The following is an 84,507-nucleotide window of genomic DNA, read 5'->3' as shown; positions in this document are numbered from 1 at the left end:
CGAGTGCGGGGCTTTTTTACGTCCTTAATCTGCTACTTTGTGCTGAAATTCTCATCAATAAGCCTGCTATCTGCTCACTGTATCCCGCCGGACATCTGCAAAAAACCGCAGCAACCCGCTGATTTCCCGATAATTAGCGATGCAGCTCACAATAACAATCTCAGAATAGGTCGCCTTTACCTTCAGTAGACTTAAATGCTTTACTCACCCTTTATACGCTGTTGATCAGCAAGGAGCAGAGGTAAAGCATGACACCCACAAACAATAATATTCAGCCGGATGATGCAAAGAAACGGATCTGGGCGATCGTCGGTGCCTCATCAGGCAACCTGGTCGAGTGGTTTGACTTCTACGTCTACTCATTCTTCTCACTCTATTTCGCGCACATCTTCTTTCCCCAGGGCGACACGACAACGCAGCTGCTACAGACGGCCGGTGTATTTGCAGCCGGGTTTTTAATGCGTCCGATTGGTGGCTGGCTGTTCGGCTATATCGGCGATAAGCATGGCCGGAAAAATTCGATGCTGGTTTCGGTCTGTATGATGTGTTTTGGTTCACTGGTGATCGCCTGCTTACCCGGTTATGCCACCATCGGAGTCGCGGCTCCCGTCATTCTGCTGCTGGCACGCATGTTTCAGGGCTTGTCAGTCGGTGGGGAATATGGCACCAGCGCAACCTACATGAGCGAAGTGGCACTCGAAGGTCGCAAAGGGTTTTACGCCTCCTTTCAGTATGTCACGCTGATTGGCGGGCAGCTGGCGGCGGTCCTGACGGTCGTGGTGCTGCAGTTCCTGCTTACGGATGCTGAGCTGCGAAGCTGGGGCTGGCGTATTCCGTTCTTCCTTGGCGCGCTGCTCGCCGTTGTCGCACTCTGGTTACGCCGCTCACTGGAGGAGACATCAGACAAGAGCAGCCGCGAGCATCGCGATGCCGGCAGCGTCATCGGCTTACTGCGCAACCATACCCGACCTTTCCTGATGGTGCTGGGTTTCACCGCGGGCGGCTCTCTGAGCTTCTATACCTTTACCACTTATATGCAGAAGTATCTGGTGAACACCTCGGGTATGGATCCCAAAACGGCCAGCGGCCTGATGACCGGTGCGCTGCTGGTCTTTATGCTGATTCAGCCGCTTATCGGTGCGCTGTCAGATAAAATCGGTCGTCGCACCTCAATGATGATTTTTGGTGCGGGCGCGGCCATCTGTACGGTGCCGATTCTGACCCTGCTGCAAAGCGTGCAGAGTCCCGGCGTCGCGTTTCTGCTGATCATGCTGGCCCTGCTGATCACCAGCTTCTACACCGCCATCAGCGGCATTCTGAAAGCCGAAATGTTTCCGCCCCAGGTGCGCGCGCTGGGCGTGGGACTCTCTTATGCGGTAGCGAATGCGATTTTCGGAGGATCGGCGGAGTATGTGGCACTGCTAATGAAGCAGCAGGGGATTGAGACGACCTTCTTCTGGTATGTTTCCGCGATGGGCGCAGTCGCGTTCCTGGTGTCGCTGTTGCTGCACAGGCGCGGCAAGGGCATTAAACTCTGATACGCCTGCTGGCTGAGATTCCAAAGGGCGATGCCGCTGGCTGCACCGGCGGCATCCCAGGCGAAATCTTTCCAGCGCCAGCCAGCGCAGCGGCGGCAAAAAAGTGTTCCGCTTTATCCCGTCCGGTTCAGGCATCCTGTGCCATATGGGCACATCCACTACACACCAGCACAGCAGGCAGTACAGTTCGCATAGCAGATGCTCCGCAGGCGGCGCACATTAGAGAATACGGCTGATCAGGCGATCGATTCGGATCCGACGCAGACGACGGATCAGTTTCCGCACCTTAGCCGGGTAATCGGCAATGCTCTCCAGTTCGCGGAAGTGAGTGACGACCTGGGTATGCTGCCGGATCAGCGTCAGCTCTTTTTCACGCTGAGCCGCTAACTGCTGATGAGGATCGTGGATCAGTACCGCATTTTCCAGATCGAGTCGCCACGCGCGCGGATTGAGGTTATTACCGGTGATCAGCTGCCATTCGTCATCCACCCACATCCCTTTAAGGTGATAGCTGTTCTCGCCATCCTTCCAGAGCCTCACCACCAACTGATTGGTGGTGACGTAATATTGCAGACGGCTCAGGAAGCGGCGCAGGTTGATTTCATAGAGATAGGGCAGGGCGCCGATGATTTTAAACGGCTGATCGGGCGCAATATAAAAATCATTGGCGGTTTTATCACCGACGATGATTTCGACCTGTTTTCCCTGTCGCAGCAGATGAATGATGTTCCGCACCAGCAGGGCAGGCAGGTTGAAGTAGGGGGTACAGATGACCAGCTTCTCTTCCGCACAGGGCATCAGATGGAAGATGGTTTTATTAAGCAGGCTATGCTTGCCCAGGCCGACCAGCGGCGTGACGGCCAGCTCTTCGTTACCGGCATCCCCTTCAAACTGATAGTTAAAGCCGCGCAGATCCTGACGGAACTGCCGCGTTTCATTTTTGATTTCAGGGCTGGAGGGACGCTCCGCGAAGTCCAGACGGTTCACCGCTTCGGCCGGCTTAAGATTGAGGGTGATCCACTCATACATGGTATCAGTCAGCCGGGCATTGCGGATAAGCTGGTAGCGGTCGTAACGATACTTATCGTGCTGATGCAGATAGACATCGTTGATGCTGGCACCGCTGTAGAGCAGCGTATCGTCGATGATAAAGCCTTTAAGATGGAGTACGCCGAGCGCCTCACGGGTATTCACCGGAATGCCATAAACCGGGATGGCGATATCGGGATAGCGGGTCGCCATTTCGCAGTACCAGTCGGCGTTGGTCACGCCCCGCGCGGCACCAATCCGGCCACGCTGCGCGCGATGCCAGTCCACCAGAATCGAAATATCCAGCTCCGGTCGCGCCTGCTTAGCCTGGTAAAGAGCATCCATGACCGCACGTCCGGCATCATCGTTTTCCAGATAGAGCGCAACGATGCAGATGCGTATTTGTGCGACCGCAATCTTTTCCAGCAGCGTGGTGCGAAATTCGGCAGGCGAATAAAGTGTCGACACATCCGCAACGGATTGTGACAGTTTCGGCAACTGTGCGAGGTGTTGTTGATGTTTGTTACGTTTGAATTTAGACAACATCGCAGTGCACTTCTTCTCTGTTCATTGCATGGCCTTTTGCCATCAAATCAGGGTTATAACCATAAATAATAACATCAACTCCGTCGATTCGAACGTTTTTTACCTTTCTCTACAAGGTTAGTTGATCTCATTCTGTAAAGGCAGTTTAAGGCTGACAATACCCTCATCCAGTTGAATATCAACATGAAAGTTAAGTTTTCGTGCCAGCGTAATCATGCCGCGATTATGGGGCATAGTGATACCGTTCAATTGTTGCAAGCCGTGATGCCGGGTGTAACGGATCATTTTTTCCAGCAGACGACGCCCCATGCCTAATCCTTTCAGATCAGAGCGGACCAGCACCGAAAACTCCGCATCAATGTTATCGGCATCCGAGATGGCGCGGGTCACGCCGATGATCTCCTGACCGCCCTGATGCGGACGCACCGCCACAATCGCCATCTCGCGGTCATAATCAATCTGAGTCATGTTGGCGAGGTCATCATGCGTAAACTCATTGATTTCGCTGAAGTAGCGATAGTAGAGATCCTCTTTGGTGACCTGACTGATGAAATCGCGCAGCAGCGGTTCATCTTCAGGCAGGATGGGCCGAAACAGGCAGAATTGCCCATCCTTTAACTCCACCTGCTCTTCCAGATGCTGAGGATAAGGGCGGATGGCCAGACGCGCTTCGTTGTCGCCACTGAACGGTGCCAGCGTCAGGGTGACATCCAGCAGGGTAAAATCATTGCCCGCCGCCAGCAGCGGATGGATATCGAGCCGCTGGATCTCCGGGCAGTCCACCACCAGATCCGAGACCTGAACCAGCAGCTGACTCAGACCAGGGATATCCAGCGGATTCAGCCCGCCGCGGCTGCGGATTTTGCCGCTCTTGATCGCCTGAATGACCAGATAGCGTGCCAGCGTCATATTCAGCGGAGGCAGGGCGACGGCCGCCTGTTTGTCGGCCTGCCACTCCACGCCACCTTCGCCCAGCATAATAATGGGGCCAAACAGCGCATCCTGCTCCACCACTACCCGCAGCTCCTGTGCGCCCGCGCGGCTGGCCATGCTCTGCACCAGTAAGCCCTCAATACGTGCCTGCGGCAGCGTCTCGCGAACCCGGTCAAAAATGGCCTCCGCGGCATGCTCCACTTCGCTGGCGTTGCGCAGATAGAGCATCACGCCCTGAACCTCTGACTTGTGCGCGATATCCGGCGAGCGCAGTTTCAGCGCCACCGGATAGCCAATCTGGTCGGCGATTGCCACGGCGGCCGCGCTGTCGCTGGCGATCCAGGTCGGCAGCGTAGCCAGACCGTACGCCTGCAACACCGGCTGCACCTCGTGGGTATCCAGCGCAGTCACGCCGCGCGCCAGCGCCTGCGACAGCAGCCGGTGAGCATGGGCGCTGTCCTGGTTCAGCGTTGCGGGCAGGGCGGGGGTTTCGCGCAGCTGCTTCTGATTGCGGCGGTATTCAACCTGATGCATAAAGGCGGTCACCGTACCTTCCGGCGTACGCCAGGTTGGAATGCCTGCCTGGGTAAACGCCCGGCGCGCGGCCTGGGAGGAGAACTCACCACACCAGTTGGTCAGCAGCGTTACCAGCTTACCGCGCGGATGACGGGCGAGGGTCTCGATCAGATGCGTGGCCGTTTCAGTGGCGGGCGCGACCGCGCTGGGCGCATGAATAATCATCAGCGCATCCAGCTCATGGCTGTCGAGCAGGACCTCAATACAGGCCGCATAACGCTCTGCCGTAGCGTCATCTTTTAAGTCCAGCGGATTGCCGCGACCCACACCGGCGGGCAGCAGCGCCTCAAGTCGCTGAAGGGTCTGCTCGCCGGGCTGCGCCAGCTTGCCGTTGCGCGCATAGAGTTCATCCAGCGCCAGCGCGGCGGGCGCGGCGCCATTACTGACGATCATCAGACGGTCGCCACGCAGCGGCCGCATATGACTCAGCGACTCCACGGCGGAGAACAGCTCATGGGTGTCCTGCACCCGCAGCAGCCCCGCGCGCTGAATGGCGGCATCCCAGGCGGCGTCCAGTCCGCTGTGCGTGCCCAGCAGCGCCTGTGCTTCGCGGCTGCGCCCACTCTTGATCACCAGGATCGGTTTATTGCGCGATGCGCTGCGGGAGGCGGAGACAAAGCGTCGCGCATCGCTGAGGTGCTCCAGATAGAGCAGGATGGCGCTGGTCTTACCGTCGCGGGCCAGGAAGTCGAGCAGGTCATCGACATCGGTATCCAGACTGTCGCCCAGCGCGATAAACCAGGAAAAGCCGAGGTTACGCTGCTGAGCCCAGTCGAGGATGGTATTGGAGACGGCGGCCGACTGAGAGATAAACGCGATACGCCCTTTAGCGATCGGCACCGGCGAGAAGCTGGCATTTAACCCCTGCCAGGGCGCCAGCAGCCCCAGACTGTTTGGCCCCAGCAGCCGTATCTGCCACTGGCTGGCGCAGGCTTTGAGTTCGGCCAGCTGGCTGGCGGGCGCAGAGAGGATAATGCAGGCTTTGCAGCCTTTCTCGCCGAGCTGCTGCAGCAGGGTGAGATTACGCTTTGAATGGGTGCAGATCACCGCCAGGTCGGGCGCAAAAGGCAGGCTGTCGATCGTGGGCCAGGCCAATACGCCGCTGACCGCCTTATATTTTGGCGTGACAGGCAGGACCGGGCCACTGAATCCGCCCGCCAGCAGGTTGCGCATCATGAAGTAGCCTGCACGCCCGGGCGTCACCGAGGCACCAATTACCGCAATTGATTTAGGTCGTAACAGTGCTTCCAGTCCGCGTTGGCTCATCTCGCCCTCCAGAGATCGGGATTTGCGTGATTGTAAACGCTTTTTGCGGGCGCTGCTTCCGGGCAGATCGCAGGCTGTGCATCGCAATCCCGTTATCGCTACAGGCAGGCATCCGCCCGCCAGAAGAGAACGAGGGGGTTAAGCCTGACCGGCGTGATGCGGTTTACCCGCCAGGTAGGCCGTGCGGAACCGATCGAAATGGTGTGAGAGCGCCTCTGCCGCCTGCGCGTCACCCACCTGCGCCAGCAGCGCCGCGGCCACCTCTGCGGTACAGTGCTGGCCTTCACCGTGCGCTTCACGCAGCGTGTAGCGTGAAGGTGCGCTGACCGCCAGTGACATCACCGGAAAGGCGTCCAGCCACGGGCTTTTGCGAAACATTTTGCGCGCTTCGGTCCATGTGCCGTCGAGCATAATAAACAGGGGCGGCTTGCCCTCAGCCGGGGGCGCTGTCAGCACTTCGCGGCCCGGATCGGCATACGCGGCCGGAAAGACCACCACCGGCTGATAGTCGGGATTGCGGACGGCCGCTAGCAGCAGCGGGTCCGGCTCGGTGCGTGACCAGCCAAACGCCTGGGTGTCCGGCAGAATATCGGCAATCAGACGGCCGGTATTGCTTGGTTTCATCGGCTCGGTATCGAACATCACCAGGCAGAAACGGCTTCGGGCGGAGTGCGGGACGATCTGGCTGCAGAGGCAGTGGGCTTCAGGCAGCAGACAGCCCTGGCAGCGAACTACCCGGTTTCCACGCGCGAGGAATGGGCGGGTGGCACGGGCCAGACGTTGGGTGCGCAGGCGCAGAACAGCATTATCAGACATGGGCATTCAGGGCAGGAAAAACGTCAGTGTAATCGAAGCGCAGAGGAAAAGGAAAAGGCCAGACAGGCTGGCCTTAATGGTCAGAGCGATTCATCCAGCCATTCGTTGAACGGCGCTTTGGGCATCGCTCCGTTCAGCATGTCGACCCGCTGGCCATTTTTAAACAGCATGATGGTCGGAATGCTGCGGATGTTAAAACGGGCACTCAGGGCCGGTTCTGCCTCGGTGTTCACTTTAATAAAGCGGACTTTGCCGCTGCGCTCACTGGCGACATCTTTAAACACTGGCGCAAAATTAACGCACGGCCCGCACCACGGGGCCCAGAAATCGATCACTACGGGCAGATCGTCCTGCAGATATTTGTCAAAGTTGGCGCTGGTGGCATTGACCACTTCGCCATCGAACAGCGCATTTCCACAGCGACCACATTTCGCCACGTCGGCAAGGCGATCGTCAGGAACGCGATTGGTTGCCTGACAGGAAGCGCATACCGTATTCATAGGAACCTCTGATGTTGAAAAGTGTCAGTCTGGCAATAGTCGGTCATTATGAAAGGGGGCGGATTTTCGCTCAATCTGTATTGCTCTATAGGTTCAATAGTTGATAGCTAAGCGCCAGCACATCAGGTAATCTGCGCGCTCTCAATGCAGGAGGAAGATATGAACGACGAATTTAAAGGTAAAAGCGGTAAAGTTAAGGTGATGTACGTGCGTGGCGAGGACGATAAAAGCGCGCGTGCGCCGAATCCTCGTACAGGCAAAGGTGGTCACTCTGCTGCCCGCCCGGATGATAACCGTCGTTCATCTGGCTCCCGTACTGAACGCAGCCAGGAAGGGGGCCGCTCAGCTTCCGCGGGTCGTCGCAGCGACGACGCCGGTCGCAGCAGCTCACCACGCCGTGCTGACGATGGACGTGGCGCACCGCGCCGCAACGATCGGGGCGATGAGCGCCGTGGCGGCTATGGCAACAGCGATTCACCGTGGCGCACCGTCTCCCGCGCGCCTTCCGCGGATCGGTCAGCGGCGGCTGATAATGATAAGCCGGATCACGGCGGCATCAGCGGCAAAAGCTTTGTCGATCCGGAGCAGATCCGTCGTCAGCGTAACGAAGAGACCCGCGTCTACGGTGAGAATGCCTGTCATGCGCTGTTCCAGAGCCGCCCGGAAGCGATCGTTCGCGCCTGGTTCGTGCAGGAAGTGACCCCCCGTTTCCGCGAAACCCTGCGCTGGCTGGCGGCCAACCGCAAAGCCTATCATGTGGTGGAAGATGCCGAGATCACCAAAGCCTCAGGCACTGAGCATCACGGTGGCGTCTGCTTCCTGATCAAAAAGCGCATGGGGATGGCCGTGGCGGAATGGCTGAGCCAGGCGAATACCAAAGATTGCGTGCTGGCGCTGGAAGATGTCAGCAACCCGCATAACCTCGGCGCGATTATGCGCAGCTGCGCGCACTTCGGCGTAAAAGGTCTGCTGGTAAACGACGCCTCACTGCTGGAGTCCGGTGCGGCCGTGCGTACCGCAGAAGGCGGTGCTGAGCATGTGCAGGCCATCAGTGGCGCCACCTTCAGCGAAGGTCTGGAAGCGTTCCGTAAAGCGGGCTATACCATCGTGACCACCTCCAGCCATCAGGGAACACCGCTGGCGCAGGCAACGCTGCCGGAGAAAATGGTGCTGGTGTTAGGGCAGGAGCGCGAAGGCCTCTCCGATACCGCTTTCCAGCAGGGTGACATGAGCCTGTCGATTGGCGGAACCGGCAACGTGGAAAGCCTCAACGTCTCGGTGGCAACCGGTGTTCTGCTCGCCGAATGGTGGCGTCAGAACGCATAAAAAAAACGGGCCGAAAGGCCCGTTTTTTTATGTCAGCGTCAGTGTGCACCACCGCCGCCACCGCCTGCACCAAATGGCGGGCGGGCAAACCAGATCAGCACCAGCAGGATCAGGAAGACGCCTGCCGACGCCCAGAAGATTTCATTCGCTGAAATAATCAGTCCCTGATTGGTAATCTGCTGTGCGATCCAGGCGGACGCCTGCTGCTGCGTCATCCCCATGCTCTCCAGCTGGCTGTACATCTGCTGCGAATTGACGTTGTAGGGGGTTATCGACTCCGCCAGATAGCTGTGATGCATCGACTCGCGATTCGTCCACATGGTGGTAGTGATCGAGGTGCCTATCGAACCGGCCAGCGTTCGCACAAAGTTTGACAGACTGGAGGCGGCGGCCAGTCGCTCCGGCGGCAGTCCCGACAGCGTAATGGTGGTCAGCGGCATAAAGAAGCAGGCCACGGCAAAGCCCTGGATAAACTGCGGCCACGCCGAGGCACCAAAATCCATGCCCGGTTCAAAGGTATAGGCGCGCCAGTAGAAGCAGACGGCATACATAATGAAGCTGAAGGTCACCAGCCGGCGCATGTCGAGTTTATGGGCGAAACGACCAATAATCGGCGACAGGATCACCGGGATAATCCCCACCGGCGCTGAGGCCAGCCCGGCCCAGGTGGCTGTATAGCCATAGACCTCCTGAAGCAGCTGCGGCAGCAGAACGATCGAGCCGAAGTAGAGCATGTAGGCCAGGCTAATCGACAGGCAGCCGATGGTGAAGTTGCGCGATTTAAACAGAGAGAGGTCGACGATCGGATTATCATCCGTCAGCTCCCAGACCAGCAGCACCGCCAGCGCAATGACAGCTATTACCGCCAGCACGATGATCTCCGTTGAGCTGAACCAGTCGAGCTCTTTACCGCGATCCAGCATCACCTGCAGACAGCCGATTCCCACCACCAGCAGCACCAGGCCGACCATATCAATCGGGCGGATCTCGGTTTTGGTTTCGCGACCGCGCAGGGTCTGCAGCGTCAGCAGCACGACAACCGCACCAATCGGCACGTTGATAAAGAAGATCCAGCCCCAGTGATAGTTATCGCTGATCCAGCCGCCCAGAATCGGGCCGCAGATTGGCGCGACGATCACCGTCATTGCCCAGAGCGACAGCGCGATGCTGCGCTTCGCGGGCGGGTAGTTGCTGAGCAGCAGGCTCTGCGACAGTGGAATCAGCGGGCCTGCCACGATCCCCTGCAGCACGCGGAAGAAGATCAGCATCTCCAGGCTCTCTGACATGCCGCACGCCCAGGAGGCGACAGCAAACAGAATGGTGGCCCAGGTGAACAGCTTCACTTCGCCCACGCGCTTTGCCAGCCAGCCGGTGATCGGGATGGAGATCGCGTTAGCGACACCAAACGAGGTGATCACCCAGGTGCCCTGTGAGTTAGAGGCACCCAGATTACCGGCGATGGTCGGAATGGCCACGTTGGCGATGGTCGAGTCCAGAACCTGCATGAACGTCGCCAGCGACAGCGCAATGGTCATCAGGACCAGCGGCATCCCTTCAAGCGGTTTTTTTGCCATTACAGCCTCCGCGTCATCATCCGGCGTTGGCACGGACGATATCGGTGATCAGCTGATTGACCGGTGCAAGGTCAATCGCCAGGGCGTTGCTGCTGTAAGCGGCCTGCTGACGGACGCTGGTGGCCAGTGTACTGCCCTCCTGGTTAGCGGTGTCGATTTTAACCAGCGTGGAGAGACCGATACGCAGGGGATGTCTGGCGATATCTTCCTGATTCAGTTCGATACGTACCGGCAGACGCTGAACCACTTTGATCCAGTTACCGGTGGCATTCTGTGCGGGCAGCAGAGAAAAGGCGCTGCCGGTGCCCATATCCAGACCCACGACTTTGCCGTGATAGACCACATCGTCGCCGTAGATATCGGCAACCACGGTGGCAGGCTGACCGATGCGCACGCCCGCCAGCTGGGTCTCTTTGAAGTTGGCATCGACCCACAGGTTGGTGGCCGGTACGACGGCCAGCAGCGGGGTGTTGGTGGTAATCTGCGAACCGACCTGCACGCTGCGACGGGAGACAAAGCCATCCATCGGGCTGCGAATCTCGGTACGCTGCAGCGCCAGCCAGGCGTCACGCAACTCCGCGGCACTCTGCTGCACGGCAGGCTGATTTTCCAGCGAGGTATTGAGGATCATCGCCTGGTTCGCATTATATTGCTGAATCGCCACGTCGAGCTGCGCTTTGGCGGTCGCGACGGCATCGCGGGCGTGCTGCAACTCTTCCCGACCAATCAGGTTAGCGGCACCCAGCGGTTCACGGCGTTTCAGATCGGCCTGAGCCTGATCCAGCGCGGTCTGCCGCAGCGTAATGCTGGCCTGATACTGTTTGCCGTTAATCATCAGCTGATGCGTCTGACGAACGCTGGAGGCGAGGGCCGTCTGCGCTTTTTCAAACGCCTGCTCCGCATCGGTCTTATCCAGGGAGACCAGCACATCACCTTTTCTGACGAAGTCGGTGTCTTCAAACCAGACTTTATTTACGCTGCCGGAGACCTGTGCCATCACCTGCACCTGATTACCTGCAACGTAGGCGTCATCGGTTTCCTGGAAATGACGCAGGACCAGGAACCAGTAAACGCCCCAGGCAATACCCGCCAGTACAATGATCAGCGCCAGCACAATCAGCACATTTTTGCGCTTCTTCTTTTTGTTAGCTGACGATTGCGGGCGTTGTGCTTCTGCCGTTGCACTCATGACTTTCTCCACATTTTCCATTTAGTCGGGGGGCAGCGATCCCTGTCCGCCAGCGCCCGGGTCGAAAAAAGCCAGCGCCTGAGCGCTGGCCAGATAAAAAAGGAAATTAAAATAACGATTCCGACAGGTGATTGTGTCGCACTTATTGCTATTAGCGGGACAGCGAGGCGATCAGTTGATCTTCATCCATTTTATCGAGACGGTTAAGCAGCTTACGGGTGATCCCTTCCAGCTGAGACTTCTCATCACCGGACAGCGAAGACCAGAGGTATTGCAGGCTCTGATGCTGAGGTGGCAGCAGCTGCCGCAGGAACTCCATGCCTTTATCGGTCAGATGCAGGTGCAGGCAGCGACGGTCGTGATCGCTTTCACGACGTTCGATCCAGCCGCGTTTCTCCAGTTCATCAGCAATGCGCGTTGCATTGGTGCGTGAAGAGCCCAGCGCAGAGCTGAGTTCAGACGGCTGAATGCTGTGATTTTCCTGCGCATCCAGCGTAATCAACGCCATGAACAGAGTCTCATTGATGCCCTGTGCTTTCAGCATCTTGTTACGGTTGTCCAGCAGTTTACCCTGCATATGCATACAGAGACGCGTCAGGATAATTTCCTGCAACGGAAAATCCTTATGGCGATTGGCACGGATGTTTAGCATCTGCTCAATGGGAGTAAACGAACTTTCCATTAAAAAAAACCTCACTAATTGCAACTTGTATAATAACTATGGTGACAGGCTAAGCGTAGTCACTTTTTGTCAGGTGATCGCTGTCAGATTCTCGCTGCACCATCAAAGGCATTCCAGGCCATTCCCTGGCCCTGGGTCAAAAACCCGTCCGCCCGGCGACAATGACGGTGCCGGGACGTTATCAAAAAGGGGGCAAATTTAATAATATCGCGAGGAAAAATAACTGAAGTGAATAGGTTTGCTACTAACCATAACAAACCTAACCATTTGTGACCAGATGCAATACGCGCTCCGGGCAGCGTTCAGTTGATTTTTTCCGGCTCAAAACGCGATCCACCTGCCCAGATCAGCAGATTCATCAGCGTCAGCAGCACGCCCGCGCCACAGACGCCATACCAGCCCGCCAGGTGGTAGGCAGTGGCGGAAAGCAGTGAACCGGCGGCCCCGCCGATAAAATAACTGGTCATGTATCCCGCATTCAGACGGTTGCGCGCGTCCGGCATCTGCGCATAGATCACGCTCTGATTGGTGATGTGCACGGCCTGTACCGCCAGATCCAGCAGCAGGATGCCCAGGATCAGCGGCACAAGCTGCTCTGCTCCCCACGCAATCGCGGCCCAGGAGACGAGCATAATCAGCAGGCCCAGCCGGGTCGTCAGCTTCGCTTTGCCTTTGTCGGCCAGCGAACCGGCCTGACGGGCAGCCAGAGCACCCGCCGCCCCGACCAGCCCCAGTAAACCAATCTCACCTTCGGAGAAGTGGTAGGGCGCGCCGGAGAGCAGGAATGCCATCGAGGTCCACAGCAGGCTGAAGTTGGCAAAGGAGAGACAGCCCGTCCAGGCGCGGGTGCGGATTACCCGGTTACCGGCATAAAGACGAAAGATAGAGGCCAGCAGCTGCGGGTAGCGCAGGGGAACGGACTGTTTAACGCGCGGCAGCGACCGCCACAGCGCCAGGGCCATCACGGTCATCAGCAGGCTGGCGGTCCAGTAGACGGTCCGCCAGCCACCGAGCTGGGCCAGGCCCCCTGCGACCGTACGCGCCAGCAGGATCCCGAGCAGCAGACCGCTCATGACCGTTCCGACGATCTTACCGCGCCGTTCCGGCTCAGCCAGCGTCGCGGCCAGCGGCACCAGGATCTGGGCGGCGACCGAAAACAGACCAGTCATCACCGTGCCCAGCAGCAGTAACGCAAAGGTGTGCGAAAGGGCGATGATCACCATTCCGGCCGCGGCCAGCAGGATCATCGTCACAATCAGACTGCGGCGTTCAAACCGATCGCCCAGCGGCACCAGCAGCAGCAGGCCGCAGGCGTATCCGAGCTGCGCCGTGGTGACGATAAAACCGGCGAGGCTTACCGAGAGGTCGAACTGTCGGGCAATCGTATTCAGCAGTGGCTGAACATAGTAGTTACTGGCGACGCAGAGGCCGGTGGCTACCGACATCAGCATCACCAGGGCAGGCGTCAGCCCCTGGCGCGTCATATTCATAAACCGCATCGGTCGCTAATAATCATTTGAGGTTAATAATAACCTAAAAAACTATTTCAGACGTATGTTTATTAACAGGCCATACCAGTCATGACAAGAGGTTTAAACAGGGGCAGCGGCGGCGTCTCCTGCCTGCCATCAGAAGTTCCAGTCCTCATCTTCCGTTTCAACGGCTTTGCCCATCACATAGGAGGAGCCTGAACCGGAGAAGAAGTCGTGATTCTCATCAGCGTTGGGCGACAGCGCCGACAGAATCGCCGGATTGACCGCCGTCAGCGCCGCCGGGAACAGCGCCTCATAGCCAAGATTCATCAGCGCCTTGTTGGCGTTGTAGTGCAGGAAGGTTTTCACCTCCTCTGCCCAGCCAACTTCCCCATAGAGCGCCTCGGTGTAGGCCACCTCATTCTCATAGAGCGCCAGCAGCAGATCATAAGCAAACTGCTGTAATTCCTCGCGACGGCGATCGTCGGTGTCGGCCAGCGCCCGCTGATATTTGTAGCCGATGTAATAGCCGTGTACCGCCTCGTCGCGGATGATCAGGCGAATCAAATCTGCGGTGTTGGTCAGTCTGCCCCGGCTTGACCAGTACATCGGCAGCCAGAAGCCGGAATAGAACAGGAAAGACTCCAGGAAGACGCTGGCGATCTTCTTCTTCAGCGGATCGTCGGCCCGGTAATGCTGCAGAATGATGCGCGCCTTATTCTGCAGCGGCGCATTCTCTTCGCTCCACTGGTAGGCGGCATCCACCTGCTGAGTGTTACACAGGGTGGAGAAGATCGAACTGTAGGAGCGGGCGTGCACGGCTTCCATGAAGCTGATGTTAGAGAGCACGGCCTCCTCATGCGGGGTGATCGCATCGTCTATCAGCCCCGGCGCGCCGACCACGTTCTGGATAGTGTCGAGCAGCGTCAGCCCGGTAAACACCCGGATGGTCAGCTGCTGCTGCTGTTTATCCAGCGCCTGCCAGCCGGGCAGATCGCCGGAGAGCGGCACTTTCTCCGGCAGCCAGAAGTTGCTGGTCAGACGGTTCCACACCTCAAGATCTTTCTCATCCTGCAGGCGGTTCCAGTTAATGGCCTGAATCTGTTTACGTTTCATCATAATTATCACAGGGAGCAGGAGACGCAGCCCTGAACCTCCGTACCCTGAAGCGCCATCTGACGCAGGCGAATGTAATAGAGCGTTTTGATCCCTTTTTTCCACGCGTAGATCTGCGCTTTGTTGATGTCACGGGTCGTGACGTCATCGCGGAAAAACAGGGTCAGCGATAATCCCTGATCGACGTGCTGCGTGGCTTCCGCGTAGGTATCAATAATCGCTTCCGGCCCAATCTGGTAGGCATCCTGATAGAGATGGCGATTCTCGTTGGTCATAAAGGGCGCGGGATAGTAGACGCGGCCGGTCCTGCCCTCTTTACGGATCTCGATCGGGGAGACAATCGGATGGATGCTGGAGGTGGCATGGTTGATGTAGGAGATCGATCCGGTGGGCGGGATCGCCTGCAGGTTCTGATTAAACAGCCCGTGCTGCATCACCGCCTCGCGCAGCCTCTGCCAGTCCGCCTGAGTGGGCAGCGTTATGCCTGCGTCGGCAAACAGCTTTGCTATGCGTGGGGTGCGTGGCAGCCATTCGCGCTGCAGATATTTATCGAAGTAGACGCCGCTGGCGTAGTCCGACGCCGCAAAGCCGTCGAAGGTCTGCTGATGCTCCTGCGCCAGCTGATTCGACGTCGAGAGCGCATAGTAGGTGATGCAGCAGAAGTAGAGATTGGTGAAATCCAGCGCTTCCGGTGAACCGTAGGCGATCCCTTCACGCGCCAGATAGCCATGCAGGTTCATCTGCCCCAGGCCGATGGCGTGCGACCGGCGATTGCCCTCGGCAACCGAGGGCACTGAGCCGATCTCGCTCATCATCGACACCGCCGTCAGCGCCCGCACCGCCACATCCACGGTGCGGGCCAGATCGCCGGAATCCATTGCGTGCGCGATATTCAGAGAGCCGAGATTGCAGGAGATATCTTTGCCGACCCGGCGATAGCTGAGATCCTCGTGGTACTCGCTGGCGCTGTTTACCTGCAGGATCTCGGAGCAGAGGTTACTCATATTGATACGACCGGCAATCGGGTTACTGCGGTTTACGCTGTCCTCAAACATGATATAGGGATAGCCCGACTCGAACTGAATCTCGGCCAGCGTCTGGAAAAGGTCGCGTGGCTGAATCCACGTTTTGCGGATGCGGTCGTCGGCTAGCATCTCATCATACTTTTCGCTGATGCTGATATCGCCAAAGGCCCTGCCGGTGACCCGCTCCACATCATAGGGCGAGAAGAGCGCCATCGGTTGATTCTCTTTCGCCAGCCGGAAGGTGATGTCGGGGATCACCACGCCCAGCGACAGCGTCTTGATGCGGATCTTCTCGTCAGCGTTTTCGCGTTTGGTGTCCAGGAAGCGGAGGATATCGGGATGATGCGCGTTGAGCCAGACCGCCCCGGCCCCCTGACGGGCGCCCAGCTGATTGGCATAGGAGAACGCATCCTCCAGCATTTTCATCACCGGAATCACCCCCGACGACTGATTTTCGATGCGCTTGATCGGCGCACCGGACTCGCGCAGGTTCGACAGTAAAAAGGCGACGCCGCCGCCCCGTTTCGAGAGTTGAAGTGCCGAGTTCACGGCGCGGCCAATCGACTCCATGTTATCTTCGATGCGCAGCAGGAAGCAGGAGACCAGCTCACCGCGCTGCTGTTTGCCGCAGTTGAGGAAGGTCGGTGTGGCCGGCTGGAAACGGCCGCTGAGGATCTCGATCAGGATGGCACGGGCCAGCGCGGCATCGCCCCGGGCCAGCGTCAGCGCCACCATGCAGGCGCGCTGCTCAAAGGTTTCCAGATAGCGTTTGCCGTCAAAGGTTTTCAGGGTGTAGCTGGTGTAAAACTTCCAGGCCCCGAGAAACGTTTTAAATTCGAATTTCCAGTTCTCCGCGAACGTATGCAGATCGATCAGGAAGTCAGGATCGTACTGATTAAGCACCGCCGCCTCGTAGTAGTTCTCCTGCACCAGATAGCGTAACCGTTCGGCGCAGCTGGCGAACGGCACGGTATTGGGCTGCACATGCTGCAGATAAAACTGACGCACCGCGTCGCGATCCCTGTCGAACTGGATGCGACCCTCCGCGTCGTAGAGATTGAGCATGGCATTAAGGGCGTGATAGTCGGGCGTCACGTCGTTGAAAATCTCTGTTGTTGCCAAAATTGGGTTACTCCCGCTTTTACTTTCGCAATGTCGTCCGGGGTGCCCATCAGCTCAAAGCGATAGAGGCAGGGCACCTGACATTTGGTTGCAATGATGCTGCCGGCCAGGCCGTAACCGGCTCCGAAGTTCCGGTTGCCCGCCGCGATGACGCCACGGATACCGCGGCGGTTTGCTTCATCATTCAGAAACTGAATCACCTGACCGGGCACCGCACCGCGCCGGGTGCCACCGCCATAGCTGGGCACCACCAGGATATAGGGCTGGTCGATATGCAGCTGTTGCCCGGCATCGATCGGGATGCGGCGGGCGGGCAGGCCCAGGCGTGTAATAAACCGGTGGGTGTTTTCCGACTGGCTGGAAAAATAGACCAGCGGGAACATCTGCTTATTCCCCGACAGCACAAAGTGAACGCAGGGTCGCGATTTTGTCCGGGCGGAAGCCGCTCCAGTGGTCGCTGCCGGCCATTACCACCGGCACCTGACGGTAACCCAGGGCTTTCAGGCTGTCGGCCGCCTCCGGCTGGCTGTCGAGGTTAACGAGCTGATAGGTCAGGCCCTGACGATCCAGAGCATTTTTCGTTGCCGTACACTGGACACAGTGATCTTTGGTGTAAATAATAATGCGCATGATTCGTATTTACCTCTATGGGCGGATTCACTGTCGGGTCAGAAAGCTCAGGTACAAATCGCGAGCTTTATTCCGGCAGGAACCAGAGCGTGTAGTGATGAGATAAATACTAGATGTAGCGGTTATGGCGGTCAAGCCTACCATATATGGGGTTTCTCGGTTTTTCTTTCCGCAGGCGACGCAAAGCCAGCAGGCATGCGCTTTATGGCCCGCAAAATTTTTTTCTGCCGCGCAGTCGCTGAAAAAAAGCAAAAAAAAGCCCCGCACGGGGCAGGGCTCGGGGGATTTAGTGAGTGCTTAGCGGCGTGAAGCCAGCAGGATACCAATGACGATACCGACGGTCGCGCCGATACCCACACCGTGCCATGGCTTGTCATGCACGTAGGTGTCAACCTGCGCACCAGCGTCACGCGCGGCCTGTGATACGCGGTTGCTGCCGCCGTTGAGTTTAGCGCGGGTCTGCTTCAGCAGCGCCTCTGCCTGACTGCGCGCGGAATCCACTTCATCTTTTGCGTCACTGCCGTAGGATTTCAGCAGGGCTTCCAGTGAATCAGCCAGCTCGTTAACGTCCTGATTGATATCAATGTCATCGTTTTTTACAGTGCGATTAAACATTTTTTAGCTCCCTTTGAATTAAAAACGTAATACTAGTGTAGACGACCCTGAGATAAACGAGACGCGGGGGGGTTCTTTAGGGAAAAATCCGAATGCCCACTCTGTCATGCTGTTGTAAGGTTGCGAAGCTTTTGAAAGAGGAGAGGATCGAGCATGTATTTACGACCAGATGAGGTAGCGCGCGTACTGGAAAAAGCGGGTTTCGAAGTCGATGAGATTACCCCACGGGCCTATGGCTATCGCCGTGGAGAGAACTACGTTTATGTGAATCGCGAGGCGCGCATGGGGCGCATGGCCTTAGTGATCCACCCGACGCTGAAAGAGAAGAGCCAGCCATTTGCTGAACCTGCTTCAGAAATGAAGACCTGCGATCACTACACCCAATTCCCTCTCTACCTGGCGGGTGATTCACAGGAACACTATGGCATCCCGCACGGATTCAGTTCCCGCATGGCGCTGGAACGCTACATTCAGAGCGTTTTCGGTTAATGCATCAGGCCCCGCCGCGACGGGGCACTGAACCTTCTGTATTACCTCCCTGTTTCCCTGCCGTTGCAATTCCCGGCTGTGACGCGTATAAAATTGTCCACTATAGATGTTTAGACGTCCATACGGATAAAAGTGATGAGCGAACAGCCAACTTCCTCGCAGGAAAAATTTAAACGCACCATGAAAGTGCGCCATCTGGTGATGTTATCGCTGGGTGGTGTCATCGGCACCGGCCTGTTTTTTAACACCGGCTATATTATCTCCACCACCGGCGCAGCGGGCACGCTGCTCGCCTATCTGATCGGCGCGCTGGTGGTCTGGCTGGTGATGGTCTGTCTGGGTGAGCTCTCGGTGGCGATGCCGGAAACCGGCGCTTTCCACGTCTACGCCGCACGCTATCTCAGCCCGGCCACCGGCTACACCGTAGCCTGGCTCTACTGGCTGACGTGGACCGTGGCGCTCGGCTCCAGCCTGACGGCGGCCGGTTTCTGTATGCAGTACTGGTTCCCGCAGATCCCGGTCTGGGCCTGGTGCCTGGTCTTCTGCTGCGCCATCTATCTGCTGAACGTCATCTCAACCCGCTTCTTTGCGGAAGGGGAGTTCTGGTTCTCGCTGATTAAAGTGGTGACGATTGTCGCGTTTATCCTGCTTGGCGGCGCGGCGATGTTCGGCTTTATCCCGATGAAAGATGGCACCCCCGCACCGGGCCTGAGCAATCTTACCGCGCACGGCTGGCTGCCCCACGGCGTCCTGCCGATTCTGATGACGATGGTGGCCGTGAACTTCGCCTTCTCCGGCACCGAACTGATCGGCATTGCGGCTGGAGAAACGCAGCAGCCGGAGAAAGTGCTGCCGCTGGCGATCCGCACCACTGTCGTCCGGCTGATTATCTTTTTCATCGGCACCGTGTTCGTGCTGGCGGCGCTGATCCCGATGGACCAGGCCGGCATCGTCAAAAGCCCGTTTGTGCTGGTGTTTGAAAAGATCGGCATCCCCTATGCGGCCGATATCATTAACTTTGTGATCCTGACCGCTATCCTCTCGGCGGCCAACTCCGGCCTCTACGCCTCCGGGCGGATGCTCTGGTCGCTGGCCAATGAAAATACGCTGCCGCGCGCCTTCGCCCGGGTAAACAGACGCGGCGTGCCGCTGCTGGCGATCACCGTCAGCATGGCGGGCGGCTTACTGGCGCTGATCTCCAGCGTGGTGGCACCGGATACCGTGTTTGTCGCGCTGTCAGCCATCTCTGGCTTTGCGGTGGTGGCGGTCTGGCTCAGCATCTGCGCCTCCCATTTTATGTTCCGTCGCCGTCATCTTCAGCAGGGCAAATCGCTGGCCGAGCTGACCTATCGTGCGCCGTTCTATCCGCTGGTGCCGGTGCTGGGCTTTCTGCTCTGCCTGCTGGCCTGTGTGGGACTGGCGTTCGATCCCACCCAGCGCATTGCGCTGTGGTGCGGCATCCCGTTTGTCCTGTTCTGCTACGCCGCTTACCATCTGACCCACAAAGCATCCACCCGGCCTGAGGAGGCTAACGATGTCGCATAACCCTGTCGCACAGGCTTTAACGGAGTCACCGCTGCTGATTCTCGATGGCGCCCTGGCCACCGAACTGGAAGCCCGCGGCTGTCATCTGGCCGATGCGCTCTGGTCAGCCAAAGTGCTGATGGAAAATCCTGAACTGATCTATCAGGTTCACTACGACTATTTTGTTGCCGGTGCACGCTGCGCCATCACCGCCAGCTATCAGGCGACCCCGCAGGGGTTTGCCGCGCGCGGTCTGGATGAGGCGCAGTCGCTGGCGCTGATTGCGCAGAGCGTGGAGCTGGCCCGTCGCGCCCGTCAGGACTATCTGGCGGTGCGGCCCGACGCGAAAACGCTGCTGGTGGCGGGCTCGGTCGGCCCCTATGGCGCATTCCTGGCGGATGGTTCGGAATATCGCGGCGACTATGCGCTGCCGGAAGCGGAGATGATCGCGTTCCACCGTCCGCGCGTGCAGGCGCTGCTGGCAGCCGGTGCCGATCTGCTGGCTTGCGAAACCCTGCCCTCCTTTGCCGAAGCGCAGGCGCTGGTGAAGCTGCTGGCGGAGTTTCCTGAGGGCCGGGCCTGGTTCTCGTTCACGCTGCGCGATGCCGGACACATCAGCGACGGCACGCCACTGACCGAGGTGGTGAGCTGGCTGAATCAGCAGCCGCAGGTTGTGGCGCTGGGCATCAACTGCGTGGCGCTGGAGAGCGTCACGCCCGCGCTGCAGCAGCTGCAGAAACTCACCGATAAGCCGCTGGTGGTCTATCCCAACTCCGGCGAACAGTATGATGCGGGCAGCAAAACCTGGCACTCCGCGCCGTCGGGCTGCACGCTGCATGACAAGCTGGGTGAGTGGCAACAGGCGGGCGCCAGGCTGATCGGCGGCTGCTGCCGCACCTCACCCAACGACATCGCCTCTATCGCCCGCGCTTGTCAACCGCAATAAGCTGGCTGAATCGGGCGATGATAGCCCGATTGAGTTGAAAAGGGCGGTCTACACTCTGATCATTGATCACTCTGTGGACCCCTTCATGAAACAGCGAATTCTGGCTCTGGCCGCCGCGCTGCTGCTCAGCGGCTGTGCCACCATCGTCGGCAATGAAACCCAGCTGGTGCGCATCGACTCTCTGCCGCAGGGCGCGCGCTTTACGGTGCAGGATGAGCGTGGCTATGCGGTCGCGCAGGGTTTCACGCCGCAGACCGTAGAGCTGGCGAAATCAACCGGCCGCTACTTTGGTAAAAAACATTACCTGCTGATGCTGGAAAGTCCGGGCTATGTGCCGGTGACGGTGCCGATCGAAGCACGCGCCAACCTCTGGTATCTGCTGGGCAATATTCCGCTGGGCGGTTTCCCCGGCTGGCTGCTGGTCGACCCCTTCTACGGCGGCATGTATGACCTTAAGCCGGACCACCCGCGTCCCTATATGAACCCGGTTGGCGCGCGCGGCTGATTACTGCGCGGTAGGCTTCACCATTCCGCCTGGCGTTTTGTGGTGCTCCAGATACTGATGCTGGAAAATGCACATGCGGATGGTGTTGCGATACTCCCCGTTAATAAAGAACTCATGCTTCAGCACGCCTTCAATCCCGAAGCCGAGCTTGGTGTAGATGTGGATCGCTTTCTCGTTCTCCTGATCGACAATCAGGTAGAGCTTATAGAGATTAAGCACCGAGAAGCCGTAATCCATCGCCAGCTTCGCTGCCTGCGTGGCCAGCCCTTTGCCCTGATGCGCCGGGTCGATAATGATCTGAAACTCGGCGCGACGATGCACATGGTTAATCTCGACCAGCTCCACTAATCCCGCCTTCTGCCCGCTGTGCTCCACCACAAAGCGCCGTTCGGTCTGATCGTGAATATGCTTGTTGTAGAGGTCGGACAGCTCCACAAAGGCCTCATAGGGCTCCTCAAACCAGTAACGCATCACGCTGGCGTTGTTATCGAGCTGGTGGACAAAGTGCAGATCTTCCCGCTCCAGCGGACGCAGTTTTACCGTCATGACCTTTTCCTCTTCTGAAAAAATTGCCGCGATTATATCCCATCAGCCCGCCGCTGCGTTTTGATCGACGCGCGCAGGCGGTGCCATTCCGGCATCAGATCGGAAAGGGCAGCGTGAAAAACAGCGAGAGGCAGGTGCAGGCAGGGGGAAAGGCGGAGCAGGGCGAGACAGACCGGACAGCCACGGGGGCCGTCCGGCCTGGCGTCAGGCTGAGATCTGCTCGATGATGCGGCCCTGCGCCATCCGCACGGCGCGATCGCACATGTGGTCGATCACATCGGGATCGTGGCTGACCAGCACCATCGTCAGGCCATCCTGCTGTTTCAGATCGTTGAGCAGGTTTAAGATCTCCGCCTGCACTGACATATCCAGCGCCGACGTCGGCTCATCGAGCAGCAGGATCTTCGGCTGCAGCAGCAGCGCGCGCACGATGGCGACACGCTGACGCTGACCGCCGGAGAGCTGATGCGGATAGCGGTCGGCCAGCGCGGGATCGAGGCCGACGTGGCGGAAGCCCTGGTCGATGCGATCGTTGATGTTGTCGCGTTTCAGCAGCTTCAGCGGCTCTGCCAGGGTGCGGCGCAGCCGGTGACGCGGATGCAGCGAGGCATAGGGGTCCTGAAACACCATCTGTACTTCCTGCCGCAGCGCACCGGTGAAGGCTTTGCCTGGCGTAACCGGATGACCGGCCAGCTGCATCTGGCCCTGCCAGTGCGGATTGAGGCCCGCCAGCACCCAGAGCAGCGAAGACTTGCCGCAGCCCGACGGCCCGACCAGGCCGAAACACTCGCCCGCGTTAACCTCCAGGTTAACCTCATGCACCACGGTGCGCAGATCGTAGCCCTGCTTATGGGCAACGCTGAGATCGGTCAGCTTAATCATATTTTGCCTCCAGCGCCGCGCGATCCAGCACCGGCAGTGGCTGACCGTGGGTCGCTTTGCCCGGCCGGCAGGCCCAGAGTGTGCGGGTGTAGGGATGGGTGGCACGCGGCAGATCGGCGGCGGGCAGCGTATCCAGCAGACGCCCCTTGTACATCACTATCACGCGTTCACAATGTTCCGAAACCTGCTGCAGGTCGTGGCTGATCAGCAGCAGTCCCATGTTGCGCGCTTCCACCAGACCGCGGATCAGCGCCAGTACCTGGTCGCGCATCGCATGATCCAGCGCGGAGGTGGGTTCATCGGCGATCAGAAAGTCCGGATCGGTGATCAGGGCGATCGCCAGCATGACGCGCTGGCCCATTCCGCCTGAGAGCTGATGAGGATACTGCTGCATCAGGCGACGCGGATCGGGCAGGCCGACCGCATCCAGCATGTCGCACACTTTCTCTCTGCGTTCGGCGCGGCTCAGACGGCGATGCAGGATCAGCGGCTCTTCCACCTGCCAGCCAATGGTGCGCGTCGGGTTAAGCGCATACTTCGGGTCCTGCATCACCATCGCCACGCGATTACCGCGCAGCTGGCTCCAGCGGCGCTCGCTCAACGTCAGCGCATTCTCACCGGCGACCTGAAGCTGGCTGGCCTGCAGATGCAGCGCGGGCGACAGCAGCCCCATCAGGCTGCGGGCGGTGAGTGACTTGCCGGAACCGGACTCGCCGACCAGCGCGACGCGCTCGCGACCCACGGAAAAACTGATGTGATCGACCAGCAGCGCATCATCACTGCGGATGGTCAGCCCCTCAGCATAGAGAAGATTATTTTGCATGACGGGTATCCAGTCGGTCGCGCAGGCCGTCGCCTGTCAGGTTAAAGGCCAGGCTGGCAAACAGGATTGCCGCGCCCGGAGCGGCGGCCACCCACCATTGGTCGAAGATCACTTTACTGCCTTCGGCCACCATCGAGCCCCATTCGGCGGTGGGCGGCTGAACGCCCATCCCCAGGAAACCGAGCCCGGCCGCGGCCAGGATAATCCCGCCCAGGCTGAGCGCCGCCCGCACCACGGCCGTCGGCAGGCAGAGCGGCAGAATATGACCGAACATCAGGCGGAAGCCGGTGATGCCCTGCATCCGGGCGGCAGCCAGATAATCGCTGCGGCGCAGCGCCAGAGTTTCAGCGCGCGCCTGGCGGGCAAAGGGTGGCCAGCTGGTCAGCGCCAGCGCCAGTGCGCCGTTCATCAGGCCGGGGCCAAGGATCGCCACCAGCGCCAGCGCGATCACCAGGTTCGGCAGCGACAGGAAGATATCCGTGATGCGCATCAGCAGGCGTTCGGTCCAGCCGCCGACGTAACCGGCGGTGATGCCGATCAGCAGGCCAGCCGGAATGGTCAGCAGCAGAATCAGCGACACCAGCAGCAGCGTCGGCCGCGTGCCATAAATTACGCGCGACAGCAGATCGCGGCCAAAGCCGTCAGTGCCAAACCAGTGCTGCGCCGAGGGCGCCAGCAGGCGGCTCGACATGGTCTGCACATTCGGATCGAAGGGCGCAATCAGCGGGGCCAGCAGCGCCATCAGGATAAGAATTGCGACCAGCGTCAGCCCTACGGTTAACGAGGTCACGCGTTGACGGCGACGACGTGGTCGCACCGTTTCGAGTTCAGAGAGTTGTTGCGTCATCGGGTTCTCGGATCGGTTAACCAGGTTAAGACATCCGCCAGGGTGTTAATCAGGATAAAGCAGGTGCCGATTAACAGGGTTGAGCCCAGAATCGCCGGCACATCGCCGGAGAACAGCGCGTTGGTCATGTAGCGGCCGACACCCGGCCAGGCGAAGACGGTTTCGGTCAGCACGGAGCCTTCCAGCAGGGTGGCGTAGGAGAGGGCGATCACCGTCACCAGCGTACCCAGTACGTTGGGGAAGATATGGCGCAGCAGGATGCGCACCCGACCCGCGCCTTTGGCACGCGCCAGCACCACATACTCTTTGCTGCTCTCTTCCAGCAGCGCCGCACGCAGCAGACGGGTAATGCCCGCCATCGCCAGCAGGCCCAGGATCACCACCGGCAGCCAGAGATGGGCTATCGCATTGCGGAACATCTCCGGTTCGCCCGACAGCCAGCTGTCGATCAGCACAAAGCCGGTCTTCGGCTCCAGGGTGTAGACCCAGATATCATCCAGCCGTCCCGGCCCGGCGGACCAGTGCAGCACGGCATAAAAGAGCAGCAGGCCCAGCAGACCGAGCCAGAACACCGGCACCGAGTAGCCCAGCAGCGAGATAAAGCGGGCGAGGTTATCGATCCAGCTGCCCGGTTTCCAGGCGGCCAGCAGCGCCAGCGTGACGCCAAAGACTACGGCGAAGATCATCGCGCAGGTCGCCAGCTCGATGGTGGCGGGGAAGGTGGTCATCAGATCGCCGCTCACCGACTGGTTGGTGAGGCGGGAGACGCCCAGATCGCCGTGGGCTAAATGTTCGATGTAGCGCCAGAACTGCATCAGCACCGGCTGATCGAGACCGAGGTCGTGACGCACCTGGGCATAGGTCGCTTCACTGGCGTGATCGCCGGCAATCTGCTGCACCGGATCGATTGGCGAGAGATGCGACAGCATAAAGGTAAAGGCGAGCAGGCCGAGCAGCGTGACCAGCAGCGACAGCACGCTACCGATCAGACGCCCGCCACGCTGCCAAAAAAGCCGGGCGAACCCGGCTGAAGGAACAGACTGTGCCATTACTTAGTGACCTGCGAGTAATACACCATGTCCGGGTTGATGCCCTGAACATAGCCTTTCAGGTTGTCGCGCAGCGCGATCAGGTTCTTCGCCTGCATCCCAATCACATACGGGGAGTTCTTCATCACCTCACGCTGCATCGCTTCATACAGGGCGATACGCTTCTTCGGATCGCTTTCGGCCGTGGCGGCAATAACCTGCTTGTTCAGTTCCGGGATATGCCAGTCTGAACGGTAAGCGATGGTTTTACTGCCATCTTCCGGGTTGTAAGCAAAGGAGGCAGCGTTGGTATTCGGATCGAAGTAGTCGGAGCCCCAGGCGTTCAGCGTCGCTTCATATTTATGCGCTTTCACGTTGGTCGAGACTTCAGAACTCAGGCCCGGCACCACTTCCACCTTCACGCCGCCTTTAGCAAAGCTGCCCTGCAGCGCCTGCGCGATATCCAGATAAGGCGGCTGGTTGCTGGTAGAGAGTTTAAAGCTGACGTTGTTCAGGCCCGCTTTCTTCAGGATCGCTTTGGCTTTCTCCGGGTCGTAGCTGTAAGGCGTGTCGTTGATTGCGCCCAGGAAACCTTTAGGCAAAAAGCTCTGATGCACGTCGAACTGGCCTTTCAGCAGCTCGTTAGCGATGCCCTTGTAATCCCACAGGTAGCGCGCCGCTTCCCAGAAGGCCGGGTTCTTCAGCGTATCGTTGCCGCCGATGTTGAACTGGATGTAGTAGAGCGACGCCATCGGAATGGCTTCGGTCTTCACGCCCGGTTTGCCGTTCAGCGCCGCGATCTGATCGGCACCCAGGTTACGGGCGATATCGGCATCACCCTGCTCCAGCAGCAGACGACGCGCCGCAGGCTCCGGGACGTTCTTGATCAGGATGTTCTTCATCTTTGGTGCGCCCGCCGGTGAAGAGGGGTTGGCGCTGAGCAGCACGGCCTGATGCAGGACGACCTTGCGGATCTGATACGGGCCGCTGCCCGCAGAGTGCGTGGCCAGCCAGGCGTTACCCAGGTCACCGCTCTTCTGGTTGGCCATAACGGTTTTTTCATCGACGATCGAGGAGACCGGGGCGGAGAGCAGGCTCAGCACATAGGTCGGGCTGACGTCGGCAGTCCAGCTGATCTGCACATGATTGTCGTCAACCTTCTTCAGGAAGCCATCGACGTTATCTTTGGTCCAGCCGAGCTGCGTCAGGATGAAAGAGGGGTCGAGGTTCAGCTTCACCACGCGGCCCAGCGAGAAGATCACATCTTCCGGGCGCAGCGGATTGCCGGTAGAGAATTTTGCATCTTTACGCAGTTCAAACGTCAGGCTGCGGTTGTCGCTGCCTGGCTGCCAGGAGGTGGCCAGCGTCGGCTTCAGATCCACCGGATTCTGCGGGTCGGACTGAACCAGACGCTGATAGATGTTCGTGAAAGCCTGTACGCTGGTGAGTTCAAACCCTTTGGCCGGGTCAAAGCTGTCGGCATCGTCCGTTGACTGGGCAATGACCAGCGTATCTTTGGGTGTTGCGGCCTGGGCTGTGAAAGCGGCAGCCAGCGTCAGCGCCAGCAGGGATGGAATTATAGTTTTCATGAAATTTCCTTGCCTCTAAAAAGTTACGCGAGTTTACGAAAGGGGAGATATGAAGAATAGTCGAATATGGGCTAATCATATGACTAAAAGTTATAAGGGTGAGGTTGTTGTTATAAGAAAATCGCCATTTTGTTAGCGAAGCGGCAGGCGGAGCAGAAACAAATCCTCAACAGGGCGTTTATTTGTGCCTGAACAGCTTTACCCGGACTTTCCTCTCTTTATAATAGCGGCAAATCATTTCAGGAGAATTCAGTTGGACAGTCACCCTGGTTTAATCATTATTCTGGCAAGCTGATTCTTCTCTGCTGCTTGCCACCCGGCGAGCAGCGATCCCCGCTTTAATTCACGATCGCGCTCCTTATTTTTAATCCTGTCATTTACAGGAGTGCGCGTTATGCTGCTGTTTATTCTTGCACTTTTTCCTCCGCCTCGATCGGCGTAGCCCTGGCTGCGCCCGAACGCCGATATCAGACCTTTATTACGCTGAGTAAAACCAGCGTCATGTTCACCTGCGCGCGTCACTATTTCTGGCGTGGGCGAAATATTTTCAAAGGTCGTCAGAGTAAATAACCCGGCTCTGCCAGGTTCCTGCCATGCACATTATTTTCGTGCAGGACAACACATGCTTTAAATCAGGGAGATGTCGAAATGAGCGACATGAAACTGGAGCAGGTTGCGATGCGTTCATCCGGCAACCGTAACGATAAAAAAAGTAAAAAAATGTACGCTGTGGCACAGCATGCCGGTCAGCACGTTGAGATGACACTGGCCGATCTCCGCAGCCATCGCCAGGGACTGACCCGGGACGAGGCCGCGAAGCGCCTGGCCATCTATGGCCGTAATGAAGTGGCACATGAGAAAGCGCCCCCCGCGCTGGTTCAACTGCTGATGGCGTTTAACAACCCCTTCATCTATGTCTTACTGGTCCTGGCGCTGGTGAGTCTGTTTACCGACTATATCCTGCCGCTGCGCGCAGGCGAGGAGACGGATCTCTCCGGGGTGATCATCATCTGCACGATGGTGATCCTGAGCGGGCTGCTGCGCTTCTGGCAGGAGTTCCGCACCAACCGGGCGGCGCAGGCTCTGCAGTCACTGGTTCGCAGCCAGGTGACTGTGCTGCGGCGTGAACCGGGCAGCGAAACTGCCCGGCGGCAGGATGTGGATATGAGTGAGCTGGTGCCGGGCGATGTGATTCTGCTGAGCACCGGCGATCAGGTGCCTGCCGATGTCCGCCTGCTGAGTGCACGCAATCTGTTTATCAGTGAAGCCGTGCTGACCGGTGAGTCACTGCCGGTGGAAAAGCAGAGCAGTGAAGCAGGCATCAAAGAGGAAGGACAGACCGTTCAGGAGCGGCTCTTATCAGCCAATATCGGCCTGATGGGCACCAGCGTTGCCAGCGGCACCGCCAGCGCAGTCGTGGTCGCCACCGGCGGCGACACCTGGTTTGGCTCGCTCGCCTCATCGCTGGTGGGAAGCCGTCCGCAGACCGCCTTCGATCGCGGGGTCAACAGCGTCAGCAAGCTGCTGATCCGCTTTATGCTGGTCATGGTTCCGGTGGTGCTGCTGATCAACGGCTTCACCAAAGGTGACTGGATGGATGCCACGCTGTTTGCGCTGGCCGTCGCGGTCGGCCTGACGCCGGAGATGCTGCCGATGATCGTCAGCGCCAACCTCGCCAAAGGGGCGATTGCGATGTCGCGCCGCAAAGTGATCGTGAAAAAGCTCAACGCCATCCAGAACCTGGGCGCGATGGATGTCCTCTGCACCGATAAAACCGGCACGCTGACCCAGGACACCATCCTGCTGGCGCATCATCTGGATGTGCACGGCCGGGAAGATCAGCAGGTGCTGCTGCTGGCCTGGCTCAACAGCGGCAGTCAGAGCGGCGTAAAAAATCTCATGGACCGCGCGGTGCTCTGCGCGGGTGACAGCGTGATTTCACCGGCTCAGCGCAGCCAGTTCCAGCTGGTCGATGAGCTGCCGTTCGATTTTACCCGCCGCCGGGTATCGGTGCTGGTGGAGGATCTGACGCAGCACCGTTCGCAGCTGATCTGCAAAGGGGCCGTGGAAGAGATGCTGGCGGTCAGCGTCGCCGTGCGGCAGGGCGATGCGGTGGTGGCACTGGATGCGGACCAGCGTGCCGCGCTGATGGCGCAGACCGAACGCTATCATCAGCAGGGCTATCGTGTACTGCTGGTCGCTACCCGGGAGGGGGCGCTGCATACGCCGCTCAGCGACAGTGATGAGCGCGACCTGGTTATCCAGGGGATGCTGACCTTCCGCGATCCGCCCAAAGCCAGCGCAGGCAGGGCGATCACAGCGCTGCGCGACAGCGGCGTGGCGGTGAAGGTGCTGACCGGTGACAATCCGCTGGTCACTCAGCGGGTCTGTGCCGATGTGGGGCTGACCGATCCGGCGATGCTGACCGGCGATCAGATCGAGGCGATGAGCGATGAGGAGCTGGCGCAGGAGGCCGAACGCTGCACGCTGTTTGCAAAACTGACGCCGCAGCAGAAATCCCGGCTGGTGCGCCTGCTGCAACAGAACGGTCACACCGTGGGTTTCCTGGGCGATGGCATCAACGACGCGCCTGCGCTGCGGGCCGCCGACACCGGCATTTCCGTAGACAGCGCGGCGGATGTGGCGAAAGCCTCTTCAGATATCATCCTGCTGGAGAAGGATTTACAGGTGCTGAATGAGGGGGTACTCAAAGGACGCGAGACCTTTGGCAACATCATCAAGTATCTCAACATGACCGCCAGCTCAAACTTCGGCAACGTCTTCTCGCTGCTGGTGGCCAGCGCCTTTATTCCGTTTCTGCCGATGCTGTCGATTCATCTGCTGATTCAGAACCTGATGTATGACGTCTCCCAACTGGCGCTGCCGTGGGACAAGGTGGATCGGGAGTTCCTGAACAAGCCGCGCAAATGGGATGCCGGTAACATCAAACGCTTTATGCTGTGGATGGGCCCGACATCGTCAATCTTTGACGTCACCACCTTTGCGCTGATGTGGTTCATCTTCGGCGCGAACCATGCGGGCGTGCAGTCGCTGTTTCAGTCCGGCTGGTTTATTGAGGGGCTGCTGTCGCAGACGCTGGTGGTGCACATGCTGCGCACCCGGAAGATTCCGTTTATTCAGAGCCGCGCCACCTTACCGGTCATGCTGACCACGCTGGCGGTGATGGCGCTGGGCATCCTGATCCCGTTCTCACCGCTGGGCACGATGGTCGGACTGGTGCCGCTGCCATGGCAATATTTCCCCTGGCTGGTGCTGACGCTGTTCAGTTACTGCCTGGTGGCGCAGGGCATGAAACGGTTCTATATCCGTCGCTTTGGTCAGTGGTTCTAGGATCACAGGGAGGCAAAGATGAAAAGAAACCGGCTCGACAGCGTTTTTGTCGGCGTGATGGTCATCGGCTTAACCCTGATCGCGCTGACGGTAGTGGTACGCTAATCCCCGCTTAAACTAACAGGCAGCGAAGTGATTCGCTGCCTTTTCTGTTTAATCGCTGTCGCGCTCGCGCCTGGCGCGCTGGCGCTCGTAATGGTCATCCTCTGCGGTAATGATCTCATCCAGCAGCGAATCCATATCGACCGCGCGCTCCACTTCCACAAACTGTCCGGTCAGCGGCGTCTCAGGCGTCAGTTTGCCATCTTCATAGAGCTGCCAGATCTCTCTGGCGTAGCGCGTCTTCAGCAGCTGCGGGGCGAACTGGCCGTAGTACGCGGTAATGTTATTCACGTCACGTCTGAACATCGACCCGGCATGGTTGTTGGCCGCCGCATCGACCGCCTGCGGCAGATCGATAATCACCGGGCCCTGATCATCCAGCAGAACGTTGAATTCAGAAAGGTCACCGTGCACGATGCCCGCACAGAGCATGCGGACGATATTACGGATCATGGTGTTGAAGTCGGTAATCGCCTGCGCTTCGGAGAGGGTGACATCGCTGAGGCGCGGCGCGACCGCGCCATTGTCGTCGGTGACCAGCTCCATCAGCAGCACGCCGTCAATGCAGAGGTAGGGCTGAGGCACGCGAACCCCCGCGTTTGCCAGGCGGAACAGCGCATCGACTTCGGCAGTCTGCCAGGACTCTTCCTGCTGCTTACGACCAAACTTCGAGCCTTTCTGCATCGCGCGGGCATTGCGGCTGTTGCGGGTTTTGCGGCCTTCCTGATACTGGACGGCCTGTTTGAAGCTACGCTGAGACGCTTCTTTATAGACTTTGGCGCACTGCACCTTGTCGCCGCATAGCACGGTGTAAACGTCTGCTTCCTTGCCGCTTTTGAGCCGCTGCAGCACATCGTCAATCAGGCCGTCATCGACCAGAGGCTGGATTCTGTTTGGGATCTTCATGCAGCGTTAACCCTTATTTCACCCGCTTTTCGTATCAATCTGCGATGATGGAAGCCGTGATAATCACGGAAAGAAGTCTCTGATTCTACCCTGGAAAATGGCTTAATGGGGATGATCCTTGATGAGATAGGCTTCTGAGCGCGCTTTTCGCCTGACCCGCCAGGCAGTGCGGCGAAGCGGACGACGCTCAGCCAGCGGATTGCGCCAGCGTAATCGGCGTGTGGGTTTTAAAAAGGCGTCGGCTGACTGTCAGGCAGGCTGGCCGGGCATGGGCGGGCAGGCCCCCGGCCAGCCTGAAGATTACTTCAGGCTTTTGAGCAGCTTAACGGTGCTCTCAACGTCGATCTCATCTTCAGAGAAGATCAGGGTCGTGCCCTGGAAAGTGGTGACCGCCAGTTTCTTCAGGGAGCGCATCTCACCCGCTCTGATGTCAGATTTTGGCCGGATATTATTCAGCAGCAGACCCACTGACAGCACCGCATTCTCTTTATCAATACCGGTATCTGCCGGGACCTCTTCGCTGTAGACCAGGTAAGATTTAATCGAAGTGATCTTGATACGTTCACCGGCGATAAAGATATATTTGCTTTCCGGGGCCACCTTCACCGCATAGGCCGACAGGCCTTTGTTGTTGGTGGTCGGCTCAAACGTCACCGCCGCATCTTTCTTAATCAGATCAGGATTGGCGACCTTGATCACATGAAAATAGCGGTTGTCGCCGTTTTCATCTTTGATAAAGCCGAATCCTTTATCTTTAAACCAGGTTGTGATTGTTCCGTTCATCGCCATTTTTTGCCTGCTTAATCTACTCAGTTTTTTACAGCGCGCAGTGTAAAGCACAATGCCTGCGCAGACTATATCAGTCTGGATGATAATTCAGGGCGGTGCCAGAGGGCAGGTGCCGCGTGGAAGGCGTGGCTGCCCGACCCGGAGAAGGAGGAGGCGCAGGCTCAGATGCACGCCTCAGGCTGACCGGATGCGCCGCTTCAGCTGCACCAGGCCGCTTCTGCGTTACTCATTGCCCCAGCGGTTCAGGAACTCAGCGATATCATCGATACGCTCCTCGTCGATGCCGGCTTCACGCGCCATCTCCTGCTGCGATTCTTCGCTAATCTCTTCGTTGTTCATTAAACGGGTGATCAGCAGCTGAAAGTAGTAAGCCAGCGGCGTGCGCTCGGCTTCGCTCACCGGCTTAGCGGACTCCGTCGCATACTCATCTGCAACATCGTAGTATTTGAGAGAAATTTCGTTATTCATAATGGGGTCCGCAGCGTTGAGGTTAGGTTCAGGCCGCGCCAGCATCTGTGGCCCGGCTTACCGGGGGATTATTTCGTGTTTAGACCGGGGCTGTAAAGGGGAAGCGGCGGCCTTCCTGAATACGTCAGGTAAAACGCGCATGCTGCCCTATTTATAGTCAAAGGTCAGCGTATAATCGGCGCTGAAACTGCCTGTCGGTGCCGGAGAGGATGCCAGCTGCGGAGAGAATTTCAGCTGGTAAGTGTTAATCCCCTGTTGAAAAACCTGCGTGCTGGTCTGATTTAAAACGACCGGAGAACCATTCCGGGACACCTGCATGTTCAGACCGGCGAGTGACGTTTTTGACAGGCCCTGTGTCGCGTTCACAATTGGCTTACCGGCGTTCAGCTGCACATCGACATTGGTCCGTGCCGGACAGTTTACCGCGATCGCCAGCTCGCGGTAGGGATTGTCAGACAGACGGTTATCCAGATCGCCAAAGTTAACCGCGAAATTTGTATCGGCGACGGTACAGGGCCTGGCTGCAACGGTATAGGTGTAATAAAAACTGGTGATCTGTTCTGAATATCCGACCAGAACTCTGGGAGTTTGATATAAATCTATTTTTCCTACAAAAGTTCCGATTCCAGCAAGATTGATTAATATACGGTATCGCATGGAAAAAGAGAGCCTTGAATTAGCGCCCAGAGGAAAGTTGCAGGCGAAATTAGTAGGCCCGATACATATATTTGTCGGTTTATTAATCTGGTAGGTCGGAACCTGGGTGTTATTATAAACCATAGGGATCAGGAAGCCAGCTTTCAAACCATTGACGGGTTCGCTTTTATATGAAAGTGAGGCGCCATATAAAAAACTCCTGTTTACATTGCAGGTAAATTGATTAAGAGGTCCATCGATATAAGCATTATAATCAGTGGTGACCCCTTGCTGAACAACCCCTAAATCCACCATCATAAGAGACGGTGTACATACCATATCTGCGGCTTTACAGGTAAAGGCAGAAATCAGGAGAATCAAGATAAACCCTGTCTTTAAAATAATGGACATAACGCTCCCCTGGAAAAATAGTAAAAATATAAAATTGCTGATCTTACACAGCAAATATCAGCGGTACTCAATGCTCAGCAGGGCTGATGCAGAATAACTCCCGGCGGCTGCGCGGCTCTCATCGATAATGACCGGCCTGGCCTTTATGATAAACAGCGCCTCATTCAGCAGTGCGTGATTAATTGTCTCGCCAGGTTTAACGAGTCCGGTCAGGACGCCTGCCTGACTCAGGCCGTAGCCCATCTCCAGGCCGATGCCACTCAGATCCGTTTTCACCACGCCTGTCGGATCCGTCTGATCGGTTCGCAACGTAAAACTGACCGCAGTCAGCTTGTAGCAGCGTATTTTTATCGTTGCAGAGGTGGGTTTACTCTCCCCTTTGTAGAGCTGAGCAAGGCTCACCTCGGGAAGCGTAACGAGGCTGTCCGCGGGGAGTTCGGCCGCACAGGCCGGAGCCAGCAGATTCCCGCTGACATTCACATCCAGCCCCAGGGCGCCGCGACAGAGCGCAATATACATCACTCCCGCCATCATCCATCGTTTCATCAATACCGCCAGCCCGTCAGTCGTAATCAAGTTCAACGGTGAAACTGGCGCTGAAACTACTGACGCCCAGATCGGCCAGTTTAACCAGCCTGGCCGTCATTGAGAGGTCGGCCTGACCAGAGAGCCCGCTGAGTATTCTGTTGCCGGTCAGGCTGACCCGTTGTTGTTGTCCACCGGTCAGCGCCTGAGTCCCGCTCCACCAGAGCTCTATACCCAGGTTCCTGTAGCTGGTGACCGCCGTTGTCGTTGAACCACTGGCCAGTGAGGTTCCGCTGCCTGGCCGGACTGTTACCGTGACGGCTGAACCCGGCGGGCATTGTAATATCAGCGGAATATTTCCCGAGACAGTGTCATATTTGTCATAAGTGACCTCTCCCATATTGACACTGATTGATTTACTGGCAGCGTAAGTACAGGGTGGTTTTTTCAGCGAGCCGGTCACGCTGATATTCACCGTGTCTTTGGCATAAAGCGCATGAAAAGCGGTGAGAATATAAATAACGACTATCCGGGACAGAATTAATGACATACGGTATTCACCTTTATAACGCCTGATTTAGCGGATTGATGATTGCGGGTGGCGATTTCTCCGGCGCACCAACGCTCACTGTTAACTTTAATTTCAAAGCGCGCGTTGTCCGGCACGCCGGTTAAATAGGCGCTGCCATTATCGGACACCAGCGCGTCTGGCGTTATCTGCGCCTTTTCGGCGTCGATAAATACTTCAGCAGCGAAAGGTGCCGTCTCCCCCTGGCCATTTACGGCGTGTAATATAATTTTGTTGCCTTTCCTGCCGGAGAAATCAATGACGCTGAATGCCCCGCGTGTTGGCGTCACTTCGCCGACAAGTTTCTCAATTTCAACATTGTCATCCAGCGTATTGGTCCTGACCGACACCCGGTTCCGGGTATAGGGCGACGCATTGGTTAACATCGCATAGCCACTTTTATTGGTCCGGCTTTTTGACTGAAAATCAAAACCGACATTTTCGATGTTATTTGTCCGGGCAATAATGTTCGTCTCACCCAGCGTGGGCGATGCGATCAGCGAACCCCTATACAGCGTTAACCCGCCTTCGCCGCCGATATCCAGCTGATTGCGCAGATCGCTGTGTGACAGGTTGGTTCGCAGATTGCCTTTCGCACCGCTGTACTGCGCGGAAACGCCATAAGCCTGGGTCTTTCCCACGTCACCACGCATTGAGGATGCGTTGGCGCTGTAACTTAATCCCGGCAGGCTGTCCGAGGTATCCGATATCGTCACGCTATTGTTCAGGTTATTCGCGCTGTAACCTGACGTGGTGAAGAGACGCGGAGAGTGGCTGGTTGCACTCAACGGCATGCTGAAGGAGAGGGCAAACGCCGAGGTCTGCTTCTCCTGCAGATGACTGAATGTCCCGGAAAGCGTAATGCTTGCCCGACCGACGTTAAAACTGTACCCGGTCTGTAGCGTCTGGCGTGCCCGCTGTGACTGCCAGAAATCATCTTTGTTGTAGTTCAGATAGACGCTGCTGTTGTCGGTTAACCGCTGTGAAACCGTGGCAGAGACGCTGTTTTTCAGGCCGGATGTCGACAGGATGGCGTCACTGCTTTGCGAAACGGCGCGAGAATCGTCAAAGGCTTCACTGAATCGTCTGAACCCGCGGGTGTTATACCGATAGCCCGCCAGCGTCAGGTTAGTACCGGTGCCGCTGAAATCTTTTGCATAGCGCAGGCGAAGCGCATTGCCGCGCTGCGGCGCATCCGCTGCGCCTGCAGGCTTAAACACCGACAGCGTCGAGTCTGCGGACAGTGCACCATATCCCGCAAGATTGCGTGAAAAGCCCAGGTTATAGGCCTGATAGTTGCTGTTCAGTAAGGTACCGCCAAACAGGGTGGTGCTGCCGTTTAAGCCGTAGCGCGCCGTGCCCGCCACAAAGTAAGGTTCGGGCGTGTGATTCCCCGGATAGAGCGTGCGATATTCACCGGCGTTAACTTCATAAAAGAACTGGCCGCCGCGCACCATCACCGGCAGAGCGGACGCGGACTGGCGGTAAAACTGCTTCTCTCCGGCTTCATTTTCAATCGTGACCAGCAGGTCATCCCCGCCGCTGACCGAGGGGATATTGCCGATATTAAACGGGCCGGATGGCACCCAGCGCTCGAAGATCTTAAATCCGTTCTGCGAAACCGACACTTTCGAGCGGCCATTCGCCGTTCCCCGCAGGGTGGGCGCAAATCCCTGCGATTCGACGGGCAGCATGCTGATATCAGACGCCAGCTGCACGCCGCGATAGTTAATGCCCTCCAGGATCTCGCCATTTGAATAGACATCTCCCAGACTCAGGTTGGCATCAAGCTGCGGCAGCGGACGCTGCACATAATTCTGCGGTGAGGTGATCTCTCGCCTGTTCTCGCCATCATCCTGAATGTAGGTGACGTTCCTGAATCGCCAGGCACCATAGTTGAAGCCATTATTGAGTGAGGTAAAAGATGTCTTCTTACTCTTAACGGCGCTGTTTGCCGACCAGATTTGGGAATGGCTGAGGCTGTAGCCTGAAAAAAGAACGGTTTCGCCGTTATCCCAGCCCGCCTTGATCCGCGTTCTGTCTGCATCGTTCAGAAACGCCTGCGGAAGAGTGATCAGGAGTTTCTGCCGGGCGAAGTCATAGACGAAGTCAGCCCCCTCTAACGCCTCTGTGAAGGCGACACAGTTCCCCGAATGCTGCAGGCGAGACCACGCATCCTCCTTTAGTCCGGCATTTTTAAAAAACTCGCTGTCAAGGCAGGGCGTAATTTTATCGCGCTTTTTATCGTAGCTGAAATTAACCGACTGCTTCGCATACAGACTCTCGTTGATATAGATCTCAACCCAGTATTCACCGGCAGGCTGCGTGCGGGAGATATTGTCAACCTGCTTTTTAAGAGCATCCATATCTGCCGGGCTGCCGTTCAGCTCCAGGAATGAGGTGTTAAAACTGACGTCAGCAAACGAGAGTGTTGTATTAAACAGCAATAAAAAGGCCAGACAGGATATTTTATTCATGGCGGTAATATTTCTATTCTTTCTTTATTTTTGTCTTAACGACACCACCGTAGTCATTGATATATTCAATCCCGATGTCGCTGATGTTTTTCTTCTGAATGTTCAGGGTCATCTTGCCTTTTGCCGGTAAACTGCTCTGTGACACTGCAGTCTGAACACCATTAACGTCCACTTTCGTTATCGCGATATTGAACGGCGTAGGGTTAATCAGGGTGAGGTTGTCAGCCGACTGCCGCCATGTGACTTTTCCCGCCTCATCTTCCAGTTTTATATTTTTCATCAATGCCGGGCGGTAAAACAGTTTGATGCTGGTTTTAATCGCAATCTGCAGCGTGTTCGCGGATTTATCTTTATCGGGGGCTGGCGGAATCGCTTTGACGTTAATTTTAAACAGGCTCTCTCTGTCATTCGGTAACGCAGAAGAGGTGTCCACAACCCGCAGCAGATTCTCTTCGCCCGGCCCCATCTTAAATAGCGGTGGCGTTAATAAAAACTGGTCGGTCGTTTTATCACTTTTCGCCGGGTCGCTTATCCAGGACTGCACCAGAAACGGTGTTTCGCTGGCGCTGTTGCGGACGAACAGGGTCACATCTTTACTGCCTTCATTAAAAATGACGCGCGTCACGCCCAGGCTGATGCTGGCCTGACAGCCCCAGGTGAGGGTGGCAAAAAATAAGCCAATTAAAAAACGCATTACACATCTCCGAATCCAGGGGCTGGGCAGCCCCTGTGGGTTTAGTTATATTCGACGTTAACAGCCGCTTCGGCATAGACATCGCCCGGCACGATGCCTGGAATAGCGTCACCGTCATTAACAGCGGTGTCGGCAATAGTTCTGACCAGTCCCGCCTGGAAATTAAAAGAGTTTTCACCATTACGGAGCGTATCCGTAAATGTATTACTGGTAAGCTGGACTTTATTTGAATCAGCAAGCACGACAGCAACGCCTCTCGCGCGTGAGGCACCCGTTAAACCAATATAATTTCCATCTGGCTGAGCAGCCTGGAAAGAAATTTTAACGTTGTTTTTAGTCGTTTTACGACAGTCCGTAAGTGAAATGGTAAAGGGTTTCCAGCTTTTAGCGTTAACGTCGCCGACATTCGCGCCGAAATCTGCCGAACGCACTTCCGGCATATCCACTTCAAGGCGGCCATTGGTACCGACATTTACCAGACAGGCGGCATCATTAACCTTGCCTTTAAAGACGATGGTATTATCGTCGGCACAGGCGGTATGGACGACCGTTGAAAGAAGTAATGCTGACAGACTCATGCTGAACTTTTTATTCATTTTTTATTCCTTTCAATTTTATTAATTACGCCTGTGAACTGGCGTGTAAGCAGGTTGATTTGCATGCCATAGCGTGACAACGCATCGATTACCGGCCTGTATCTGTCAGGCAGATTAGTGATGCGGTTCAGGGATGTTCATGCAGACTCAGCAGCCAGCATAATAAGAATCGCCAGGGGCGGGTTCAGGCTGCTAAGTTGCGATGAACTTTAAAAAAAAAGCGGATGGGTGTCATATTAATTAAAATTTAGTTGTTTTTAATTTTAATTAAATGCAGCGTTTCTTTTAAACCGCCAGGCGAGCAGGAAAATTCTTAAGTGGACTAAGTGCCTGCTTTGTAAGTGATTATGGTTTAGTTAAGAGAAGTAAAAAGTGCATCGGGATGACATCTTATCGCGCAGTGGGATGAATGAACGACGCATTTCATCCCACTTACGCTGGATTAATGGCGGCAGCGTCAGTGCCGCTGAGTACAGACATAATAGGGAACGAACTCACCGGAGAGCATTACTGAATTAATATTCAACCGGGAAATAAACAGTTCGACCTTACTTTTTGGCTCACGATAAAATGTTGGAAACCACGCGCTGGCCATTTCGGGTGTGAGTTTATCGTCAATCGAAGCGAGGATCTCATCCGAGACCCAGGTATACCGCGAGCCAACATGATGACTGGTAAAGACCACCGTCCGGTTTACATTTTCCCGGGTGCCATCTTCGCGAGTTACAAACCCGTTCATTGAGAGTGTTCCGCTATTTTCATCAATATTCAGTTTCGTCGAAAGACGCAGAATACCCGACTCTCTGTGAAAGTTTACGTTGCCGGAGCAGGAGAAGCCGGACGTAATGCCATATCTATACCAGATCGTAAAAGCCGTCAGTGCGACAGCCAGCCCCACGGTTGAGAGAAAAAAAATCCTTTTAATCATGATAATAACCCGTGTCTTTGTAAATAAAATAGTTTGAATAGCAGATGTCGTCCGAGAACAGGGCGATCTTTTCGCGGCAGTTTATCGCGGAGACCTTATTGCTGTAGGGATAATTGGTCAGATAAAGCACCCTGGGCTCTTTACAGAAACGACTGAGGTAATCCACCATTTTAAGATTTTTGAAATCGTAAGCACGGTTATTCTGATAAACCTCACAGGCCCCCAGTTTTCCCGTATTAACATAATTCCCGGGGGAAACCGCAGGGTAGAGGATGAGTGAGCAGGCGATAATCAGCAGGATGCTGAACAGCAAAATATAACGCGGCCACGCAATGGTGACAGCACGCTTTTTTACCGCTGGCCCGCACGAAGTGTCTGATGTTCTGACAGAGGCCGAATAATTAATCGTTACCCCCTCGGGCTGAATCAGGCCCGGACTGCTGAATGTCTCACTGCTGCTTTTAATCTCTGACTTAGCCTTTACTGATTCTGTCTCACCGGCCTGCCGCGGAGCAGGGCGGGTTTCCGGCGGATTCGCCTGTACGGCCATTGCGCGTGGCGCGTCGCTGTTTTGCTCCTCAGCCCTTTCACTCTCTGCCGGGAAGAGAAAGCCCTCCGCGTCATCGCTGTCCTGATCCTGCTCCTCCGCCTGCATCGTTTCTTCTTCTTCAGGCGTGTCCATATTGATATAGGTTAGCGCAACAGAAACCTGCAGATTGAAGATAAAGCCCCGCCGGTGAATGGTTTCGATAATCCCATTGTCGAAATCCCCCGCCTGATTCAGCATTTTTCGTAAATAGAAAATGGTGTTATGCAGCACATTCAGCGAAGCTGTCATGCCAAAGCGTTCCCAGCCGAATTTATACAGGTCATCGTGGGTGACCAGTTTGCCATGATTTTCAAGCAATAATAGCAGGCAAAAGGCCGCTGATGCCCTTAATTTGACTTTAGTATCATTGTCCAGCCTGACCAGACATTTTTCAGAAAGGATAAATTTGACGTTATCGCCAATAATGTAAATGCGTTTCATTTTTATTAAAGCCCTGGCAGGTGATTGAAACAACGCTCTGTGAAAGGCGTTTTAATTATTTTTATCGCTGTTACCGTGCGCCTAAGAAAATTCCTAATCATTATTTATAATCCATCCGGCGGAAAAAAGTAAATATTTTGAGTAATGTACCCGCCTTTATCCGTTGGTTTTCCTGAGGATACCAGGCGATCGCTTTTAAACTAAAAATTTAAATTACTGAATGCAAAGGGATTTTCATGGGTTATTAAAGTAAATAAAATTTAAGATGCTCTGCAGTCAGATTTTCTTAAGATGGGTTTACTTTTTTATAAGAATGACTAAAACCCATGCAACACAAAAGGTTTTTACCTGAAAGAGTAGAGCAGAATACAATGCGCGTTATTAACACCGCCGGAACCGAAATTCGCCTGAAGAGTCAGGAGGTTTGTATCATCTGGTTTCTTATGACCGGCATGAAACCCAGGGATATCTCGCTGTTCCTGCAGATAACCGAGCAGAATGTGAGTTATTACAAAAGAAAAACCATGAAAAAGTTGCAGGTGAAAAACAACTTTGAACTTTTTTCATGGTTCCGGTGTAACAGAAGTGTGTTTAACAGCGAGAAGGCTGAGTCTTATATATTAAAGCGCAGTGAATTCTGACAGTATTGATAATTACCGTTATAAATTAACTGGCTTCGAAGGGGCGTAAGATGAGCGAATCTTTTAGTGATGCAGAGAAAAAAATTATCAGTGAGACAATCACGTTCTATGTTGAGAAACTGATCAACGACACTGTTGAGCTTATTCATCAGACCGAGCGTGAGGCGGATAAGCGACTCAGTGAAGCCGGCATTCAGTTCGACCTCTATTCGCCGGCAAACCGCGATTACCTTACCGCAGTACTGCACGAGAATCTGTTTGACCGTCTGCACAAAGGTGACCCTGAAACAGCCAGGCTCATTCTGACCATGAACGGTAAGCGGGTGGGCGTCTATAAAGATGATGAGGCGTGACATCCCTGAGAGGAGAAAGACGTGGGACATTCTGTGCCACGGCGCGTTCACTCACGCACTCCAGGTGTGATGCGCCGCGCGGAGACACAGCATCGCGCGGCCGCCCTGATGCCCTGCACTCGTTGACGTGCTGACGGCAAACGCGCTCAGCAGGCGGCCCTGCTGAGCGTGACCTCAAAGCCGCCTGTGTTCAGATGACATCGCCGCAGATGCGGCCTCTCTGCTCAGGCGGTAAGCGTCTCAATAGGTTCAACAATGCACTCCGGATGCGCCTGCAGGCGGGTCAGCGCTTCGGCATAGGAGGGCATGGAGTCGGCCGCGCCAGCACGCTCGACACAGAGTGAGGCAAAGGCCGCAGCAAAGCGCGCCGCCTGCGGCAGATCGTCGCCGGACGCGAGCCGGGCGGCAAGCGCGCCGTTGAAGGCATCACCCGCGCCGGTGGTATCGCGCGGCTGCGCCGGAAAGAGCGGAATGCGCTGCTGCTCGTCGGGCGTTGAGAGCAGGGCGCCCGCAATGCCCAGCGTGATGATCACCTGACGTGCCCCTTTCCGATGCAGCACCGCCGCGGCACGGCGGGCGCTGTCGAAATCGGTGACGGTTATGCCGGTGAGCTGGCTCGCTTCGGTGCTGTTAGGCGTCAGCAGATCGACCTTTGCCAGCAGTGCATCGCTGACTTTCTGCCACGGTGCCGGATTGAGGATCACGAAGGTGCCGCTGGCACGGGCATTATCGATCATGCGCTGAATGGCGCTGAGGTTATTCTCCAGCTGCACCAGCAGGATATCTGCGGCGGCTACCGTCGGCTGGCAGCGCGTCACCTCTGCGGCAGTCACGGTGGTATTGGCTCCCGGATAGACCGAAATCATATTTTCCGCATCATCGCCTGCGACATAGATTAGCGCGTTACCGGTGGGCTTCTCCTTGCAGGTAAACAGCGTAATGGCGTCAAAGCCGGTTTTTTCCAGATGACGACGCGCAAAGAGGCCGAAATCGTCATTACCCACTTTGCCGATGTAGTGCACCCGCGCGCCCGCGCGCAGCGCCGCCGTGGCCTGATTCGCGCCTTTACCGCCTGCGCCCATCATGCTGTGGTGCGCCGTCAGCGACTCACCCGGTAGCGGAAAGCGACGCATCACGGCCACGACGTCGAGGTTAAAAGAGCCGAAAACACACACTTTTCCTTTCATCCTGCGCTCCTGAACAGGCGTTCGGCGGCGAGACAGGCACCGCGACAGCCCGTGTAGTCGGTTGAGTGGCTGAAAATAATCTTCAGGTTTTCGCGTGTGACCGGTGGCCGCAGATGCTGCTGGATCTGGCTGCGCAGCAGGGCCAGCGGAAAATCTGCCATCGCCAGCACGCCGCCGCCAAGGATCAGATATTCCGGGTCGAGTATATTCATCTCGGTGGCGATCAGCTGCGCCAGCCGTCGCACAAACGCCTGAAGCTCCGGCTGTTCCCCGTGGCGGGTAAACAGCGCGGCGATCGGGGTGTCGGCGGCGTTCTGCGCGGCCCAGTGACTCAGCCAGTGGCCTGAGGTCAGGGTCTCCGCGCAGCCGCGATTGCCGCACGGGCAGGGGAGATCGTTCCCCGCGACCGGCACATGGCCCAGTTCGCCTGCGCCGCCATGCTCGCCGTGATAAAAGTGACCGTTCAGCCACAGGCTGTTGCCCATCCCGGTGCCGGGGTAGAGACCCACGGCGTTATCCGGCAACTGCTCCAGCTGCAGCAGGTCCCACAGCATCAGATGGTTCACATCCTTGTCCATCGCGACCGGCACGCCGAGCTGCGCCGCCAGACGCGCCGCCACCGGCTGATGATCCAGTGCCTGAATAAAGGGCAGGGAGATCACCTGTTTTCTGTCGCGGCTGAGGATGCCGGGCAGCCCCAGCATGATGCCGCTGACCGGCTGCTGCTCCAGGGTTTCGTCAATCAGCTGTGCCAGCGCCTGCAGCGCGTCGGGCTGCTGCGCCCAGCTGGCGGTAGCCACCTTGCGAAAGCTGCTCCAGACGCCTCCCTCTTCCATCAGCTGCAGCCGGGTACCGGTGCCGCCGATATCGATACCGAGCCAGCGTGATCTCATGCGGACACCTTCGTCAGCCCCTGGGCCTCATCAATGCTGTCGCGCATCATCTCCCACGCGGTGGCCAAATCCTCATGAATATTGAACAGGCCGGAGGTGCCGACAATCAGCACTTCCGCACCCGCGCCGAGCAGCTGGTGATAGGTGCGGGTATTGCAGGAACCGTCGATCTCGATCAGATAGTGATAGCCGTGCTGCTCTTTCAGGGCTTTCAGCTCCCGCACCTTCTCCACCATCTCCGGGATAAAGGGCTGGCCGGCATAGCCGGGATCGACCGTCATCACGGTGATCTTATCCAGCAGATGGATATAGTGCTGGATGTAGGACACCGGCGTCGCCGGATTCAGCACCACGCCCACCTTTTTACCGAAGCTGCGGATCAGGTTGATGACGCGGAACGCATCGCGGTTGATGGTCTCCGCGTGTGGACAGATATAGTCCGCGCCCGCCCTGGCAACCGCCTCAATAAAATCGGTGGGCTCTTCCACCATCAGATGCACGTCGATCGCCACGCGGGTAAAGGGACGGATCTGCTCAATAAAGAAGGGGGAGAGCGTAATGTTCTTAACGTAGTGACCATCCATGATATCCACATGAAGAAAGTCAGCGCGCGAGTCGAGAACCTGCAGCTGGTGCTTGATCTCCATCAGGTTCATACACATCAGTGACGGGGAGATTTGAGTACGCATCATACTTCCTTCTTTTCAGTCAGAGGATTAAGCACCGCGGCCAGCCTGCTGAGCTTTACGGCACGGTGTTCGTTGAATCGGGTTTTGAATTGTTTAAAGGCGAGAACCACAATCAGCACCGCGCCCCACATGGCCAGGCTGACGTGCTGGCTGATGTTCATCAGATTGAAACCGGTGGAGAGCACCTGCAGCGCGATCAGCGCCAGCACCACGCCGGTCACACGGCCGAAACCGCCATTGGGGTCGGTGCCGCCGAGAATAATCGCCAGCACCGTCAGCAGCAGATAGGCGTCGCCGTAGCCCATGCGGGCGGAGTTGAAGCGCGCCATCATGATCAGCCCGGCCAGTACGCAGAGCAGGCTGGAGATCACATAGACCAGCATCACCATGCGATGGGTATTGATCCCGCTGAACCAGGTGGCGTTGATGTTGCTGCCGCCCATATAGATACATTTACCGGCGCGGGTTTTACCCAGGAACAGCGCCAGCAGCGCGGCGGCGACCAGGAACACCCAGAGCGGCAGCGGCATACCCAGCAGCGTGTCGGCGCCCAGTGCCTGCACCACCGGCGGCATACCGCTGACGGCCGCGCCGTGGGTCAGCCAGATCCCGATGCCGTTCAGCGTCATCATCGTCGCCAGCGTCACCAGAATCGGGTGTGCGCCAATCCGCGTTACCATCAGCCCCGTTACCACGCCGATGGCGGCCGCGATCAGCATGGCACCCAGGATGGCGATGAACAGCCACAGCAGCTGCAGCGCCATTCCGGCACCCGCGGGCAGGGCGCTCATCAGCGTCCAGGCGATAAACAGCGCCGTGAGGTTCGCGGTCGCGATGATCGCCAGGTTCAGGCCGCCGCTGAGGATGGCGATAAACATCGCCAGCGTCAGTAATCCGAGTTCCGGCAGCTGAAACGCCATGCTCATAAAGGTGGAGCCGGTCAGGAAGCGACCCGGCAGCATCACCGTGAAGGTGGCCAGTGCCAGCGCGATCAGCAGCATCAGGCCGATGTTGGTTCCGTCGGGTCGCAGTGCAGTCAGTGATTTCATCATCAGTGCCCTCGGTCACACGAAACTGACATCAGTTTCTTTGCGTTTTTTGTAGTGGGTCACGGCGATCGCAATCATGATGACGCCGCCGACCACAATGTTCATGAAGTAGTTCGAGACGCCGACCAGGTTGAGGCCGTTCTTCAGGATGGCGATCAGGAAGACCCCCATCAGCGTGCCGCTTACCGTGCCTTTGCCACCCATCAGGCTGGCACCGCCCAGCACCGTGGCGGCCAGCACGTCCAGTTCGCCGCCAACCAGCGCATTGGGCACCACCTCGCCCATGCGATAAACCTGCACCAGCCCGCCGATGGCCGCCATCGCGCCCAGCCAGCCGTAGGCGAACACATGAATCAGACCGACGCGGATACCGATACGACGGGCCGACTCCGCATCGCCTCCGACGGCGTAGAGCTGGCGTCCGAGATTGGTTTTGTTCAGCAGCAGGGCGGTGATCGCGGCGATCAGCAGCATGGTGACCAGCGGCAGTCCGACCTGGAAGCTCTCACCCTGCCAGCTGAACGGCAGCACGTTGCGCAGCGTGATCCACCACTCCGGCAGCGAGTAGAGGCTGCGGCCGCCGGTGACCCACATCAGCAGCCCGAACAGCAGCGACTGCATGCTGATGGTGATGATGATCGAGACCACCCGCAGCGTGGTGATCAGCAGCGCGTTGATCACGCCGAACAGCGTGCCGCACATCACGGCCAGCAGAATGCTGAGCAGCGCACTGTCGAACTGGAACTGCACAAACAGCGACGCCAGCAGGTACTGCACCACCGAGGCGACGGCCGCAAACGAGATATCGATCCCGCCGGTGACCAGCACCACAAACAGGCCCAGCGCGAAGATGCCGGTGACGGCGTAGCTCTCCGCCAGATCCAGCAGATTCTGCATGGTGAGAAACTGATCGCTGGCGATCGAGAAAAACAGAATGAACGCCAGCAGCACCCAGGCGAGCCAGCCCTGACTGGAGTGCGGACGGAAACGGGAAAAGTCAGGCATTGATTACCTCCGCCAGTTGCTGCTGTTCGACGCTATCGGGTTGGTATTCGGCATGGATCGTGCCATCGCGGAAGTGCAGGATCCGGTCGCAGTTGTACCAGACCTCCGGCACCTCATCGGAGATCAGGATGATCGACAGCCCCTCTTTTGCCAGCTCGTGGATCAGCTGGTAGATGCTGGCCTTGGCACCCACGTCGACGCCGACGGTGGGGGAATCCAGGATCAGAATGCGCGGCTGGGTCAGCACCCATTTCGCCAGCACAATTTTCTGCTGGTTGCCGCCGGAGAGAGTGGAGATGGCAAGATTGGGATCGGCGACCCGCACGCCAAGCTGCTGGATCCACTGCAGGATCAGCTTGTTTTTGCGATACTCATCGATCAGGTGAAAACGGTTCTGCAGCTTGTCGAGGATCGGCAGCACCATGTTGTCCGCCACCGACTGCTGCTGCACCAGGCCCAGCGTCAGCCGATCTTCGGAGACGTAGCCGATGCCCGCCTTGATCGCATCCTCATGGCCGCGAAAGCGCACCGGCTTGCTGTCGAGCCAGATCTTACCGCTGTCGGGACGGGTCATGCCGAACAGCGACAGCGCCAGCTCCGTGCGACCGGAGCCGAGCAGGCCGCACAGTCCCAGTACTTCTCCTTCATAGAGTTTAAAATTAACGTCGTGATACTGCCCGGCGCGGGTTAACGACTCGATCTCCAGAATGGCGCGATCGCCGTTGCGCGTCGGGGCTTTGAGCTGGTAGTCGAGCTTCAGGCCGGTCATCAGCTCCGTCAGATGGTGCGGCGTCATCTCCCGCGCAGGCCAGCAGCCCATTTTGCGCCCGTCGCGGATCACCGTGACGCGGTCGGAGATCTCCAGCACCTCATCCAGCCGGTGGCTGACAAATACCACGCAGATATTTTTGTCCTTCAGGTAGCGCACGGTACGCAGCAGCTGATTGACCTCGGTGCGGGTCAGCGAGGCGGTCGGCTCATCCATGATCCGGCGACCAGCGCCCGGCAGATCGCCACCTGCTGACGCTGCGCGATAGAGAGCGCAGCGACCTTTTCATCCAGATCGAGATCGAACTTCAGTTCGGTAATGATATTGCGCGCGCTCTCCCGCAAACGGGCGCGGTGGTGCCAGCGCAGCAGGCCGTTGAGGTTATGCTCAAAGGCGATGTTCTCTGCCACGCTGAGATTAGGGAACAGCGACAGATCCTGATAGATCACCTGGATACCGAAGTCGCGCGCCTGCCGGGTGGTGAGGCGCGGCAGCGTCGGGCCGTCGCCCAGCGTGATGCGGCTGCCGCTGTCCGGGGCGTGTACCCCGGAGATAACTTTGATCAGAGTGCTCTTGCCACAGCCGTTGGTACCAGCGAGACAGTGCACTTCACCTGCCAGCAGGGTCAGGGAGATATCGCTCAGCGCGCGGTTACCACCAAATGTTTTCGACAGATTCTCGAGCGCAATCAGCGTCTGTGGAATGACCTCTTGCATATCAGAGCCCCATTTTGACCAGTTTTGGCAGGTTGTCTTTGTCCAGACTTTCGGTGCTGTTGCCCAGAATGGTGTGGGTGGCTTCATCCACTTTGACTTTGCCCAGCCCCTCAATCGTCATGCCGTCGGTGATTGGCTCTTTCTTCTGCATCATGTCGGCGATGCGGACAAAGACTTCGCCAGCGGTCTGCGGATTCCAGATGTAGCCGCCCTTAATGGCGTTACGCTGCACCAGCGAGGCACCCTGGCCCGGACTGAAGGAGCCAATGACGCAGACCTGGTCGATTTTTTTCCGGTTCATAACCGCACGACCCGCGCCGATAGGTCCCTGTGAGCCAAACGCCAGGATCCCTTTCAGATCCGGGTATTTGGACATCAGCTCATTAGTGGTACGGATGGAGTCATCCAGCGATTCGCCGACGCCAAATTTGTCGGTGACCAGCTGCATTTTGGGATAGTGCGCTTTCTGATAAGTGAGCGCGGCGTCGGTCCACTGCTGATGCAGCGGCACCGTCAGGCTGCCGACATACATGGCATATTTGCCTTCGTCGTGCATGCAGTTCGCCAGGGCTTTCATGTGGTTGATGCCGTGGGTGGTCGCATCGACCAGTTCGAAGTCCCAGTTGGCGCCCTGCTGGCCGGGGGACTCATGCGTAATCACTTCGATACCGGCGTCACGCGCCCGTTTCAGCACCGGCTCCAGCACTTTCGGATCGTTGGGCACGACGCCGATGATATCGACCTTCTGCGCGATCAGATCTTCAATGGCGCGCACCTGAAGCGCCGGGTCAGCGGCGGTCGGCCCGACCATCCACGCATCAATACCGCGTTTGGCGGCTTCGCTTTTGATGCCCGTTTCCATGGCATTAAACCAGGGAATACCGCCTATTTTGACCACGATCCCCATACGTAATTTATCAGCGGCCTGCGCACCGGTGGCGGCAAACAGGGCAAGCAGAGAGCAGGCAATAAGATGTTTTTTCATACAGACTCCTGGTTAATTTTTAATTAGCTGCATGGATTGATAACGCTGAGAACAGACAATGACGTTGACACCATTCCATGCCAGTTCCTGTTCAAGCTCTTTATCTTTTAATTGGTCGGTAATAAGAAAATCGACATCACGGTAGTGACAGATACGGGCAAAAGAGGGGCGCAGAAATTTACTGCCATCCATTAAAAGATGTTTTCTTTCTGCGGCCAGCAGCATCTGTTGTTTCAGGTGCGCATTATTCTCATTGCCTTCGCGTAAATATCCGTCGTTGCCCAGACTGCTACAGGAAAAAAAGATTTTATTAATCTGAAATTCGCGCAGCGGCTGTTCGGCCACCACGCCGTGAAAATCTTCATCGCGATCGGAATATTCCCCACCCAGGCAGATGGTACGGATACTGCCGCGCGCCGCCAGCGTCTGCACGATGCGCAGCGAATTGGTTAATACCGTTAACTCAATGTCCGGCAGCTGTCGCGCCAGATACCAGCAGGTGGTACTGCTGTCCAGCAGGATACAGTCACCGGGGCTGATAAAGTCGAGCGCACGCTTGGCGATGATCATTTTTCATCAGCGTGCTCATTAATGCGCTGACGGAATGATAATTCATTCTCTTTAGCGATCCTGTTATTTCCCGCCGTGCCGGTGCTCTGTTTTTTTATCAATACCGCACCGCCGTGGCTGCGCTGTAATAAACCGCGCTTTTCGAGCTGGCTTAAATCCCGGCGAATGGTTTCCTGTGAAACCTGACACAGCGTGACCAGTTCTGAGACAATTACCCGGCCATTAATATTAATCTCATTAATAATTCTCTGCTGTCTTTCAATCGGCAACATACATTTCCTCCGATGGAGATAAATTACTGGAAGCGAACACGGGAAAATGTGGACTGGGCAGGAGTCCACGCGGGCAAATAGCGACGCCCTGTATTAAGTGATGAAGTCAAAATAAATTATGCAAAGCCATGCGATTAATTGCATGTAAAGGTGATTTGACTCACGTATTTTCGCTCTGCGGGCCGGTGAAAATAAAATACCGGACAGACAGACTACACCGCTATTGCGGTGACAGCATGACTGTTTATGGCCGTTTGTGTGGGTTTGACCGTTTTAGCTCACGCTTTCACGTCTTCAGTCAGCAGACGACGATAGAGGGAAGCCGGGCAGGGGAGATCGCGTGGCGATTCAAATGTAAATCGAATTGATAATAGTTATCGTTTCTTTTATTGTTTGAACCTCTTCAGGGAAACGTAAAGGAATCGGAAGAAGATGACTCTTTATCAGAAAACAGACAGAGCGTTTTTGGGCAGACAGCTGGCTGCCGGATTAGCCGGACTGACGCTGGGCCTGCTCAGCTTCACGGCTCAGGCGGTTACCGTTACCGATGTGGCGGGGCGCACCGTCACCGTGCCGGATGACGTTCAGCGCGTGGTGCTCGGCGAAGGGCGGCTCTTCTTCGCGCTTTCGCTGCTGGAAGGGCAGAAACCTTTTGACCGCATCGTCGGCTGGCAGGGCGATTTCCGCAAGCTGGACCCGCAGACCTACGCCACGTACCGGGCGAAGTTCCCACAGATCGACAACATCCCGCTGATCGGCACCACCAGCGCCGACAGCATCAGCCCGGAAAATGTGCTGAAGCTGAATCCGCAACTGGCGATTTTCGGGTTGTCGGGTCACGGGCCGGGCCGCGAAAGTGAGCTGGTTAAGCAACTGCAGAAGGCGGGCGTGCCGGTGGTATTTGTCGACTTCCGCACCTCGCCGCTGAAAAATACGCTGCCGAGTATGGCACTGCTGGGCAAGGTTCTGAACCGCGAGAAGCAGGCGCAGGACTATATCCGCTTCTATCAGGAGAACATCAGGCGCGTTACTGACGTCACGCAGACCATCCCACAACAGGATAAACCCACCGTCTTTATCGAGCTGCGCGCCTCCACGGCGGATGAGTGCTGCCGCTCGGCCGGCAAGGGCAACATGGGCGATTTTATCGATCTGGCGGGCGGAGTGAATATCGCCAGGCCGCTGCTGCCGGGCCCGCTTGGTCAGGTGAACCTGGAAAAGGTCATCGACGCGCAGCCGGATGTCTATCTGGTCAGCGGCGGAGCCAGACCGCCGAAAGCGGGCGATCCGCAGCCTGCCGGTTTAGTGCTGGGTGCGCAGACCACGCCAGCGCAGGCAAGCGCCAGCCTGAAGCCACTGCTGGCGCGCAAAGGCATCAGCACGCTGAAGGCGGTGGAAGCGGGCCGCAGTTTCGGCATCTGGCATAACTACTACAACTCCCCCTATAACGTGCTGGCCGTTCAGGTTTTCGCCAAAGCGTTTTATCCGCAGAAGTTTGCCGATCTCGATCCGCAGCAGACACAAAAACAACTTTATAAACAGTTCCTCGCCGTCGAACCGACCGGCACTTACTGGACAGAGTAAAAAGGGACGCGGCTCCGGGCTGCCGGGGCTTTTTACCTCACGGAGAGAAAAAGCGTGAAGATTTCAATGACACCGGCAGTGAAAGCCGGGCTGCTCGCACAACTGATTGCCGCCGCGATGCCGGTGATGGCGGAGGATGTCCGCGAAGCTGACGACAGTGAAGATCAGATGGTGGTGACGGCCTCTGCGATCCAACAGAACCTGAAGGATGCGCCAGCCAGTATCAGCGTGATTACCCGCGACGATCTGCAGAAAAAACCGGTACAGAACCTTAAAGAGGTGCTGAAGGATGTGCCTGGCGTGCAGATCACCAACGAAAGTGACAACCGCCAGGGGGTCAGCCTTCGCGGACTGGGCAGCAGCTATACGCTGATCCTGATCGATGGCAAACGCGTCAACTCCCGCAACGCCGTCTTCCGTCACAATGACTTTGATCTGAGCTGGATCCCGGCCGACGCGATCGAACGCATCGAAGTGGTGCGCGGGCCGATGTCCTCCTTATATGGTTCCGATGCGCTGGGCGGTGTGGTCAACATCATCACCCGTAAAGTGGGCACGGAATGGCACGGCACGCTGAGCGCCGACACCACCGTTCAGGCGCACCGCGATCGCGGCGACAGCGGCAACGGAAGCTTCTTTACCGGTGGGCCGCTGGTGGAGGATTTACTGGGCGTGAAAGTCTATGGCGCGCTGGGTAAACGCAACAAAGACCAGGCCCGCTCCGCCAGCGGCAGCACGGGTCAGCCGCGCATCGAAGGCTCTACCTCACGTAACGCCAACGTCGAATTCTCACTGACACCGGACAAGGATCAGGACATCACGTTCGGTTACGGAAAGGATCGTCAGGATCGGAATTCCGACACCCTGGATAAAAACCGTCTCGAACGCGAAAACTACTCGCTCGGCCATACGGGCCGCTGGGGAGGGGCGAATACCGAACTGCGTTTCTACGGTGAGAACATCAAAAATAAAAACGCGGAAACCATCACGTCAAAAAACAACTCACTCGACGGCAAAGTGGTGATTCCGCTGGGCGAATATACCCAGTTCCTGACGTTCGGCGGCGAATACCGCAACGATAAGCTGGACGATGCCGTAAACATGAAAAATGGCGGCAGCACCCAGGCGAACCAGTATGCGCTGTTTCTGGAAGATGAGTGGCACATCCTGGAAAATCTGGCGCTGACCGGCGGCGTGCGTATGGATGACCACGAAAACTATGGCGTCAACTGGAGTCCGCGTGCCTATCTGGTCTATGACGCGACGGAGAGCATCACGATGAAAGGGGGCTGGGCATCTGCATTTAAAGCGCCGTCGCTGCTTCAGCTCAGCCCGGACTGGCAGAGCACCTCCTGTCGCGGCAGCTGTAACGTCGTCGGCAGTAAAGATCTGAAAGCGGAAACCAGCGAAAGTCTGGAGTTCGGCCTCTATTACACCGGTCAGAAAGGGCTGCTAGAAGGCGTAACCGCCAGCGCAACGGTGTTCCAGAACGACATCGACGACATGATCACGGTGATCCGCACCGCTAACCGTGGTCTGGCGCCGACCTATCAGAACTTTGCTGGCTTCGACGCCAGCGGCAATCCGATCTTCCGCTATTACAACGTAAACAAAGCGCGTATCCGCGGGCTGGAAACCGAGATTGGCCTGCCGTTGAGCGACACGCTGAACCTGAAGCTCAATTACACCTACAACGATGCCCGCGACCTGAGTAATGGCGGCAATAAACCGCTGTCTGAACTGCCGTTCCACACCAGCAACGCCACGCTCGACTGGACGCCGCTGGTGGACTGGAGTTTCTACCTTTCCGCGAACTACAAAGGTCAAAGTCGCACCGTCACCAACGGCAACGCCACGCCAGGCGGCTACACGATCTGGAATGCGGGCGGGTCATATCAGGTGAGTAAAGCGGTGAAGATTCGGGCCGGGGTGCTGAACCTGACCGATAAAGATCTCAATCGCGACGACTACAGCTACAACGAAGATGGCCGCAGATATTTTGCGGCGGTGGATTACAGTTTTTAAGGGGAAGTGCTGGCCGGGGCTTCGGGTCCCGGCTAAGCCCATCATGTTTGAGTCGCCAGCGTCCATTTCGGCCAGCCTTCGCGGGGCAGGGCAGCACTCAATACGGCTGATGCTATCCGCTTCGCCGGACAATCATCTGACATCCTTAGCAACCGGTGAACCAGTCGCCTGGGCTGACAGCGCCATCGGAGATTCCACAGCAGGCAGGCGACCGGGGTTCGCGGCTTTTAAAATTACTGCTGCGCACGCATAAACCGTGCCCGCCACGGCTTAAGAACCCATAACGCCAGCCCGGCGGTAATAAAGTCGAAGGTGATCGCGCAGCCAAAAACCAGATGCCAGTTATGGGTGTGCTGATACATCAGCGCCGCCAGCGGGCCGCCGAAGATCGAGCCGATTCCCTGAGAGATATAGAGCCAGCCATAGTTGGCTGAGGCATTTTCACTACCGAAAGTGTCGGTGAGCGTGGAGGGGAACAGCGAGAAGATTTCACCCCAGCCGAAGAAGACGACACCTGAGAGCAGGACGAACAGCAAGGGGTCTTCGCGGCATGCCAGCCACAGCGTCATCGCCACGCCTTCCAGCGCGAAAGCAATAAACATGGTGTTTTCGCGGCCATAACGGTCGGAGATAAAACCAAACAGCGGTCGCGTCAAGCCGTTGGTAAAACGATCGATGGTGAGCGCGAGGGGCAGTGCGGCCATACCGAAAACCACCGCCTTGCTGATGCCGAAGTCTTCGGCAAAAATCGCCATCTGCGACGTCACCATCAGTCCCGAGGTCGACATCATCGTCATCATCATGAACATCAGCCAGAACAGCGGCTGGCGCAGCATTTCCCCGGATTTAAACTGGCGCTGCCCCACTACGGGTGCGGATTTTCTGCTGACCGGTGTCATCATGCTGGTTTCAGGCAGCTTTAAGTACTGGCTGGCGAGAAGACCCACGGCGGCGAAGATCAGGCCAAAGACCGTCATGGTCTGTTCGAGGCCGTAACTGTTAAGCGAGATGGAAATGGGGAAGGTGGTAAAAATCGCGCCCATGCCGTAGCCCGCTGCCACGGTTCCAGCAGCAAAACCGCGCTGCTGTGGAAACCACTTCATCACCAGACCGACCACGCCAATATAAACGATCCCCGTACCCAGCCCGCCCAGGCAGCCATAGACCAGATAGAGGGAGGCCAGGCTATTGACGTGGGCGGCGATCACCCAGCTGAAGCCAGCCATCAGCGTACCGATAGAGATCAGCAGTCGCGGGCCAAAACGCTCGACCAGCCGACCCTGAAAGGGTGAGAAAAAGGTCTGCAGAATAATCAGCAGCGAGAAGGTCACCTGCAGTTCCGCGAGCCCCACGCCAAGTTTAGCTATCATCGGTTTAGTCAGCAGCGTCCAGACATACTGCGGGCTGGAAATCGCCGCCATGCAAAGTAAGCCAAGCAGAAGCTGCACCCATTTACTGTGTTTCGCTATTACCACCGGTTCGCTAATTGAGGTCATTGCACTCTCTCCCAGAATTACGCTCTGTTATGCAGCCAGATTCAGCCTGCTCTGTTCAGAATTTGCTGATGTCGTCTACATCCAGACGGTTAATGGCTGATGCAGGTCTGAGATCCTCAGCCCTGCAGAGCTACGTAATTAAAAAGTTTGCAGGAACTGTGCCAATGTAAAAAACTTTTATTATCAATGGGTAAGTAAATTATCGAAGTGATAAGTGTGATGCAGTGCAAAATATCAGTGCGCTGGGTTGGTGCGGTGAAAAGGGATGCGCGTGGGAAGAGGAGCGAGGGTAACTGAGCTTAAGATGGGCAGGTTAGAGTGGTTTTTGGGAAATTAAAGAGACGAAAATGCCCGCGGGGCTGCAGGCTTTTTAGGGGGAGGTGGGGGGGATTGTTAGTCAGGGCTGGTGGAGTGCAAACAGATAGGTCGATCTGTCCTCTTTCGGGTTATTCGATTCTTTTTTTGCGCCTCACCGGGCACTTATTTTTCCTCATCAAACTCACCTCCCAGACGTTTATTTCTCAGACGAAAGCTTTCGCACTGTCATCAGAAATTCGCGTGCAGTGGTTTCCCAGAGTTCAGGCGAGAAGTCAAACTCGTATCGTTGCCTGAACGCCTCTTCAACACCAGAGCCATAAGCGGCGATAAATTCGTCAACCTCTTCGATAAGATCGTTAAGCATCCAGTCTGGCGCAGATTTTTTGTATAACCGGATGATTCCCTCGATCGTATCCTCACCATCATTGATGATGTCAGCGTCCTGGTTGAAGTAACCAAAAACCAGTTGATCAAGAAAATAGAAGTTTTGCATTTTGTACCTATAAACCCGGGAACGCGGTGAGAATGTAATAAGGTTTATCGTTATAACGTTGAAACTCAATGATGATGACCAGCTCCCCGTTGAATAACACACCGCGATGTTAGTTATGTCTTCATAAGTCACATAAGGACTCTCCCATGAAAAAGCGTTTTTCCGCCGAACAGATCATTAGTATTCTCCGCGAGGCTGAAGCCGGGGTTTCTGCCCGTGAACTCTGCCGTAAGCACGCTATTTCCAACGCCCTTTTACACCTGGCGCAAGAAGTATGGCGGCATGGAGGCGCCCGGGGTTAAGCGCCTGAAGTCGCCCCAGGAAGAGAACGCCAGACTCAGGAAGCTGCCTGCCGAAGTGATGCTGGATAAGGAGGCACTTCAGGTGGCTCCGGGGCGAAAGCATTAACGACAGGCCAGAAGCGGGAAGCCGTGGTGTTAATGTGTGATGTGACCGGTCTGTCGCAACGTCGTGCCTGCAGGCTAACAGGTTTGTCCTGAATGAGCACGGGTCTAGCGACATCGTTCACGCCAGGAGAAACATCAATAACTGGCGGCAGGATTATAACGAGTGCCGTCCGCATTCAGCACTCAATTATCAGACGCCATCAGAGTTTGCAGCACGGTGGCGGAATGTAAAATGTGAGGGTAAACAAACCGACATTACTAACTGATGGTTGTATCTAATACTGGGGGCAGGTCACGATACCTCGAAGAGTCATTAGCTGAAACTATCGGCTTGTTAAGAGCCAGAGGGATGAGTAGGGAATATATCATTGAAGGCTTCAAATTCCCTCTTGGAAATACATACGAAATCACCTATACATTGTTGCGGCATGAAACCGCAGGTATTCTTTTGGGGCCAGTAATGGTTGGAGGGTTGATGTATAATGTTTGGTATGGAGTTCAGCAATGATAACGGAAAGTAAAGCTGTTGAAATTGCCAAAGAATATGCGAGAGAAACCGGTCATGGTTGGGATGAGCGTTTTCATGAGGCTGTGAGAACCTCTTTTGATGGTAAGTCTGTTTGGGTTATTTCAACTTCAGATTTAAAATTCTCTGAGGATCTTCCATGGATGATGGAAAGTATGCCTAATCCAATTAAATATTATATAGATGTCTATAGTGGCGAATGTATTGCTGTAGGGGGGAGAGGTAGTGCGATTTTTCGATTGAACAAATGAAGGTGTTCATCAATGACTTTATAAAGCATGAGAGTGTTTTCTCGAAAATTTAAATGCTTTGCCTGCAGGTTTCAAAGGAATAAAGTTATACGGAATCGTTAAGCCTGCTAACAACGTTATCGAATAAGATACAAGGTTTTCTTGTATGCCACTGCGAATGGTATAAATGAGTGCTGCAAGAAGGATGGCGATTAATATCATTGCAACTATGGATCATCCGTAAGCATATGGGCATTTCAAGCTATCCAAACCTTCTTAATAATCCCCTCTATCAGACAGGCAGCGATAGCTTAGTTCTCTGACTCTTAGCGTAATCACTCCACTATTGCATCAAGTACTGTCGCTCTATCAGATATTCTGCACGATTGTATGCTGCGATAATTTCATCTTTTTTTTGGGTGAGCAAGTGCTGCCTCGAGAACTTCAGATCTGTAATTACCGGACTCTTCTGCCACTGTTCCTGCAATAGAACGTATGCCGTGAACTACAAGCTCACCTCCAAACCCCATTCAGATGATAGCTGCATTGCGTTTGGTTCATACATATGATTAAGCGGCGCTTTAATACTGGGGAAAACCTATTCTCTATGGCAACTTATTGATTTCATCAATTCAAGGACGCCCAACGCTTCTTTACTCAAAAGAACTTTGTGAGGCTTTTTCATGAAATCAGCAGGAAGGTTCCAAATGCTGTTGGTTGTATCGATATCAGACCATCTTGCACGAACGGCTTCACCCGGACGCACCCATGTTTATCATTGCCATTCAATCAGCAGTCATGTCTCCAGTCGAAAGGATGCATTGCTTAATGTAGTCAGAAAGCGCGGTAATTCAGAAGGTGGTAGTGCTGGCATATTCTGATTTGTGGGCTTTTAAAGCGCTGTGCAAGGCTATCAGCAGAGTTGAACTCAATCAGTTCCTCAGTAGCTGCCCAACGGAAAATTTCGTATAGCCGTGAGATAATGCGCCTCAGGGTTTCAAAAATCCCATTTTGTTCAACTGGGTCTAGCTGTTGCTTCAAGAGTTTGGGGCGAATCTGTTTTATCGGAACATTACCTAAGCCAGGGAAGACGTTACCTCGGTGGACTGCTACAGACACAAAAAAGCCCGCAGGACTTGTGCCGTGCGGGCTTTCAGGACTTCAGCGGACAATTCTGGTATCGCCGCGAAAGAATTTTGGGCTGGCGGAGTCTGAATTGGCCTGCTAACCGCCTGAATTAAAATGTTAATTATTCAATTCAATTATTCTTTGGTGCCTAAGAAGGTGCCTAAAACTAATTTTCATTTTATCGGTCCGCTTGGCCTTATCTTACAAGGCTGCTCAGATGATGGCGAGAGCTGGTTTCGACAATCATCTCGCCGGGTTCCTCCGCGATACGCAGCGACAGTCCCTGCGTATTAACGGCATTCATCATCTCTGCCATGTCGATACCGTCAACCTCCACTGTGATTTTGCCCATGTTCAGCGCCAGCACGCTGATGCTGTCAGCGCTGAGGCTAAGACCGATTTTCACTGTGTTTTATCCTCCCGATACCGGCCCGTTGTGATGCGGGTGATGGTGCTGTAGCCGCTGCTTACTATCAGCCCGGTTGCACGGCGGGCACGCAGGATGTCGATGGCACCAATCAGCGATGAGCGCTCGGTGAGGCTGGAACGGCTGTGGCCAGTGCGCACCAGTTCATATCTTTCCACAATGAAATTGACAGCATCACACAGCGATATACCGGCGTTGATGTGTGCCTGAATCACGCTGTCTTCGCCAAATGGCGTGTCGTTGAGCGTGAGGCCATAGTGTTTATCCAGCAGATGTGTGAGCAACAGCTGCCAGACCTGTACGGGAGACGGGCAAGGCTCAGCCGCCCGTGGCTTAGGTAACGGTAAAATTTGCATTGGGTGTGTCCTGTTTTTTTGAGGTGGCCGGTCAGCCGGTTACAGTCGAAGAGGGATAAATCGCGATGTAAACATAACCGTGTGAGCCGAGCGTGTCGGCTTCGCAGCTCAGCCCGATGTGATGCAAGGTAACGCGTTGCTGCTGGCGGAGACTCAGCTCTCCAGCTAAAAGCATCTGTTCCAGCTGTTTCATTATCAGCGGAAAAGCCTGGTCAAGGCGCAATGCTTCATCATCGCTGAAGTCGCCGGTAAATCCTGCCCGGTCAGCCAGAAAGTGCAGCCGGTTGCCTTCCTGCACCAGCCTGGCTCCGAAGCACGGCGTTTTACTACACGTAAGCCCCCATTGTTGAGAATGCATATGTCCTCCCTCAGGACCAGCCGCGTTCGGCGAACGAGACAATCTCTTGGCTGCCGACAATCAGGTGGTCCAGTACGCGTACCTCAACCAGCGCCAGCGCTTTTTTCAGCCGTTCGGTGATACGCCGGTCGGCATCGCTGGGCTCGGCATATCCGGACGGATGATTGTGGGCAAAGATTGCCGCAGCGGCGTTGTGCCGTAATGCGGCTTTAACCACTTCGCGGGGATGAACTTCCGTGCTGGTGATGGAGCCGTGAAATAATGTTTCGTGCGCCAGCATCCGGTTCTGATTATCCAGACACACCACCATAAACACTTCCCGCTCCAGTCCTGCAAGGTTCAGCCTCAGCCAGTCTCGGGTGAGTGCTGCTGAGGTAAATGCCACGCCAGGTTCGCGCAGGTGATTTTCGATAAGCGTCAGGGCGCGTTTTATGGTGCGATGTGAAGTGAGCGGATGGGGCAATACTGTATTTTCCATAATACTCTCCGCCGTCAGTCGATGATGTGCATGATAGCGCTGCTTTCAGGATGGCTCAGAGCAAATTCACGAAGCTGATAGTAATGTTCGCTCATGGCGGGGCTTTCGGTTCTGCAGGCATGGTGGCTCCAGTTCAGTAGGCAAGCAGTGATACCAGCAGCCTCGCTGCTCATCTCCGCGCTGTTGCCATTCAGCTTGTTGAACATGGCCCAGTTATCTTCATTGTCGGGTGCGATGAAGGCACCACCATTGCTGAGGGTGTAGTAATTCCAGTATCCGCCATTGTAGGCTTCGCACAGGCGATCCATCCAGGCGAAAGCGCGAGGCTCCAGCAGCGTCCATTGCGGGATCTTGCTGAAGTGTTTGGGCCAGAAATTAAGGCGCTGCCTGTTCGGTACGAGTGACGCGTTGATGAGTGATGTGATTTGATCTATGTTGATTCCGTATTAGATGTTTAAAAACAAAAAGGCCATGCTTCCCGGAGGAGGCATGGCCTGGTATGTTTTAAGTGAGTGCTGATAAGCTGGGGTGTTGCAGATGCCTTTCTCAGCCAGTGGTGACGTTTACTTCACGGCAACTGATACTGACAATGGCTGGTAATATTGCGGATCGAATATGGTCAGTGGCAGATCGGTCTGATGACCTGCATGTAATTCAGTTACCTTCAAAATTTCAACGGCACTGACACCTTCAGCACATTCATGCTCCAGAAAAGCGTCCTGTGAGCGTGTTGCGTCACTTTCTCCGAAGGGAGCTACTTCCATGACGCCTTGCGCGAGCGTTTTGCCAGCTTTGTCTTTCAAACGCAGTGACACATTCAGTTGGCCGAAACCTGCACCACTTCCACCGTTATCAAGGCGAAACTGATAAACGCAAGTATTGCCAGGAGTCCATATTGTATCGGTGTTACGGATACTGATGTAGCGTTGTTCGTCGGCCTGTGCGGGTTGCAAATGGCACCACGTAAAACCTGCGATAAAAGGTAAGGCTTTAACAAATCGGTTCAAAAATGATGCTCCTGATTTTGATAAAGGGTCGCTTTGCTGTTGCTGGAAGGACTTCAGCAGTTGCCCGTACGACGACATAATTCCGCCAGACTTTGCTGTGCTACCCACTGCTGTAACTTCCGATCCTCTTCCGAACGTTTGGCTGCCAGAGCAGCCTGTTGCTGCTTATTCACACAATTATCCGGCATGACCATAACGACTTTCGGGGTCATCTGCTGTCTGATCTTTTTTGCTTTAGCATCGACATCATCAACGGGCGGGTAACTAAGAAGGTCATCAATTGCTTTTTGCCGTGCTGAAGATTGATTGTCGATAATAGCGAAATAGCATCCTTCACCTTTGTCTTCTCCCTGATAGACCGTTTCAATGTCATTGTAGGTTTCACCTACAGGCTCCACTTTCAATTGGCGAATCGTGTGCGTCTTTTTATCGGCAAGAAAAAGCGCACCGCCACCACGGACACGTAACAGAAACTGTTTTGTCCACGGATAATTATCAATCACACTGGCCTGATAGAGCATGTTGTGCAGTGTGTTGTCATCCATGCCATCGGCTGATTTCCAGCCTTCAGCCTGCATGTATTGCTAGGCTTTGACTGTACCGACAATATTCCCAGCTTCAGCGGTAAAAACAGCCCCAAGGCAAATGCTGGCGACCAGCGCTGTAGTAGTAAGCAGTTTCATAGTGATTATTCCTTTTGAGGTATCTCATCCCACCGCTGGTGCGACAAGCAGTGAATAGAAAAAGCGAAAATGAGGTAATGCCCGGAGAAATTCCGGGGATGAAAGTACGCTGGAAAGCTCTCTTTTCGGTGTAAACATCTCTGAATGGCATGTGACGGAATGGATGATGTGCAGCGGGAAAACGGTTATTTTCCCGAGGTGCTCCCCTACCAGGAACCAGTCACCGGCACTGAAAATTAGCCGGTAAGGTGCAAGACCGTCACAACGACATCCGTCTGCCAGTAAGGTAATAAGGCGTTGTTCAGTCGCTGCACTGACGAGGCGAGTAAAAATGCCCGGACGCGTTGGTGAAGCTGGCGATTCCTGATGCCAGACAAGACACGGCGGCGAGCCCTGGCGATTAAGAAGTGAGCTGACCAGATGGCTGTCCATATCCGGAAACAGAGCGCCAATACCTGACTGGCGGGCAAATTGCATCGCGGCCTCTTCCCTGAGTTCATGTCGCCCTCCCGTCAACAGGCGGCAGCAGCCGTTCTGATATTCGAGATCGAGGTAAATCAACCGTTCGCGAAAATCACGCTGCAGCGTGCGTTCCGAAACACCAAACTCTACCGCAAGCATGCGTACATTCAGCGTTTCACCGGCGATCAAGCGGCTGATAATCAGCGACAGCCGAACAGACAAGCGATCATAACGACGCTCAGCCTGAGACATTTATGATCTCCATGACAGGTAAGTGATTAATAAAGATGGTGTTACTGTAATGTGCGCTGTGGACAGGTTATGTCGGTGGCGCGTGGCTACGTGGTTAATGCGGATTGGTACTCTGGGTGCGAGATAGGGAGGGGGTACAAGTTTACAGCTGGTATTATCTTCTTGTGGTGCCGACAGGTTGTGTCGGTGATGCTGGAATTGTCTGTAAACCTATGGATAAACGAAGTAATTCACCATCGACATGATGATGTTTCATTTCGTCAGCAGAAAATCCAGTCCCAGACGGCACGCGCCATCGACACTACGGCATCCCGGATACTATTAATCACGGCTTTGAATGACTGAGGCAGAGTCGTTGTCACAGAATCAAACACTGCGCCTGTCGCACGACCGAAATCTTCACGCGCCTGCTTTTTTACGGATTCACTGCACAATCTCTCGTGCAGTTGCGTTGCCAGAGGACTGGTCGCTCGATCCGGAAGACAACGCATCATGGTTTCGACCAGCATCGGAAGGTTCCATTCCGTTCTGGCAGAGATGCTGCATACTGGGTTAAAGGGGGAGAACAGGTGACGAATGGATTCCTTTTTTGCATCAATATTAGCCGACTGATTCGATGATGGTGTATTGCTGGTGGCGTCCCATTCATTGCTGGGCTCGATTTTATCGGCCTGATTAACGACAAACAGCACCCTGTGTTGATAGCCAGCCATCACCTGCTGATAAAACCGCTCATCAATCGAGAAAGCGCGATCATCAGCTTTGATAACCCACAGGATCAGATCTAGCTCAGGAAGAATATTGCGGTACAGGGCTTCGTACTCCTCATCGCGCATTTCACTCTCGCCAACGCCCGGCAAATCTACTAGTACTAGGCTGTGGTCGCCGCTGTAAAGACGAAAATGCAATGCCTCCCGGGTGCATGCGCTGACATCGCTTACTGAAGTAACGTTGCCAGCAAATAGCGCGTTACAGACACTGCTATTGCCTGCACCTGTTTTCCCCATGAAGCCAATCACGGGTTCATATTTGGTAAGTGTGTGAAAGTGGTCGAGAATAAGATTTCGAACAGTGGCAGGAAGGGAAGCCAGTGGCTTCTCGATGGCTTGTAGGCCGTCAGATTTGGTCATACAGAGATCTCAGCGTTGAAATAAAAACCCCCGCAATCCATAAAGGATGCGGGGGACTCACTGAGATGATATCTATCTAAAATTATTTGAAATGTGTGATAAATAAATTCGATAGGGTGTTCAATTCTGATTGAGAGTATATCATTCACCTTTACCGGCAACATCAACTATGAATTGTTTATTAAGTCTTTCCTTTTTCGTTGCCTAGTGCCATATCGATAGCTGTTCGGTAGACGTTTTCATCTGGTAAAGTAACGTTATTGAATGCTTCCTGAACTTTGTAAACCGTAGTTGAATGAGGAGGTAATCCATTTAGCGGAACGGTTGAACCGTCGATCATATTTGTATCGTGCTCGTAAGCAAGAAACGTGATCGACGCGGGTTGCAGCGCATAACGAATCAAGCCTCTGGCCCCACCAAGACGTCCCATTATTCTTGTGTAAACCGGATACGGGCATACAAAAAATAAGCCTTTTCGGCATAATGCTTCGCGTTGTAACACCTGGCCCTTGTAGATAAGTTGCGGCAAGATTCGCTTATTAACATTTTCCCAGTTCATGCCAACTGTTGTCGTTGGATTTGTGCGTTCAGGTGAAAGCAAACCTTCCCGCCCATTGCGGTAATTACCCGTTGTATCGATAGTCTGTACTTCAACGGCGACAAATTCTTTTAATTTACCATTAGCATCAAGCAGTGCCAGAACCCAATCTACAAAGTAACTTCCCGCGCCATCTTTTTGCGGTAGCCGTAATTCACCACCCCAGCGTTTGCCAAAGACAGCAACGACGGGTTCTTGTTTCGCTTTCGCTCTTTCCGAAGCTTTCCCACCGGCGACCAGCTCATAATCTTCCTCAAAGGCAATTTTAGCTACGTCATATAAGATACGATATTTGTCTGCGTATAAACGAATAGGGCAACACATAACCGGCCCAGATGTCATCGGTTTGATCGTACAAACTCCAGCAACTATGCCATCACTAAGGCGCTTCTCGCATGTCTCGGCCAAAAAGGGGCATTGTCTTTCGTTGACGGCAGCGATTGCCGCAGCTGAATGGTCATCAGCACGATAACCAAAAAATTCCCAAATTTTGCCTGCCACTTTACGCTTCCCTAACTTTATTTTTAGTTATCTTACCATTACCAAGAACACGGGCAATTGTCCGACCTAAAGCAGCACCAAGCAACGGCGGCACAGCATTGCCGACTTGTTCATATTGCTCAGCCCTTGAACCGCAAAATATGTAAGTGTCAGGGAAAGATTGCAACCGAGCCGCCTCACGAACTGTAAAGGCTCTGTCCTGCTCATAGTGAAAATACGCTCCCCAGTGAGGATCGCATTTGGTCAGGATTGTGGATGCAAGACCATCCGGATGAACTCGACCGTAGCGTTTTGTATGGTCGCTTCGCCGGGCCATGCGCATTCCCCTTGGTAAAAGATCGTCAGGAATGTCAGTCCAGTTTCCCCCTTGGGGTATATGTGCCATACGCTCAAGATTGATTTTGCTTAAACGACCTGCTTCGTGGCACGTCACACCATCAGAACCAATTCGCATTAATTGTTGATACTGATTATCAGCCGGATGCCGATAAGATTTCACTGGTTCACCCATTTCTCCATTGCGCAGTATGGGTAAATCATCAATCGCATCTCTGACCGTAACATGTGACGGTAATTCCAGCGACAATGGTAAGTTAACTAAATTCTTTCCACCAAATTGTGAGGTGAAATTTATTCTCACGGGAGCTTGCCTGAGTGGCTCTGGGAAAAGTTCAGTTGGGTTAATACCATCTCTGCAGCCGAGAATAATCGTTCTCCAGCGGGTTTGGGGAATCCCAAAATGAGGTGCATACAGGATTCTAACGTCAGAATCATAGCCAAGGGATTTTAGAGATTCGAGAATTGCATCCAGCGTTGCTCCTCCCTCAAATGACACCATTCCTGGGACGTTTTCGATAATTACTGCTCGAGGCTGAAATTCTGAAACGAAACGCAAATATTCACGGAACAGGTGATTTCGAGAATCCTCGTTAGATCGTTTAGGCGCATTAATAGAAAAGCCTTGGCAAGGCGGGCCTCCGGCGATTAAATCTAACTCACCTCTTTTCAGTCCCAAGAGACTGCGGATTTTTTGAGCATCTACTTCACGGATGTCTCGACTCTCCACCTTGGTTCCAGGGTGATTGATTGCATAGGTTTGCGCGTAGCGTGGGGAAATCTCGTTGGCATAAAGCGACGTGAAGCCTGCTTCCTTCAAACCCTCAGACAGCCCCCCCGCCCCGGCAAACAAATCGATCGAAGTCAGACGCCCTGAAACGGCGCACATTTCTAAAGAATCGAATTGGTTCATATCACTTTTCTCTTGTTTACTGACCTAACTATAAGGCGGTAGCGTGTCGCGAACATAGCCGATTTTTATCGTAGATTATACCCCAAATGACCTTATCCTTGCTTAGAGATATGCCCTGGCCAGTGCTTAAAACGTGATGCACATTACTGGCTTAACCAAGGCGGAGATCGCGCTGTGGGTATTGCATGTCACTTCGGCAATAACTGAACTCCATAACTATACAGATATACAGTACTTATTAGAATGGCAGGCTGTAAAGATTTAGAAGAAAACGTTTGTTTCCTACTTAAGAACGAGGGGTAAACTCACTATAAAAACACTTGAAATTCAGTTAGCATGATTAAGTTTTCTTTCAGGGTAGAAATGCAATAAGGAAAATCTGAATGCTCAGAAGGTTCCGGTTAGAGCGGAAGTCTGATTATGAAAAGCTGGTGATTGCTCAGCGTCTGGCAGACATGCTTGATAAATTCTTGAGCGGAAGGCTGGCGCCTCTGTCGATTGGTGCTGAACAAGGTGGCATTGACGAGTGGGACGATGTGGTAATCATGCACACCACAGACCACTATGAGCATTTACAGATTAAGCGCCAGTCGACTGATTTTTGTACCAAAGATCCTGACAAAGCTGTACAACTCGCTAAAAAACCCAGAAAAGGTTCCTCTCCCACCTCCCCGACTAATTCCGTTTTAGACTCGGCGTTTTCCAGTCTTGCTAGAATCGCGAAAGCGGGAAAACTTGTTGAATCTCCCAAACGTGAGTTCAGACTCACCCTAGTGGGTCTGCACCTGCAGATAAAAGATAATTTTACAGTCAATCATTTAGAAGAATTCTGTGATCTTTGTCGCCAAACAGGACTCAGTGTAGAGGAATTAGCTAAGCGTCAGGATGGCCCAACTACGAGGGCTTATCAATGGCTAACAACCTGGTGCGGATTCGAAGACTGGGACCAAATACGAAATGTTCTTCGCTGGGTTCAAATCAGTTGTATCGGTAACGATTCGGCATTAAAAGATCGGACAATTCACTCGCTTGGCCGTTACTTCAGCGATCCGAATCGTACACTGGACCGTTTAATTACCTATATCGCGGCAGAAACATCTGACGTCGCAGCCTTGGGATGCCATGACGTCGTCCAGGAACTGCGAAGTGAACTGCGCCCTGATGTTGAAACCTGGGTGCAGTATCAGTTAAGCGATGGTTCTACTATGACTAGTAAAACTTGGTCATTAGCCGGAACGCTTGATCTTGCCGGTCCAACAGAAAGGTCCGCAAAAGGAGTAGTTGAGCACATGTGGAGTCGTGAGCCCGGTAACCGCAAGCTCAGAGTGTATGCCAATTACTCCCCCCCAGCAGGCGATAATCTGACTCTTCTTTCTGCCATTGTGCGTATGGCTTTGCATTTACCACAAGGTAGTCAGGGGCTGATGTTAGGTGAACCAGCGTGGCGCAGTAGCGTTGGTCATGAAATTGGACACACGCTTGGCTGTGCAGAATATGACTTCAGCGACCTGCCTTGGCTTGAAAATGCCGAACGCCTATCGTGTGCACAGGATTATGAATTTAAGACATTAAATGCTGCTCGAGGTGAAGCGGAAGCGCTTGGTAAAGCCATGGACGATGTGGTGTGGCAACGCCTTCTCCAAGGGGTCTCAGAAAAACTTGGCTCAATCTCAGATTCGGCGCTAGCAGATGCGATGGAGAGGGTTTGGCAGTCATGGCTGAGCGGGTTCTCAGCTGTACCTGAAAACCGCCGAAAGTTCATGGATCAGCTTTTGTATCCGAAAACTGAGAGAAAAAATGAAAAACATGCGCTTCGCCTTGGCCTTCGTACTTTAAATCTTCTTGTTACCGCTGTTGAAACCTTGTTGCTGGTTGCAGTGGGTTTGCCTGAGGGCAGTAATAACTGGGAAGCTTTTCAGGAAGATGGCCCAGTATTGAGCATTGCTCTTAAGTACTGGTCTGGCCCTGTGGGTGGTTTTTCGGGAGTACGTGAGCTTTCTGACGATCCGTTAATAGCCGTTATTGGCCCTAATCCGAATCCCATCGTTATCTTATCGGGTGTGAGTTCATCCCCATCAGAATTATTGAATAGAGGAATGGCTGACGACGCAGAGACCGCGACCAGTATGGCCGCAGAGCGTCAACCTCACCTGCTCGTCACGCGGTCTGGTATGTTTCGTCATTTGCATAACGGAACACTTGACTCTGTACGCCAACATTTCACTAAGCAGTGGCAAGATCGAAAGCTAGCTCGTGAATCGGCCCTTGAGAAGAATATGAAAGGATCCTGAAATGCCGACAATCCAAGAACTCGTTACTGCTATAACCAAGCGTGCTGAGGGCCGCTATGAAGTTCATTTTCCAGATGTGGAAGAAATGGTTTCTCCCTCAATTGATATCGGCATCACTGCAATACAACTCAGACGCATTAACCGGGAAAATGCCGGATGGCGGACAGTGCTGATCACGGCATTTCTTAATAGCTTGGATAATATTCAGAGTGCTTTCCGATGGGCCGCTGATATCCGGGACATACTTGCAGAGCCGCAGACGGCAGACCTTTACATGTTTATGCTCATCGATGGAGTTGAGTCAGAAGATGCTGCCCGTTTTGAAACGGACGATCGATTCTGCAGGAAGGTGGTACTCAGAAAGCAGGAAGATATTGACTCCTTCCTTGATCGGAGTTTTCTGGCGTCTTTAACACCCGCGAGAAGTGGGAATGATATCAGCGATCCTCTGCTAGCGTCTCTGAACTCTATGTGTCAAGCACACTCTTGGGTAGAACCTCACCTCGAAGTATGGCGTGAATTGTTGCTCTCTGAGAAATCTGGCGATGAAATTGTTAATTCGCTGAGGGATATGGCGTTTGGAGAGAAGGACGTCCAATGAAAAAACTTAAATCTATCACGCTCTCAAACGTCCGCCGATACGGTACCGACACCAAAATTGAGCTCAGTGGCGGTGCAACCATTTTACTGGCCCCTAACGGTACGGGAAAAACGGCCTTCTTCGAAGCGATCGAATTTAGTCTCACGGGTAATATTTCTCGTCTAGGTGAAAATCTCTCACCCATTATCAGGGACAGCCAGACAGTCGCTAAGGTGGTCTTGGATTTTGGGGATGTACAAGCCTCTGCGCAGGTGAGCAACGAAGGTAACGTCGAAAGGACTGGTGATTTAAGCTCTCTCTTTCCGGATACGAATTCTGAGGACATCCCCTTTTTACTGAGACTTACCCACTTGCTGGATCAGCGCGAGGGACAATGGCTGGTAAAAGCGGATGCAAAAGTTGCTGGCGCACAACTGGCTCGCTTGCCAATTGGTAAAGATGGAACCCTAGTTAGTAATGCTCTTGGCGGCATTCGCCGCGTTCTCACTGAAAAGCTGAAGCAAGCAAAGGGAGCCCTTGAGGCGCTCGAAGCTGAGTTTGGGGAGTGGCAAAGTTTGATTCTTGATAGGGACCAGGCGGCCTCACAATCTCAGGGTGCCCTGCGCACTAAAGAAAACATCGCAGAATCAATCTCAGACATCGCTCGCAATACTCAGAGTGCAGAACAATTGCCATTAGGTTTACTGATTCCGCCAGTGGGTATCAGCAATCTGGAAACAATGCACGAGGCATTGGAGCAAACAGTACAAGCAAACTTGGGCCGACTTCGCGAACAGATTGCAGCGCTTATGGAAGTAGATGGATTAATTGGCCGGTTCGTTTCTGAACAAGCGCGTTCTGAGCAGCTTGGCAATATACTTATAACTGCTAAAGAGGAACTTTCAAAAAAACAACAGGAACGCTCTCAGCTAGTTGATAAAAAAGATAAACTCCAGAAGGAACTTGTCACAGCTGAAGCAGAACGTGATCTAATTATACAGCAGCTTAACCGGCTCAATAGTGAGGCGCGAACCAAAGAGGCCTTCGAACAATCTAAGCTTGACTTGGCTTCAGCTGAAAAAGCGTTGGCCGACGCTCAGTCTCTGGCATCAACCTTGAGGCACGTACATGAGGGAAGGGAACAGCTCCGTATTGAACATGAACTTATAAATAAACAGCGTAAGTCTTTGCAGCTTGTAGATAGTGAATTAATTAGTGCTCATCAACTTATTAAGCGCTGGGAAGGCATTCTTCAACATATTGCGACCATTACAGACTTAGTTAGCAATGAGGAAATTCAGGAGCGTGTACTTCAGGAGCGTCTTCATACCGCGAACTCGTTAAAGGTATCAGCTGAAACAGATGAGCTTTTAGTGAAGCAATTCCATGAGATGCTCACGTCTACTGCTGACTCTATAAGGCAATCCGTAGCCACAATTGCTGCACATTTACCAGAGGATCGCGGGGACTGCCCTTTATGTGGAGTGGAACACGGCGCTGCCGTTCTTCATGAACGTATTACCAGATCATTAGAGGCTATAGACCCCAAAGTTATCGAGGCAGAACAGCGCGTTAAAACAGCATCCGATCACTTGCGTAAATGCACAGAAACAGTGACGAATACTGAAACAGAATTGAAAACGTGCCAGAGTAAAATTGCTGAACTGCGAGGCGATATCGTTCGCTCAGTGGCGGAGATCAATCAACTCAAAACAAACATCCTTCTTGACGGAGATACGCTACAACTAGCGAAATCGTCTATCCTTCGTCGCGAAGAATCAAATGCTTCAGCGAAACAGCAGCTTGACGAAAAGCAGCTTAACCTTGCCCCCTTACCGACACCCGATATATTGGAAGCGTCTAAAAACGCGTACCAAACGTCGACTCGCGAGCTGGATACTGCGCGGCAGAATCGGGCTGGAGCCTTGGCTAGTCTTGAACAAACAACCGCTGCACTAGCCGCAATAACAGCAGGTGCACCCCCTTCAAAAACGCTGACTGATTTATCCACTGAACAAAACAAAAATACCATTCAACTATCTGAATTAAAATCGAAAATTGAGGCTGAGCAATCTGCATTAGAAAGACAGAATATCCCTTTAACTGAAGTTATTAATAAGATAAGTGGCCTCGAAAAGCAGATTACTGACGTTCAGGCTCAGCTAGCCTCAATCCGGTATTCATGGAGACAACTGTCCTTTCCCGGCGATCCCTCACTCGAAGTGGCGAGCAGTAAAGAGATTCAACTGCAGTCATCAGTTGCTGACCTGTCCCGACATTCAGAACAATTGCAAACACTCAAAATTGAGATTGGTACCTGGAGCAAGCTTGAACAGACTCGTTTGGCACAAGGGCTTATAGATCGTCGCCGAGGAACATCATCGGAGGGGGAATTTGCTACGAGTCTTAACCAGCGAATTGATAACGAAAGAAAAAATCAGATGCAGTTGCTGCAATTATCTGAAGCGATCGAGACGCTCAATCGTTGCCTATCTGCTGAGATATCGAATGTACAAAAACATGTGCTCTCTGTCGTTCCAAGGTGGCAGGCTTTGCTCAAACGCGTAGTTAGAGAGCAGCGCTTTACTGGAACCAGTTTGGGTTTTCGCAGTATCTACAGAAAGGAACATGCTGAGGTATCTGTTCCGCTACATGGGGAGTCAGTACCGGTTCCGGCGATAGCGAGCGAAGCTCAGCTTACTGATCTACAGCTTACCTTCTTGCTCTCCATGGCATTGGAGCACCAGTGGTCCTCATGGCGCTGCCTGCTTCTGGATGACCCGACACAGCATCATGACCTGGTCCACGCAGCATCCGTATTCGATTTATTGCGTGATTACATAGTTGATCATGGTTTCCAGGTTGTAATTGCAACGCATGATGCTCTTCAGGCCAGATATTTCATGCGCAAACTGCAAAATGACGGAATTGATGCACGGCTGTGGTCGCTCATTCCAACTCCTGAGGGGGTTAAGGCATCGGAGATGCAGATAGCCTAATAACATTGTGCCAGCTGATAAAGCACGGCTGCGGGACTAACCCTGAGGCTTGGCGACCGGGATCTGCTTGCAGGCCATAACGTCATGCTAGGGCTTCGAAATGATAATGAAGATCAAATGTCGCACACAGTGCGGATGAAGGTGGGGTAATTGCGGGGAACATATTTTGACGAAGAGTGATGCGGTAAATCATTAGGAAGGCTTATGGAAACAGCTATTTTGGTTAAGAACGGAGTCAGGAGAATTATCACACTCGATGAATACGCCAATTTGATATCGGGTAAAGAGAAGAAATCCTGGCCGGAGCTATGCTGTGTTGTTTGTGACCAATCGGTTCACCAAAAGGGACTTCTTGTTGCAAGTGAGGATTTTACACCACGTTTTAGCCACGCTAAAAAGGAACCTAGTGAGGAGTTTTGCCCTTTAGGCTCAGAGTCGAAAAGATTTAACGCATTGGTTCGTAATGAAAAATCTCTATCGTTGGAAGAAGCACATTTAAGGCGTGAGCGATTCATGGAGCCAGCAACCTTTCTGCGCTCTTATCTAATTTGCCGGCACCTTCGTGGTGGGCAAGGCCAACTTACGCTTAAAGAATTTACCCGTATGATCGAAGTTGCTGACAGCATAGGGATGTGGCGGCATACATGGCTACCAGATTGGAGCATAGCCCTTATGCTAATGCTGATGGCAAATCACGAAACCCGAAACGGGCAGCACCAGTTTTACTATCGAATCAAAAGAATTCACCGGACTAAAGACGCTGGTTGGGATCCTACGAATGTGCACCTGATTGCCTGTTGGCTGAAGGGCGGAACTCAGATAATCGGTGGTAAGAAAAAGAGCAGCTTTCCGCTCATCATACCGTTATCAGAAAATTATGTGAATGGAATCATAAAGTTGAATGAACGTGATGCCACGACGTGGACTCAAGAGGAACGCTTTGCCCGTTCAATTGAGCGGTACAGAGCTGGTCTTCTCAACAATCAGCAATTGCAGGATGAATAATTAACCTGATACCTCAACGAGTTGAAAGGATAACAATGCCCAATAGTAGTATCTATTTCACGGATTTTAATACTGTAAGGTAAGCGTCCGGTGGCTACAGCCACGCGGTCGAGATACAGTATGAAAGATCGCTGTATAAAGCCATTACATATACGCTGAAACTGTGGCCTACCTAGACGACGGTCTGTTACCATCGGACGGCTACCAGTGTGAGCAGATAATCCGGCTAGTGGCGGTGAACGGCTGACGGACCTGTTGAGACTGGTAAATACGGCGCGGTTGAAAGTCCTAGAGCCGCAGCCATGGCTAGGAAATCCGCTGGAAAAACTGACGTCGTGGGCACAGTAAAAACCGCGTGAACTTCTGCCGCAGTGGACGCAAAGTTGCGGAAATTCCCGCAACCTGTAGCAGAAAAAACACCTCAAACTAGCATCAAAACTCACGTTGCTGCGCAACATCAGTTCACCGGCAGCTTACCTCAGAAGCGCAGTAGCCTCTGTTCTTTCTAGTATTTCAGAGTGTGATGCCTTTGAATGTGCTGACTGAGACAACATATGGGACATGGGGTATCATCGTTTGATCTAACTCCGGCTATCGTTGTTAAAAGGAAGAGTATGCAAATTAAACAGATTGAGATGAGCAATTTCAGAAAATACGAATCAGCCCGTATACAGTTTCATCCACAATTTACCCTTCTTATTGGTAATAATGCTTCCGGTAAAACAACCATTCTTGATGCGCTCGCCATGTTGCTCTCAACCTATTTTCAGGGCGCACAAGTTGTTACTGGCGGAACAACGCTCAGAAAATCCGATGCTAGGTATATTGTTATTGAAAAGGAAGGACAGGTCTTTCTCGAACCCGCGCATGGCGTATGGTTAAAAGCATCGGCTGTATTTCCCGATGAAGATCACGCTGTGGAGTGGATACGTGAACTGGGCGATCGGGGAGGGAAAGCCAAAGACTTCATTGCTAAGGGGGCTGAGGTAAGAGAACGGGTAGCGAAAGGGCTAAGTCCTGAACTGCCACTGCTCTGTTATTACGGCGCGGGTCGCCTGTGGGAACTTCATCGGGATGTGAAGACTGAACGTCCCGGTTCGCAACTGGATGCTTATCGCTATTGCTTGGATCCTAAGTCTGACCAGTATGTATTACTCAAGTGGTTCAAACGCCTTACACTTTCCGAATTGCAGCGCAAAACAGAGATACCCGCATTGCAGGTTGTAAGGGATGCCATTCTTACGTGTATTCCCGGCGCAAAAAACTTCATCTTTGACATTAATGAAGGCGCACTTGTGATTGAGCTCGAAAGAGAGGGTATTGTGCGTTTTGGTGATCTAAGCGATGGTTTTCGCAATATGGTGGCCATGGTTGCAGACATTGCCCATCGCTGCGCCAAACTGAATCCCCAGTTCGGTGGCGCGGCGGCAAAACGCACTAAGGGCACGATTCTTATTGATGAGATCGACCTGCATTTGCACCCTAAATGGCAGCGCAGGGTCATACCTGATTTGAAGTCTGCTTTCCCGAACATTCAGTTTATCGCGACGACACATTCCCCCTTTATTATTCAGTCAGCGCATGCAGTAGAAGTCATCGATCTTGATAACTTTATGACTTCATTACCTGGCGAAGAAAACATCGCCAAACAGGAAAGCACCGCTGAGCACGTGAGCTCAGCACAACAAAATAACATGGCTGCAGTTGTGCCAGAAACAATGTATGCAGATAAATCAATTGAAGACATTGTTGAGGCCGTTATGGATGTACCCGTGCCCCAACGAAGCCACCGTTACCAGGAAATGTTTGATGCCGCGAAAGAATATTTTCTTTTACTGGAGGAAGGTAAGCAGGCATCCAATGAAGAAAAGAATACGATTAAACGTAGGCTTGACGCGCTTTCGGCCCCCTTCAGTGAGAATGTCGCTTATCATGCATTTCTAGAAATGGAAAGAGTATATGCAGGGCTGAAACGCAGCCCGGAAGGTGATGACGAATGAGGCCGATAAATAGAGGAGCATGCCCTACGAAGGACGATGGAACAATTGTTGTGTATACAGAATATAAAAATGCGCGCAAAGCCCTGATTGATCGCATGGGGCAATATTGCTCGTACTGCGAAGCGCGTCTGCCCTCAGGGCTTGCCGTTGAACATGTTAAACCAAAAAAGCCCCCCGGCGCGACGCAGGTCAATCAGATCCGCGCTTTATCATGGGATAATTTTCTGCTCGCCTGTGTTAACTGTAATTCAACTAAAGGCGATACGGATGTGATTATCGCTGATTACCTGTGGCCTGACAGCGATAATACTTTTTCAGCGTTTGTATATGCTGAAGGGGGGATCGTTCGCCCGGCCCAGTCGGCGCTAAGTCCCAAGGCACTCAACATGATTAAGCTGGTCGGGCTGGATAAACAGCTTGATGAAGATGACGCTTCAGACAGGCGTTGGTTGAACAGAAAAGAAGTCTGGGATATAGCGGAACGTGCAAGGCAAAGGCTGGTGGCGGGCGATACTCCCGATATGCGTGAGCAAATCGTTGAAACGGCTACAGGTCATGGATTCTGGAGCGTATGGATGACGGTTTTTGCGCAGGACAGGGACATGCTCTACCGTTTTATTGCTTGCCTGCCTGGTACCAGTACCGAATGTTTTGATGTCAATTGTATGTCCGTCATCCGACCTGGTGGACAATGCTGATCTGGCCATTACGTGAGTAGAGGACAATGGAAAAGGCCAGAAAGATAAAGCTTAGGTCTTCTCTATCGGCGAATAAAATTCGGAAGATCCGGAGATCTTCTACGTTAGCGATTATCGACTCATCTGCGCGATTGTAGGGCACATCACTTATCCCTGATGTGAAAAAGGCCTTCCCTAAACAGGAAGGCCACATTGAAATTAAAGGTCGATTTGGTAAGAACCGAAATTACGATATCCTTCACCAAAGATCTTGGTCTCTATTTTGGCGAGATAATCAAGGCGGTTCAGCAGCTCCTGATAGTGGCATTGGAAGTCTGGATGGTTAGAGTTTAGTACATAACGGCAGTTCTCTGGAAAATGCACCAAGCCTCGATAATCGTCCAGATGTAGGCCCAACGCGCTATACCAAGATCCGGTGATCATTGCTCTTAGCGTATTTTCTTTCTCATAATCCCCGAGATGGTAATAGGCATCTTTGTTAAACAGCAGGCAAAGGTGGTAATGGCATTTACCCGATAATGAAAATTCTCTCGCCCATATAATAATTACTGTTCCTCGGTATACACGTTTCCCTTCTCGCTCTTTTCTCTGAATATCGGCTATGAGCTTAGCCTCCATTGATTTGCACATACGGCTAATTTCACCAGGTTCCAGGCTATGAAAGCAGCAAATGTTATCACCGTTGTCAACTATCCCCGGAAAATGAGTATCAACTCTGAACGCAACAACTCTTTAGTGCCTGTTCGTAATCAAATTCAATGATTGATTGATTATTGATCGGTAAAGTTCAACATAATTCATATCAGTATTCCTATGTGGCTGGCCCTACGGTCTTTAAATACCGTATTGATGATTGCCACACAGACAAGACTGTATATTGTCTTTGATTCAGGTATATTCAGGCATCAGAGCATTGTATCTCCATATTGTTGTGATCTGATAATTACCTGATTAATAATACTGCTCTTAGATGACTATTAGTCGGGACTAAGAGTAGATTGCCATTATAATACCTTTCCAACATCTAAATTTTAGACAAAGACAGTCCTGGCCTGTGATGGCTGTATTAAAGTTACTCTCTAATTAGCTTGTTTTTGCTAAGTAATAAATGTGTTTTTCCAGTGGCGTTTGACTGTTGAAATACTGATTCCTAGAATTTTAGCTGTTTGTATCTGTGTATGTCCTTTTAGCTTAAGTTTTAATATTTCCATCTTATGTTTACTTCCCTTTTTTCTTCCTGACGCTTTTTTCATTGTCCGATGCCGACTCCTTGTTGACTTAAGATTATGAATGTCGACTTTTTTTGGACTGTTATCAGAAATGACATGCAGCATTCAATTGCTGGCTCAATTCTAGTGCGAGGATGGTAACAGTAGACATTTATCTCCTTTTGAAAAAATAAAAATAAAGCCTCCTCTATGTCCTCAACATTTCTTCCCAGACAGCTTAAATCAGTAATCACAATGGTGTCACCACGGTTCATTTTTGTATTAATGAGCTCCTTTAAAAGCCGTTGTTCTGAAAATGGTCGTTTAATGTCAATAATTTCAATAACAATATTCTCTGAGTCTACATGGAAAAAAAACGCATATTTCTCGAAAAACAGTATGCTCTCTAACTCCTTTTGCTCCAGCAGAGTCAACACAAGCGAAGTAAGCAAAAAATTTCATTGATTAGAATCCGGTATCATTAATTATTTTTTGACACGTCAGACGTCTCTGACTTTGAGGGCGCAAAAAAGCATTTGATGACAATTGGCATCCTCACAGTGTTATCTGTCTAAGACAAAAAAATGTTTGATCTTGATGTTTCTGCCAATTGTCCTTTTCTTGTTGATTTGATACTTGTAAAAAGTGTCAATAATGTATTTTTGAACCTCTATTCAATTGGTTTGCAAGTTGATTTTATTAAGGTTTAATCGCCTCAATCGAATGATGCCTCCGCAATCTCGTATCGAAATTTCAATGCCTTATTCTGTTTTTATGGCTGAGTTAATGGCCTTTACTTGCAATTCATTAAGACTCAATAACCCACTTGACTACGTAGTAAAAGCCACTCGTCTAACTCAGCTTCCAGCCAGCCGATAGATTGCTTACCCAGTCGACGCTGTTTGGGAAAAGATGCATCGTAGCGCGAAGATTTTGGATTGAGCCAATCATAGATGGTGGAGCGGCTTATGCCCATTTTGCTGACGACGTCGGTTAAACGAAGGATTCTGACGTTGGATGTGTTCATGTTAAGTTACCTTGCATTAGTTCAGTTTGGTTGTGTAAGAGTATGATCAAAGGATTTTGCAAAAAATCCGGGTAGCAAAAAGACATTTTTACAAAAGTTAACTTGTTGATATATGGTGGATTAATGTTTTCTGTATCTGAAATTTGTGAAGAAATTAGCCAGAAAAGAAAGGAAGTCTCTGAGGAGATGTCACACTGCAAGTGGGAGAGATATGCTGAAATACTTGATGAAAGTTACTCGGTAATGCAAGAAGAACTAGCCAGAATGAGAGAACAGTACTGGAAATCTGCAAAAGTGGGTACGCGTGTAAGGTTGTACTCAGAACCTCATCTTCGGGATTATCAAAGTCACACTGTTAATGGGATGTTACAGCTCAAAGAGGAGTACACAGAATTATATGATCCTGTACAGGAGTGCTGGCGAGACTTACAGAGTCGTATTTATCGGGAGACTTTTTTCCATTAATTATCGAGCCCATCAGAATTGATGACATATTTTTTGCGCATCTTTTTAATGCTTCAATGTTGTATCAATGGGGGCAGTCGGTAGCATCGGAAAATGAATGCATCGCGCTAAGGGCATTAAATACCTCTTTTAGTCTATTTGATAAGTGTATCGGAATGGTTTGGTTCAAGGTTTACATTGATAAACAATCAGAACTATCAGGCGTTAGAGTTAAGGCTGGAAAGAAGGGGGGCGAGAAGAAAACAGAGGTATACATTGTTATTCAGAGGAAATTAGTAGACCTTATAAATGAACTTGCACCACAAGGTGGTTGGAAAAGTAAAGCTGCGGCAGTGAATGACCTTATTAACCCCTTATGGGAATATGTTGAAGAATCAGATTTTGTGATTAACAATCAAAGTAAAAAATACCGATTAGCAAACGCAAGCCAAGATGCATTAGCGGATACTATTCTAAAAAATTGGTCACGAAACGTTGAGAGTGTCAGACTAGCATTTGATTCTAATGTACACAGAAAAAAAATAATCACCTCGTAGCTGAAGCTCTGCTTTGTAATTTAGATAAAGTGTATTAGCTCAAACTTGATTGACTGGCACTGTTGCTGCACAGGGCTTAACCTAAACTGACAGTCTGCTCAGTGCCAATAGCGGAACACGCTAATGCTGGTGTACAGGTGCTGACTCATTTCCTCCTCCACTTTCATCCCGTTATACTGTGAAAAAAAGGAGGTAGGTGTGAAACTGAAAATGCAGGATTTGAGGCTGTTTAATCTCGTGTTTGAGAGCGATCCTGGCTGGATACTTGATTTCTCTAACCGCACCTTGTCTGCTTTTTTTGATGACGAACTAAACATTGATATTGATGATAAACGTTATCAGGAAGAGGGGACATCAAAAGCCAAACGAGTTAGATGCTTGCTGAAACAGACTGATCGTGAGACCGCTCTGCGGGTTCTTGGCGCTCTCTGGCAGTATAAAACAGAATCCATGCCTAAACAGGCTGAACAAAGCCGTAATGACTATCTTGCACTGATTTCCCGCTTAGAAAACGCTGACACCAATGAAGCCAAAGGCGTAAAGCCTGTCCAGGCATGGCATGGTGTTGACTGGCCTTCACTTATCGCTGAAATGAACGAGATGAAATCTCTGCCGCCACAACTACGTGGTTTTCGGTTTGAAACTTGGCTTGCTGAACTGTTCAGTATCTTTAAGCTTGCTCCCCGTTCGTCTTTCCGAAATACAGGCGAACAGATTGACGGAAGTTTCCGACTGAATGATGAATTTTACCTGATGGAGGCAAAATGGCATCAGAAAAGAACGTCGGCTGCCGATCTCCATGTATTTGAAGGAAAGCTCAGTACCAAGGCAACCTGGACACGCGGCGTTTTTATCAGTTGGATGGGATTTACGCCTGAAGGTCTGACGGCTTTTGGTAAAGGGAAGCGGGTTATCTGTGTCAGTGGTTATGATCTTTACCACTCACTGAGTCATGGGATCCCTTTGCCCGACCTTCTGGACGCTAAAACCCGGCACGCCGCTGAAACGGGGGAGCCCTATGCTGAGTTCGACCGACTATATGCACTGAAGAACAAACAGTTCGGCACGCTGAAATAACGGGTTGGAAAGCGGTGACTTGCTCCCCGTTTCACACAGAATGCTGTTAATAATGTCCGCATATCGCTCAATGAAAACCTGGCAGCGCTATAGGCGGTCCGCTCCGTATTTTGTTTCGCGAGTTATATTTTTCGCGGTTGCGTATTGAAAAAAGATGAACAGTACTTATTTCAGTATTTCCCGTGCTAATGGTTTTTCCTTTTCAGGAGTACCCTTACGTGAATGCGAAAAAAAAGGCGGATGATTCGAGTGGGCGTTTTAACACTAGCCCTGAAGTGAAAATTCTGGTCTGGATCCGTGCAGCGGGTCATTGTGAACTCTGCGGAACCGATCTGACCCATGATTTTCGTATCGGTACGCCGATGAAATGGGGAGAAGTGGCCCATATTCTTCCTGCCAGCCCGAAAGGCCCCAGGGGAAACGCCACACACAGCGAAGAAGAGGCCCTGGCACTGACGAATGACAGCGAGAATCTTATGCTACTGTGTCCGGGATGCCATGACCGGGTTGATCGTGACGGCGATAATTATCCTGAAGACGATCTTAGCGGACTTCACTCTGCCTGCCTGACCAGAATTCGCTTAGCGGCTTCCACGCCCGGGGAGGAACGCGCCATACCGGTTATCGTTCAAAGCCAGCATCATCAGACTCTGGTTGCAATTCCGGCGCAGGCCCTTCTTACCGCCATGTCTGCAGAAGGGCTTACGGCACAGTGCCATCCGGTTACGGTTGTGTTCCCTGAGCCCAGTTCACGGGGAAGGGATGCGGGTTACTGGCAGGCGATTAAGGATTTAATCACTGAAAAACTCGAGGCCGGGCTTGCCCGCCGCGGGGGGCAATTTGGCGATAAGCCGGCTCTGGCCATGGTTGGGCTTGCGGATATTCCGGCGTTGTTTTTCCTCGGCCAGACCATTGGCGACCGCTATAAACGCTTTCAGTATTCATTTAACAGGGAACATATATTGCGCTGGCCGGATACAGATGCCCTGCCGCCGGCATTTATCTCTTCTGAACTTCCGCAAGGTGAGGTGCCAGTTGCTCTGGTGCTGTCTCTTTCCGCAGCGGTACCGCGAGGCGATGTTACCGCCGCACTGCCGGGTGCCCGAATTGTAGAATTCACTGTACCTGAACCCAGCTATGCCATGGTGACAAACCGCAGGGTCATCCATACGTTCAGAGATGAGCTGCAGAAGCTGCTCAGTCAGTTAGAAGCCACCACGACCCAGGCCATTCATGTTTTTGCCGCGGTGCCTGCTGCGCTGGCCATTGAATTTGGGGCTTTGCTGACGACTCAGCATCAGCATCCCTACATCATCTTTGACCGTGACAAAAATAACGCAAACCAGTTTCGCCCCATGCTTAGCATCGGATGTACAGAGGAGCAACGTCCATGAGTAACGAACAGACTAAACACCGCAGCTGGGAGTATTTTCTTCTCCGTGCAGCCCGAAAAATTTCATTATCAGCAGCTCAGTACAGTGTTATTGATGCTCGTTACTCTCAGCTGGAAAAAATTCTTTCTGCTGCCGATGATCCCCTGCTGGCGGATGCCCATATTTTTCCCCAGGGTTCTATGCGTCTTCAGACAACGATTAACCCGGAGCCTGGGGCGCCAGCAGATCTCGGGACAATTGATGCCGATGCGATTGTCTGGTTGCCCCATGCCAGAGGGATCGATGCCCGGACTGTATTAGAGGTCATTGAACGTCGTTTCCAGGAGGGCAGTAGGGTTCAAGAGGATATTCAACAACTTCGTCGCGGTGTCAGGATTGTTTACGCCGATGAAAATCCGGGTTTCCACATTGATGTCACACCTGCACGTCCCTGCCATCATAATGAGCAAAGCGACGGACTGGGCATGCTCGAAGTACCCGACAGGGAGCACGGCTGGAAGGCAAGCAGTCCTATTCCTTATGCAGACTGGCTGCATGATGCGTCAAAGCAGGACATTATGCTTGAACATGTTGTTGAGTTTAATAAAAGTCATGCAGTAATGGACTCTGCGACCCAAGCCCCGCTGCCTGAATATAAAGAATATCAAAAAGATGATCCGTTACGTGCGAGCATTAAACTGATGAAAAGGCACAGGGATGAATGGGCGATCAGGACGAAAAATGAAAGATACCGGCCTATTTCGGCAGTTATCACCACACTTGCGACTCACGCTTATCTGGATGTTGTCGCGCAGTCAGAATATACCGTCTTCACCCCGCTTCAGGCTATCCTGGCAATCGTGAACAGGATGCCTGACCATATTCATCGTTACAGTAATGAGTATTACGTCTGCAATCCTGAAGATAACGGCGAGAATTTTGCGGAAAAATGGAATCGTCCGGATGAAGGTTATAAATACGTTGATGCCTTTAATAAATGGCATGCGAGTGCCCGTTCGGCGCTGACGCTGGGGCTCGACAGCCACGCGTCGACAGAAACCTTTGCGAAGGCGGTCCAGGAGCAGTTCGGTATTGGTCCGACATTCGTTCGCGAAGTTAACGAGAGCATTCCGGCAAACTGGACGATGCCCGGGCGGCAAGATGGTGTGACACGAAACTCTGTCGCAATGGGGTCTCTGTTCGGGAGTTCAGTCAGCAGTAACCAGTCTCAGGCAAATGTTGCACCTGTCGGGCGACTCGGCTGATATGAAGGATGAGATGATACAACGCGGCATTTCCGCCCTTAAAGACTGTCTGGGCGCGGACAATGCTTCGGCTCTTCTCAGGCCCGCTGAACTGCGGGTCGGTGAGGCGGCCGCCTTTTATTTTCCTTTACCCGTTGATTACACCGGCCTTGAGCGAAGACTACGGATTGGTTTTCCCAACGATTTCCCGTCTGAATCCCCTAGCCTTCAGGTTGAACCTTCACCGTGGTTAGTCTGGCCCCATGCCATGGCGTCCGGGTTGTGTCTCCATGGATTCAGGGAAAAGCCCGTTACGGGCTCGCCTGAGAAAATTGTTCAGGACAGCTTATCCCGTTTTGCGAGCATTGTGTCTTTTTCTCTGGAAAACGCAGATCCTGCACGGCGGGAAACGGAGTTTCAGAATGAAATTTCCACTTACTGGCTCTGGCAGCTTAAACGATCGGCACGTAACCTGATTCTTTTGGGGGAGCCTGAATCGGATTCAGTTTTGTATGTTGTAAGCGATCCGAGGTATACCGGTCATACTGGCCTCAACCCGGTATGGGTTTCGTCTGACAAGAACGCTATCCGCCAGCATTTCAGACGTGCCACTGGCCGTTCGGTTGTGATAAGAAGCCCCCATGAAGCAGGTTTCTTTGTCAAACTGACGTCTTTCCCTGGCATTAAGGTGCCTGAACCTCACGCGTTTCTCGAATGGCTTGCTCCCCATATTTCTGAAGAATCCCTGGCCGCGATGTCTAAATGGTCAGAAAAGAGTAGTGCTTTGCTTTCCCGATGGGTTGTCATGGCATTACCGGGTGGGGACGGGGCGGCAAGATTTACTGTTAACCTGTGCACCAGAAAGAAGGAAACAGACCGTACACATTTTTACGGCCTGAGATCCTCACGCCGTCAGTCCGGGTTAAAGAAAGAAGGACCTCCGGCCAGTATTCTGTCATCGCGTGTGAACATTATCGATCGTGGAGCATTTTTTTCACGGGATCGAAGTAACACAGCAAAAACACTTGAGAACTCGCATGTTGTCTTTGTCGGTGTAGGGTCGCTGGGATCTGCTGTGAGTATTAAACTCGCTAAGGCCGGTCTGGGCAGGCTGACCCTTATCGATCCTGACAGACTGGAGTCACCCAATCTGGGGCGGCATATGCTGGGTGCTGAGGATTTAGGCAAATTTAAGTCTCAGGCCATGCGCCATCGACTGCTTCAGGATCTGCCTGTGCTTGATGTCACCGCGCTGGATACATACATCGAATGGGTTATGGGTCAAAAACCCGATATTTTCGAGGATGTTGATCTGGTTATTATCACGACAGCGGACTGGGAATCAGAGTCTGCCCTCTGGGAAAAGAAAGCCTCCGGAGCGAAATGGGGGCTGATACAGGCCTGGAGTGAGCCGCATACACTTGTCGGGCATGCACTGATCGCACCTGAAGGCCGCTTTGATGCAAGATATCTTTTTAGCGATAGAGGTGACTTCAGGCACCGGTTTACCGACTGGCCGGATGGGGGCGTTGTGCCTCTTCCTGCCTGTGGTGAAAGTTTTATACCGGGAGGCTCGGCGGGAATGAATGGTGTTGCAACAATGGTCACTCAGGCCGCAATACGTTACCTGACGACTGTAGGGAATGTCACTCTATGGCATTCCAGTGTGTATCGCCCTGATGAGGCCGGAGTGTTGGGGGGACGCTATACGGGACCTGTACTTCCTGAAGGAGTTGTCCAGAGTGTTTTTGAACGTAACTGGCCGAAACCCGGGCAAAACGCGTGAATGAAATAGCATGGCGCTGGGCCTGGCCAGATATGAATGCGGAGCTGCAGGTTGGGCAGCAGGTCTCTGAGATGTTCGGTCACTACCGGCAGTCACAGGGAGAAAATGAGCGAGGCGGGCAGCTGTTTGTCGATCCCGCCGATCCCGGCGGCATTGTACTGTGTCATGCTTCAGCGCCACATCCTGCGGACCGCGCTGGCAGAACGTGGCTCGAACTGAACAACGATCGCTGCCGCACTGAAATCGAGAACGCAAACAGGAAGGGATTACGCTTGGTTGGATACTGGCATACGCATCCGCAGGCAGTTCCTCACATCTCAGGGACTGACATTGCCAGTTTTGCGCGATTCGCGAGGCAAAATGCACGTGATCTTCCACATCCCGTGGCGGTGATTGTCGGCACGTCACCATCGAGCAGAGGCATTAAAGCCTGGATATTTCGGGAGGGCAGGTATCAGGAGGCAGTGTATACAGCATCCTTGTCGCGGCCTTAACGGACCCAATTCATCAAGACCCTTTATTTTGCATCATCGCAAAAAGCTCTGCCTGAAATAATGCATCATCCAGAGCATTATGGCTGGGTCTTCCTTTGGCAGATAAACGCTGTGTCATCATTGATGATTTGGTCTCAGACCACGTACAGCCTGTTGCCCCCATAAAGTAAGCTTTAATATCTAATGCACTGAAGCCAAATGGGTTGTTCCCCGTATATTTATGGAAGTAGTAATTGATGAATGACCAGTCAAAGGGGGCATTCAGTCCCGTA

78 protein-coding genes and 6 pseudogenes (1 of these 84 only partly in view) are annotated in these 84,507 nt (G+C 53.7%); 27 read left to right on the top strand and 57 right to left on the bottom strand.

Going from position 1 to position 84,507, the window contains the following annotated elements; translation table 11 throughout:
* The first annotated feature begins 248 nt into the window (after positions 1 to 248).
* Positions 249 to 1,538 (top strand): MFS family transporter, encoded by a 1,290-nt coding sequence (locus ACNY69_RS07610; protein ID WP_111142178.1) that lies wholly within the window; start codon positions 249 to 251, stop codon positions 1,536 to 1,538.
* A gap of 219 nt (positions 1,539 to 1,757) precedes the next feature.
* On the opposite strand, the gene pssA is transcribed toward ACNY69_RS07610, so the two are convergent.
* The 4 genes from pssA to trxC all read right to left on the bottom strand — a co-directional run bounded on the left by pssA (position 1,758) and on the right by trxC (position 7,204).
* Complete coding sequence (gene pssA, locus ACNY69_RS07605) at positions 1,758 to 3,113, bottom strand: CDP-diacylglycerol--serine O-phosphatidyltransferase (protein WP_418797779.1); 1,356 nt, start codon at positions 3,111 to 3,113, stop codon at positions 1,758 to 1,760.
* Between the two features lie 117 nt (positions 3,114 to 3,230).
* On the bottom strand, positions 3,231 to 5,888 hold the full coding sequence (locus ACNY69_RS07600; protein WP_293773091.1) for a bifunctional acetate--CoA ligase family protein/GNAT family N-acetyltransferase: 2,658 nt from the start codon (positions 5,886 to 5,888) through the stop codon (positions 3,231 to 3,233).
* Positions 5,889 to 6,026: 138 nt separating this feature from the next.
* On the bottom strand, positions 6,027 to 6,704 hold the full coding sequence (locus ACNY69_RS07595; RefSeq protein WP_293773088.1) for a tRNA-uridine aminocarboxypropyltransferase: 678 nt from the start codon (positions 6,702 to 6,704) through the stop codon (positions 6,027 to 6,029).
* 80 nt (positions 6,705 to 6,784) lie between these two features.
* A complete protein-coding gene (trxC, locus tag ACNY69_RS07590; protein WP_111139911.1) occupies positions 6,785 to 7,204 on the bottom strand; it encodes a thioredoxin TrxC in 420 nt (139 codons plus the stop codon).
* Between the two features lie 159 nt (positions 7,205 to 7,363).
* Between trxC and ACNY69_RS07585 the strand changes: the two genes are divergently transcribed.
* Entirely contained in the window at positions 7,364 to 8,530 is a 1,167-nt protein-coding gene (locus ACNY69_RS07585; protein WP_367395737.1) for a tRNA/rRNA methyltransferase, read from the top strand.
* 38 nt (positions 8,531 to 8,568) lie between these two features.
* Here the strand turns inward: ACNY69_RS07585 and emrB are convergent, their stop codons facing one another.
* From emrB to ACNY69_RS07540, 9 genes are all read right to left on the bottom strand, one after another.
* Positions 8,569 to 10,104, bottom strand: coding sequence for a multidrug efflux MFS transporter permease subunit EmrB (emrB, locus tag ACNY69_RS07580; RefSeq protein WP_111139913.1), 1,536 nt, complete (start codon positions 10,102 to 10,104; stop codon positions 8,569 to 8,571).
* A 16-nt stretch (positions 10,105 to 10,120) separates the two neighbouring features.
* The gene (gene emrA / locus ACNY69_RS07575; RefSeq protein ID WP_418797776.1) at positions 10,121 to 11,293 is read right to left on the bottom strand and encodes a multidrug efflux MFS transporter periplasmic adaptor subunit EmrA; all 1,173 of its coding nucleotides are present in this window, start codon (positions 11,291 to 11,293) and stop codon (positions 10,121 to 10,123) included.
* 151 nt (positions 11,294 to 11,444) lie between these two features.
* Positions 11,445 to 11,975 carry a transcriptional repressor MprA gene (gene mprA / locus ACNY69_RS07570; protein ID WP_111139914.1) on the bottom strand — a complete coding sequence of 177 codons (531 nt, stop codon included), beginning with the start codon at positions 11,973 to 11,975 and terminating at the stop codon, positions 11,445 to 11,447.
* A 302-nt stretch (positions 11,976 to 12,277) separates the two neighbouring features.
* A complete protein-coding gene (locus tag ACNY69_RS07565; protein WP_111139915.1) occupies positions 12,278 to 13,465 on the bottom strand; it encodes an MFS transporter in 1,188 nt (395 codons plus the stop codon).
* Positions 13,466 to 13,603: 138 nt separating this feature from the next.
* The gene (gene nrdF, locus ACNY69_RS07560; RefSeq protein WP_111139948.1) at positions 13,604 to 14,563 is read right to left on the bottom strand and encodes a class 1b ribonucleoside-diphosphate reductase subunit beta; all 960 of its coding nucleotides are present in this window, start codon (positions 14,561 to 14,563) and stop codon (positions 13,604 to 13,606) included.
* Positions 14,564 to 14,571: 8 nt separating this feature from the next.
* On the bottom strand, positions 14,572 to 16,710 hold the full coding sequence (nrdE, locus tag ACNY69_RS07555; protein ID WP_418797774.1) for a class 1b ribonucleoside-diphosphate reductase subunit alpha: 2,139 nt from the start codon (positions 16,708 to 16,710) through the stop codon (positions 14,572 to 14,574).
* On the bottom strand, positions 16,680 to 17,093 hold the full coding sequence (gene nrdI, locus ACNY69_RS07550) for a class Ib ribonucleoside-diphosphate reductase assembly flavoprotein NrdI (protein WP_418797772.1): 414 nt from the start codon (positions 17,091 to 17,093) through the stop codon (positions 16,680 to 16,682). The genes nrdE and nrdI overlap by 31 nt, the downstream gene beginning before the upstream one ends.
* Before the next feature lie 4 nt (positions 17,094 to 17,097).
* Positions 17,098 to 17,340 carry a glutaredoxin-like protein NrdH gene (nrdH, locus tag ACNY69_RS07545; RefSeq protein ID WP_111139918.1) on the bottom strand — a complete coding sequence of 81 codons (243 nt, stop codon included), beginning with the start codon at positions 17,338 to 17,340 and terminating at the stop codon, positions 17,098 to 17,100.
* Between the two features lie 297 nt (positions 17,341 to 17,637).
* Positions 17,638 to 17,955 carry a DUF883 family protein gene (locus ACNY69_RS07540; protein WP_111139919.1) on the bottom strand — a complete coding sequence of 106 codons (318 nt, stop codon included), beginning with the start codon at positions 17,953 to 17,955 and terminating at the stop codon, positions 17,638 to 17,640.
* Between the two features lie 153 nt (positions 17,956 to 18,108).
* Here ACNY69_RS07540 and ACNY69_RS07535 point away from each other — a divergent pair, with 153 nt between their 5' ends.
* The 4 genes from ACNY69_RS07535 to ACNY69_RS07520 all read left to right on the top strand — a co-directional run bounded on the left by ACNY69_RS07535 (position 18,109) and on the right by ACNY69_RS07520 (position 21,419).
* Positions 18,109 to 18,444, top strand: coding sequence for a DUF2002 family protein (locus ACNY69_RS07535; protein WP_003850360.1), 336 nt, complete (start codon positions 18,109 to 18,111; stop codon positions 18,442 to 18,444).
* Between the two features lie 135 nt (positions 18,445 to 18,579).
* Positions 18,580 to 19,989 (top strand): S-methylmethionine permease, encoded by a 1,410-nt coding sequence (gene mmuP, locus ACNY69_RS07530; protein WP_111139920.1) that lies wholly within the window; start codon positions 18,580 to 18,582, stop codon positions 19,987 to 19,989.
* Entirely contained in the window at positions 19,979 to 20,914 is a 936-nt protein-coding gene (gene mmuM / locus ACNY69_RS07525) for a homocysteine S-methyltransferase (RefSeq protein ID WP_293773069.1), read from the top strand. Before mmuP ends, mmuM begins: the two co-directional genes overlap by 11 nt.
* An 85-nt stretch (positions 20,915 to 20,999) precedes the next feature.
* Positions 21,000 to 21,419: a hypothetical protein gene (locus tag ACNY69_RS07520; protein WP_128085597.1), complete on the top strand. Its 420-nt coding sequence runs from the start codon at positions 21,000 to 21,002 to the stop codon at positions 21,417 to 21,419.
* On the opposite strand, the gene speG is transcribed toward ACNY69_RS07520, so the two are convergent.
* The 6 genes from speG to ACNY69_RS07490 form a co-directional block, all read right to left on the bottom strand.
* Positions 21,420 to 21,965 carry a spermidine N1-acetyltransferase gene (gene speG / locus ACNY69_RS07515; protein ID WP_111139923.1) on the bottom strand — a complete coding sequence of 182 codons (546 nt, stop codon included), beginning with the start codon at positions 21,963 to 21,965 and terminating at the stop codon, positions 21,420 to 21,422.
* Positions 21,966 to 22,169: 204 nt separating this feature from the next.
* Complete coding sequence (locus tag ACNY69_RS07510) at positions 22,170 to 22,847, bottom strand: ABC transporter ATP-binding protein (RefSeq protein WP_293773061.1); 678 nt, start codon at positions 22,845 to 22,847, stop codon at positions 22,170 to 22,172.
* Complete coding sequence (locus ACNY69_RS07505) at positions 22,840 to 23,670, bottom strand: ABC transporter ATP-binding protein (RefSeq protein ID WP_111139925.1); 831 nt, start codon at positions 23,668 to 23,670, stop codon at positions 22,840 to 22,842. Before ACNY69_RS07505 ends, ACNY69_RS07510 begins: the two co-directional genes overlap by 8 nt.
* Entirely contained in the window at positions 23,660 to 24,517 is an 858-nt protein-coding gene (locus ACNY69_RS07500) for an ABC transporter permease (RefSeq protein WP_111139926.1), read from the bottom strand. The genes ACNY69_RS07505 and ACNY69_RS07500 overlap by 11 nt, the downstream gene beginning before the upstream one ends.
* Positions 24,514 to 25,566: an ABC transporter permease gene (locus ACNY69_RS07495; RefSeq protein ID WP_111139927.1), complete on the bottom strand. Its 1,053-nt coding sequence runs from the start codon at positions 25,564 to 25,566 to the stop codon at positions 24,514 to 24,516. The genes ACNY69_RS07500 and ACNY69_RS07495 overlap by 4 nt, the downstream gene beginning before the upstream one ends.
* Positions 25,566 to 27,134 carry an ABC transporter substrate-binding protein gene (locus ACNY69_RS07490; protein ID WP_111139928.1) on the bottom strand — a complete coding sequence of 523 codons (1,569 nt, stop codon included), beginning with the start codon at positions 27,132 to 27,134 and terminating at the stop codon, positions 25,566 to 25,568. Before ACNY69_RS07490 ends, ACNY69_RS07495 begins: the two co-directional genes overlap by 1 nt.
* Before the next feature lie 648 nt (positions 27,135 to 27,782).
* On the opposite strand from ACNY69_RS07490, the gene mgtA reads away from it, so the two are divergent.
* Positions 27,783 to 30,485 carry a magnesium-translocating P-type ATPase gene (mgtA, locus tag ACNY69_RS07485; RefSeq protein WP_418797766.1) on the top strand — a complete coding sequence of 901 codons (2,703 nt, stop codon included), beginning with the start codon at positions 27,783 to 27,785 and terminating at the stop codon, positions 30,483 to 30,485.
* A gap of 18 nt (positions 30,486 to 30,503) precedes the next feature.
* Positions 30,504 to 30,590 (top strand): magnesium transporter protection protein MgtU, encoded by an 87-nt coding sequence (gene mgtU / locus ACNY69_RS07480; RefSeq protein WP_353887348.1) that lies wholly within the window; start codon positions 30,504 to 30,506, stop codon positions 30,588 to 30,590.
* 48 nt (positions 30,591 to 30,638) lie between these two features.
* Here the strand turns inward: mgtU and ACNY69_RS07475 are convergent, their stop codons facing one another.
* From ACNY69_RS07475 to ACNY69_RS07425, 11 genes are all read right to left on the bottom strand, one after another.
* Complete coding sequence (locus ACNY69_RS07475) at positions 30,639 to 31,493, bottom strand: PA4780 family RIO1-like protein kinase (RefSeq protein WP_367395732.1); 855 nt, start codon at positions 31,491 to 31,493, stop codon at positions 30,639 to 30,641.
* Positions 31,494 to 31,793: 300 nt separating this feature from the next.
* Positions 31,794 to 32,282 carry a cold-shock protein gene (locus tag ACNY69_RS07470; RefSeq protein ID WP_111139931.1) on the bottom strand — a complete coding sequence of 163 codons (489 nt, stop codon included), beginning with the start codon at positions 32,280 to 32,282 and terminating at the stop codon, positions 31,794 to 31,796.
* Positions 32,283 to 32,504: 222 nt separating this feature from the next.
* Positions 32,505 to 32,750 carry a DUF2543 family protein gene (locus ACNY69_RS07465; protein WP_111139949.1) on the bottom strand — a complete coding sequence of 82 codons (246 nt, stop codon included), beginning with the start codon at positions 32,748 to 32,750 and terminating at the stop codon, positions 32,505 to 32,507.
* Between the two features lie 147 nt (positions 32,751 to 32,897).
* A complete protein-coding gene (locus tag ACNY69_RS07460) occupies positions 32,898 to 33,797 on the bottom strand; it encodes a fimbrial protein (protein ID WP_293773039.1) in 900 nt (299 codons plus the stop codon).
* Between the two features lie 57 nt (positions 33,798 to 33,854).
* The gene (locus ACNY69_RS07455) at positions 33,855 to 34,343 is read right to left on the bottom strand and encodes a fimbrial protein (protein ID WP_293773036.1); all 489 of its coding nucleotides are present in this window, start codon (positions 34,341 to 34,343) and stop codon (positions 33,855 to 33,857) included.
* Between the two features lie 16 nt (positions 34,344 to 34,359).
* Positions 34,360 to 34,872, bottom strand: a complete 513-nt coding sequence (locus ACNY69_RS07450; protein ID WP_111139934.1) for a fimbrial protein — start codon at positions 34,870 to 34,872, stop codon at positions 34,360 to 34,362.
* Positions 34,863 to 37,367 (bottom strand): fimbria/pilus outer membrane usher protein, encoded by a 2,505-nt coding sequence (locus tag ACNY69_RS07445; protein ID WP_111139935.1) that lies wholly within the window; start codon positions 37,365 to 37,367, stop codon positions 34,863 to 34,865. Before ACNY69_RS07445 ends, ACNY69_RS07450 begins: the two co-directional genes overlap by 10 nt.
* A gap of 13 nt (positions 37,368 to 37,380) precedes the next feature.
* On the bottom strand, positions 37,381 to 38,061 hold the full coding sequence (locus ACNY69_RS07440; protein ID WP_111139936.1) for a fimbrial biogenesis chaperone: 681 nt from the start codon (positions 38,059 to 38,061) through the stop codon (positions 37,381 to 37,383).
* A gap of 41 nt (positions 38,062 to 38,102) precedes the next feature.
* Positions 38,103 to 38,657 carry a fimbrial protein gene (locus ACNY69_RS07435; RefSeq protein ID WP_111139937.1) on the bottom strand — a complete coding sequence of 185 codons (555 nt, stop codon included), beginning with the start codon at positions 38,655 to 38,657 and terminating at the stop codon, positions 38,103 to 38,105.
* 457 nt (positions 38,658 to 39,114) lie between these two features.
* Positions 39,115 to 39,585, bottom strand: a complete 471-nt coding sequence (locus ACNY69_RS07430; RefSeq protein ID WP_111139938.1) for a hypothetical protein — start codon at positions 39,583 to 39,585, stop codon at positions 39,115 to 39,117.
* Entirely contained in the window at positions 39,578 to 40,648 is a 1,071-nt protein-coding gene (locus ACNY69_RS07425; protein WP_418797762.1) for a winged helix-turn-helix domain-containing protein, read from the bottom strand. Before ACNY69_RS07425 ends, ACNY69_RS07430 begins: the two co-directional genes overlap by 8 nt.
* A gap of 293 nt (positions 40,649 to 40,941) precedes the next feature.
* On the opposite strand from ACNY69_RS07425, the gene ACNY69_RS07420 reads away from it, so the two are divergent.
* A complete protein-coding gene (locus tag ACNY69_RS07420) occupies positions 40,942 to 41,256 on the top strand; it encodes a LuxR C-terminal-related transcriptional regulator (RefSeq protein ID WP_418797760.1) in 315 nt (104 codons plus the stop codon).
* 50 nt (positions 41,257 to 41,306) lie between these two features.
* A complete protein-coding gene (locus ACNY69_RS07415) occupies positions 41,307 to 41,609 on the top strand; it encodes a hypothetical protein (RefSeq protein ID WP_111139941.1) in 303 nt (100 codons plus the stop codon).
* 224 nt (positions 41,610 to 41,833) lie between these two features.
* Here ACNY69_RS07415 and ACNY69_RS07410 read toward each other — a convergent pair whose 3' ends face one another.
* From ACNY69_RS07410 to ACNY69_RS07375, 8 genes and pseudogenes are all read right to left on the bottom strand, one after another.
* The gene (locus tag ACNY69_RS07410) at positions 41,834 to 42,796 is read right to left on the bottom strand and encodes a ribokinase (protein ID WP_418797758.1); all 963 of its coding nucleotides are present in this window, start codon (positions 42,794 to 42,796) and stop codon (positions 41,834 to 41,836) included.
* Positions 42,793 to 43,689, bottom strand: a complete 897-nt coding sequence (gene alsK, locus ACNY69_RS07405; protein ID WP_111139943.1) for an allose kinase — start codon at positions 43,687 to 43,689, stop codon at positions 42,793 to 42,795. The genes ACNY69_RS07410 and alsK overlap by 4 nt, the downstream gene beginning before the upstream one ends.
* On the bottom strand, positions 43,686 to 44,378 hold the full coding sequence (gene alsE, locus ACNY69_RS07400; RefSeq protein WP_111139944.1) for a D-allulose 6-phosphate 3-epimerase: 693 nt from the start codon (positions 44,376 to 44,378) through the stop codon (positions 43,686 to 43,688). Before alsE ends, alsK begins: the two co-directional genes overlap by 4 nt.
* Entirely contained in the window at positions 44,378 to 45,427 is a 1,050-nt protein-coding gene (locus ACNY69_RS07395) for an ABC transporter permease (protein ID WP_418797798.1), read from the bottom strand. Before ACNY69_RS07395 ends, alsE begins: the two co-directional genes overlap by 1 nt.
* Before the next feature lie 15 nt (positions 45,428 to 45,442).
* A complete protein-coding gene (locus tag ACNY69_RS07390; protein WP_111139945.1) occupies positions 45,443 to 46,432 on the bottom strand; it encodes an ABC transporter permease in 990 nt (329 codons plus the stop codon).
* A pseudogene (locus ACNY69_RS07385) lies at positions 46,425 to 47,917 on the bottom strand (sugar ABC transporter ATP-binding protein). Before ACNY69_RS07385 ends, ACNY69_RS07390 begins: the two are co-directional and overlap by 8 nt.
* A 1-nt stretch (position 47,918) precedes the next feature.
* Positions 47,919 to 48,902 carry a substrate-binding domain-containing protein gene (locus tag ACNY69_RS07380; RefSeq protein WP_111140630.1) on the bottom strand — a complete coding sequence of 328 codons (984 nt, stop codon included), beginning with the start codon at positions 48,900 to 48,902 and terminating at the stop codon, positions 47,919 to 47,921.
* A 12-nt stretch (positions 48,903 to 48,914) separates the two neighbouring features.
* Positions 48,915 to 49,744 (bottom strand): annotated as a pseudogene (locus ACNY69_RS07375) (DeoR/GlpR family DNA-binding transcription regulator).
* 432 nt (positions 49,745 to 50,176) lie between these two features.
* Between ACNY69_RS07375 and ACNY69_RS07370 the strand changes: the two are divergent.
* Both ACNY69_RS07370 and cirA read left to right on the top strand, forming a co-directional pair.
* Entirely contained in the window at positions 50,177 to 51,328 is a 1,152-nt protein-coding gene (locus tag ACNY69_RS07370) for an ABC transporter substrate-binding protein (protein ID WP_111140628.1), read from the top strand.
* Between the two features lie 66 nt (positions 51,329 to 51,394).
* Positions 51,395 to 53,353, top strand: a complete 1,959-nt coding sequence (gene cirA / locus ACNY69_RS07365; protein WP_418797796.1) for a catecholate siderophore receptor CirA — start codon at positions 51,395 to 51,397, stop codon at positions 53,351 to 53,353.
* A 233-nt stretch (positions 53,354 to 53,586) separates the two neighbouring features.
* Here the strand turns inward: cirA and oxlT are convergent, their stop codons facing one another.
* On the bottom strand, positions 53,587 to 54,849 hold the full coding sequence (oxlT, locus tag ACNY69_RS07360; protein WP_418797755.1) for an oxalate/formate MFS antiporter: 1,263 nt from the start codon (positions 54,847 to 54,849) through the stop codon (positions 53,587 to 53,589).
* Between the two features lie 514 nt (positions 54,850 to 55,363).
* Positions 55,364 to 55,660: a contact-dependent growth inhibition system immunity protein gene (locus ACNY69_RS07355; protein WP_367395717.1), complete on the bottom strand. Its 297-nt coding sequence runs from the start codon at positions 55,658 to 55,660 to the stop codon at positions 55,364 to 55,366.
* A 146-nt stretch (positions 55,661 to 55,806) separates the two neighbouring features.
* Here ACNY69_RS07355 and ACNY69_RS07350 point away from each other — a divergent pair.
* The 3 genes and pseudogenes from ACNY69_RS07350 to ACNY69_RS07345 all read left to right on the top strand — a co-directional run.
* A pseudogene (locus tag ACNY69_RS07350) lies at positions 55,807 to 56,157 on the top strand (transposase); the annotation flags it as partial.
* Positions 56,136 to 56,333, top strand: a complete 198-nt coding sequence (locus ACNY69_RS21675; protein ID WP_472826216.1) for an integrase core domain-containing protein — start codon at positions 56,136 to 56,138, stop codon at positions 56,331 to 56,333. The pseudogene ACNY69_RS07350 and the gene ACNY69_RS21675, both read left to right, overlap by 22 nt.
* A 238-nt stretch (positions 56,334 to 56,571) precedes the next feature.
* On the top strand, positions 56,572 to 56,844 hold the full coding sequence (locus ACNY69_RS07345) for a PepSY domain-containing protein (protein WP_418797753.1): 273 nt from the start codon (positions 56,572 to 56,574) through the stop codon (positions 56,842 to 56,844).
* Positions 56,845 to 57,166: 322 nt separating this feature from the next.
* Here the strand turns inward: ACNY69_RS07345 and ACNY69_RS07340 are convergent.
* From ACNY69_RS07340 to ACNY69_RS07285, 12 genes and pseudogenes are all read right to left on the bottom strand, one after another.
* Positions 57,167 to 57,918: pseudogene (locus ACNY69_RS07340) on the bottom strand (tyrosine-type recombinase/integrase); the annotation flags it as partial.
* Positions 57,919 to 58,147: 229 nt separating this feature from the next.
* The gene (locus ACNY69_RS07335) at positions 58,148 to 58,357 is read right to left on the bottom strand and encodes a DUF5983 family protein (protein ID WP_333020817.1); all 210 of its coding nucleotides are present in this window, start codon (positions 58,355 to 58,357) and stop codon (positions 58,148 to 58,150) included.
* A complete protein-coding gene (locus tag ACNY69_RS07330) occupies positions 58,354 to 58,734 on the bottom strand; it encodes a TA system toxin CbtA family protein (RefSeq protein WP_418797751.1) in 381 nt (126 codons plus the stop codon). Before ACNY69_RS07330 ends, ACNY69_RS07335 begins: the two co-directional genes overlap by 4 nt.
* A gap of 31 nt (positions 58,735 to 58,765) precedes the next feature.
* Positions 58,766 to 59,092: a type IV toxin-antitoxin system YeeU family antitoxin gene (locus tag ACNY69_RS07325; protein WP_418797749.1), complete on the bottom strand. Its 327-nt coding sequence runs from the start codon at positions 59,090 to 59,092 to the stop codon at positions 58,766 to 58,768.
* A 10-nt stretch (positions 59,093 to 59,102) separates the two neighbouring features.
* Positions 59,103 to 59,570, bottom strand: coding sequence for a RadC family protein (gene radC / locus ACNY69_RS07320; protein ID WP_418797747.1), 468 nt, complete (start codon positions 59,568 to 59,570; stop codon positions 59,103 to 59,105).
* A 14-nt stretch (positions 59,571 to 59,584) separates the two neighbouring features.
* Positions 59,585 to 60,004, bottom strand: a complete 420-nt coding sequence (locus tag ACNY69_RS07315) for an antirestriction protein (RefSeq protein ID WP_418797795.1) — start codon at positions 60,002 to 60,004, stop codon at positions 59,585 to 59,587.
* Positions 60,005 to 60,133: 129 nt separating this feature from the next.
* Positions 60,134 to 60,577, bottom strand: coding sequence for an IrmA family protein (locus ACNY69_RS07310; RefSeq protein ID WP_418797745.1), 444 nt, complete (start codon positions 60,575 to 60,577; stop codon positions 60,134 to 60,136).
* A 53-nt stretch (positions 60,578 to 60,630) separates the two neighbouring features.
* Positions 60,631 to 61,260: pseudogene (locus tag ACNY69_RS07305) on the bottom strand (hypothetical protein).
* A gap of 24 nt (positions 61,261 to 61,284) precedes the next feature.
* The gene (locus ACNY69_RS07300; protein ID WP_418797743.1) at positions 61,285 to 61,974 is read right to left on the bottom strand and encodes a transcriptional regulator; all 690 of its coding nucleotides are present in this window, start codon (positions 61,972 to 61,974) and stop codon (positions 61,285 to 61,287) included.
* Positions 61,975 to 62,234: 260 nt separating this feature from the next.
* Positions 62,235 to 63,104, bottom strand: a complete 870-nt coding sequence (locus tag ACNY69_RS07295; RefSeq protein WP_418797741.1) for a GTPase family protein — start codon at positions 63,102 to 63,104, stop codon at positions 62,235 to 62,237.
* Between the two features lie 181 nt (positions 63,105 to 63,285).
* Positions 63,286 to 64,203, bottom strand: a complete 918-nt coding sequence (locus ACNY69_RS07290) for a NotI family restriction endonuclease (protein ID WP_418797739.1) — start codon at positions 64,201 to 64,203, stop codon at positions 63,286 to 63,288.
* A 1-nt stretch (position 64,204) separates the two neighbouring features.
* Positions 64,205 to 65,452, bottom strand: a complete 1,248-nt coding sequence (locus tag ACNY69_RS07285; protein WP_418797737.1) for a DNA cytosine methyltransferase — start codon at positions 65,450 to 65,452, stop codon at positions 64,205 to 64,207.
* A 383-nt stretch (positions 65,453 to 65,835) separates the two neighbouring features.
* Here ACNY69_RS07285 and ACNY69_RS07280 point away from each other — a divergent pair, with 383 nt between their 5' ends.
* The 6 genes from ACNY69_RS07280 (at position 65,836) to ACNY69_RS07255 (ending at position 75,025) form a co-directional block, all read left to right on the top strand.
* On the top strand, positions 65,836 to 67,743 hold the full coding sequence (locus tag ACNY69_RS07280) for an ABC-three component system protein (protein ID WP_418797736.1): 1,908 nt from the start codon (positions 65,836 to 65,838) through the stop codon (positions 67,741 to 67,743).
* A 1-nt stretch (position 67,744) separates the two neighbouring features.
* Complete coding sequence (locus ACNY69_RS07275; protein WP_105551916.1) at positions 67,745 to 68,344, top strand: ABC-three component system middle component 1; 600 nt, start codon at positions 67,745 to 67,747, stop codon at positions 68,342 to 68,344.
* The gene (locus tag ACNY69_RS07270; RefSeq protein ID WP_418797734.1) at positions 68,341 to 71,322 is read left to right on the top strand and encodes an AAA family ATPase; all 2,982 of its coding nucleotides are present in this window, start codon (positions 68,341 to 68,343) and stop codon (positions 71,320 to 71,322) included. The genes ACNY69_RS07275 and ACNY69_RS07270 overlap by 4 nt, the downstream gene beginning before the upstream one ends.
* A 204-nt stretch (positions 71,323 to 71,526) precedes the next feature.
* Positions 71,527 to 72,327: a hypothetical protein gene (locus ACNY69_RS07265; protein ID WP_418797733.1), complete on the top strand. Its 801-nt coding sequence runs from the start codon at positions 71,527 to 71,529 to the stop codon at positions 72,325 to 72,327.
* A 614-nt stretch (positions 72,328 to 72,941) separates the two neighbouring features.
* A complete protein-coding gene (locus ACNY69_RS07260; protein ID WP_418797731.1) occupies positions 72,942 to 74,327 on the top strand; it encodes an AAA family ATPase in 1,386 nt (461 codons plus the stop codon).
* A gap of 50 nt (positions 74,328 to 74,377) precedes the next feature.
* The gene (locus tag ACNY69_RS07255; protein WP_418797729.1) at positions 74,378 to 75,025 is read left to right on the top strand and encodes an HNH endonuclease; all 648 of its coding nucleotides are present in this window, start codon (positions 74,378 to 74,380) and stop codon (positions 75,023 to 75,025) included.
* Between the two features lie 198 nt (positions 75,026 to 75,223).
* Here the strand turns inward: ACNY69_RS07255 and ACNY69_RS07250 are convergent.
* From ACNY69_RS07250 to ACNY69_RS07240, 4 genes and pseudogenes are all read right to left on the bottom strand, one after another.
* A pseudogene (locus ACNY69_RS07250) lies at positions 75,224 to 75,826 on the bottom strand (inovirus Gp2 family protein).
* 296 nt (positions 75,827 to 76,122) lie between these two features.
* Positions 76,123 to 76,236 (bottom strand): helix-turn-helix transcriptional regulator, encoded by a 114-nt coding sequence (locus ACNY69_RS07245; RefSeq protein WP_233596478.1) that lies wholly within the window; start codon positions 76,234 to 76,236, stop codon positions 76,123 to 76,125.
* A gap of 38 nt (positions 76,237 to 76,274) precedes the next feature.
* Positions 76,275 to 76,670, bottom strand: a complete 396-nt coding sequence (locus tag ACNY69_RS21670) for a recombinase family protein (RefSeq protein ID WP_472826215.1) — start codon at positions 76,668 to 76,670, stop codon at positions 76,275 to 76,277.
* 377 nt (positions 76,671 to 77,047) lie between these two features.
* A complete protein-coding gene (locus ACNY69_RS07240; protein ID WP_071602232.1) occupies positions 77,048 to 77,260 on the bottom strand; it encodes an AlpA family phage regulatory protein in 213 nt (70 codons plus the stop codon).
* 413 nt (positions 77,261 to 77,673) lie between these two features.
* Between ACNY69_RS07240 and ACNY69_RS07235 the strand changes: the two genes are divergently transcribed.
* From ACNY69_RS07235 to ACNY69_RS07210, 6 genes are all read left to right on the top strand, one after another.
* The gene (locus ACNY69_RS07235; RefSeq protein WP_418797727.1) at positions 77,674 to 78,261 is read left to right on the top strand and encodes a hypothetical protein; all 588 of its coding nucleotides are present in this window, start codon (positions 77,674 to 77,676) and stop codon (positions 78,259 to 78,261) included.
* A gap of 198 nt (positions 78,262 to 78,459) precedes the next feature.
* Positions 78,460 to 79,338 (top strand): restriction endonuclease, encoded by an 879-nt coding sequence (locus ACNY69_RS07230; protein ID WP_418797725.1) that lies wholly within the window; start codon positions 78,460 to 78,462, stop codon positions 79,336 to 79,338.
* Between the two features lie 218 nt (positions 79,339 to 79,556).
* Entirely contained in the window at positions 79,557 to 80,732 is a 1,176-nt protein-coding gene (locus ACNY69_RS07225) for an HNH endonuclease (RefSeq protein WP_418797723.1), read from the top strand.
* A complete protein-coding gene (locus ACNY69_RS07220; RefSeq protein ID WP_418797721.1) occupies positions 80,729 to 81,976 on the top strand; it encodes a nucleotidyltransferase domain-containing protein in 1,248 nt (415 codons plus the stop codon). Before ACNY69_RS07225 ends, ACNY69_RS07220 begins: the two co-directional genes overlap by 4 nt.
* Position 81,977: 1 nt before the next feature.
* Positions 81,978 to 83,741: a HesA/MoeB/ThiF family protein gene (locus tag ACNY69_RS07215; RefSeq protein ID WP_418797719.1), complete on the top strand. Its 1,764-nt coding sequence runs from the start codon at positions 81,978 to 81,980 to the stop codon at positions 83,739 to 83,741.
* 32 nt (positions 83,742 to 83,773) lie between these two features.
* Positions 83,774 to 84,235, top strand: coding sequence for a Mov34/MPN/PAD-1 family protein (locus tag ACNY69_RS07210; RefSeq protein ID WP_418797793.1), 462 nt, complete (start codon positions 83,774 to 83,776; stop codon positions 84,233 to 84,235).
* Between the two features lie 13 nt (positions 84,236 to 84,248).
* Here ACNY69_RS07210 and ACNY69_RS07205 read toward each other — a convergent pair whose 3' ends face one another.
* Positions 84,249 to 84,507, bottom strand: partial view of a 3'-5' exonuclease gene (locus tag ACNY69_RS07205; protein ID WP_038869357.1) — the end only. 284 nt of this gene lie beyond the right edge of the window; only the last 259 of its 543 coding nucleotides appear in the window; the start codon falls outside the window, past its right edge — the gene reads right to left on this strand; the stop codon is at positions 84,249 to 84,251.

The organism is Pantoea graminicola, from assembly GCF_048452665.1.
GTDB lineage: Bacteria > Pseudomonadota > Gammaproteobacteria > Enterobacterales > Enterobacteriaceae > Pantoea.
The sequence above is the reverse complement of the archived record's forward strand: the minus strand, read 5'-3'. Positions and strand labels throughout refer to the sequence as shown.

Bases quoted from the DNA above. Each gene is read 5' to 3' on its own strand.
- ACNY69_RS07610 (WP_111142178.1), top strand. From the start codon at position 249: ATGACACCCACAAACAATAATATTCAGCCGGATGATGCAAAGAAACGG.
- pssA (WP_418797779.1), bottom strand. From the start codon at position 3,113: ATGTTGTCTAAATTCAAACGTAACAAACATCAACAACACCTCGCACAG.
- ACNY69_RS07600 (WP_293773091.1), bottom strand. From the start codon at position 5,888: ATGAGCCAACGCGGACTGGAAGCACTGTTACGACCTAAATCAATTGCG.
- ACNY69_RS07595 (WP_293773088.1), bottom strand. From the start codon at position 6,704: ATGTCTGATAATGCTGTTCTGCGCCTGCGCACCCAACGTCTGGCCCGT.
- trxC (WP_111139911.1), bottom strand. From the start codon at position 7,204: ATGAATACGGTATGCGCTTCCTGTCAGGCAACCAATCGCGTTCCTGAC.
- ACNY69_RS07585 (WP_367395737.1), top strand. From the start codon at position 7,364: ATGAACGACGAATTTAAAGGTAAAAGCGGTAAAGTTAAGGTGATGTAC.
- emrB (WP_111139913.1), bottom strand. From the start codon at position 10,104: ATGGCAAAAAAACCGCTTGAAGGGATGCCGCTGGTCCTGATGACCATT.
- emrA (WP_418797776.1), bottom strand. From the start codon at position 11,293: ATGAGTGCAACGGCAGAAGCACAACGCCCGCAATCGTCAGCTAACAAA.
- mprA (WP_111139914.1), bottom strand. From the start codon at position 11,975: ATGGAAAGTTCGTTTACTCCCATTGAGCAGATGCTAAACATCCGTGCC.
- ACNY69_RS07565 (WP_111139915.1), bottom strand. From the start codon at position 13,465: ATGAATATGACGCGCCAGGGGCTGACGCCTGCCCTGGTGATGCTGATG.
- nrdF (WP_111139948.1), bottom strand. From the start codon at position 14,563: ATGAAACGTAAACAGATTCAGGCCATTAACTGGAACCGCCTGCAGGAT.
- nrdI (WP_418797772.1), bottom strand. From the start codon at position 17,093: ATGTTCCCGCTGGTCTATTTTTCCAGCCAGTCGGAAAACACCCACCGG.
- nrdH (WP_111139918.1), bottom strand. From the start codon at position 17,340: ATGCGCATTATTATTTACACCAAAGATCACTGTGTCCAGTGTACGGCA.
- ACNY69_RS07540 (WP_111139919.1), bottom strand. From the start codon at position 17,955: ATGTTTAATCGCACTGTAAAAAACGATGACATTGATATCAATCAGGAC.
- ACNY69_RS07535 (WP_003850360.1), top strand. From the start codon at position 18,109: ATGTATTTACGACCAGATGAGGTAGCGCGCGTACTGGAAAAAGCGGGT.
- mmuP (WP_111139920.1), top strand. From the start codon at position 18,580: ATGAGCGAACAGCCAACTTCCTCGCAGGAAAAATTTAAACGCACCATG.
- mmuM (WP_293773069.1), top strand. From the start codon at position 19,979: ATGTCGCATAACCCTGTCGCACAGGCTTTAACGGAGTCACCGCTGCTG.
- ACNY69_RS07520 (WP_128085597.1), top strand. From the start codon at position 21,000: ATGAAACAGCGAATTCTGGCTCTGGCCGCCGCGCTGCTGCTCAGCGGC.
- speG (WP_111139923.1), bottom strand. From the start codon at position 21,965: ATGACGGTAAAACTGCGTCCGCTGGAGCGGGAAGATCTGCACTTTGTC.
- ACNY69_RS07510 (WP_293773061.1), bottom strand. From the start codon at position 22,847: ATGATTAAGCTGACCGATCTCAGCGTTGCCCATAAGCAGGGCTACGAT.
- ACNY69_RS07505 (WP_111139925.1), bottom strand. From the start codon at position 23,670: ATGCAAAATAATCTTCTCTATGCTGAGGGGCTGACCATCCGCAGTGAT.
- ACNY69_RS07500 (WP_111139926.1), bottom strand. From the start codon at position 24,517: ATGACGCAACAACTCTCTGAACTCGAAACGGTGCGACCACGTCGTCGC.
- ACNY69_RS07495 (WP_111139927.1), bottom strand. From the start codon at position 25,566: ATGGCACAGTCTGTTCCTTCAGCCGGGTTCGCCCGGCTTTTTTGGCAG.
- ACNY69_RS07490 (WP_111139928.1), bottom strand. From the start codon at position 27,134: ATGAAAACTATAATTCCATCCCTGCTGGCGCTGACGCTGGCTGCCGCT.
- mgtA (WP_418797766.1), top strand. From the start codon at position 27,783: ATGAGCGACATGAAACTGGAGCAGGTTGCGATGCGTTCATCCGGCAAC.
- mgtU (WP_353887348.1), top strand. From the start codon at position 30,504: ATGAAAAGAAACCGGCTCGACAGCGTTTTTGTCGGCGTGATGGTCATC.
- ACNY69_RS07475 (WP_367395732.1), bottom strand. From the start codon at position 31,493: ATGAAGATCCCAAACAGAATCCAGCCTCTGGTCGATGACGGCCTGATT.
- ACNY69_RS07470 (WP_111139931.1), bottom strand. From the start codon at position 32,282: ATGGCGATGAACGGAACAATCACAACCTGGTTTAAAGATAAAGGATTC.
- ACNY69_RS07465 (WP_111139949.1), bottom strand. From the start codon at position 32,750: ATGAATAACGAAATTTCTCTCAAATACTACGATGTTGCAGATGAGTAT.
- ACNY69_RS07460 (WP_293773039.1), bottom strand. From the start codon at position 33,797: ATGTCCATTATTTTAAAGACAGGGTTTATCTTGATTCTCCTGATTTCT.
- ACNY69_RS07455 (WP_293773036.1), bottom strand. From the start codon at position 34,343: ATGAAACGATGGATGATGGCGGGAGTGATGTATATTGCGCTCTGTCGC.
- ACNY69_RS07450 (WP_111139934.1), bottom strand. From the start codon at position 34,872: ATGTCATTAATTCTGTCCCGGATAGTCGTTATTTATATTCTCACCGCT.
- ACNY69_RS07445 (WP_111139935.1), bottom strand. From the start codon at position 37,367: ATGAATAAAATATCCTGTCTGGCCTTTTTATTGCTGTTTAATACAACA.
- ACNY69_RS07440 (WP_111139936.1), bottom strand. From the start codon at position 38,061: ATGCGTTTTTTAATTGGCTTATTTTTTGCCACCCTCACCTGGGGCTGT.
- ACNY69_RS07435 (WP_111139937.1), bottom strand. From the start codon at position 38,657: ATGAATAAAAAGTTCAGCATGAGTCTGTCAGCATTACTTCTTTCAACG.
- ACNY69_RS07430 (WP_111139938.1), bottom strand. From the start codon at position 39,585: ATGATTAAAAGGATTTTTTTTCTCTCAACCGTGGGGCTGGCTGTCGCA.
- ACNY69_RS07420 (WP_418797760.1), top strand. From the start codon at position 40,942: ATGCAACACAAAAGGTTTTTACCTGAAAGAGTAGAGCAGAATACAATG.
- ACNY69_RS07415 (WP_111139941.1), top strand. From the start codon at position 41,307: ATGAGCGAATCTTTTAGTGATGCAGAGAAAAAAATTATCAGTGAGACA.
- ACNY69_RS07410 (WP_418797758.1), bottom strand. From the start codon at position 42,796: ATGAAAGGAAAAGTGTGTGTTTTCGGCTCTTTTAACCTCGACGTCGTG.
- alsK (WP_111139943.1), bottom strand. From the start codon at position 43,689: ATGAGATCACGCTGGCTCGGTATCGATATCGGCGGCACCGGTACCCGG.
- alsE (WP_111139944.1), bottom strand. From the start codon at position 44,378: ATGCGTACTCAAATCTCCCCGTCACTGATGTGTATGAACCTGATGGAG.
- ACNY69_RS07395 (WP_418797798.1), bottom strand. From the start codon at position 45,427: ATGAAATCACTGACTGCACTGCGACCCGACGGAACCAACATCGGCCTG.
- ACNY69_RS07390 (WP_111139945.1), bottom strand. From the start codon at position 46,432: ATGCCTGACTTTTCCCGTTTCCGTCCGCACTCCAGTCAGGGCTGGCTC.
- ACNY69_RS07380 (WP_111140630.1), bottom strand. From the start codon at position 48,902: ATGAAAAAACATCTTATTGCCTGCTCTCTGCTTGCCCTGTTTGCCGCC.
- ACNY69_RS07370 (WP_111140628.1), top strand. From the start codon at position 50,177: ATGACTCTTTATCAGAAAACAGACAGAGCGTTTTTGGGCAGACAGCTG.
- cirA (WP_418797796.1), top strand. From the start codon at position 51,395: ATGACACCGGCAGTGAAAGCCGGGCTGCTCGCACAACTGATTGCCGCC.
- oxlT (WP_418797755.1), bottom strand. From the start codon at position 54,849: ATGACCTCAATTAGCGAACCGGTGGTAATAGCGAAACACAGTAAATGG.
- ACNY69_RS07355 (WP_367395717.1), bottom strand. From the start codon at position 55,660: ATGCAAAACTTCTATTTTCTTGATCAACTGGTTTTTGGTTACTTCAAC.
- ACNY69_RS07345 (WP_418797753.1), top strand. From the start codon at position 56,572: ATGATAACGGAAAGTAAAGCTGTTGAAATTGCCAAAGAATATGCGAGA.
- ACNY69_RS07330 (WP_418797751.1), bottom strand. From the start codon at position 58,734: ATGCAAATTTTACCGTTACCTAAGCCACGGGCGGCTGAGCCTTGCCCG.
- ACNY69_RS07325 (WP_418797749.1), bottom strand. From the start codon at position 59,092: ATGCATTCTCAACAATGGGGGCTTACGTGTAGTAAAACGCCGTGCTTC.
- radC (WP_418797747.1), bottom strand. From the start codon at position 59,570: ATGGAAAATACAGTATTGCCCCATCCGCTCACTTCACATCGCACCATA.
- ACNY69_RS07300 (WP_418797743.1), bottom strand. From the start codon at position 61,974: ATGTCTCAGGCTGAGCGTCGTTATGATCGCTTGTCTGTTCGGCTGTCG.
- ACNY69_RS07295 (WP_418797741.1), bottom strand. From the start codon at position 63,104: ATGACCAAATCTGACGGCCTACAAGCCATCGAGAAGCCACTGGCTTCC.
- ACNY69_RS07285 (WP_418797737.1), bottom strand. From the start codon at position 65,452: ATGAACCAATTCGATTCTTTAGAAATGTGCGCCGTTTCAGGGCGTCTG.
- ACNY69_RS07280 (WP_418797736.1), top strand. From the start codon at position 65,836: ATGCTCAGAAGGTTCCGGTTAGAGCGGAAGTCTGATTATGAAAAGCTG.
- ACNY69_RS07275 (WP_105551916.1), top strand. From the start codon at position 67,745: ATGCCGACAATCCAAGAACTCGTTACTGCTATAACCAAGCGTGCTGAG.
- ACNY69_RS07270 (WP_418797734.1), top strand. From the start codon at position 68,341: ATGAAAAAACTTAAATCTATCACGCTCTCAAACGTCCGCCGATACGGT.
- ACNY69_RS07265 (WP_418797733.1), top strand. From the start codon at position 71,527: ATGGAAACAGCTATTTTGGTTAAGAACGGAGTCAGGAGAATTATCACA.
- ACNY69_RS07260 (WP_418797731.1), top strand. From the start codon at position 72,942: ATGCAAATTAAACAGATTGAGATGAGCAATTTCAGAAAATACGAATCA.
- ACNY69_RS07245 (WP_233596478.1), bottom strand. From the start codon at position 76,236: ATGGAAATATTAAAACTTAAGCTAAAAGGACATACACAGATACAAACA.
- ACNY69_RS07240 (WP_071602232.1), bottom strand. From the start codon at position 77,260: ATGAACACATCCAACGTCAGAATCCTTCGTTTAACCGACGTCGTCAGC.
- ACNY69_RS07220 (WP_418797721.1), top strand. From the start codon at position 80,729: ATGAGTAACGAACAGACTAAACACCGCAGCTGGGAGTATTTTCTTCTC.
- ACNY69_RS07215 (WP_418797719.1), top strand. From the start codon at position 81,978: ATGAAGGATGAGATGATACAACGCGGCATTTCCGCCCTTAAAGACTGT.
- ACNY69_RS07210 (WP_418797793.1), top strand. From the start codon at position 83,774: ATGAATGCGGAGCTGCAGGTTGGGCAGCAGGTCTCTGAGATGTTCGGT.